97 protein-coding genes and 1 tRNA gene are annotated in these 96,514 nt (G+C 27.4%); 57 read left to right on the forward strand and 41 right to left on the reverse strand.

Annotation, left to right across the window (positions count from 1 at the left end; genetic code table 11):
• Window positions 1-811: transposase (locus tag EPJ72_RS08885; protein WP_242004978.1), on the reverse strand; the 811-nt coding region annotated here is incomplete at its 3' end.
• Between the two features lie 300 nt (window positions 812-1,111).
• Between EPJ72_RS08885 and EPJ72_RS08890 the strand changes: the two genes are divergently transcribed.
• The 4 genes from EPJ72_RS08890 to EPJ72_RS08905 all read left to right on the forward strand — a co-directional run bounded on the left by EPJ72_RS08890 (window position 1,112) and on the right by EPJ72_RS08905 (window position 5,205).
• A complete protein-coding gene (locus tag EPJ72_RS08890; protein ID WP_147731818.1) occupies window positions 1,112-1,540 on the forward strand; it encodes a PTS sugar transporter subunit IIA in 429 nt (142 codons plus the stop codon).
• A 35-nt stretch (window positions 1,541-1,575) separates the two neighbouring features.
• On the forward strand, window positions 1,576-3,354 hold the full coding sequence (locus tag EPJ72_RS08895) for a glycoside hydrolase family 35 protein (protein ID WP_147731819.1): 1,779 nt from the start codon (window positions 1,576-1,578) through the stop codon (window positions 3,352-3,354).
• A gap of 77 nt (window positions 3,355-3,431) precedes the next feature.
• Complete coding sequence (locus EPJ72_RS08900; RefSeq protein WP_147731820.1) at window positions 3,432-4,226, forward strand: tetratricopeptide repeat protein; 795 nt, start codon at window positions 3,432-3,434, stop codon at window positions 4,224-4,226.
• Between the two features lie 16 nt (window positions 4,227-4,242).
• Window positions 4,243-5,205: an acetylxylan esterase gene (locus tag EPJ72_RS08905; RefSeq protein ID WP_147731821.1), complete on the forward strand. Its 963-nt coding sequence runs from the start codon at window positions 4,243-4,245 to the stop codon at window positions 5,203-5,205.
• A 464-nt stretch (window positions 5,206-5,669) separates the two neighbouring features.
• On the opposite strand, the gene EPJ72_RS08910 is transcribed toward EPJ72_RS08905, so the two are convergent.
• The 10 genes from EPJ72_RS08910 to EPJ72_RS08955 all read right to left on the reverse strand — a co-directional run bounded on the left by EPJ72_RS08910 (window position 5,670) and on the right by EPJ72_RS08955 (window position 21,682).
• Complete coding sequence (locus EPJ72_RS08910; protein WP_147731822.1) at window positions 5,670-7,661, reverse strand: ATP-dependent helicase; 1,992 nt, start codon at window positions 7,659-7,661, stop codon at window positions 5,670-5,672.
• A 392-nt stretch (window positions 7,662-8,053) separates the two neighbouring features.
• Window positions 8,054-8,566, reverse strand: a complete 513-nt coding sequence (locus tag EPJ72_RS08915; RefSeq protein ID WP_147731823.1) for a PaaI family thioesterase — start codon at window positions 8,564-8,566, stop codon at window positions 8,054-8,056.
• Window positions 8,567-8,824: 258 nt separating this feature from the next.
• Window positions 8,825-11,317, reverse strand: a complete 2,493-nt coding sequence (gene feoB, locus EPJ72_RS08920; RefSeq protein WP_147731824.1) for a ferrous iron transport protein B — start codon at window positions 11,315-11,317, stop codon at window positions 8,825-8,827.
• A gap of 112 nt (window positions 11,318-11,429) precedes the next feature.
• Window positions 11,430-11,717 carry a DUF6506 family protein gene (locus EPJ72_RS08925; RefSeq protein WP_147731825.1) on the reverse strand — a complete coding sequence of 96 codons (288 nt, stop codon included), beginning with the start codon at window positions 11,715-11,717 and terminating at the stop codon, window positions 11,430-11,432.
• 476 nt (window positions 11,718-12,193) lie between these two features.
• Entirely contained in the window at window positions 12,194-12,514 is a 321-nt protein-coding gene (locus EPJ72_RS08930) for a hypothetical protein (RefSeq protein WP_147731826.1), read from the reverse strand.
• Window positions 12,515-12,762: 248 nt separating this feature from the next.
• On the reverse strand, window positions 12,763-13,953 hold the full coding sequence (locus EPJ72_RS08935; protein WP_115589654.1) for a M24 family metallopeptidase: 1,191 nt from the start codon (window positions 13,951-13,953) through the stop codon (window positions 12,763-12,765).
• A gap of 27 nt (window positions 13,954-13,980) precedes the next feature.
• Window positions 13,981-15,534 (reverse strand): AbgT family transporter, encoded by a 1,554-nt coding sequence (locus tag EPJ72_RS08940; RefSeq protein WP_147731827.1) that lies wholly within the window; start codon window positions 15,532-15,534, stop codon window positions 13,981-13,983.
• A gap of 295 nt (window positions 15,535-15,829) precedes the next feature.
• Window positions 15,830-18,970, reverse strand: a complete 3,141-nt coding sequence (locus tag EPJ72_RS08945) for an efflux RND transporter permease subunit (protein ID WP_147731828.1) — start codon at window positions 18,968-18,970, stop codon at window positions 15,830-15,832.
• Between the two features lie 38 nt (window positions 18,971-19,008).
• Window positions 19,009-20,331, reverse strand: a complete 1,323-nt coding sequence (locus EPJ72_RS08950; protein ID WP_242004979.1) for an efflux RND transporter periplasmic adaptor subunit — start codon at window positions 20,329-20,331, stop codon at window positions 19,009-19,011.
• Between the two features lie 13 nt (window positions 20,332-20,344).
• Entirely contained in the window at window positions 20,345-21,682 is a 1,338-nt protein-coding gene (locus EPJ72_RS08955; RefSeq protein ID WP_199749283.1) for a TolC family protein, read from the reverse strand.
• A gap of 482 nt (window positions 21,683-22,164) precedes the next feature.
• On the opposite strand from EPJ72_RS08955, the gene EPJ72_RS08960 reads away from it, so the two are divergent.
• From EPJ72_RS08960 to EPJ72_RS08980, 5 genes are all read left to right on the forward strand, one after another.
• On the forward strand, window positions 22,165-22,680 hold the full coding sequence (locus tag EPJ72_RS08960) for a PepSY-like domain-containing protein (RefSeq protein WP_147731830.1): 516 nt from the start codon (window positions 22,165-22,167) through the stop codon (window positions 22,678-22,680).
• A 36-nt stretch (window positions 22,681-22,716) separates the two neighbouring features.
• Window positions 22,717-22,968 carry a PepSY-like domain-containing protein gene (locus EPJ72_RS08965; protein WP_147731831.1) on the forward strand — a complete coding sequence of 84 codons (252 nt, stop codon included), beginning with the start codon at window positions 22,717-22,719 and terminating at the stop codon, window positions 22,966-22,968.
• A gap of 32 nt (window positions 22,969-23,000) precedes the next feature.
• Window positions 23,001-23,252 (forward strand): PepSY-like domain-containing protein, encoded by a 252-nt coding sequence (locus EPJ72_RS08970; protein ID WP_147731832.1) that lies wholly within the window; start codon window positions 23,001-23,003, stop codon window positions 23,250-23,252.
• A 32-nt stretch (window positions 23,253-23,284) separates the two neighbouring features.
• Window positions 23,285-23,536: a PepSY-like domain-containing protein gene (locus tag EPJ72_RS08975; RefSeq protein WP_147731833.1), complete on the forward strand. Its 252-nt coding sequence runs from the start codon at window positions 23,285-23,287 to the stop codon at window positions 23,534-23,536.
• A 191-nt stretch (window positions 23,537-23,727) separates the two neighbouring features.
• On the forward strand, window positions 23,728-25,038 hold the full coding sequence (locus EPJ72_RS08980; protein ID WP_147731834.1) for an NCS2 family permease: 1,311 nt from the start codon (window positions 23,728-23,730) through the stop codon (window positions 25,036-25,038).
• A gap of 395 nt (window positions 25,039-25,433) precedes the next feature.
• Here EPJ72_RS08980 and EPJ72_RS08985 read toward each other — a convergent pair whose 3' ends face one another.
• From EPJ72_RS08985 to EPJ72_RS08995, 3 genes are read right to left on the reverse strand one after another with little or no spacing between them, the layout of a single operon-like run.
• A complete protein-coding gene (locus EPJ72_RS08985; protein WP_147731835.1) occupies window positions 25,434-26,525 on the reverse strand; it encodes a DUF3810 domain-containing protein in 1,092 nt (363 codons plus the stop codon).
• 51 nt (window positions 26,526-26,576) lie between these two features.
• The gene (gene rsmD, locus EPJ72_RS08990) at window positions 26,577-27,113 is read right to left on the reverse strand and encodes a 16S rRNA (guanine(966)-N(2))-methyltransferase RsmD (RefSeq protein WP_147731836.1); all 537 of its coding nucleotides are present in this window, start codon (window positions 27,111-27,113) and stop codon (window positions 26,577-26,579) included.
• Between the two features lie 21 nt (window positions 27,114-27,134).
• Window positions 27,135-27,809 carry a hypothetical protein gene (locus EPJ72_RS08995; protein WP_147731837.1) on the reverse strand — a complete coding sequence of 225 codons (675 nt, stop codon included), beginning with the start codon at window positions 27,807-27,809 and terminating at the stop codon, window positions 27,135-27,137.
• Window positions 27,810-27,979: 170 nt separating this feature from the next.
• Between EPJ72_RS08995 and flgN the strand changes: the two genes are divergently transcribed.
• Window positions 27,980-28,489 carry a flagellar export chaperone FlgN gene (gene flgN, locus EPJ72_RS09000; protein WP_147731838.1) on the forward strand — a complete coding sequence of 170 codons (510 nt, stop codon included), beginning with the start codon at window positions 27,980-27,982 and terminating at the stop codon, window positions 28,487-28,489.
• Window positions 28,490-28,570: 81 nt separating this feature from the next.
• On the opposite strand, the gene EPJ72_RS09005 is transcribed toward flgN, so the two are convergent.
• From EPJ72_RS09005 to xth, 7 genes are all read right to left on the reverse strand, one after another.
• Window positions 28,571-28,777, reverse strand: a complete 207-nt coding sequence (locus EPJ72_RS09005) for a DUF1858 domain-containing protein (protein WP_147731839.1) — start codon at window positions 28,775-28,777, stop codon at window positions 28,571-28,573.
• Between the two features lie 78 nt (window positions 28,778-28,855).
• The gene (locus tag EPJ72_RS09010) at window positions 28,856-30,982 is read right to left on the reverse strand and encodes a hypothetical protein (protein WP_147731840.1); all 2,127 of its coding nucleotides are present in this window, start codon (window positions 30,980-30,982) and stop codon (window positions 28,856-28,858) included.
• A gap of 34 nt (window positions 30,983-31,016) precedes the next feature.
• Window positions 31,017-31,337, reverse strand: coding sequence for a YggT family protein (locus EPJ72_RS09015; protein WP_147731841.1), 321 nt, complete (start codon window positions 31,335-31,337; stop codon window positions 31,017-31,019).
• 16 nt (window positions 31,338-31,353) lie between these two features.
• Window positions 31,354-31,686, reverse strand: coding sequence for an STAS domain-containing protein (locus EPJ72_RS09020; RefSeq protein WP_147731842.1), 333 nt, complete (start codon window positions 31,684-31,686; stop codon window positions 31,354-31,356).
• Between the two features lie 21 nt (window positions 31,687-31,707).
• On the reverse strand, window positions 31,708-32,274 hold the full coding sequence (locus EPJ72_RS09025) for a hypothetical protein (RefSeq protein WP_199749280.1): 567 nt from the start codon (window positions 32,272-32,274) through the stop codon (window positions 31,708-31,710).
• Entirely contained in the window at window positions 32,264-33,322 is a 1,059-nt protein-coding gene (locus tag EPJ72_RS09030; protein WP_199749281.1) for a hypothetical protein, read from the reverse strand. Before EPJ72_RS09030 ends, EPJ72_RS09025 begins: the two co-directional genes overlap by 11 nt.
• A gap of 29 nt (window positions 33,323-33,351) precedes the next feature.
• Window positions 33,352-34,134, reverse strand: coding sequence for an exodeoxyribonuclease III (gene xth, locus EPJ72_RS09035; protein ID WP_147731843.1), 783 nt, complete (start codon window positions 34,132-34,134; stop codon window positions 33,352-33,354).
• 220 nt (window positions 34,135-34,354) lie between these two features.
• Between xth and EPJ72_RS09040 the strand changes: the two genes are divergently transcribed.
• Window positions 34,355-34,612 (forward strand): hypothetical protein, encoded by a 258-nt coding sequence (locus EPJ72_RS09040; RefSeq protein ID WP_147731844.1) that lies wholly within the window; start codon window positions 34,355-34,357, stop codon window positions 34,610-34,612.
• A 7-nt stretch (window positions 34,613-34,619) separates the two neighbouring features.
• Here EPJ72_RS09040 and EPJ72_RS09045 read toward each other — a convergent pair.
• Window positions 34,620-34,700: transfer RNA gene (locus EPJ72_RS09045), tRNA-Leu, on the reverse strand.
• Window positions 34,701-34,752: 52 nt separating this feature from the next.
• Between EPJ72_RS09045 and EPJ72_RS09050 the strand changes: the two genes are divergently transcribed.
• The 9 genes from EPJ72_RS09050 to EPJ72_RS09090 all read left to right on the forward strand — a co-directional run bounded on the left by EPJ72_RS09050 (window position 34,753) and on the right by EPJ72_RS09090 (window position 48,059).
• Window positions 34,753-36,378 (forward strand): YihY/virulence factor BrkB family protein, encoded by a 1,626-nt coding sequence (locus EPJ72_RS09050; RefSeq protein WP_147731845.1) that lies wholly within the window; start codon window positions 34,753-34,755, stop codon window positions 36,376-36,378.
• Between the two features lie 181 nt (window positions 36,379-36,559).
• Window positions 36,560-37,837, forward strand: a complete 1,278-nt coding sequence (gene murA / locus EPJ72_RS09055; protein WP_147731846.1) for a UDP-N-acetylglucosamine 1-carboxyvinyltransferase — start codon at window positions 36,560-36,562, stop codon at window positions 37,835-37,837.
• Between the two features lie 17 nt (window positions 37,838-37,854).
• A complete protein-coding gene (gene flgF / locus EPJ72_RS09060) occupies window positions 37,855-38,703 on the forward strand; it encodes a flagellar basal-body rod protein FlgF (RefSeq protein ID WP_147731847.1) in 849 nt (282 codons plus the stop codon).
• A 74-nt stretch (window positions 38,704-38,777) separates the two neighbouring features.
• Entirely contained in the window at window positions 38,778-41,711 is a 2,934-nt protein-coding gene (locus tag EPJ72_RS09065; protein ID WP_147731848.1) for a methyl-accepting chemotaxis protein, read from the forward strand.
• Between the two features lie 159 nt (window positions 41,712-41,870).
• On the forward strand, window positions 41,871-42,971 hold the full coding sequence (gene alr, locus EPJ72_RS09070; protein WP_147731849.1) for an alanine racemase: 1,101 nt from the start codon (window positions 41,871-41,873) through the stop codon (window positions 42,969-42,971).
• Between the two features lie 81 nt (window positions 42,972-43,052).
• On the forward strand, window positions 43,053-44,426 hold the full coding sequence (locus tag EPJ72_RS09075; protein ID WP_147731850.1) for an alanine/glycine:cation symporter family protein: 1,374 nt from the start codon (window positions 43,053-43,055) through the stop codon (window positions 44,424-44,426).
• 759 nt (window positions 44,427-45,185) lie between these two features.
• Window positions 45,186-46,451, forward strand: a complete 1,266-nt coding sequence (locus EPJ72_RS09080; protein ID WP_147731851.1) for an alcohol acetyltransferase — start codon at window positions 45,186-45,188, stop codon at window positions 46,449-46,451.
• 4 nt (window positions 46,452-46,455) lie between these two features.
• Entirely contained in the window at window positions 46,456-47,115 is a 660-nt protein-coding gene (locus EPJ72_RS09085; RefSeq protein ID WP_147731852.1) for a DUF6320 domain-containing protein, read from the forward strand.
• A gap of 53 nt (window positions 47,116-47,168) precedes the next feature.
• Entirely contained in the window at window positions 47,169-48,059 is an 891-nt protein-coding gene (locus EPJ72_RS09090; RefSeq protein ID WP_147731853.1) for an alpha/beta hydrolase, read from the forward strand.
• Window positions 48,060-48,375: 316 nt separating this feature from the next.
• On the opposite strand, the gene EPJ72_RS09095 is transcribed toward EPJ72_RS09090, so the two are convergent.
• On the reverse strand, window positions 48,376-49,086 hold the full coding sequence (locus EPJ72_RS09095; protein ID WP_147731854.1) for a DDE-type integrase/transposase/recombinase: 711 nt from the start codon (window positions 49,084-49,086) through the stop codon (window positions 48,376-48,378).
• 149 nt (window positions 49,087-49,235) lie between these two features.
• Complete coding sequence (locus tag EPJ72_RS09100) at window positions 49,236-50,054, reverse strand: DDE-type integrase/transposase/recombinase (protein ID WP_147731855.1); 819 nt, start codon at window positions 50,052-50,054, stop codon at window positions 49,236-49,238.
• A gap of 189 nt (window positions 50,055-50,243) precedes the next feature.
• Here EPJ72_RS09100 and EPJ72_RS09105 point away from each other — a divergent pair, with 189 nt between their 5' ends.
• Both EPJ72_RS09105 and EPJ72_RS09110 read left to right on the forward strand, forming a co-directional pair.
• Window positions 50,244-50,609: a CidA/LrgA family protein gene (locus tag EPJ72_RS09105; RefSeq protein ID WP_147731856.1), complete on the forward strand. Its 366-nt coding sequence runs from the start codon at window positions 50,244-50,246 to the stop codon at window positions 50,607-50,609.
• Window positions 50,606-51,313, forward strand: coding sequence for an LrgB family protein (locus EPJ72_RS09110; protein WP_147731857.1), 708 nt, complete (start codon window positions 50,606-50,608; stop codon window positions 51,311-51,313). The genes EPJ72_RS09105 and EPJ72_RS09110 overlap by 4 nt, the downstream gene beginning before the upstream one ends.
• Before the next feature lie 334 nt (window positions 51,314-51,647).
• Here the strand turns inward: EPJ72_RS09110 and EPJ72_RS09115 are convergent, their stop codons facing one another.
• The 7 genes from EPJ72_RS09115 to alaS all read right to left on the reverse strand — a co-directional run bounded on the left by EPJ72_RS09115 (window position 51,648) and on the right by alaS (window position 58,544).
• Window positions 51,648-52,493 carry a bifunctional 5,10-methylenetetrahydrofolate dehydrogenase/5,10-methenyltetrahydrofolate cyclohydrolase gene (locus EPJ72_RS09115; protein WP_147731858.1) on the reverse strand — a complete coding sequence of 282 codons (846 nt, stop codon included), beginning with the start codon at window positions 52,491-52,493 and terminating at the stop codon, window positions 51,648-51,650.
• Between the two features lie 225 nt (window positions 52,494-52,718).
• Window positions 52,719-53,105, reverse strand: a complete 387-nt coding sequence (locus EPJ72_RS09120; RefSeq protein WP_147731859.1) for a Fur family transcriptional regulator — start codon at window positions 53,103-53,105, stop codon at window positions 52,719-52,721.
• Between the two features lie 98 nt (window positions 53,106-53,203).
• The gene (locus EPJ72_RS09125) at window positions 53,204-54,175 is read right to left on the reverse strand and encodes a D-alanine--D-alanine ligase family protein (RefSeq protein WP_147731860.1); all 972 of its coding nucleotides are present in this window, start codon (window positions 54,173-54,175) and stop codon (window positions 53,204-53,206) included.
• Between the two features lie 59 nt (window positions 54,176-54,234).
• On the reverse strand, window positions 54,235-54,525 hold the full coding sequence (locus EPJ72_RS09130; RefSeq protein ID WP_147731861.1) for a hypothetical protein: 291 nt from the start codon (window positions 54,523-54,525) through the stop codon (window positions 54,235-54,237).
• Complete coding sequence (locus tag EPJ72_RS09135) at window positions 54,525-55,322, reverse strand: hypothetical protein (RefSeq protein WP_147731862.1); 798 nt, start codon at window positions 55,320-55,322, stop codon at window positions 54,525-54,527. The genes EPJ72_RS09130 and EPJ72_RS09135 overlap by 1 nt, the downstream gene beginning before the upstream one ends.
• A gap of 9 nt (window positions 55,323-55,331) precedes the next feature.
• The gene (locus EPJ72_RS09140; RefSeq protein WP_147731863.1) at window positions 55,332-55,949 is read right to left on the reverse strand and encodes a HEAT repeat domain-containing protein; all 618 of its coding nucleotides are present in this window, start codon (window positions 55,947-55,949) and stop codon (window positions 55,332-55,334) included.
• Complete coding sequence (gene alaS, locus EPJ72_RS09145) at window positions 55,950-58,544, reverse strand: alanine--tRNA ligase (protein WP_147731864.1); 2,595 nt, start codon at window positions 58,542-58,544, stop codon at window positions 55,950-55,952.
• Window positions 58,545-58,775: 231 nt separating this feature from the next.
• Between alaS and EPJ72_RS09150 the strand changes: the two genes are divergently transcribed.
• The 4 genes from EPJ72_RS09150 (at window position 58,776) to EPJ72_RS09165 (ending at window position 62,232) form a co-directional block, all read left to right on the forward strand.
• Window positions 58,776-59,381, forward strand: coding sequence for a metal-sensing transcriptional repressor (locus EPJ72_RS09150; protein ID WP_147731865.1), 606 nt, complete (start codon window positions 58,776-58,778; stop codon window positions 59,379-59,381).
• Between the two features lie 441 nt (window positions 59,382-59,822).
• Window positions 59,823-60,419 (forward strand): regulatory protein RecX, encoded by a 597-nt coding sequence (locus EPJ72_RS09155; RefSeq protein WP_147731866.1) that lies wholly within the window; start codon window positions 59,823-59,825, stop codon window positions 60,417-60,419.
• 180 nt (window positions 60,420-60,599) lie between these two features.
• Entirely contained in the window at window positions 60,600-61,424 is an 825-nt protein-coding gene (locus tag EPJ72_RS09160; protein WP_147731867.1) for an ankyrin repeat domain-containing protein, read from the forward strand.
• Window positions 61,425-61,428: 4 nt separating this feature from the next.
• Window positions 61,429-62,232, forward strand: a complete 804-nt coding sequence (locus tag EPJ72_RS09165) for a RecB family exonuclease (protein WP_147731868.1) — start codon at window positions 61,429-61,431, stop codon at window positions 62,230-62,232.
• Here the strand turns inward: EPJ72_RS09165 and EPJ72_RS09170 are convergent.
• The gene (locus tag EPJ72_RS09170; protein WP_147731869.1) at window positions 62,229-62,555 is read right to left on the reverse strand and encodes a cupin domain-containing protein; all 327 of its coding nucleotides are present in this window, start codon (window positions 62,553-62,555) and stop codon (window positions 62,229-62,231) included. The two genes, EPJ72_RS09165 and EPJ72_RS09170, sit on opposite strands and share 4 nt — an antisense overlap.
• Before the next feature lie 232 nt (window positions 62,556-62,787).
• Between EPJ72_RS09170 and rsmI the strand changes: the two genes are divergently transcribed.
• Entirely contained in the window at window positions 62,788-63,567 is a 780-nt protein-coding gene (gene rsmI, locus EPJ72_RS09175) for a 16S rRNA (cytidine(1402)-2'-O)-methyltransferase (RefSeq protein ID WP_147731870.1), read from the forward strand.
• On the forward strand, window positions 63,557-63,853 hold the full coding sequence (locus EPJ72_RS09180; protein ID WP_147731871.1) for a flagellar biosynthesis anti-sigma factor FlgM: 297 nt from the start codon (window positions 63,557-63,559) through the stop codon (window positions 63,851-63,853). The genes rsmI and EPJ72_RS09180 overlap by 11 nt, the downstream gene beginning before the upstream one ends.
• A gap of 71 nt (window positions 63,854-63,924) precedes the next feature.
• Here the strand turns inward: EPJ72_RS09180 and EPJ72_RS13635 are convergent, their stop codons facing one another.
• Window positions 63,925-64,887 (reverse strand): helix-turn-helix domain-containing protein, encoded by a 963-nt coding sequence (locus EPJ72_RS13635; RefSeq protein ID WP_147731872.1) that lies wholly within the window; start codon window positions 64,885-64,887, stop codon window positions 63,925-63,927.
• Between the two features lie 4 nt (window positions 64,888-64,891).
• Window positions 64,892-65,632, reverse strand: coding sequence for a histidine kinase (locus EPJ72_RS09190; RefSeq protein WP_147731873.1), 741 nt, complete (start codon window positions 65,630-65,632; stop codon window positions 64,892-64,894).
• A 533-nt stretch (window positions 65,633-66,165) separates the two neighbouring features.
• Between EPJ72_RS09190 and EPJ72_RS09195 the strand changes: the two genes are divergently transcribed.
• The 20 genes from EPJ72_RS09195 to EPJ72_RS09300 all read left to right on the forward strand — a co-directional run bounded on the left by EPJ72_RS09195 (window position 66,166) and on the right by EPJ72_RS09300 (window position 83,737).
• Entirely contained in the window at window positions 66,166-66,966 is an 801-nt protein-coding gene (locus EPJ72_RS09195; protein WP_147731874.1) for a hypothetical protein, read from the forward strand.
• Window positions 66,963-68,564: a hypothetical protein gene (locus EPJ72_RS09200; RefSeq protein ID WP_147731875.1), complete on the forward strand. Its 1,602-nt coding sequence runs from the start codon at window positions 66,963-66,965 to the stop codon at window positions 68,562-68,564. The genes EPJ72_RS09195 and EPJ72_RS09200 overlap by 4 nt, the downstream gene beginning before the upstream one ends.
• 76 nt (window positions 68,565-68,640) lie before the next feature.
• Window positions 68,641-69,423, forward strand: coding sequence for a site-specific DNA-methyltransferase (locus EPJ72_RS09205; RefSeq protein ID WP_199749282.1), 783 nt, complete (start codon window positions 68,641-68,643; stop codon window positions 69,421-69,423).
• Between the two features lie 283 nt (window positions 69,424-69,706).
• Entirely contained in the window at window positions 69,707-70,585 is an 879-nt protein-coding gene (locus tag EPJ72_RS09210; RefSeq protein WP_147731877.1) for a phage tail protein, read from the forward strand.
• A 220-nt stretch (window positions 70,586-70,805) separates the two neighbouring features.
• Window positions 70,806-72,836: a phage tail protein gene (locus EPJ72_RS09215; protein WP_242004981.1), complete on the forward strand. Its 2,031-nt coding sequence runs from the start codon at window positions 70,806-70,808 to the stop codon at window positions 72,834-72,836.
• 11 nt (window positions 72,837-72,847) lie between these two features.
• Window positions 72,848-73,426: a glycoside hydrolase family 19 protein gene (locus EPJ72_RS09220; protein ID WP_147731878.1), complete on the forward strand. Its 579-nt coding sequence runs from the start codon at window positions 72,848-72,850 to the stop codon at window positions 73,424-73,426.
• 11 nt (window positions 73,427-73,437) lie between these two features.
• A complete protein-coding gene (locus EPJ72_RS09225; protein WP_147731879.1) occupies window positions 73,438-73,902 on the forward strand; it encodes a hypothetical protein in 465 nt (154 codons plus the stop codon).
• Window positions 73,903-73,907: 5 nt separating this feature from the next.
• Window positions 73,908-74,186: a hypothetical protein gene (locus EPJ72_RS09230; protein WP_147731880.1), complete on the forward strand. Its 279-nt coding sequence runs from the start codon at window positions 73,908-73,910 to the stop codon at window positions 74,184-74,186.
• Window positions 74,155-74,484 carry a hypothetical protein gene (locus tag EPJ72_RS09235; RefSeq protein ID WP_147731881.1) on the forward strand — a complete coding sequence of 110 codons (330 nt, stop codon included), beginning with the start codon at window positions 74,155-74,157 and terminating at the stop codon, window positions 74,482-74,484. Before EPJ72_RS09230 ends, EPJ72_RS09235 begins: the two co-directional genes overlap by 32 nt.
• Before the next feature lie 832 nt (window positions 74,485-75,316).
• A complete protein-coding gene (locus EPJ72_RS09245; RefSeq protein ID WP_147731882.1) occupies window positions 75,317-76,528 on the forward strand; it encodes a phage capsid protein in 1,212 nt (403 codons plus the stop codon).
• Window positions 76,529-76,653: 125 nt separating this feature from the next.
• The gene (locus EPJ72_RS09250; protein ID WP_147731883.1) at window positions 76,654-76,896 is read left to right on the forward strand and encodes a hypothetical protein; all 243 of its coding nucleotides are present in this window, start codon (window positions 76,654-76,656) and stop codon (window positions 76,894-76,896) included.
• Between the two features lie 5 nt (window positions 76,897-76,901).
• Window positions 76,902-77,528: an ImmA/IrrE family metallo-endopeptidase gene (locus EPJ72_RS09255; protein WP_147731884.1), complete on the forward strand. Its 627-nt coding sequence runs from the start codon at window positions 76,902-76,904 to the stop codon at window positions 77,526-77,528.
• A gap of 239 nt (window positions 77,529-77,767) precedes the next feature.
• A complete protein-coding gene (locus EPJ72_RS09260) occupies window positions 77,768-78,658 on the forward strand; it encodes a phage capsid protein (RefSeq protein ID WP_147731885.1) in 891 nt (296 codons plus the stop codon).
• Window positions 78,659-78,957: 299 nt separating this feature from the next.
• Window positions 78,958-79,320 carry a phage capsid protein gene (locus tag EPJ72_RS09270; RefSeq protein ID WP_147731886.1) on the forward strand — a complete coding sequence of 121 codons (363 nt, stop codon included), beginning with the start codon at window positions 78,958-78,960 and terminating at the stop codon, window positions 79,318-79,320.
• A gap of 22 nt (window positions 79,321-79,342) precedes the next feature.
• Window positions 79,343-80,392, forward strand: a complete 1,050-nt coding sequence (locus tag EPJ72_RS09275; protein ID WP_014936939.1) for a hypothetical protein — start codon at window positions 79,343-79,345, stop codon at window positions 80,390-80,392.
• Between the two features lie 101 nt (window positions 80,393-80,493).
• Entirely contained in the window at window positions 80,494-80,793 is a 300-nt protein-coding gene (locus EPJ72_RS09280) for a hypothetical protein (RefSeq protein WP_014936938.1), read from the forward strand.
• 300 nt (window positions 80,794-81,093) lie between these two features.
• Window positions 81,094-81,471 (forward strand): hypothetical protein, encoded by a 378-nt coding sequence (locus EPJ72_RS09285; protein WP_014934139.1) that lies wholly within the window; start codon window positions 81,094-81,096, stop codon window positions 81,469-81,471.
• Window positions 81,472-81,516: 45 nt separating this feature from the next.
• Window positions 81,517-82,080: a phage capsid protein gene (locus EPJ72_RS09290; protein WP_115589704.1), complete on the forward strand. Its 564-nt coding sequence runs from the start codon at window positions 81,517-81,519 to the stop codon at window positions 82,078-82,080.
• Entirely contained in the window at window positions 82,058-82,327 is a 270-nt protein-coding gene (locus EPJ72_RS09295; protein WP_147731887.1) for a hypothetical protein, read from the forward strand. Before EPJ72_RS09290 ends, EPJ72_RS09295 begins: the two co-directional genes overlap by 23 nt.
• A gap of 36 nt (window positions 82,328-82,363) precedes the next feature.
• A complete protein-coding gene (locus EPJ72_RS09300; RefSeq protein ID WP_147731888.1) occupies window positions 82,364-83,737 on the forward strand; it encodes a phage tail protein in 1,374 nt (457 codons plus the stop codon).
• Window positions 83,738-84,018: 281 nt separating this feature from the next.
• Here EPJ72_RS09300 and EPJ72_RS09310 read toward each other — a convergent pair whose 3' ends face one another.
• Complete coding sequence (locus EPJ72_RS09310) at window positions 84,019-84,357, reverse strand: hypothetical protein (protein ID WP_147731889.1); 339 nt, start codon at window positions 84,355-84,357, stop codon at window positions 84,019-84,021.
• 70 nt (window positions 84,358-84,427) lie between these two features.
• Here EPJ72_RS09310 and EPJ72_RS09315 point away from each other — a divergent pair, with 70 nt between their 5' ends.
• The 3 genes from EPJ72_RS09315 (at window position 84,428) to EPJ72_RS09325 (ending at window position 86,133) form a co-directional block, all read left to right on the forward strand.
• Window positions 84,428-84,787, forward strand: coding sequence for a hypothetical protein (locus EPJ72_RS09315; protein WP_147731890.1), 360 nt, complete (start codon window positions 84,428-84,430; stop codon window positions 84,785-84,787).
• 35 nt (window positions 84,788-84,822) lie between these two features.
• Window positions 84,823-85,056, forward strand: a complete 234-nt coding sequence (locus tag EPJ72_RS09320) for a hypothetical protein (RefSeq protein ID WP_147731891.1) — start codon at window positions 84,823-84,825, stop codon at window positions 85,054-85,056.
• Window positions 85,057-85,134: 78 nt separating this feature from the next.
• A complete protein-coding gene (locus EPJ72_RS09325) occupies window positions 85,135-86,133 on the forward strand; it encodes an Ldh family oxidoreductase (RefSeq protein ID WP_147731892.1) in 999 nt (332 codons plus the stop codon).
• A 367-nt stretch (window positions 86,134-86,500) separates the two neighbouring features.
• Here the strand turns inward: EPJ72_RS09325 and purN are convergent, their stop codons facing one another.
• On the reverse strand, window positions 86,501-87,067 hold the full coding sequence (purN, locus tag EPJ72_RS09330; RefSeq protein ID WP_147731893.1) for a phosphoribosylglycinamide formyltransferase: 567 nt from the start codon (window positions 87,065-87,067) through the stop codon (window positions 86,501-86,503).
• Entirely contained in the window at window positions 87,055-88,065 is a 1,011-nt protein-coding gene (gene purM / locus EPJ72_RS09335) for a phosphoribosylformylglycinamidine cyclo-ligase (protein WP_147731894.1), read from the reverse strand. The genes purN and purM overlap by 13 nt, the downstream gene beginning before the upstream one ends.
• 376 nt (window positions 88,066-88,441) lie before the next feature.
• Here purM and EPJ72_RS09340 point away from each other — a divergent pair, with 376 nt between their 5' ends.
• The 5 genes from EPJ72_RS09340 (at window position 88,442) to ruvC (ending at window position 91,679) form a co-directional block, all read left to right on the forward strand.
• The gene (locus tag EPJ72_RS09340) at window positions 88,442-89,278 is read left to right on the forward strand and encodes a flagellin N-terminal helical domain-containing protein (protein WP_147731895.1); all 837 of its coding nucleotides are present in this window, start codon (window positions 88,442-88,444) and stop codon (window positions 89,276-89,278) included.
• 180 nt (window positions 89,279-89,458) lie between these two features.
• Entirely contained in the window at window positions 89,459-90,010 is a 552-nt protein-coding gene (locus tag EPJ72_RS09345; protein WP_147731896.1) for a hypothetical protein, read from the forward strand.
• The gene (locus EPJ72_RS09350) at window positions 89,974-90,291 is read left to right on the forward strand and encodes a hypothetical protein (RefSeq protein WP_147731897.1); all 318 of its coding nucleotides are present in this window, start codon (window positions 89,974-89,976) and stop codon (window positions 90,289-90,291) included. Before EPJ72_RS09345 ends, EPJ72_RS09350 begins: the two co-directional genes overlap by 37 nt.
• Window positions 90,292-90,449: 158 nt before the next feature.
• Entirely contained in the window at window positions 90,450-91,196 is a 747-nt protein-coding gene (locus EPJ72_RS09355; protein ID WP_147731898.1) for a YebC/PmpR family DNA-binding transcriptional regulator, read from the forward strand.
• 9 nt (window positions 91,197-91,205) lie between these two features.
• Window positions 91,206-91,679, forward strand: a complete 474-nt coding sequence (gene ruvC / locus EPJ72_RS09360; RefSeq protein WP_147731899.1) for a crossover junction endodeoxyribonuclease RuvC — start codon at window positions 91,206-91,208, stop codon at window positions 91,677-91,679.
• Between the two features lie 27 nt (window positions 91,680-91,706).
• Here ruvC and EPJ72_RS09365 read toward each other — a convergent pair whose 3' ends face one another.
• From EPJ72_RS09365 to EPJ72_RS09375, 3 genes are read right to left on the reverse strand one after another with little or no spacing between them, the layout of a single operon-like run.
• The gene (locus tag EPJ72_RS09365; protein WP_147731900.1) at window positions 91,707-92,543 is read right to left on the reverse strand and encodes an Rpn family recombination-promoting nuclease/putative transposase; all 837 of its coding nucleotides are present in this window, start codon (window positions 92,541-92,543) and stop codon (window positions 91,707-91,709) included.
• Between the two features lie 50 nt (window positions 92,544-92,593).
• Window positions 92,594-93,004, reverse strand: coding sequence for a Holliday junction resolvase RuvX (ruvX, locus tag EPJ72_RS09370; RefSeq protein ID WP_147731908.1), 411 nt, complete (start codon window positions 93,002-93,004; stop codon window positions 92,594-92,596).
• A 19-nt stretch (window positions 93,005-93,023) separates the two neighbouring features.
• A complete protein-coding gene (locus tag EPJ72_RS09375) occupies window positions 93,024-94,259 on the reverse strand; it encodes a peptidase U32 family protein (RefSeq protein ID WP_147731901.1) in 1,236 nt (411 codons plus the stop codon).
• Window positions 94,260-94,495: 236 nt separating this feature from the next.
• On the opposite strand from EPJ72_RS09375, the gene EPJ72_RS09380 reads away from it, so the two are divergent.
• Window positions 94,496-95,764: a DNA methyltransferase gene (locus EPJ72_RS09380; protein WP_147731902.1), complete on the forward strand. Its 1,269-nt coding sequence runs from the start codon at window positions 94,496-94,498 to the stop codon at window positions 95,762-95,764.
• On the opposite strand, the gene EPJ72_RS09385 is transcribed toward EPJ72_RS09380, so the two are convergent.
• Window positions 95,761-96,267: an MjaI family restriction endonuclease gene (locus EPJ72_RS09385; protein WP_158636894.1), complete on the reverse strand. Its 507-nt coding sequence runs from the start codon at window positions 96,265-96,267 to the stop codon at window positions 95,761-95,763. The two genes, EPJ72_RS09380 and EPJ72_RS09385, sit on opposite strands and share 4 nt — an antisense overlap.
• Window positions 96,268-96,514: the final 247 nt, after the last annotated feature.

Raw genomic sequence — 96,514 nt, forward strand, 5'->3', positions numbered from 1 at the left:
TATATTTATTTAATCGTGAATAAAATTCTCTCTCGTCTATGCCGTGTACTCTTTCTACTACGCCGTTATATCTTGGTGTTGCTACAGGAATATATCTTCTCTCTAATTTATTTTTTAAGCAGTATTCGTCAAAAATATTTATTTTAGGAGTATTAATACAGCGATAAGTATATTCCATACCATTGTTACCACAGGCACTTCCTTCGGTCGCTGTTTGTATAGCCTGTATCTTAAAAGGTGAAGTTTTTAAGACATATTTTAAGAAAGATAAAGCACTAGAAGGTGTTTTATCTTCATAGATTTCTCTCCAACTATAACGAGCAGCTAAATCTACAGCAGTGAATTGATAAACTGTTTTTCTGCCTAATTTGATATATTTAGTGTCTATTTGAACTATTTTGCCTTCTTTTTGTATTTTAGAGACAAATTTTCGTTTATCATATCGCTTCTTTTTCTTTTTTGTTTTATATCTCCAAAGATTATTTCTTTTTAGTACATTCTCTATAGCTGTAACACCTATCTTAATGCCTTCACGATTTAAATATGCTTTAATATAATGCTTACCTCGATATTCTTTAGTATAGAGTTTAATAATTAAATTAATAGCTTCTTGATTATTAAAGATATTTGGGGAAGTTTTTGGTCTAGTGCTAAAATTGGCGACAGTTCCAGTGTCTTTATATTTTTTAAGCCAAGCATAAAAAGTAGATTTGGGTATTTCTTCTATCTTTAAAAATCTTTTAATATTTTTAGTTTCTAATGCTTCATCCACTATAAATAATTTAAATTCTGTGCTATAATCTTTTTTCATAGTAGCATCCTTTTTATTTGTTTTCTGTTCAAAATATTATAACAAGGATACTGCTTTTTTTATACTAAAAAATGTCCAATATCTCATACTCCTAAACAACATTTTTTATAGATATATTGATTTTTTTGTACTTTATGCTATCATTAAATCGATAGAAAAAATGATTAATTTGTTAAAATTAAAATATTATTTTTTATTAGTCCACATTGTAAGTTTTCAAGTACTTTCAAATAAAATTACTTTTAATCATTTAAAATCAGTTTTTGCTTTAAAATTTATAATAAAGGAGTAATAATTATTATGGAAATATTGTTAGTTTCTCACAAAGGTATTGCTTCAGGCATGAAATCTGCAATGAAGATGATAATTGGGGAAGACTCTCAAGAGCTTAAAATATTAGAACTTACAGAAGAAGAGGGAATAGATATATTTTCTAAAAACTTAGAAGAATCTATAACAAATTGGCTTTCAGATGAAAATAAAAAAGGCATTATATTTGCTGATCTTAATGGCGGTGCTCCGTATAATCAAATTGATGGTATTTTGCAAAAGCATAATTTAAAAGACAGAGTTAAAGTTATTACCGGTATGAATCTTGCTATTATTATAGATGCCTTATATAAAGACATTGATGTAAATAATTCAGATGAAATATATGAGATTATGAAGGCAGGAAAAGAAGCAATATTATGTATGGATTTAGATTCTAATACAAGTGATAATAGATAAATTAGCTATACAAAAATTAAAATAGGGATATTGAAATGAGTATTTTTGAAGTTAAAGAAGAATTCATATTAAACGGCAAGCCCATAAAAATTTTATCTGGAGCTATTCATTATTTTAGATTTGTAAAAGAATATTGGCAAGATTGTCTTTATAATTTAAAAGCAGCAGGATTTAATACTGTTGAAACATATATACCTTGGAATATTCATGAGGTAGATGAAGGAGTTTTCGATTTTTCCGGCAATAAAGATATAGCATCTTTTATTAAGCTTGCACAGAAAATGGATTTATTAGTTATATTAAGACCTACTCCTTATATATGTGCTGAGTGGGAATTCGGCGGGCTTCCTGCATGGCTTTTAAGATATGATAATATTAAAGTTCGCACTAATACAGAATTATTTTTAAGCAAAGTTGATGCTTACTATAAAGAATTATTTAAACATATTGCAGATTTACAAATTACTAAAAATGGTACTGTAATTATGATGCAGATTGAAAATGAGTATGGTTCATTTGGCAATGACAAAGAGTATCTTAAAGCTTTAAAAAACATTATGATTAAATATGGTGCGGAAGTTCCTTTATTTACTTCTGATGGAGCTTGGGACGCTGTTTTGGAAGCTGGAACATTGGTAGATTATGGAATATTAGCTACTGTTAATTTTGGTTCTAAGGCTAAAGAAAGTTTTGATGATACAGAAAAATTCTTTGAAAGAAAAGGCATAAAAAAGCCATTAATGTGTATGGAATTTTGGGACGGTTGGTTTAATTTATGGAAAGAGCCTATAATCAAAAGAGGTGCTGATGATTTTATTATGGAAGTGAAAGAAATTTTAAAAAGAGGCAGCATCAATTTATATATGTTTATAGGAGGAACTAATTTCGGCTTTTATAATGGTACGTCTGTAACGGGTTATACTGATTTTCCTCAAATTACATCTTATGATTATGATGCCGTTCTCACGGAATGGGGAGAGCCTACAGAGAAATTTTATAAACTTCAGAAACTTATAAATGAATTATACCCGGAAATAAAAACTTTTGAGCCTAAAGACCATAAAAGAGCAGATTTCGGCGAGGCAAAACTTAAAGATAAAACTTCATTATTTTCAGTTGTAGATAAAATATCAAAATGTCAGAAAAGTGATGCCCCTATCACTATGGAAAAAGCAGGAAGCGGATATGGTTATATGCTCTATAGAACTAAAGTAAAAGGCTTTGATAATAACATGAATGTGAGAGCTGTTGGGGCTTCAGACAGAGTTCATTTTTATTTGAATGGAGAATATAAAGGCGTTAAATATCAAGATGAGCTTATAGAGCCTATTGAAATGCATTTTAATAATGGAGATAATATATTAGAATTATTGGTTGAGAATGTAGGACGTGTTAATTATGGTTATAAGCTTCAGGAATGCAGTCAAGTTAAGGGTATTCGTATAGGAGTTATGGCTGATATACATTTTGAAACAGGCTTTGAGCAATATGCTTTATCTCTTGATAATATAAAAGATGTGGATTTCAGCTCTAAATGGATAGAAAATACTCCTTCATTTTACAGATATGAATTTGAAGTTAAGGAAGCTGCAGATACTTTCCTTGATTGTTCTAAACTTGGAAAGGGTGCGGCATTTATAAATGGGTTTAATTTAGGAAGATATTGGAGTGAAGGACCTGTATGTTACTTATATATACCTGCTCCTCTTTTAAAAACGGGATTAAATGAAATTATAGTATTTGAAACAGAGAATGTATTATCTGAGAGTTTGGCACTTAAAGATAAACCTACTTATAAAGAAATAAAAAAATAATATAAGGTAAAAATTTATTATACCGATAGTTAATAGTAAGAACTTTAATTAAAACTATAATTTGCAGTGTAATATCTATGAAACATTTTTTATTTATATTTTTATTTTTTTGTTTATCTTTATATTCTCAAACAAATACAGCTACTACAAGTTTAAGAATAGATACTAATTTTTTTATGTCATCTTTTAACGGTAAATTACAGCCTGCTTGGGTTTATATAGGAGAGGCTAAAAGGGCTATAAACAATGGTGATACTTCTTATGCTCTATTTGTTATGAATAAAACTTTATTATATTATCCTGAAAACGCTGATGCTCATTATTTTTTGGGTGTGATATATGAAAGCGAAGCAGGAAGCCCTGCAGAGCAAGGCGGAATTGCTACATACCGTTTGGCTGTAGAAGAATATAAAAAATCAATACAATTTGCAAATAATTTAACTATACCTTCATATAAATATGATGCTTACTTTAATTTGCTTGACATATATGAAAAACTCATAGACCAAACTAATTATGCCAATACAGAACAAGAAATTATTAATATGGCTGAAAGAAGCTATAATAAAATGGAAAAAGGAAGAATATATTTTAAATTGGCAGAACATTATGATGCAAGAAACAGAAGAACTTCAGCAATTGATTATTATAGACAAGCATATTTAAATGGCTACAGACAAAAATTATCTTTATTTAGAATATCTATAATATATAGAAAGATGCGTAATTATGTACAAGAGAAAGAGACTCTTATGCTTGCAAGCGGATATAGTTTTCAAAATGAAGAGCCTTCTAATTTTGAAGTTGAAAAGATTATTATAAGCAGATTAGAAGAGCTTAAAAATGTAAAAATACCTAAAAAAATATATTAATAAATAGGAAATAATAATGGCTTTTTTTGATTTATCTATAGATGAACTTTATCAATATAAAGGAAGCTCCGAAGAACCAAGCGATTTTGACAGTTTTTGGCTTAACACTATAAAAGAAAATAATCATAAACCAGAGGCAAAATATAATTTAATACAAACACATTTAAAGTTTTTTGATGTGTTTGAAGTAAGTTTTTTAGGCTATAACAAGCATACTATAAACGGCTGGTACATAGCACCAAAAAATAGTGATAAATTAACTTGTGTAGTTCAATATTTAGGATATGGAAATGGAAGAGATTTTCCTATTAGTCATATAGTTTTTCCATCTGCAGGCTATAGTGTATTTGTAATGGAAACTAGGGGGCAGGGTGCTGAAGATGGTAATGGTGCTTCAACAATTGACCCTGAAGGCTACGGAGTGCATGCAGACGGATTTCTTACAAAAGGAATATTAGACAAAAACGATTATTATTATAAAAGAGTTTTTATAGATGCTCTAAAGGCAATAGAAGCTGCTAAAGAACATCCATCAACAGATAAAATTGTTATAAACGGTTCTAGTCAAGGAGGAGGAATTGTCTTAGCTGCATGTGCTTTAAGTGAGCTTTCAAACATAAAAATAGATGCTATGATAGCTGATGTGCCTTTTTTGTGTGATTATAAAAGGGCTTCCACTATTACAGATACTTTGCCTTATAATGAAATAGTGAGATACTGCAAAACAAATAGAGATAAAGAAAATATAGTTTTTAATACGCTTTCATATTTTGACGGAGCATTTTTTGCTAAGAGGGCTAAAGCAAAAGCATTATTTTCTGTTGGGCTTATGGATATATTAGTGCCTCCTTCAACAGTGTTTGCTGCCTATAATAATTATGCAGGAGAGAAGTCTATTGAAGTTTATACTTTTAACGGACACGAGGGCGGAGATAATTATCATATAGAAAAGAAGTTGGATTTTTTAAGCAGATTATAATATTTTTAAAGTATACTAAAATAAATATTTTTGGTAAATTATTTTATTGTTCTTTTCCCAGCCTTCGCTATGCGGACTTTGTCAAAGTTTTACCCTTCGCCTACGCTTCGCGAAAGTGCAAATATTTAAGTTTTATATAGTATATAAAATAATATAATATATTCTTTGTTATACTTCATAAAAATGCAGTTCTTTTGGTTCTTTTATACCAATAAAAGAACTGGGGGTGCGGGGGCTAGTCCCCGCAAATAATTTAAAAAAACTAATTTTTAATAAACTTTAAAATTTTCAATGTATATTGAAACAATAATTTTTTATCAACTTTTTCCCGTAGCAAAAAGTTGCAAAAAGTACAAGTAAAAAATGATAGTAAACCATAATAATTTATATATAATATAAATTATTAATTAGTATAATGGTATTTAACAAAATACTTAAAAATCTTTAATACATAATAAAATTGCTCAAGAATCTGGCTTCAATGTTGCTTTGAGGTTTGAGAAAAACTCTTCTTCGTCCATTGCCATATCTTCTGGAAGACCTTTTCTCATCTCTTCCAAAAATATTGACGGAGTGCATTCCACATCTCTTCCCTGCTTTTTTCTTTTCATACAGTATGTTAATGTGAGGTGCTTTTTTGCCCTTGTCATAGCTACATAGCAAAGTCTTCTCTCTTCTTCTATCTCTCTGTCCGATGAACTTTTATGATGCGGAAGTATGCCGTCTTCCATGCCGCATATATAAACATAAGGAAACTCCAACCCCTTTGCAGCATGTATACTCATAAGCATTACACCTTTCTTTTTCTCTTCTTCATTATTTTCTTCTATGCTCATTAAAAGTATTCTGTCTAAATAATTTTTTAGAGTTGCATTTTTATTTCCTTTCTCATATTCTGCTATACCATTCATTAGAGATTCAATGTTTTCTATTTTTTTGCTTCCCTGCTCTTTTGTATCGCTTGAGTTTAATACTTCATTATGATATGCGATTGTATCTAAAAACTTATTAATATTTTCGTAAAGTTTAGGTTTTTCTAATGTGTTTTTATCAACTGTAAAGACTTCATTATAATGATGAATAATATCCAAAAAATCTTTTATGCCTGTTTTTGCCTTTGGAGGTATATCATCTATATTCTCATAGTCGAGTAATGTTTGATATAATGACACTCCATTTTTTATGCTTATTTCATTTAGATTATTAATTGCAACTGCCCCTATTCCTCTTTTTGGTATATTAATAACTCTCAAAAGAGAAACTTCATCTTCTGGATTAACGAATAAGTTTAAATATGCAAGTATATCTTTAATTTCTTTTCTTTCATAAAATTGAAAAGCACCAACAACAGTATATGGAATACCTCTAAATCTCAAAGCCTCTTCAAAAATACGCGACTGAGAGTTCATTCTAAACAGTATAGCAAAGTTTTCGTAGTTTAAATTTTTGCTTATTGCAGTTTGTGTAATATTTTCTGCTATAAACTGTGCCTCATCTCTCTCATCTTCGCAAGGCATAATAACAGGAGGTATACCCTCATCATTAACAGCAACAACCTCTTTTGCCTTTCTTTGTGTATTGTTGCTTATTACAGCATGAGCCGCTTCAAGTATAGCTTTAGTGCTTCTGTAATTTTTGTTTAATGTAATTATTTTAGCTTCTGGATATTCGTTTTCAAAAGAAAGTATATTTGATACATCAGCTCCTCTAAAAGCATATATACTCTGGTCATCATCGCCTACAACGACTATGTTTTTATATTTTGAAGCTAAAAGACTTGTGAGCTTATATTGTGCTAAATTAGTATCCTGATATTCATCAACCATAATATATTTAAATCTCTCTTGATATTTGTCTAAAACATCAGGAAAATGAATATATAAATCAATAGTTAAATCAATAAGGTCATTAAAATCAACAGCATTATACCCTTTCAAATAATTCTGATAAACCTCATAAACTCTTTTAGCAATCTTCTCCAAATCATCATGAGGCACTACTTCATTTGGCTTTATTAAATTGTTTTTGTATCTGTCTATATACCAAGCAAAAAGATTTTCATCATAATTAAGAGTATTTACTTTAACTTCTCTCAAAATATTTCTTATAAGAGTTCTGCTGTCTGAAGAAGAATATATACTAAAGTTTTTTTTGTATCCAAGCTTATCTATATCTAATTTAAGCACCCTCACACAAAAAGAATGAAAAGTGCTGATTACCAATTGTTTAGGTTTTTCTTTAAGCAAACTAGCTATTCTCTCACGCATTTCATTTGCTGCTTTATTTGTAAAAGTAACAGCAAGTATATTACTAGGATCTACTCCGTTTTTTATTAAATAGGCAATTCTCTCTGTAATTACTCTAGTCTTACCGCTTCCTGCACCAGCTAATGCAAGCATAGGACCGTTAATATGCTCTACAGCTTTTTTTTGCTCTTCATTTAACATTAATGCCATAAAAAATAAAAAACCCTTTATTTATATAAGTTGGAAATTTATTATATATTATAACGAAATATATACAAGCATAGGGGTTGGGGCAAAGCCCAGCAAATAATAAAAATAAAAAAAGTTAAAAATTTCAGTATATTCTGAAATAAGTATATTTTGTTATATGATTTTTTATTCAACTTTTTCCCGCCTTCGCGGTGCGGACTTCGTCAAAGTTGCAAAAAGTGCAAACATCTTAACTCTATATGTTGGAATATGTATTAGTATAAAATAATAAATTTATTTTAATCTGAAAAAATGCAGTTCTTTTGCTTCTTTTATATCAATAAAATAACTGGGGTGCGGGGCAAAGCCACCACAAATAATAAAATTTAATAAATTTAAATCAATAAATTCAATTATGGTATTGCTATAGTTTGAGGGTCTGTTTCTTTTTTCTCCACATACCAATCTTCTTCATTGTTTGGGTCCATTTCCGCTATTTGCTCTAAACTCATGCATATATAATTGCCTTTTGCTGTTACTGCTATTGTGTCATCATTAAGAAGTATATACCCTTCTCCTTCATACATTCTGCCATTGCCGTAAGTAATTTTTCCAATTATTCTAATTTCTTCATTGATAGGTACAGGCTTTTTATATTTTGTTGTAAGCGTTGTTGTAACTCCCCATTTATCTTCACCTGTATAAGGCATCATTGCTCTTCCTATAGTTTCATCTAAAATAGCAGCAAGTATACCGCCATGCACTCTTCCGGGGTATCCTTGATGATAATCTTTAAAAGTTACCAAAGCACAAAGTGATTTATCTTCAAGTTCAAAAAACTCCGCTTTCAAACTTAAATCATTTTTAAATCCGCATACTAAACACATTCTTGAATTGTTCTGTTTATTTAATACTTTTAATTCCATAAAAATGTCCTTATCTATTAAATATAATTATAATATTATATACTAAAAACTTGATTAACAATATACCAAACTAATTAGGTTTTATCAATTTTTAATTATAAAAAAATGCTATTAATATTTAATTTTATGAACTCAATAGATTTATGAATAAATTTACAATTTCTATATAAAAAATATAATTTTGTTTAAAATATAGATACCCAAGCATTAAGCTCAGGTATCTATGATTTTAATAAAAAATAGGTTATATTATGAAGTCTAGATAATTCCAGCTATTCGTCCTGCGATTTGGTAGAATGCGAAACTAACTATCCAAGCCACAGCTAAAGTATAAACAATTAAGAAAGGTATCCAAGCCTTACCAATTTCAGAGCCTATTACAGCTATTGATGCAAAGCAAGGGAAATATAATAATACAAATAACAGCAAAGCATAAGCTACTATCGGATTAAACACTGGGTCATTTCTTAATGCTTCTATTAAAGTAGTTTCATCTTCTTCTATAGATTTTATCTGTGCTATAGTGGAAACAAATACTTCTTTAGCAGCTCCTCCTGCTATAAGAGCAATACTTATTCTCCAGTCAAAACCTAAAGGCTTCATTACAGGTTCAATGAATGTTCCCAATTTACCAGCAAAACTATGTCTTAAACCTTCAGAAGCTACAATCCTATCATATTCATCATTTAATGCTTCTTCATCATTTATATCTATATTTTCTGATATTAATACAGTTTTTGCTCTATCCATTAACTCAAGAGATTCTTTTTCTGTAGGATTGTACTGAGGGAAAGTCATTAATGCCCATATTAAAACTGAAGCAGCAAATACATAAGTACCAGCTTTTTTTATGTACATCCAACCTCTGTCAAACATATGCCTTAAAACAGTTTTTACACGGGGTACTCTGTATGGAGGTAATTCCATAACAAAAGGAGTTTCATCACCTTTGAAAAATAATTTTCTTAATATAAATGCCACAAGAAAAGCCATTATTACACCAATTATGTATATGCTAAACATTACAGTAGGAGCCATTTTTGGAGAAAAGAAAGCTGCTGTAAATAATACATAAACAGGAATTCTCGCACCGCAGCTCATAAATGTAGTTATAAGTACAGTTACAATTCTGTCTTTTTTGTTTCTCAAAGTTCTTGCAGCCATAGTAGCAGGTATAGTACAGCCGAAACCTAAAAACATAGGTATAAATGATTGCCCGTGAAGCCCAAACTTATGCATAACCTTATCCATTAAAAATGCAGCCCTAGCCATATAACCGCAGTCTTCAAGGAAAGATATACCAACAAATAGTATCAATACTAATGGGAAGAATGAAAGCACTGCACCGACACCGCCTATTACACCATCAACAACTACTGATTGTAATAAACTTCCTTCAGGTAAAAGGTTAGATACAAAAGATGATAATGCACCAATACCCATTTCAATCCAGCCTTGAGGATAAGCCCCTAGTGTAAAAGTAACTTTAAATATTAGCCACAATACCCCTAAAAATATTGGTATGCCAAGCCATTTGTTTAAAAATACTACGTCTGCTGCATCTGTGAAATTGAATGCCTGTATATCATCTCTTTTTATAACTTCTTTTAAAGCACCTCTAATATATGAGTATCTTTTATCTGCCATAATGGAGTCTGTTTTAGAGTTTTCTTTTGTCTCTAGTTTTATAATTTCTTTGTTTATTGTCTCTATTACTTCTCCGCCGTTGCTGCATTCGCGTCTTACAGAGTGTATTGCTCTTTCATCTTTCTCTAATGCCTTTATAGCAAGCCATCTCTTATGAATATCAGATATATCTCCCTGCATAGAGCTAACTATATTTTTTATAGACTCTTCAACATCTGCACCATATTCTAAAGCAGCTTCTCTATTAAGTTTATTTCCAGATTCATAAATTTTTTCTATTTTATCTAATATTAAAAGTACGCTTTCATGTTTGTTTCCATGAACTTTCATTACAGGAAGTCTAAACAACTCTTCTAATTTAGCTTCATCTATGATTATACCCTCATTTTCTGCATACTCATACATATTAAGCACACATAAAATAGGAATACCTAATTCCACTAATTGCAAAGTAAGATAAAGATTTCTCTCTAAATTTGTAGAGTCAATAACATCTATAATAAAATCGGGTTTTTCATTTAGAAGCACATCGCAAGCTACAACCTCATCTTGAGAATAAGCACTTAAACTATAAACCCCGGGTAAGTCTATCAAATCATAGGTGTATCCGTTGTATAGCATAGAGTGTTCTCTTTTTTCAACCGTTACACCGGGGTAGTTGGCAACTTTATAATTAGCACCAGTTAAAGCGTTAAATATTGTTGTTTTACCGCAGTTTGGGTTACCAGCAATTGCTACTTTTAATTTTGTGTTGTTTGAAGGAACTTTTAATTTTTTACTGATTTCTTCTTTGTCTTCTAAAAATAAATCACAGGTATTGTTTTTTTTCTCTTTTTTTACTTTGCCTGTTTTTATATCCGCCATTTTCTTAATTTCAACATCTGCCTTAGAAACTTCAATTCCATTTGCCTCAGACTTTCTTAAAGATATTTCATAGTCCATAATATGAACTTGAATAGGGTCGCCAAGAGGGGCTTTTCTCACAATCCAGCCTTTAGCACCAGCAGTGAAACCCATCTCTATGATTCTCTGCCTTATCTCCCCCTGTGTTTCCACATTATCTACAACAAAACCTTCTTCTATGTCAAATTCTGTTAGTTTCATAAATAACTCCTTTAGTTAATTTTAATAATCTAATAAAGTGTTAGTATATTCTAACACACGCAAAAAAATTGTCAATATAAGTTTGTATAAAAAGTATTAATTAAGTAAAAATTTAACGAGAAAAAAGTTTATTATATATATTGTCTTGCTCTTTTATATGAATCACAAAACCAACAGCTATTTTGTTTTCAGTAGCCTCTATTATTTTTTTAGCTCCTTCCTCTCTAAAGCCTCCGCAAAGCTCTATGCAGTCAATGCCTTCTTTTTGTAAGTTTTTGGATACCTCAATAGCTTCTTCTATATTTGATACACCAATTATTTGTGAAACTCCATTATGTATTGAAGCTTTATCTTTTTTAGAATCAAAGATTTTATCCATTATTAAATAAGCGAATTTCATTTATTATCCTAATAGAAGTTTATATAATATATTATAACATAATTAATATTTTTGCGTTATTTTTTCTTTGTAAAAGTATTAGTATTTGTATATGTAGTTTGCTTTATATAAGTAACAGTGCCATCATTTTCAAAAATGAAATAACTTGCAGGATATTTTTGAGGATCATTATAATATAGCAATTTATTTTTATCTAGTACACATAGTCTAGTTATTATAGATTCTAATGTAGGAAATTTTAAAGGGGTTAAAATTATATTGCCGTATTCATCTATTTCTAATCTTTCACCATTGCCTTGACTTTCTCTTTCATATATTCCTTTATATTTATCTTCAGGGAAATCGTATTTAGTTAGAGAATCTCCAGATCCATCTTCATATTTATAAGTTAAATATTTATTTTGATTTATTGTTGTTAATGTAATAGTAATATATTTTTTTGGGTTATTATTATATAGATATTTTATAACATTAGTTCATTCTAAAATTAAGTTTGTAATTTCATTTTTTTCCCATCTTTTTAAAGAATAGGCCATTTCATATAATTTAGTATTTTTTATTTTGTATCGGCTTATATATGTTGATACTGTTTGAATATTGATATTTGTTTGGCCATATACTCCTTCATATTCTTGCAATAATTTTTCTAAAGTATAAGTTGGAGGATTGGGCTCTTCTGGATCAGTTGGGTTTTCGTTTGTATTTGAAGGATTAGTGATATTATCTGGAGCTGTTACAGGTTTTTTACAGTTTAGAATATATAAAAGTATTAATAATATAATAATAATTTTTTTCATAAAACACCTCCTATTTGTTAGATAGTTATATTTAGATGAAATTATTTATATTATGAATTTTAGTATATAAAAAAATAATTATAAATCAATAATAAAATGATTATTTCAATAAAAATTATTGTAGATATAAATTAAATATTTCTAAATTACTCTATATAATAAATAATATAAAATATTCTAGAATAAATTTAAAAAATAAAAAAGGCTCAAGTATAAAAACTCAAGCCTCTTTTATTAAAAACAACTTTTTAGTCAATATAATGCGGAGCGGCATCAGTAATAATTTCGCATCCATCTTTAGTAACAACAATCATATCTTCTATATTGTATCCTCCTATACCTTCTATATAGCAAGGAGATTCTATACATAAAACCATATTCTCTTCTATTACTCTAGTTTCATTTTTAGATACAAAAGGAGCTTCAGCAGTTTGAGGCCCCATACTAATGCTATGTCCCATATGCCCCCTTTCATAACCAGGATATTTTTTCTTAACATATTCAAAACCTATATTAAATATCTCAGAAAAAGGAACATTTGGTTTTATATTTTCTATCATCAATGTTCTTGATTCATATAATGTGTCTTTTAATTTAAAAAGCTCTTTATCGGCATTAGGCATCACCCAAGCTCTAGACATATCAGTAGTATAAAAATCCCATTCAGCATTAACTCCGCCGTCAAATTTTATTATATCAGTATCTTTTACTATAGTGTTTCCTGATATTGCTAAGGCAGATGCATTTTCGCCTGTTAAAAAAGCAGACCATGTGCTTGGCACACATATTTTACTTTCCATAACATTGAGCCTGTAAATATCCATAAGCTCTTTTTCTGTAATACCAGGCTTAGCAAATTTACTTGTATGAAGCATAGCTAAAGCACCAACATTTGCTATTTTTTTTATAATATCAATTTCTTCTTTTGTTTTTACAGACCTTGCTTTTATAAATAAAGGACTTGAATTTTTTATTATTATATTTGGAAGCTTTTCTTTTAATAAGTTAAAATAATTAATACTTATAAAATCCAATTCCAAACCTATAGTTTTATTTTCAAGTCCATACTCTTTTATTAGATTAATTAAAATATCAAGCGAACCAGAAAAGCTTTTGAAGTTTTTTGCTCCAAGTGAACCCTCACTGCTTGTAAGTTTATCAAAAGTTTTAACTCCAACCCAAGTATCATATTGAACTACTTTGCAATTGTCCACTCTATCTTCTAAAGCCTTTTTTTCAAAGTCCATACATATAGCTACAGTTTGAATATTATCATCACTATTTACAAGAGCCATAGATACAGCAGGCATTCTTGAAACTGCATGCTGATGTGATGCTGTTCCTGTAACATAATGAAAGTTTTCTGGAGAAGATACTATTAAAGCATCAATGTTCTCCTCTCTCATAATTTTTTTTATATTTTTTTCTCTTGATTTCATTTATTTTAATCCTATTTTAATATTTAATTACATTCCATAATGTATAGGAGCATTTATACCAACAGGAAGACCTATTAACATCCATATTACTAAAAGAATAATCCAAGCTATTAAAAATGCTATAGAATAAGGAAGCATCATAGTAATAACAGTTCCTACACCGCTGTCTTTATTATATTTTTTTACGAATGCTACTATTAAAGGGAAAAAAGGCATTAAAGGAGCAATTATGTTTGTAGTGGAATCTCCTATTCTATATGCTGCCTGAGTAAGCTCTGGAGATAGACCAAGCTGCATAAACATAGGAACAAATATAGGAGCCATTATAGCCCATTTAGCAGAGTCCACAGCTATAAATATGTTGATAAATGCTGTTACTATAATAAATGAAACTATTAAAGGAATACCAACAAAACCTATTGATTTTAAGAAATTAGCACCAGTTACAGAAAGTATTATTCCAACATTTGAATAATTAAAATAATCAACAAACTGAGCAGCAAAAAATAACAACACTAAAAATCCAGATATAGTAGATATAGTTTTAACCATTAAAGCTACAACCTCTTTATCAGATTTTACAGTACCAGCACCTATACCATAAAATAATCCAGGTATTAAAAAAGCAAACATCATCATTATTATTATACCGCTCATAAAAGGAGATTGAAGTATTCCGCCAGTTTCAGGGTTTCTTAATATACCATTTTTTGGAAGTACTAATGCAAGAATAATAGCTACGTAAATTATGAATGATATTATAGCAAATAGCATTCCTCTTTTTTCATTAGCTTCAATATCAGCAACAACAGAATCTTCATCAGGCTGATATTTACCAAGTCTTGGCTCTATTATTTTATCAGTAACTATTGTGCCTATTATAGTGATGAGGAAAGTAGATACAAACATGAAATACCAGTTGCCTGTAGGCTGTACAGTATAAGAAGGGTCTAATAATCTAGCAGCTTCTGTAGAAAGTCCGGCAAATAAAGGGTCATTAGAACCTATTATTAAATTAGCATTCCAACCTCCAGAAACACCAGCAAAAGCAGCAGCAAGACCCGCAACAGGGTGTCTTCCAAAACTCATAAATATTATAGCTCCAAGCGGAACTAAAACTACATATCCTGTAGAAGAAGCTATATTTGACATTATTCCTAAAAATACTACCGAAGCTGTAACTAATTGTTTAGGAGTTACTTTTACAAGTTTTCTTAATACAGCTGACATAAATCCTGTACCGTCTGCCACTCCAACACCAAGCATTATGGCAAATACTACTCCTAATGGGAAAAAGCTTGTAAAATTGCTTATAGCAGAAGTGTAAATATGTCTTATTCCTTCTGGAGTTAAAAGACTTACAGCTTTAACTGTTTTTGTAATATATGAACTAGTTGCAGAATCAAATACTTCATATTCAACAAAAATTCCTAATTTAAAACATATATGAGATATAAATAGCATTAGTACTGCAAATACTATAAACAATGTAGTAGGGTCAGGAAGAGAGTTACCAACCTTCTCTATTTTGTCCAAGATTTTTAAAATTTTTCCTTCTTTTTTAATTTTTTCTGTTTCCATAAGAAAATCCTTTTTTATTAATATTTTTTAATTTTATTGTATTTGATTATTTTTTAGTTAAAAATTATTGAAGATTTATGTTTTTCTGGGGAAAATGATATTTGTATAAAAATATCATTAAGTGAAAAGAAGATACATTTTTTAAGCTATACATAATTATTATAACCTTATTGATATATAAAAATACTAACATTAAAGATTAATAAAGTCAATTAATAAATAATAAATTATTTAAAAAATAAAAAGGCTTAAGCATTAAAACTCAAGCCTTTTATTATTTTTAATTAATTATTTATTATTTACCAGGTGTGCTTAAAGCATCATCAACATTTGGATTAGTTTCAATACTAGCCAAATCTTTAGCATCATAATCTTTAAGAGGTATTCTATTTCTAATAGCTGCATAAACAGTAGGTACTATAACAAGCGTAAACAAAGTAGAAACACTTAATCCTCCAAGAACCGCTAAAGATAAAGGTTTATACATCTCATTACCTTCGCCGTTTGATAAAGCCATAGGAAGAAGTCCAAGTATTGTAGTAAGTGAAGTCATAAGTACAGGTCTTAATCTTCTAGGTCCGGCAATTAAAGCAGCAGCATCTCCATTAATTTTTTTCTCATGCATAAGCTGATTCATATAGTCAATAAGTACAATACCATTATTAACTACAATACCAATAAGTACTATGATCCCAATTCCGCTATATACACTTAAAGTCTGTCCTGTAATTAGAAGTAATAAAAGTGAACCAGCAAAACCAAAAGGTATAGCAAGAGCAATAACAAAAGGAGCTATATAAGATTCAAACTGACTAGCCATAATAGCATAAACTAATACTAAAGCCAATATTAAAGCTTGTATAAGTTGACCGAATGCTTCTTGCATGTCCTCATAATCACCAGAATAAACAATACTAAAACCAGCAGGTACAAATACTTTTTCATTGATAGTTTTTTGTATATCATTCATTATTTGGTTCATAGGTCTTCCATACCCTGCTGCTGTAATTGAAGTTATTCTGCTGTCATTTTTTCTTTCTATTTCTGTAGGTGCTAGTTCTTTTTTTACATCGGCAATTGCAGATACAGGCACCATTCCAGAAGCTGTAGGTATAAGCATTCTATTAACATCATCTATGTTTATTCTGTCTCTTTCATTAAGCTGTACTATAACATCAATATCAGTAACTTCAGAGTTTTTAGGAGTCATTCTTGTAGCAGTAGTACCGCCGAAACTTGTTTTTATAGAGTTAGCAACTGTATTAATGTTAAGTCCCATTTTTGAAGCTAAATCTCTATTTATAGTTACATTAAGCTCAGGACTTGAATCGCTTTTTTTCAAACGTACGTCTCTAAGACCAGGAACATCTTGTAAAGCTGCTATTATATTATTAGCCAATTCTCTAGCTCTTGTTAAATCTTCACCAACAATATCAATATCTATGCCGCTTGAAGTACTGCTTCCGCCTCCGCCCATGCTGCTTACGCTATCAACGTTAATTGTAGCAGGATATCCAGCTAATTTCTTTCTAACCATTTCAACATATTCTTCTGTCTCTACAGTTCTTCCATCAGATTTATCTATCAATTTAGCTCTTATTTGTCCTTTATTTGCATCAGAACCAGATTTAGCTTTTGATTGTATTCTGCTTAAGTCTTTTCCAATAACCTCTTCAACATCTTTTCTCATTCTATCTATAAATGAACCTGTTTGCTCTTTTCTTGTACCTATAGGCATTTGTATTCTTGCCATTAATTGACCTTCATCAGATTGAGGGAAACCTTCTTTACCTATAAATATTAATCCCACTATTATAACAGCAAATACTATACTTATTACTGGTATTAATACTCTATTTTTATGATGAACTGAGTAAGTTAATATTTTTTCGTATATATAATTAACTTTAGAGTGGAAATGCTTATCGAAAAATACTTCAAAACGATAGAAGAATTTAGATTTTTTTGTAGTTACAAGTCTTGCACCAAGCATAGGTACTATAGTTAAAGCAACAGCCAAAGAAGCTATCATAGAAACTGTAACTGTAATACATAAATCTCTAAACATCTGACCAGTTTGACCTTCTACAAATAGGAAAGGCAAGAATACTGCTATTGTTGTGAGAGTAGAAGCAGATATTGCAAGTGCTACTGTAGAAGTACCGTCTATTGCAGAAGAGTATTTACCATAACCATTATTTCGGTAATAGAATATATTTTCAAGTACAACAATAGAGTTATCTACCATCATACCAATACCAAGTACAAGTCCTGAAAGAGATATAATATTTAAAGTGGTGCCGAAGAAATACATCAAAGTAAATGTTACTATTATAGACATAGGTATTGATATTGCTATTATAAGTACAGTTCTAACATTCCATAAATATATCATAAGAATAATAACAGCAAATAAACCTCCCTGCCAAGCAGTATCAAGTACGCCTTTTATGGCATTATTAACGTTATCAGCACTGTTGAATAGTATTTCGTATTTTATATCTCCCGGTAAGTTTAAGCTGTCTAATCTTTTTTTAATAGCATCAGAAACAGCAACTGTATTAGCACCAGATTCTTTGTTTATAGAAACATTAACAGCAGGAGTACCATTAACTTTTATAACGTCTCCGTCTTCATCATAACCTTCATAAATAGTAGCTAATTCCCTAAGTCTTATAGGAGTGTTATTATCTTTTAATGCCACTACAACATTACCAATATCATCAACAGTTTTAAACTCTCCAGTAGTTCTTAAAGTATATTTATAAACACCCTCATAAGTTTCACCGCCTGATATGTTTTGGTTTTCCATAGCTAAAGTACTTACTATAGAGTTAATATCAAGACCATAAGCCTGAAGCCTATTCATATCAACATCAACTTTAATTTGGCTTTTTAGTCCTCCTCTAATCTGAGCCATAGCAACACCGCCGACCTGCTCTATAGAAGTAAGTATTTGGTTATCAACTAAATTGTATAATGCAGATAGGTTGTCAGTACCATAGAAAGATATTTCCATAACAGGGATATTATCAGTAGAAAATTTATAAACAGCAGGACTTTCAGCATCATTAGGCAAAGATTTTCTTATTCTATCTATTGCCTCTCTTATATCCGCAGTAGCAGATGCTAAATCGCTTCCCCAGTTAAACTCTATAAATACTTTTGAATCTTCTTCCTCTGAAGATGAACTTACTTCTTTAATGTTGTTTACAGAAGAAACAGCAGATTCTATAAGTCTTGAAACAGATTTTTCTACCTCCTCTGGACCAGCATTATCATATGTAGTTCTAATACTAATAAAAGGCAATTCCAAGTCAGGCAAGAAGTCTACAGGAAGCCTAGATAAACTTACAATACCAAGTATAACGACTGCCACTATTCCCATAAAAACGGAAACAGGTCTTTTTACTATTAATTCAATAAAACTTCTCATAATTTAATAAACCTCTCTAAAAATACAAATAATAGTTTTTATTTACCCACTGAATAAATATCACTATCATTTGTTTGCTCAGTGTTTTTAATTACATCTTCATTATCGGCTCTATCTTTTTCTGCTGTATTTCTTATAACATTATTAGTATTTTGAATAGCTGTATTAGTTTGAACTTTTGTAACTGTGTTAGTTTGCGGTTTTACAGCAGTATTTTGAGTAGTTTTAGCGGCATTAGTATTATTTGCTAATAATGATGATGTTTTTGGTTTTGTTTGATTTGTAGTAGTTTGTTTTATAGTATCATTTTGTTTTGCTTGATTTACTTGAGTTGTTTGTTGTTTTATAGCATTAGTATTATTATCATTTGTATTAACATTTTGCGGTGTAATATATTCTAATATTGTAGGGTCATTCTCTATTCTGTTTACTAAAGAGCCGTCTTTTAAGAACTCTCTACCAAACATTACTACTTCTTCACCATCTTCAAGCCCACCGCTTAAAGCAACTTTGTCTTTGGATCTAAATAATATATCAATTTCTCTAATGTATGCTCTATATTGTTTATTAGTATTATCAGTAGCTACATTTCCTTCTAAAGGAGGATTTTGAGAATTATCTTCTTTTACAACATAAATATAGTTTTTTCCTAAATCATCAGAGAATGTAGCACTATTTGGTATTACAAAAATATTATTAGCAGAGTTTAAGAGTATTGATACATCAGAAAACATGCCCGGTAAAAATAATCTATCTTTGTTATCTATTAAAGCTTTTACCATTAAAGTACGAGTTGCAGGATTAACAGCATAATCTTTTTTTGTAATAGTAGCTTCCACTTCTTTATTTGGAGAAGAAGGAATTCTAATTAATACTTTTTGCCCTAATTCTATTCCTGCAATAGAGCGTTCTGGTACTTGTATCTCTACTTCCAATTTACTAATATCAGCAACATTCGCTATTGGTGTAGCAGCTGCTATAGAAGCACCCACTGCCATATATGTTGTAGTTACGTAACCAGAAATAGGTGTTCTTGCCGGAGCATATGCATAATTTGCACCTATTACAAATCTATCTATTAATGCTATAGTGTCGCCTTTTTTCACAAAACTGCCTTCATATTTTAAAATATTTGCAATTTTACCGGGTACATCTGATGAAATCTCTACTTCCTTTATTGCTTTAATTTCGGCAGAAAGTTCAAGATATTCCTCTAAAGACTGTCTTACTGGTGCCGCAACAAGTACACTTATAGGATTTTCTTTCTTCTTCAAATCAACTTGTTTCTTACAAGAAATGGAAAATGCAGCTATTATCAAAATTGTAGAAAGTATTAAAATAATTTTTCTATATAGTATCATAGTTGTTTTCTCCTCAAGCTCCTAAAAGCTTTAATACTTGTAATGTACTTGAAAAATATTCATATATAGCTTGTAAATATGCAAGCTGTGCATTTAAATATGTGAGTTCTGCATCGCTTAGCTCTAATGTAGATATTGTACCGCCTCTGTATTGTCTTTGTGCCATTTGTAGAGCATATGCAGCCGTTCTAGCATTTTCTGCTTGAGATTGTAATGTTAATTCATGAGATTTTGCTGTAGATATTAAATTTCTACTATTGATTTCTATATTATCTCTTAATTGTTCATAGCTTATTTCCATTTGTTCTATACTTAATTTAATCTCTTCTGCTGCTTTTGCTGTGGATGAGAATGGAAGTAAAGAATCAAGAGAATAATTTAGTGAAAATCCAACACCCCAGCTAAACTCTCCGCTTCTATCTTTATAAAACTCTTTATTATTATTCAATTTTAATTTATCTATTGTAGTAATTCCAACATTAGCATTTGCTGAAAATGTTGGCCATAAATAACTTCTTGCTACTTTTCTATTATATTCAAGCATTTCTATATTATTAGCCATATTGTTAAGCTCTATATTATTATCCATTATCAAATCTAATATCACATTTATATCTAAATTAGGCAATGTTATTTTTGTAGCATCCAATATGTTTCCTATCAATTCTACATCATCAGATACATTTGTTAAACCTATTTGTCTTATGAATGTTAATTTTAAACTTTCATAATTATTACTGAGTGCAACAAGCTGAGGTTTTGTGCTTTCATATTGTACTTTTGCATTCAAATATTCATATTCTGAAACTTGTCCGTTTCTATATTTTATATAAGACTCCCTCATTCTATTACTATAATTAAGCTGCTGCTGATAATATACTTTATAATTTTCTTGAGCTACAAATGTATTGTAAAAATTTAATTGCGTATTTATTGCAACATTTTTTCTTTCATCAAAATATGTATCTTTCATCATTTGTAAGTTTATTTCTCTAGCTTTATCAGTATTCCAGTTTCTAAACCCAGTGAAGAGTGTTTTTGATAATGTTGCTTGAGCACTCCAAGTATCAGCACTTGAATATACGCCAGTGTCTAAATTGCTATATTGATATTCTTTTGGTTCTGATATATTAAGTCCGCCGCTTACTGTTAATGAAGGTAAAAATAAATCAGAAAATGATGCATCTTTTTGAGTTTGAGCTATTCGTACATCATATTCTGCCTGTTTTAATGTTTTATCATTTTCTACTGCTAAATCTAATGCTTGTTCCAAATTTATGCTTATCTTAGAGTTTGTGTAGTTTTCATTACTTTGGGAATATAAAAAAATATTGAATATAATAGTCAACATAATAATAAAACTAATTCTCACAATACTACTCCTAATAAAGTCTACATCGTAAATTTAATAAAAATTTATTTTTTTACTTATAAATTATAAACTTCAAATAAAAAATATCAAGCTAATTTTACAATATATTTAATTAGACGAATAAATCATTAAAAAGTTCCCATTATTAAATGCTTATTATATGTAATTAAATTAATATTTATAATAGGTAAATAAAAAAATAATTATTTATATATTTCAACAAATAGAGTAAATATTTTTTACTTTATTGGTATAAAAAATATAGTTTTATCTAATTAATTTACTTTAAATTTACAAATAACATGTATTTTTTGATAAAATCATACTAAAATATCAAAAAAACTACAAAATATATATATTTTTGTAAAAAAGTAGTAAAAAAAATTTGACAAAACTCGCACCGTATACTATAATTATAATTGTAAAGATAATTTACTTAGATTCATTAAGGAGAAATTAAAATGAAAAAAATATTAAATGTTATTTTTATTATATCAATATTTTCAAGCTTGTTATTAGCACAAAATAATAATAATTCAGCAGATACTAATACAGCAAATGATATGACAATGTATAATCCTTATATGCAAACACCAGATAGTAATGTTCAATATGGATATGGTGTGCCATTATCATCTTTGCCTCAAAACACTCAAGATTTTATAGCAAAGCATTTTCAAAATGTGGAAGTAACTTACATAGAGAGAGATTGGGAGGAAATAGAGGTATATTTAGCTAATGGAACACAAATTGAATTTTTCCCTAATGGAGAATGGAAAGAGGTAAAAACTTATGGAAATATGCCTACTACAATATTGCCTGCTAATGTTTTAGCCACTGTTAATAAAACTTATCCTCAGGCTGCAATTATAAAAATAGAAAAACAATTCACTATATATGAAGTTAAACTCAATAATATGATGGAGCTTTATATTGATAATAATGGTAATTTATTAGGACAGCAATTTGATGATTGATAATTAAATAAAAAAATAAAATTAAAGGAGTAAATAATGAAAAAAATAATATGTTTATTAATAGCTTTGAGTATAATAGGTTCTTCAGCTTTATTTGCTGATTGGTATATACCTCTTAATCAAGTTCCTCAAGCAGTATTAGCTACAGCAAGAGCAACTTATCCTCAAGCACAGATTTGGGCTGTAGAAATGGAGTATTATAATGTTTATAAAGTAAAAATGAACAACATGATGGAACTTTATATAGATAAAGATGGTAATTTATTAGGTCAAGAGTTTGACGACTAATATTAAAATATAAAAAATAAAGGAGTGAAATAATGAAAAAAATAATATGTTTATTAATAGCTTTAAGTATAATAGGTTCTTCAGCTTTATTTGCCGATTGGTATGTACCTCTTAATCAAGTTCCTCAGGCCGTATTAGCAACAGCAAGAGCAACTTATCCTCAAGCAGAAATTTGGGCAGTAGAAATGGAAAATTATTATGTTTATAAAGTAAAAATGAATAATATGATGGAACTTTATATTGACAAAGCAGGTAATTTGTTGTATCAGGAGTTTGACGACTAATATTAAAATATAAAAAATAAAGGAGTGAAATAATGAAAAAAATAATATGTTTATTAATAGCTTTAAGTGTAATAGGTTCTTCAGCTTTATTTGCCGATTGGTATGTACCTCTTAATCAAGTTCCTCAGGCAGTATTAGCAACAGCAAGAGCAACTTATCCTCAAGCAGAAATTTGGGCAGTAGAAATGGAAAATTATTATGTTTATAAAGTAAAAATGAATAATATGATGGAACTTTATATTGACAAAGCAGGTAATTTGTTGTATCAGGAATTTGATGACTAATAAAAAAGACAATTGATAAAAAAATAGTTATTCCTTATTATTGTAGAAGAGGCTTAAAAATATTTTTAGGTCTCTTCTTTTATTTGTATAATAAAATCTATTTGCATAATAATATCAAAATATTCTATTGCAATAATAACAAAAAATATATATATTGTTTCTTTATTAAAAAATTATTATAAGGATTATTTATGGAAAAGTTTTTCAAATTAAAGGAAAATGGCACTAATGTAAAAAACGAAATAATAGCTGGTATTACTACATTTATGACTATGGCTTATATATTGGCTGTAAATCCTAGCATACTTAGTGCTACTGGTATGGATAAAGGGGCTGTATTTACTGCTACAGTGGTATCTTCTATAGTTGCTACTTTAATTATGGGACTATTAGCTAATTTGCCTTTTGCTTTAGCTCCGGGTATGGGGCTTAATGCTTTCTTTGCTTATACTGTTGTACTTGGTATGGGATATAGCTGGCAAACTGCTTTAACTGCTGTTTTTATTGAAGGTATTATATTTTTAGTTTTAACTATTTTCAATGTAAGAGAGGCTATCGTAAACAGTATACCTCTTAATATGAAAAGAGCTATATCTGTCGGTATAGGTTTATTTATTGCATTCATTGGTCTTCAGAACTCTAAAATTATAGTTAATAATGATGCAACATTAATTTCATTAGGAGATATTACTTCAGGCTCTCCACTTCTTGCTATAATAGGTTTATTAATAACATCTTTACTTCTTGCCTACAATGTAAAAGGAGCTATATTAATTGGTATATTATTGACAACATTAATAGGAATACCTATGGGAATCACTCAGCTTTCTCCTTATGCAAGTTTTGCTCCTCCTTCTTTAGAGACTGTTGCTTTCAAATTAGATTTTGCTAATATACTTCATCCTAATATGTTTATAGTATTATTTACTTTCCTTTTTGTGGATATGTTTGATACAGTTGGTACATTGGTTGGTGTTTGTACAAAGGCTAATATGCTTACAAAAAATGGAGAAGTTCCTCGCTGTAAACAGGCTTTATTTGCAGATGCTGTAGGTACTATATTTGGTGCTTGTATGGGTACTTCTACTGTTACTACTTATGTTGAGAGTGCTTCTGGTGTTGCTGAGGGCGGAAAAACAGGACTTACTGCTGTTGTAGTAGCTATATTATTTACTATATCATTATTCTTATCACATATTTTCTTATCAATTCCTAGTGCTGCTACTGCTCCTGCTCTTATAATAGTTGGTTTATTTATGATGACTCCTATATTAGAAATTGACCTTACAGACTATACAGAAGCTATACCTTCTTTTGTTTGTATTATATTTATGCCTTTCGCTTATAGTATTGCTGAGGGAATAACTTTTGGTATATTGGCTTTTACTTTATTGAAATTATTAACAGGAAGAACAAAAGAGATTACATTATTTACTTGGATATTGTCAGCTCTCTTATTAATAAAGATTTTAATGCCTGTTATTTCTAAATTTTTAGCATAAAAATTATAATATAAAATATTACATTAAAAAAACAAAGGTCTTGAATTAATTTCAAGGCTTTTGTTTTTTAAAAAACTTAAAAATTTTTAAGTTTCTCAATTTTGTTTTTAAATTTTATTGTTTGCGGGGACTAGCCCCCGCACCCCCACTTCTTTTGCGACCGAAGGAAGTGCCGGCGACTGAAAGAAGTACCTTTAGGTAAGGCGTGACCCAAAGAAGCAAAAAGACTGCATTTTTTAACCTGAAATACAAGTATTATTTTATACTAATACATATTCTTAAGACATTATCGATAGTACTTGCGTTTTTTGCAACTTTTTGACGAAGTCCGCACCGCGAGAGCGACAAAAAAGTTGATAAAAAATTATTATTTCAAGCCACTACGGGCGAGTAGATTATTGTAAAAAACCTTTGCTCATATTGTAATAGATTAAAAGTTTTACCACTCTCGAATAACTCTTCACGCCATATATTTGATTGTTCGCTTTTAAATAGGTGTCATTTACTTTATGGCTTATATTAGATAACTGTCCTTTGTATTGATTCCAAAAATCATAATTGTATTTTATCTCTTCTTTTGTTTTTTCATTGAGATTTGAAATAAGCATAGCATAATTTTCATCTCTGTTAAGTTCTGATAAAACATACAAAAGTGCTTCAAATGCTCCTGAATATTGTATAAACAAATCGCTATGTTTTGAGCAAGCAAGATAAGCAATAAAATTAGCTTCATCTTCGTAGGCGATTCCTATTTTGTGTGCCATTTCATGAGCTATAGTATAGGCAATAGATGTATAAGGTATAAGAATGTTAACATTTGCCTCTGAAGTAAATGGAGAATATATTCCTGTTATTTGCAGTCTTAAAAAAAGTTTTGATATTTTTATTGGTTTTGTTTTTGAATAGTGCATTTCTAAATATGGAAACTCTTCAAAGACTTTATTATATTCGCTTTCCGCCATTCTATTTAGAGCTTGATAATTTGTATTGATTGCATAGTCATATTTCATTTTTGTTTGCAAATCATTTAAATCTTTTATTAAGAGCTCTGCTAATGAATATAGTTTGTTATATGATTCTTCATCTGTGATATTGTTGTTTTCAAAGAAGTATTTTTGATAATTATTGATAAGAGGAAATCTATAATAATTTAATCCCCATACAGACATAAAAACTATATATATAATAATTGCAATGCATACTACCCCATATAAAAAGTTAAATATTAATTTTAGCTTTTCTTGTCCAAATATTATTTTTTTTATAGAGAAAACAAAGAATAAAACAATTAATATTATAAAAATAAATAAAAGTATTTCAGCAATAGAAAAACTAAAGTTTGATGTTAATCTTCCAATACTTCCAGATATAACTTTATAAGCTTTTCTTGAATAAAAATTTTCTATAAATTTTGGCGATAAAGTGAGGAGTTTTAATACTACAGCTATAAATATTATACATATTAGAAAGGTTATTTTGTTTCTCATTTTTTTATTATAACCAAAATAATTTTATTTGTAAAGCTTAAAAAAATTGAATTATATATTTCTAAAAATTATTAAAACACTCTCGCCGTAAGTTTTTATTTCATAGTTATGTTCTTTTACTTTCTCTAAAAAGCTTTTATAATATTCAAGACCCATCTCCACAAATAAATATCCATCATCATTTAATAATTTTCTTTCAAATATATTTAAAAATACTTCATAATAAATTTTTGAATGATAAGGCGGGTCAAAGAATATTATATCAAAAGTATCATTTGTCCTTTTGACATAGTCGTCAGCTGATACTCTTTTTATTTTATATTGATTCTCTTCAAATATATTTTTTGCATTTGTAAATATGGTTTTAACAGCCTCTCTGTCTATTTCTATAAAAGCAGTAAACTTAGCCCCCCTGCTTAAAGCCTCAAACCCCACAGCACCGCTTCCAGCACAAAGGTCTAAAAAAGTTTTATTATTAGCATCTATTATATTAAATAAAGCCTCTCTCACTTTTCCCTGAGTAGGTCTAAAATCTCTCTTTGGTGTAATGATTTTTTTATTTTTTTTGTATCCAGATATTATATGCAATTTTTTATCCTCATTAAAAAATCAAATATATAATACTCTAATCTGAGCAAAAGCAGCATTAACATTCAAATAAAGTATTTTATCAGAAGTACCCATAACAAAGTTCATCTCCCCAAAACTCACACTATCTCCAGTAGGTATGGAAATACTGCCAAATGCACTTGAAGCTTTTATATGTATTTGTATATTTTGATTAATTAAAACAACAGTATCAGCAAATGCACAATTAACATTAACATTTTTATTTCTGTCGATTTGTATGTCTGATAAATCTATTGTAGAGCTTTTAAAATTAATATTATAATCTTCTGTTTTTTGTTTAGGCAATTTATCTCCAACATAATAAACACCTACTATGATATATATTCCAATGAATATAATAATCATTCCTATAATCATTCTAAATATAGGAGTGTATAGTATGAAAGGCATATTTATATTAAGAGCATATCTTATTAAAATATAAAGTCCTGTGACAATTATGGTAAGAGCTATTATAATTTTTGATGCATAAAAACCCTTCCCAAGTATTATTGCTACACCCCATGCGATAATCAATATAGACACAATTATAGTAAATACAGGTACATATGCTAATGCAGGTATATATATATGAAACACATACTGAAGAAGAATATATGAGCCGATAATTAAAACTAAAATTCCTATTATAGTTCTTGAAAAAATAAATTTCATAATAAGCCTTTTAATTAATTAGTTTGTATTCAATAATATTAAACAATATTTATTAAAAATCAAGTTATTGTATTGTAATAAAATTTAATTATTAAAATTATTTAAAAAATTATGTAAAGTAAATTTTTTAAATATCGATAATTATTATATAAATTAAGGGATGGTATTTTATGTTTAACTTATATGAAGAACTTACAAAAATCGAAATAATTCTTAACAAAGAAATAGAAGTCTACAAGGTGATATTAGAAGATGAAGAGAGAAAAGTAAACTCTATCATAGATACAAGACTTCAAGATGTTCACATGTACTGCGATCATCAAAATGAAAAAATGAAAGAAGCTAATGAATTAAGAAAATTAAGAGAGAATATTACAGATTTGATAATATTAAATAAATTCCCTCATCTTTCTCAAACAGCTACTTTGTCTGATATAATAAGAAAAATACCTCTAAATAAAACAGCTAAAATATCCTCACTTCGTTTGGAGCTTGTAACTTTAATGGCTAGATTAAAACATCTAAATAAATTAGCTCCGAAATTGTTTGATGAGGCATTGGATTTTTTTACAGATATGAAAGAAGTATTAAATGAAAGTAAAAAGGTAGGATATAACAATAAAGGAAAAGAACACTTAATTAATAAAAGATTATCTATATTAATAAATAAGCAAGTGTGAAAAATATAAAATAATATAAAAAGCTTCGTTTTTAAATACGAAGCTTTTTTAAATTTATTTAAATATTTTAATTAAAAAAAATTAGTTTTTAGAACATCTATCATTTATTTCTTTAACTAAATTATCTATTTTAGCATCGTCCATACCATGTCCTCTGCATCCTTCTTCAAGGCTCTCCCAACTTGCAACATGACATCCTACGCAATGAAGACCATAGCTCATCATAATCTCTACTGAATCTGGAAATATCTGTATAATTTCCCCTATACTCATAGTTTTATTTATCATAATTTTTCCTCTCTTATAATTTTTTAGTTTCTATATAATATATATAATATGATTTTTTGTCAAAAAGTAAAATGATAATTATCTATTATCATAACAGACTATTGGGTAGTATTCATTATAGTTTTTTATATATTTTCTTAAATAATTTAAATTAAACTCGCCTGTATTTTTTAGAGTTTCTTTTTCAATACCAGCAAGTTTTTTTACCATATAATTATTTCCAAGCTTATTATAAACACGTTTAAAAGTCATAATGAAAGATAAACTATTATGATATGTAATATCCTCATCAAAAATAGAAGCCGCCTTCTCTAAACTAAAACCTTTTTTGCAAGTAAGAGCAAAATAAGCATACAATAATAAAACATAATCATGACAATTTTCGTTATGGTTGTCTACAGCATCTTTTATTAATTCTAATGCCAAAGCCTCATTTTTGTTTACACCTATTCCATTATAATAACAATGAGCCAATGCCGCTTTAGAGCAAGATGAATGATAATTATTCATTTTTGCCATTTCATTAGATTTATAATATATTTCAAAAGCTCTATCTTCATTTTTCTCTATACCTCTTCCTAATTCATATGCCCTCCCCAAAATAATATGAGAAGGCTCAAATGTGCTGTATAAATCAATAGAAGATTTAGCCATTCCTATTGCTAGTTCAGGCGATGGGGTTATAATATTTCCATAAAATAACTCTTTTGAATATATATAATAAGCAAAAAAGTCATTCATATTTATTGCCATTTCTAAATATTTAATGCCTTCATAATAATATTTTTGAGGTATGTTGTATATCATCACTTTTGCTATTTTTCTATATATTATTGCTTTGTTTAGTTCGTTGCTATTTAATGATATTTTTAAGTTCTGTATTATAGTTTCATAGTCATGAGATTTTGTTTCTATTAGAGAGAAAGCATATACATATCTTAAATGATACATATCTTCATTAGAATAATCTTTATCATTATCTAAACTATTCAATACTTCCTTTGCCGCTAATGCTGATTCTTTATAATTTTTTAATTTATAATAAGAAAATGTTTTATATATTAAGGCTCTAGTATCTTTTATTTTGTTTAAATGTTTAATAAGCTTTTTGTAGTCTTCATCTGTTTTGGCATTATAATAACAAAACTCCAATATATCATTATAAAACCATTCATTAAAATCATCATTTTTTTTTAATATATCATCAAATTCTAATTTAGCATTATCAATCTCACCAATATAAGCATATAAATTACCCCTATAATATTTATATCTCATATATTTTTTATCAAGAGAAAAATTTTTTATTATTTTATCTAATAAAAAAAATGCTTCATCGAGATGTTTTTTTTCTGTATAAGATTCACCGCTTACAATATAATCATGCAAAGCTTCAGCTTTCCCTAATAAAGCAGCCAATTTATATTTATTTTCAGTTTCAAGCAATATTTCATAATTTTTTATAGCATTCAAATAATCTTCTTTACTAAAATACCATTCAGCCCTTTCATAAATAGCATTATAATTTTTATCATTAAGCTCTATAGCTCTATTTAAAAAAAGCAAAGCATCATAATAAAACTCACTATCAACCCCCTGTTTAGCTAATGCAATAGCCTTTAAAAAATAAGCTTCATCATAAAAAGGAAAATCTTTTATAAGTTCATTAGCCTCATAATCTGACTTAATTAATATATTTAAATTATAATAGCAAAGCCCCCTTTCAAACCTCGCAACCTTAGACTCTTCAATATCAACTCTCTCAATAAAATCATCATAATACCCAATAGCCTGATGAAAATCTGAAGCATTCTCTCCATTGTTTAAATAGCTATTAGCAAGTATAATCAAAGCATCATAAGCATTTTTATCTTTTTCAAATAAAATCTGAGCATATTCTCTTTCTTTATATATATTGCCTATATCTCTATTTAAATACATTAATCCCCTATAAGCATCAATTATATTAGGGTCAATTTCTATAGAATGAAGAAGGTCGTACTCTATATTTGAATATATTAAAGAGAGATTTGCATTTGAATAATCGTATTTGTTTTTTTGTAAATCTATAAATCTAAACTTACCCCTCATATAAAAAGCTTTTGCATTATCAGGGTTTTTATATATTAATAAATTCAATTCTTCTATGGCTCTTTCATAATCACCATCATTAATATATTTATTAATATCTTCTAAAAAGTCCATAAGAATATAATTCCAGTTTTTTATAATATTAAAATTATAATATTAAACGAATTACAAATCTGTATAGCATAGTAATTAGAGGAGGTACAACCATTTGAAGTATAAGCAAAAATACTAAAGGAGATAAATCTATTACTCCTATTATAAGTTTATCTCTAAAATTTCCGAAAACTTTATCTATAACTCCGTCTGTAATTCTATAAAAGAAATTAACTATAGGATTATAATAATCTAAATGTATAGCCCCAAAAGCAGTAAGCCAGCTAATGATAATCCATATAAACCATATGAAAGAATAAAGCCTCAAAGCCTGCATTATAAGAACATATATAAAATTAATAATTTGTATTAACATAAACCCTCATTATTATTTATTTGATATTGCTTAAAGCCTCATCAATATCTTTGGCTGTATTTACTATAGTGAGAAATCTTGTAGCTTCAAATACACTTGTTAATTTACTGCTTAAAGAACAAAAATAAACCTTTCCGCCTTTTTCACCGGATACTCTTAAAGCAGAAGCTATTAACCCTAAAGCAGAAGAACATATATAATCTATATTATGAAAATCAAATACGAAATTTAATATACCAGCATCTTTTATGTAATTAAGTTTTTCTTCTAATATATCGACATTTTCAGATATAATATTTTTTTCTATATTAATAATAGCAGTTTTCCCATCTATAACAGTACTAACCATTCTTTTAACTCCTTATAAGATTTATAATTTTTTAATATTTTTATTTTTTTTAAATATATCTGAAAAATGATTTTCAAATTCATTTTTTACATCATCTAAACTAGAAATTTTGATCATATCATTTAATTTAAAATCCCATTTGTATCCTTTTCCTGTTTTCTTTTCAGCCCTATTATGCAATTTATCAAATGGTATATCATCCTTTTTTACAAATTTTATATATAAATCATTTGGAGTAACACCCAAAAACATAATACCATAATAATCTCCATATTTTTCAATACCCTCATTTTGAAATTTTTTATTTACATCAATAGAAGATGTTTTTATTTCAAATTGGAATCCATTAAATTTTAAATCCCACTCTCCTTGATCTCCATCTTTATATTCTATAACTATTCTCCTATTATAAATAGTATATAATACATTAGCAAAAAAACGTTCTCCAAAACTTCCTCTCTTATCTATTTGTAAATATCTGTACCTCATATATTTACTATTTGGATTACTCCATTCACCAAGAGCTTCATTTGATAGAATATCTAAAATTTCAATTGCTATATCATCTAATTTATTATTATTTATCATAATAACCTCTGCTTATTATTTCATCTTCAATTATATCTAGTCTTAAATTTTTTGCTGAATTAGTAGATAAAAAAGCTACATCATCCCAGTTTATTTTATTAAAAAATAAATTCATTAATTTTTTTTTATATTTATAAAAAATTATACCATATCCTCTTTTATTTGGAAGATCATCAAATTTAGTATATGCTCTCATTCCAGAAAAACAAGTAGATGGTAAATATACATCACATTTTCCTATCATATTTTTATTCCTTGTACTACTTGGAGTTCCGCCATCTGATAATGAAAAAATTTTCATTATACTTTTACATTCTTTTAATTGCTTATTAATAATTTTATCTGTATTTACTTTTACCCATATCTGAAATATAGTAGCAACATTTACTTCTTTACCATTTGGATACTCAAATGAATTAAGGGGTAATTTTTCTGTATATGCTAATTTATATCCTTTTACTCTTTTCATAGGAACACCTTTTCCACTGCTATTAAATAATGGTGGTAAAATAAAAGCAACAACATCAGCGAAGCTATAAGAATGATTTATAAATCTAAGTGCTAAATTTCCTCTTAAACCAAATGGAGGATTACCTATAACAATGTATTTATTTTTTATTTTAGGAAAAAAATCTAAATAATTAATTTTTATTATTTCATTTTTTAGTTTTCCTTTTGGCTCTAAATCTATACCAATTCTTCTATTTTTAGGTAATATTTCATAAAAACTGCAACAACCTGCACTTGGTTCTATAAAATAATAATTTTCATAATTTATATCAATTTCTTTTAAAACTTCTAAAGTTTTATTATAACAATATAAAGAAGTTTTTTTTGTAGTATAAAATTGACATTTATTTCTATAATCAGAATCAAAATTATATTTATAATTTAAAATTCTATTTAAATCTTCTAAGTAATTATTTGGGACTTTTTTATTTAAAATCCATCTTTTTATAGTACCTGTATGAACGTATAATTCTTCTGATAAATCTTTGATAGATTTTATTTCTAAAACTTCTTCAAATATAACATAAGAATTAATCAAAACTATCTCTCCTTAAATAAAACATAAAACTATTTATACCATTCAATTAATATAGGACAATGGTCGCTTCCAAGAACATCAGTTAAAATATCAGCCCTTTTAATATTATTTGATATTTCATTATTAACAAAGAAATAATCTATTCTCCAGCCTACATTCTTCTCTCTAGAACGAGTCTTCATATCCCACCAACTATAATGTCCGCCTTCTTTTACAAACATTCTAAAAGTATCAGTAAAACCGCTATTTAAAAATTTTGTTATGCATTCGCGTTCTATAGGCAAAAAACCAATGCTCTTCTCATTTTCTTTAGGTCTAGCCAAATCTATAGCCTCGTGAGCAATATTCATATCTCCGCATAATATTACATTAGTTTTTTCTTTTAATTTTATCATATGTTTAGTCATTTCATCATAAAAAGAGAGTTTATAATTAAAATGTTCTTCAGATTTACCGCCGTTAGGAAAATAAACATTAAATATAGTAAAGTCATCAAACTCTAAAGCAAGTATTCTTCCTTCTCTGTCTGTAAATTTAGAACCAAACTTATTTTTTATTTCTTTGTTTGGTTTTAATTTAGTATATATAGCAACACCGCTGTAACCTTTTTTTATTTCAGGGTCAGCAGGATTAATAAATAATTGATAGCCTTCTATGTTCCTTAAATCTTCAGGAAGCTGTTCTTCAAAAGCCTTAGTCTCTTGCAAACATATTATATCGGCATCTTCTTTTTTTATAAAATCCACTAAACCTTTTTTGTATGCTGCTCTTATACCGTTAACATTCCAAGAAATTATTTTTAATTTGCTCATATATTACCTTTAATAAATTAGTTAACATTATACTAGTAATTTTATTATTTGTCAAAATCAATAGTTTAGTTTAACTATTTGTCGATAATATAAAGTGTTTTAAGTTTAATTTTTTATTGAAAATAAGATTATTTTTTATAATTTTTAAGTGTAGTATAAAATAAAAATTATCCTTTCAAAAAAAAGTATTTTAGGTTATAATTGATAAAAAGGGATTATTGTGAATATTATATTTATTATATTTGTTATCATTATATTTTTAATATTTATTTCTATGTTTGGAATACTATTTTTTGTATCGGGTATAGGAAAAATAGTTGATATTATATCTTCTATAGTATTTAGAAACCATGAGGATTGCCCTTTTTGTAATACTAAAAATTCTATGAGGATAATAAAGACATATAACGGATATAAAAAGATATGTAATAAGTGTAAGTTTTCTATAGAAGTAGAAGATAAAGAAGAAAGGAAATAGAGACATTTGCGAGGGGAGGGAATCGAACCCTCATGCCTAGGGCGCTAGATCCTAAGTCTAGTGCGTCTGCCAGTTCCGCCACCCTCGCTTTTGTATCGTTAATTATACATTAAAAAAATATTTTTTGCAAGAAGTGTTTTATGGCTAAAATCAAAAATTTTACAAACAAAATCAAGAGTTTTTTTCAAAAAGAAATTTATTCTATTGATACATCAAATGTAAAACCTGTTTATAGATTTTTTATAAATTTATATAGAGTAATAACCTTTGCAATAACAGACTTCTTCAAAGATGACTGTACTATAAGAGCAGCTTCTCTCACCTATCTTGTTACTCTTTCTTTTATACCTGCATTAATAGTTGGTTTGTTTGTGCTTAGAATATTTAATATTTATCAGAATATATTTATTTTAATATTTGATTGGATGGAGAAAAATGCTCCTTTCTATGAACCTATGGTAAGGCAAATTTTAAATATTGCTGATAATACAGATTTAGCGAGTTTTGGTATTATAGGAGTAATATCTACTTTAGTAAGTGCTAGTTTAATACTTCATAATATTCAAAAATCGCTTATTAAAATTTGGCGTGTAAAAATTAGAACTTCTATACCGAGAGTTGCTGTAAACTATATTGCTCTTTTAATATTGATTCCTGTTTCTATTGGTATATCTTTTACTTTAATTACTTATTCTTCTATAGCTTTATATTATTTGCCTGCTATTTTAAGAATATTAATATCTTGGGTGACTCCTGTTATTGCTATGAGTTTGCTTGTATTATTTTCTTATGTATTAGTGCCGCAAACTAAGGTTAATTGGTCTAATGCTTTAATATCTTCTGTGTTTGTGGCTATTGCTATTATTACTTTATTTAGTGTATATTTTAAATTAAACATTAACGTGAAAAATTATAAACAGATATTTGACAGCGATAAATATAAAACAGAATATATTGTAAGAGAAGTAAACCTATTAAATAATAAAAATGAATTATCAGATATAAAATTAGATAGAATAAGTTATAGAATAATAGAAGATGAAGGCACGGGAATATCTGCTGCTACATATGAAAGGGAAGTAATATCTAGTAATGCTTTATTTTTTACAAACTTTGCTCCTAATATATATGAACAGGTGAGAAAATATAATTTTCAATTAGATGATATAGTAACTATTACAAGTGAGAACTCTCTTCTAACAAGTATAGAACCTGCAGAGTTATCTTCAGCAAGTGCTTTTGCTCAAATACCGGTACTTTTACTTTTACTTTATATTGTATGGATAATTATTTTATTTGGTGCAGAGTTAACTCATTCGCTTCAATATTTTAGGTCATATGGAGTGGATGTAACAAACATAAAATTATCTTTTGCAGAAAAAGAGATGATAGCTTTAGAGTTTATGCATATTATAGCTTATAGATTTATGAATAATAAAAAATGCATGTCCATGTATGATTTAGCAAGGGATTTGAGAGTGGCTCCTTCTGTATTAAACGATATAACAGATTCTTTGGAACAGGCTAAATATATAGTAAAAATAGTAGAAGGCACTACAACTTCATACACATTAGCATGCCCTCCTGAACATATAACAATTGGAAATATATTATATAAACTTAGAATGACAGGCGGTTTTAGAGCTAAACATTTTAACCGTAATGATAAATACAAAAACATTATATATCAAAATAAAGCAATATCTGCTAAAGATTATAATACAACACTTTTAGCTTTAGTTGAAAATAAAAAGAAATTTATATAAAAATGTTTTGTTAATATTTCAATTTTTATTAAAAAAATTAGTTATTTATACTATTATTATTTCATAATATAAAAATATTTTAATAAATAATAATATTCTATTTAACATAATAAAAAATAATTAAGTATTTTAGTATTATACCGAAAAAATAAGATAGTATAATATAAAAATAGGGGGAAGAATGTTTAAATACACTATAGAAAGTTCTAAAAATATTAATGGAACCGTAAAGATTTCTGGTTCTAAAAATGCATCACTTCCTCTTTTGGTAGCTTCAATACTTACAGATGAACCTGTAACACTTCATAATGTACCAGATTTGGTTGATGTGCAGGTATTAATAAATATATTAGATCCATTGGGAAAGAAAGTTGATTTTAAAAACAACACTACTGTAATAATATCACAAAACGGTAAAAGCGATGAAGCTCCATATAAACTAGTAAAAAAAATGAGAGGTTCTATTATAGTACTTGGTCCTCTTCTAGCAAAACGCAAACACTGTAAAGTTTCCTACCCCGGCGGCTGTGCTTTTGGTCCAAGACCTATAGATTTGCACCTGAAAGGAATGGAAGCATTAGGGGCTAAGATTGATATCACCGCCGGTTATATAGATGCCACTGTAAAAGACAATTTAATAGGTGCAGATATAAATTTATCTGGTAAAAATGGTCCCACTGTTTTAGGTACAGATAATGTTATGATGGCTGCTACTTTGGCTAAAGGTAAAACAATTATAAGAAATGCTGCAAGAGAGCCGGAATGTACAAACCTAGCAGAGTTTTTAAAAGCTATGGGGGCAAAAATTGAAGGAATAGGAACTTCTACCCTCACAATAGAAGGCGTTGATTATTTAAAAGGTGTAGAGTTTGAAGTAATACCAGATAGAATAGAGACAGGTACTTTTTTGGCAATGGCTGCTGCAGGCAGAGGCAAACTAAAATTAGAAAACACTAATCCAGAGCATTTAACTTATGTATTAGATTTACTCTCTTCTATAGGCTGCGATATAAAAACAACTAAATCGACAATAGAAATAGATGTATCAAATAAAGAATTAAAGCCTTTTGAAATAGAAACACTTCCATATCCTGGCTTTCCAACAGATTTGCAGGCAATATTTACAACCTTAGCATGTACAATAAAAGGTTCAAGCAAGATAAAAGAAACTATTTACCCAGACAGATTTAGTAATGTACCAGAATTAATTCGTATGGGTGCTAATATAGAATTATATGAACCTAGCATTGTTGTAAATGGAGGCGGCAAACTTTCTGGTGCTGATGTACAGGCTAGTGATTTGCGTGCCGGTGCTGCATTGGTTATTGCAGGTGCTGTGGCAGAGGGTGTTACAGACCTCCACAGAATATACCATATAGAAAGAGGCTATGAAGACTTTGTAAACAAATTAAACAAAATTAATATAAAAACAACAAAAGAAAATGATGATATATTATAAAAAAGGGGGATATATAAATGGTTAGAGGAGTTTATACAGGTGCAAGCGGAATGATAGCCGAACAATACAGACTTGATGTTGTGGCTAATAATTTGGCTAATGTTGATAAACCTGGTTTTAAAAGAGATACTGCTGCTTTCAAGGCTTTTCCAGAGATGATGGCTGCTAGAACCGAAGATGACGGAGTTGTAATATTTCCTCTTGGTTCTACAGATATAAGACCTTATGTTGGAAGACTTGGTACTGGTGTAGAAGTAAATGAAGTTTTTACAGAGTGGGAACAAGGCTCTTTAAGAGAGACTGGCAATCAGCTTGATATAGCTTTGGGTGATAAAGGATTTTTCGCCGTAGAAACACCTCATGGAGAAAGATATACAAGAAACGGAAGTTTTTTAATTGATAAAGATAATTATCTCGTTACAAAACATGGCTATAAAGTAATGGGTGAAAATGGTTATATACAAATAAAAACTAATAACTTTAATATAGACGAAGAAGGAAGAATTAGCATTAACAGAAGATATCAAGACAACGAAGACTTTGTTCAGTTTAATGATAATGAATGGGAAGATGAAGAAATACTTGACACTCTCAAAATAGTTCGCTTTGAAAATGAAAGATATCTCAAAAAAGAAGGAGATTCATTCTGGGTAGATACAGATATCAGCGGACCTGCTTATATAGCTCAAAAAGGTGTAGACAGACCTAAAGTATTATCAAGATTTTTAGAAATGAGTAATGTAAACCCTATAAATGAAATGGTTAGAATGATAGAAGTTCAACGTGCTTATGAATTAAACTCAAAAACTATATCAACACATGATACTCTAATAGGAAGAGTAGTTAATGAGGTTGGAAGAGTGTAAATTAATATTTTGATAAAAATTGTACGATAATGTATAATAATATCTAAAATTATATAAAAGGAATGGATTATTATATGGCTGTAGAAAAACCCCAACAAAAAACTATATTCTCTCTAAAAATGCAGCTTATTTTTACATATATAATAATAAATCTGCCTATATGGTATATTATACTATACTTCTTCGTATACAGTCATAAGATTCCTTTCTACGGTATTAAAATAATAGCAACAGTTTTTTCTGTAGTATCTATATTAAAATACTTCGAGATTTGGCAAAATGGTATAAATATACAAATAGCTAGAAAAACTATAAAACTATTTACAGCTACTTCTATAATTAGTTCATTTTTAGAAATAGTATTATACAATATATTAAATAAAGATGTTTTCATATACACATCTATTATAGCTATGATTGCATGTTTATTAGTAAATGGAGCTGCTGTTTCTTTAACTCTCCTCTCATTCAAAATAGCTACACTTAAATTAGACCTAGAAGTTAATATTAATACTTTCTATATACCAATTACAACTAAAATTATATATACTATCTATTTCTTTTTCTTTTCTGTTGTGTTGATATTTTTAATCTATTCAATCAATGTAAATGAAAACTTGTACATCAATAATTACGTTAATAGTACATTAAATGAAATATTAAAAATAGATAATAATATATATTCATTAAATAATTATATAAAAAATGATTTAGATATTTATAATAGAGTTATTAATAATATTTATTCAAATAGATACACTCAAAATAGAGATATTTTAAAAACAGAAATAGAAAGTAGATTATCTTATATAAATAGAATTTCAAAAAATAATTACAAAGCAATATATATAAATATGGATAGAGAGTTTTTAGATTCAAACCTTGCCTATTCAATAAGTATAACTAAAAATAGCTATTCTAATGATAATGCTTATACAATACGAACAGCAGATAGCTTAACAACTCACCCCGTATTAGAAAATAATGCTACAAGAAGAGATTTTTTTATATCAGTAATAGCTAATGACAAAAACGATATAAATGTATCTGCACATTATCCAATAGTTTTAAACGATATTCAAATAGGATATATAATATCAGATATTAATATAAAAGATTATTACAGCAATATGATTACAAATACTTCTCTTTCAGATTTATCATATATATATTATGATTTTAATACAAAAGAGGTATTATTAACTTCAGAATCAGAAAGTATATTAGAAAATGTTAATTTGGTATTAAGAGAAAAATCTGCTAATTTAATTAAATATGTTACTGAGTTTGGCTCTCAATTAGGCAATAAATATCTTTATGTTACGCCAATACTTAATATAAGCGGAAATAGAACTATGGTTGTAATGTATTATATAAAAAATTTGAATGTTATTGCTATATATTATAGAGATCTTACTAGTATAATAAAGAGTTCTGCTATAGAAAGAGATATATCAATAATATTGTCTATAGTTATAATAATATTTTTAGTAGTTTCAGGTACTTATTTATATATTATAAGACAACTATTTAAACCTATAGATTCAGCTACAGAATCTGCTAAAGGTCTTATAGGAGGTAAAGGAGATTTAAGAAAAAGAATATATTCTAAAAATAATGATGAAATTGGAGTATTAGTATATAACTTCAACTTATTCCTTAATGTTTTAGATGATATTATAGGAAATTTAAAAACAGAAAGTAATAATGTATTTCATGAAATAAAATTAATAGATAAAGCAATAGAATCAAACGCTCAAATGGTAAATGATCAGAGTGCTAGTATTACACAAAATATAGCAAGTGTAAATAATATTATTAATTCAATAAAAAATGTTACAAACTCTTCAGAGCAGCAGAAACATGCATTTTCATCGGCTTCCATTGCTGTAGAGGAATTATTACAGACAATTTATAAAATAAGTGATAACATGGAAAAGCAAGCATCTGCGGTAGAGCAAACATCTTCTTCTATAGAAGAGATGATATCTAATATTACGAGTGTTGCAAAAAGTATTACTAAAGCACATTCCTTCTCAAAAAAATTGCTTATAGATGCTCATGATGGTGGAGATATGGTAGATGAAGTGATAGAAGCTGTTAGAGGTATTGAGGAAAGCTCTGACCAAATTAAAGAGATAGTTAACGTTATTCAAGGTATCGCTGAGCAAACAAACCTATTAGCTATGAACGCAGCTATAGAAGCGGCACATGCTGGTGAACAAGGCAGAGGTTTTTCTGTAGTTGCTGATGAAATTAGGTTACTCGCAGAGCATACAGCAGAAAATACAAAAACTATTACAAACATTATTAAAACTATTACTAAGAGAATAGATGAAACAGTTGAACTTGCTAATAACAGCGGCAAATCTCTAGAAAATATACTTGATATGTCTGAAAACACTTCAAGGGTTGTTGCTGAAATTAATACAGCAAACAGCGAGCTTGAAATAGGCGGAAGAGATATGCTTGAAACTATTAAACACTTAAATAATATTACTATGGGTGTTAAAGAAAATGTACGAGAACAGATTAATAGTGGTGATGTGGTAGACAGTCAAATTACTTTATTAGACCAAATTAATAAAGAGGTTGCTGAGATTATTCAAGCTAATAGTGTTGGAGCTACTGAAGTTGTTAGTACTATGGCTTTCTTAAATGAATTATCTGTAAAAACTGCTAAAAGTAATCATGAATTCTTTATGGTTACTAGTAAATTGAGTGAGAGTTTTAATAAATTCCAATCTATTATGTCTGGATTTATTACAAATGTTGATAATGTGGAAACTGAAAAATCTGACGATATAATATTAAATTTAGATACAGAAGAATTTAATACTGATGAGATAGAAATTAATAAAATTGGTGAATCAGAATATAAAATAGATACTGAAATACAAGAATTAGAAAAAGAATTATCAAATATTGAAGATGATATTTTTTCTAAAGATAATAAAGTTCTTGAAACATTAAAAGAAGATTTTAAAAATCCTGATATGTTTTATTAATACACAAAATATTATATTATTATTATAGCATATTTTTCTTTTTATCTGAAAATTAGTTATATTATTAACAATATTGTGATTTATAGTAATACTTATTATAGTATTAACTATAATAAACTCAAAATGTATACTGCAGCTTAAGTATGCTTAGGAGATAAAATGTACAATATAGCAGAAATAGATCTAAAAGCATTACAAAACAATATAAAGATAATTCGTTCTATGATAGGAAATACTAAATTGCTAAGCATAGTAAAGGCTAATGCTTATGGTCATGGTATTGTAGGAATGTCAGAGCAGTTAGAAAAATTAAATGTAGATGCACTTGGGGTTGCTACTGTGGAAGAGGGTGTAAAGATAAGAGAAGTTGGAATAAAAACTTCTATAATTGTTTTGTTTCAGCATTTTAGAAATGAAGCAGAATATGTTTGCAGGTACAATTTAACACCTATTATAAGCAATGATGAATGTTTAGATGATTATGATAGATTTTTGAAAAAGTATAATAAAAAGTTGAAACTGCATATTAAAGTAGATACAGGTTTAAATAGAATGGGGGCAAAACCTAAAGATGTATTAAACTTAGCAAAAAAAGTTTTATCATATAATACTTTAGAGATAGAAGGTATTAATACTCATTATGCTGCTTCAGATACGTTTGATAATATTTCGAGAGAGTTTACAGAAAATCAAATAAGAGTATTTAATGAAGTTTTGAATAATTTAAAAACAAACGGCATAAAAATAAATAATGCTCATACTGCTAATTCTGCTGCATTGCTTTATTATAAAAATGCATACTTCGATATGGTTAGAGCGGGCATAGTGCTTTATGGTTATACAGAGAAGCTGCATGATTTTGGATTTAAGCCAATACTCAATTTAAAATCTAAAATTATTTTAACTAGAAAAATAAAGAGAAATGAAACTGTTTCTTATGGCATGACTTGGAAGGCTAGCAAAGATACTAATATTGCTGTAGTACCTATAGGATATGCTGATGGAATGTCAAGAAAACTTTCTAATAATTGGGAGGTTAAAATAAATGGTAAATATTATCCTATAGTAGGAAAGATATGTATGGATATTATGATGGTAGACATAGGAAATGAAAATAATATAAAAGAAGAAGATGAGGTTTTAATATTTGGTAATGATGAGAGGCTCAATGCTAATACTATGGCAAAAAAAATAGATAGTATAAGTCATGAGGTATTGGTTCGTATAGGTGAGAGGGTGAAAAGGGTTTATAGAGATTAAAAAAATATTTTAAAAATAAAAAAAATTTAATTTTAAGGAGTACATCAAATTTAAATAAACTAGATAAAAAAGGAGATGTTTATGTTTGATATGATAGCAAAAGTGAACGGCATTATTAATGGTTTTGTATGGGGTCCAATAATGCTAACTTTGTTGGTTGGAACTGGTATATTTTTAAGCATTAGAACTGGTTTTTTACAAATTACGCAAATACCTCTATGGGTAAAACATACTTTTGGTTCTTTAGCAAAGAAGCAGGATTCTGATGATAATATTACGCCCTTTCAAGCAGTAAGTACAGCATTAGCAAGTACTGTTGGTACAGGAAATATTGCTGGAGTTACTACTGCGATAGTGGCAGGAGGACCTGGGGCTTTATTTTGGATGTGGTTTGCTGCATTTTTTGGAATGGTTACAAAATATTCTGAGGTCATATTAGCTGTTTATTATAGAATTAAAGATGATCAAGGTCGTCACCATGGCGGACCTATGTATTATATATCTAAGGGTGCTAATTTGCCTTGGCTTGGAAGTATATTTGCTGCTTTTGCTGCTTTGGCTTGTTTTGGGGCGGGAAACATGACTCAAACTAATGCTATGGCGGCTGTTGTTTATCAAAACTTTGGTGTGCCTAAAATTATTACTGGAATTGTTGTTGTTGTTTTAACTGCTATTATAATAATTGGAGGTATTAGAAGAATAGCTACTGTTACAGAGAAGCTTGTTCCTATTATGTGTGTTATATATTTAGTTGCTGGAATAATTATTTTAGCTTTAAATTTAGATAAGATTCCTCATTCTTTTCAGAGAATATTTTCTGAAGCTTTTAACTTAAAACAAGTTGGTGCTGGTTTTATGGGTTATTCTATAATGATAGCTATGAAATTTGGTTTTGCAAGAGGTGTATTTTCAAATGAGGCTGGTTTAGGTACTGCTCCTATGGCTCATGGTGCTAGTAACTCTAAAAACCCTATAGAGCAAGGTTTATGGGGAATATTTGAAGTACTTATAGATACTTTCTTTGTTTGTACTTTAACAGGTCTTATAGCTATTATGTTTTTAGAGGCTAATCAGGGTACTACATTAAATGGTGCTGAATTAATATCTGCTTCTTTTGGTGCTCATTTGGGAAGTATTGGTTCTATAATACTTACTGTATCATTAATATTATTTGCTTTCTCAACTTTCGTTGGTTGGTCGCATTATGGTGTTGTTGCTTTAGGTTATCTTACTAAAAGAAATAGGGCTGCTTCTTATACTTATAGAATTATATTTTTAATTGTTGGTATAATTGGGGCAGTAGCTCAATTAGATTTAATATGGTCTATAGCAGACACTTTAAATGGTCTTATGGCTATACCAAACTTAGTAGGACTTTTAATTTTATCTCCAAAAGTAGCTAAATTAACAAGAGATTATTTACAAGACCCTACTTCAACTATTATTAAAGATTAAAAGTAATAAATAATAAAGCACTCGCTGTAAAAAGCGAGTGTTTTTTATTTGCAGAAGAAGAGTTAAAATGTTTGCACTTTCACGAAGCGTACCCAAAGGGTAAAAACTTTGACGAAGTCCTCACTGCGACTGAAAGGAGTCCTTCAGGGCGACCGAAGGAAGTGCCTGCGAAGGCAGGAAAAGTTGAATAAAAAAATCATATAACAAAATATACTTATTCCAGAATATACTAAAAATTTTTAACTTTTTTTATTTTTATTATTTGCAGGGCTTTGCCCTTAACGAAGTAAACACCGTGCAGCACCCCAGTTCTTTTATTGGTATAAAAGAACTAAAAGAACTGCATTTTATTATAAATTTTATAATTTAATTGTATATTAAAAGGTATTCCCCCGCACGTATAAGAAGTTATAATTAAAACATGGTATTACCGTGCGGCAAGGTGGTACAGCTCGTACGCGGGAAAAAGTTGAATAAAAAATTTATTATATATTTGAAAACTTTTAAGTTCATCAATTTTTGTTTTTAAATTTTATTATATTCGGGGGCTAGCCCCCGCACCCCTACTTCTTTTATTGGTATAGCAAAAGAACTGCAATTTCAATAAAATTATTTTAGTATATTTATAATAAAAAATAAAAAAGAACTATAATACTTAAAATAACTCTTTTTTATGAATTTAATTATCTTTAATTGTTGCAAAATAGAATAAATAATTTAATATTATATTGTAAAATTATCAAAAACAGAGCATAATAAATGAAAGAATTATACAAGCTAGATAATGCCGCAAAACTTTTTGTATCTATAAAAAATAAAAAAAACATTCCAATATTTAGAGTATCAGCTGTATTAAAAGATAAAGTAAATGAAGCAATACTGCAAAATGCCCTAGACATCACAATGAAAAGGTTTCCAACATTTGCTTTGGCTATAAAAAAAGGACTATTTTGGAATTACTTTGAAGAAAATAATAGAAGGCTTTTAATTGAAGAAGAGAAGTATTACCCTTGCTATAATATAAACTATAAACTTAATAATGGTTATTTAGTTAGGGTTGTTTATTATAAATATAGAATATCTGTAGAGATTTTTCACTCTCTTGCAGATGCTTCAGCTTTAATAAGTTTTTTAAAATCCTTGCTTTATCATTATATCACATTGTTAGGAAAACAAATTAATGACCCCAATGAAGATGTATTTAAAGACAGCATACATACAACTCGCGACTATGATGACAGTTTTAAAATGCATACAAAAAATAAAAAAATATCAATGAAAGAAAAGAAAATTAAAAATGTTTATTTAATAAAAGGAAAGCAATTAAATATATATGGAAACAATGTTGTTCATGGTATTATGAATATGGAAAATATTAAAAAAGAAAGTAAAAAATATAATATTACTATCACGGCATACATTGCTTCACTTTTGGCATATTCTATATATGAAGCAAAAATAAAAAATAGATTAGACGGCAAAAATATAGTGGTATGCATTCCTGTTAATTTGAGAACAATATTTCCTTCAATATCTTTAAAAAACTTTTTTGGTGTGGTTAATATAAAAATAAAAACTAATAATGAATTAAACTTTGATGATATTATAAAAATAGTTTCTAATGAAATGAGAGAAAAACTTCAAAAAGAAAAATTAGAAAACTTTATTTACCAAAACACAAAATTAGAAAATAATATACTAACAAAATTTATTCCATTATTTATAAAAAACTTTGTGGTTAATTTGAATTTTGAATTATTTGAAGATAAATTAAAAACTCTCACATTATCAAACTTTGGAAATATCATTCTTCCAGAAGATATGAAAGAATATATTAATCATTTTGAGGCTGTGGTTTATAATACAATAAATAGCCCTTTAAATGTAGGTTTATGCAGCTTTAATGATAAACTCTCTATTACATTCAATAGAACAATTATAGAAACAGATATTATAAAACACTTCTTTCAAAATATTTCAAAAGTTACAAAGACAGAAATTTATTCTAATGATTTTGGAGTGTAGAAAAATGCCTTATTGCAATAATTGTAAATTAGAAATAAAAGCTAACAAATGCCCATTATGTTTTAGTGAAGTAGAAAATAAAAATAATATATATTACGAAGAGTATCCTTCATATAATTGGTATTATAAAAAAATAAAAAAAGTTAATGCTAAAAAGATAGTTTCTTTAGTTGCTGTAAGTGCTGTCATTATTATAATGCTTATTAATATATCAACTTCTTCAAAATATAATTGGGCTATGATATCTATAGTGTCTGTTGCATCTGCATATTTTACCTATATATGTTTTACAGCTTCAATATTTTATTTGAGGCAAAAATTATTAATAGAGTTTTTTATACTTCTTCCTTTGATGATAATAATAGATATATTCAGCGGATTTTATAAATGGTCTTTTAATTATGTGATGCCTTTTTTATCTCTTGGATTAAATGTTTCAATTCTTATAATAGCTATTATAGACCATAAATATTTTAATGAATATGTTTCTTATATAATTTCTGCTGCTTTCATATCTATGCTTATGATTGTTTTACCATTATTTAATTTTCTTTATTGGAGTAGTTTGGCTGCTTTTGGTTCGGGTATAATTGTTATTTTTAGTATGATTATACTATTTAGAAATGAGTTTATTTTATCTTTGAAAAAAATTTTTAATGTATAAAAAATATTATATGCATAAAAAAATATTATACTAAAAAATATTAGGAGTTTTTTATGAATAATAAAGTAAAGAAAATAAAAAAAACAAAAAAAAATAAAAACTTAATAAAAGAATATTTAAGCTATCCTGTAATGGCTATTAACTTTATTAAGGCAGATAAAAAAATTAAGCCAACTAAATTTAAATACGACAAAAACAAAAGACAATATATTTTATATTTTCCAGCACAATTAAAAGAAAATGAAAAGCCAAAAAAACAATTAATAGTATATATACATGGCGGAGGCTGGAGAGAGGGAAGTGCTGATTTATATAGATTTGTTGGAAGAAGATTTGCAAAAGAAGGCTTTAATGCAATACTATTAGGTTATAGATTAAGCAAAAAAGCTAAATACCCTGCTCAAACAGAAGATGTATTCAATGGTTTTAATAAAGCACTTTCTGTATTAAAAGAAAAAAATATAGACTATTCTGATATAGTTGTTGTAGGCTCATCTGCAGGTGCACATTTAGGAGCTTTACTTGTTTATAATAAAGATATGCAAAAAAAATATAATGTTGATATAAATAATTTTAAAGGGTATATATCATTAGGAGGCCCAACAGATTTAAACGTATGCACCAATGAAATTATAACTCCTATGCTCAATCAGCTTTTTGAATGGAATTATAATAGAGATTTAGCAAACCCTTATAACTATATAGATGGAAGCGAAAAAAATAAAGTGTTATGCATACACTCAGGATTAGACCCTATTTGCGATGTTCAAAACTCAATTAATTTTTCAAACAAAGTTAATAGTTTTAATGATGGCTTGGCTAAATGTATTGTATTTGAAAACAAAGAAATTTATCATAACAATTTAGTTAACGGGATATTTTTTGAGACTATGGACAGCAACAATATAATGGACGAAGTTTTTAAGTGGATTGAAACATTATAAATAATATAAAACAAGCAACAAAAATTAATTTTATCTAAGACATAGGTATTACTTTATATATATTCCAAAATATGGAGTTAAAATATTTGCACTTTTTGGTTCTTTTGACGAAGTCCGCAAAGCGAAGGCGTTAAAAAGAACAACAAAAAATTTGATATAAAACTATTATTTTAATGTCATGGAGCCATAGATATTGTACTTTTACTTGCTATAATATTTTTGATTCTTTCTTTGATTGTAATATACAATAACGAAGAAATCAATCTTTGATTGTTATAAAAATGTGTATATTCTTTTAATTTTTCTCTTAATAATTCTACTTGATATTTTTATTTAATCGTGAATAAAATTCTCTTTCGTCTATGCCGTGTACTCTTTCTACTACACCATTGTATCTTGGTGTTGCTACTGGAATATATCTTCTCTCTAATTTATTTTTTAAGCAGTATTCATCAAAAATATTTATTTTAGGAGTATTAATACAGCGATAAGTATATTCTATACCATTGTCTGTTTGTATAGCTTGTATCCTAAAAGGTGAAGTTTTCAATACATATTTTAAGAAAGATAAAGCACTATAAGGTGTTTTATCCTCATAGATCTGCCTCCAACTATAACGAGCAGATAAATCTACAGCTGTGAATTGATAAACTGTTTTTCTGCCTAATTTGATATATTTAGTGTCTATTTGAACTATTTTGCCCTCTTTTTGTATTTTAGAGACAAATTTTCGTTTATCATATCGCTTCTTTTTCTTTTTTATTTTGTATCTCCAAAGATTATTTCTTTTTAGTACATTCTCTATCGCTGTAACACCTATCTTAATGCCTTTACGATTTAAATATGCTTTAATATAATGCTTACCTCGATATTCTTTAGTATAGAGTTCAATAATTAAATTAATAGCTTTTTGATTATTAAAGATATTTGGAGAAGTTTTTGGTTTAGTGCTAAAATTAGCGACAGTTCCAGTGTCTTTATATTTCTTAAGCCAAGTATAAAAAGTGGATTTATTTATTCTTTCCATCTTTAGAAATCTTTTAATATTTTTAGTTTTTAATGCTTTATACACTATAATGTCATGGAGCCATAGATATTGTACTTTTACTTGCTATAATATTTTTGATTCTTTCTTTGATTGTAATATACAATAACGAAGAAATCAATCTTTGATTGTTATAAAAATGTGTATTTTAATCGTGAATAAAATTCTCTTTCGTCTATGCCTTGTACTCTTTCTACTACGCCATTGTATCTTGGTGTTGCTACAGGAATATATCTCCTCTCTAATTTATTTTTTAAGCAGTATTCATCAAAAATATTGATTTTAGAGGTATTGATACAGCGGTATGTATATTCCATACCATTGTTGCCACAGGCACTTCCTTCGGTCGCAGTTTGTATAGATTGTATCTTAAAAGGTGAAGTTTTTAAGACATATTTTAAGAAAGATAAAGCACTATAAGGTGTTTTATCCTCATAGATTTCTCTCCAACTATAGCGAGTAGCTAAATCTACAGCTGTGAATTGATAAACTGTTTTTCTGCCTAATTTGATATATTTAGTGTCTATTTGAACTATTTTGCCTTCTTTTTGTATTTTAGAGACAAATTTTCGTTTATCATATCGCTTCTTTTTCTTTTTTGTTTTATATCTCCAAAGATTATTTCTTTTTAGTACATTCTCTATAGCTGTAACACCTATCTTAATGCCTTTACGATTTAAATATGCTTTAATATAATGTTTTCCCCTATACTCTTCAGTATAGAGTTTAATAATTAAATTAATAGCTTCTTGATTATTAAAGATATTTGGAGAAGTTTTTGGCTTAGTACTAAAATTAGCGACAGTTCCAGTGTCTTTATATTTCTTAAGCCAAGTATAAAAAGTGGATTTATTTATTCTTTCCATCTTTAAAAATCTTTTAATATTTTTAGTTTTTAATGCTTCATCCACTATAAATAATTTAAATTCTGTGCTATAATCTTTTTTCATAGTAGTATCCTTTTATTTGTTTTTTATATCAAAATATTATAACAAGGATACTGCTTTTTTTATACTAAAAAATGTCCAATATCTCATACTCCTAAACAATACTATAAAAATACTCTATTGAAAAATATTTTTTTAGGTATATAATTTATCACAATAATTTTTTTAAATAATTTATTGGATTCTACTAAAATGAAGTTGATAAAACAATTCTCTATAATATTTTTTATTTATTCAGTATCATACATATTAAGTAAATCTCTAAAACTTCCAATACCGGGAAATGTAATAGGAATGTTTTTACTATTCTTTCTTTTAGTTTTTGGAATTATAAAAGAGAGTGATATTGATGAGGCTAGCGATATATTAATAAAAAATATGTCTTTATTATTTGTACCTGCCACTTTAGCTATAGTTGATGAATATAAATATATTAAAGATGAGATAATACCCTTTCTTATAATATGCATATTTTTTGTTGTAGTGATAATGGTAGCAACTGGTTTATCTGCACAGTTCTTTGAAAACATAGTTAATAAAAAAAGGAAAATAAAATGACAGCACTATTTCAAGACAACCCGCTAATTTCAATAGTAATAACTTTAATAGCATATATCATAGCATACTATATTTATAATAAAACAAAACTTCCAATATTAACGCCTCTTGTAACAACTGTAATACTTGTAGGTTTATCTATTTATTTTATGGGGGTACCTTATAGTGTTTATAATGAAAGCGGGGGAAAATTTATTAATGCATTAGTTGGGCCTGCTACTGTTGTGTTAGCTCTTCCAATATATAGAAACCTTCCAATATTAAAAGCGAATTTACTAGTAATACTTTTAAGCATTGCAATAGGAAGTGCCATTGGAATAGTTGGAATATATTTCACTGCAAAAATTATGGGCGTATCAAAAAATATACTTTTATCACTTCTTCCAAAATCAATAACTACGGCAATAGCTGTTGATGTGGCAGATAGTATTGGTGCTGTAAAATCTATCACTGTGCTTGCTGTTATAGTGTCTGGGGTTGTGGGTGCTATAATTGCCCCTATAGTTTGTAAAATATTTAGAATAAAATCGCCTTTAGCTATAGGTATTGCAATAGGTACTGCATCGCATGCTGTTGGCACTAGTAAGGCTATAGAAATGGGAGAGACTGAAGGAGCTATGTCTGGTCTTGCTATAGGTATAGCTGGAGCTTTAACGGTTGTATTGCTTCTTATACTATATAAATTGCTTGTTACTATATGGTAAAAATTTTTAAGTTTGTTAAAAATATTTTTTAAGTTTTTTATTTGTGGTGGCTTTGCCCTATGCGAAGCGTACCCGTAGTGGTACACGTCCCCACTTCTTTTGCGACCGAAGGAAGTGCCGGCGACTGAAAGGAGTACCTTTAGGTAAGGCGTGACACAAAGAAGAAAAAGGACTGAATTTTTATGATAAATTTTATAATTTAATCGTATATTAAAAGGCAATCCCCCGCACGACTAAAAAGTTATAATTAAAGCATAGCATTACCGTGCGGAAAGGTGGTACAGCTCGTACGCGGGAAAAAGTTGAATAAAACAAGAACATAAATTAGTTATAATTAATTATTATTATACTTCGTATGCAAATAAAGCAAGTTTGAAAGAAGCATTGTTGTCGTTAAACTTCCAACGCCATTAGGTACAGGTGTTATCATAGATGCAATATTAACTGCCTCATCAAACTTTACATCTCCCTTAATAGAACCATCTTCAAGCACATTGATTCCTATATCTATAACAACAGCATTTTCTTTTATATATTCAGCGTCAATAAACTCTGCCTTTCCAATAGACACGCATAATATATCAGCATTTTTGCAAACACTTTTTAAATCTTTAGTTTTTGAATGAGCTATTGTAACAGTAGCAGATTTATTTAATAATGATAAAGCAAGAGGCTTTCCAACTATCTCGCTCCTTCCAACAACCACAGCATTAGCACCTTCTATTTTAACATTATAATGTTCAAGTATTGTCATCACACTCTTTACAGTGCAAGGAATTAATTCATCATTAGAAGTTAAAATTCTTCCAAGATTTAAATTGCTTATTGCATCAATATCTTTTTTTGCGGATATTGTCTCATAAACTAATTCTCTTCTTATGTGCTTAGGCAAAGGCATTTGAAGCATTATACCGCTAATATCTTTCTCTTCGTTTAAATATTCTATTAGAGTAATGAAATCTTTTTCTGTTGTGTTTATACCTAACTTATGAAGCTCGCCTATCATTCCGACATTCTCTGCCATTTTTTTGGCATGCGTAAAATATAACTCTGTAGATTTATCATCATCAAAATAAACAAAATCTATTCTAGGCTTCTTGTTTAATAAAGCAACCTTCTCTTTAATTTCTGCTCTTATGCTTTTTGATAATTCTCTTACATCAAGTATATTAGCTGACATGTTATGGTTTCCTTTAGAATGAAAATAATTAATTTATTCTATATTTTTTAGAGATAAAAAACAAGTATATAAAAAGAACAACAACAATTTTAATATATTATTTTATATATATAAAAAATTTAATTATTAAAAATTATTATTCTCATAAATATAAATAAAAAAATTATTTTATAAATTTACAATGTTTTAAGTATAAAAGAAAATACTTACTCTTTTAATAAAAAATTATTCTGATTTGCAAGACTTACAAATGCCTATAAATACAATGTCATGCTTATTTATTTCTACATTATACTTTTTTGAAACAGCTTCATCTAATTCTTTATTATAAGGCAAATTAATATCTATTAACTTTTTACATTTATCGCACTGAAAGTGATAATGTTCATCTGTGATATGGTCAAACCTCACAGCATCGTCTATTATAGAAATTTTTTGTATCTCATTGTTTTCAGAAAGTAAATTAAGATTTCTATAAACTGTTCCTAAACTAATAGAAGGAAAGTTTGGTTTAATATAATTATAAACCTCTTCTGATGTAGGGTGATTTTTTAATTCCCGTACAGCACTTAATATTACTTGTTTTTGTATTGTGTTTCTGGTGTTGTTCATATTTTACAAACCTCTATCTTATGAAGAAATTATTTAATTAATAATTAATATCATTTAGTATAATATACTAATTTTTCAATATTTGTCAATAGATAATTTTATACATTTTTATAAGCAAGAGAAAGTATATATAAAACAACATCTTCAAAAGGCATATTGATATTTCTTGCCATAGCTGGTATATCGGAAGTATTTGTCATACCGCCTTGAGTATTAACTTCCATCAAGTTGATAAAACCATCTTCAGCAATTATAGCATCTATTCTGCAAAGACCTTCACAGCCTAAAACATCATAAGCCTTCTTACAATTTTCTATTAATTTATTTTCTACTTGTTTATCTAATTTAGCAGGTATCTCCATCTCTGTTTTTCCCGGAGTATATTTAGCATCATAATCATATATTTCATTTTTTGGATTAATACCAAGTATAGGAAACACATATATATCATCATTATCAACTACAAGACCAACAGTTACTTCTTTACCTTTAATGTATGGCTCTAAAAAATAATTATGAGTATCTTTTATATCTTTAACAATATTTTCAAATTCATCTTTAGTTTTAATTAGAGAAACACCCACACTAGAACCGCTTGAAATAGGTTTCAATATTATAGGGAAATCAAAAGAAAGACTATTATTTTTTACAGCATCTTCAAGAAGCTGAAAATCAACAGTAGAAATATTTGAAGAAAGCCATATTCTTTTTGTATAAACCTTATTCATACAAAGAGAACTAACTAAAGTATTTTCACCCGTGTATTTAATATTAAGACAATCCAAAAGCCCTTGAATAGTGCCATCTTCACCAAAAGTGCCATGCAATATATTATAACAATATTCAACATTTTCTTTTTTTAGAGTTTCAACCAATTCATAATAATCTTTTACATCTATTAGTATAGTATTGTCTTTCAATTCTTTGTAGGAAGTTAAAGCTTCAAAAACATTCTTGCCGCTTCTAAGAGAAACTTCTCTCTCATCGCTGATGCCTCCATGAAGCACAGCTATTTTTTTTCCTTCAAATTTTTTCAATGTTTCATTTTTTAATTCAGTAGTTAATAGCATATTTAATTTCCTAAAATGTTAATAGAAGTTCTTGATAATAAAAAATCTATATATAATATTTAAATAATATCACATATAGATTGTATAATGCTTACCTTTTTTCTTTCTCTCTCGCTTAAAGGTGCATATTTAGATTTATACATCACATCATTTGCCAAATTGATAAATTGATCTTTAATCATCTCGGCAGCCTCTTTAGGAGTTTTACCAGTACCCCTAATAGCTAAATCATCATTACTAATAACATATCTATCATTATCAAGTTTTGTAATATAACCTTTTAAAGGTCTTTTAAACTTAAACTCATCAATATCACTAAAACTTAATTCTATTTTTTGTCTGTCTGCCATTATTTTATACCTGCCTTTTTTGCATATTCTTCATTAGTTAAACTAAATGTCTTTTGAGTAAACAAAATATCATTAGTACTAAAAGCATATGGTACTTTATTTTTTAAAGTATATACTCCATTAGATACTGCTTCATCTATTATAATGTATAATTCATCAGCATGCTTCTGTTGAAATTTTACAACATCAGCTATTACTATCTGATAATTCATCTGCTTAGTAGGAGAACCAGTATCTCCTATAATATAATAAGAATATCCTTCTAAAGTATCTAGCCATAAATTATTGCCATTTAAATCATATATATCAAAGTTTATATCAATGCTCTGTGCCCAAAAAGACATCTCAGAATCAGCATACATAACCCCTGATATATTTTTATCTCTAAGCAAAGATATAGTATCATCATCTAATTTATTTGTAGCTATAGTTCCCGTAGCAGCCACATAATCAGAACCTAATATATAGTGATTTGGAAGTTTAGAAAAAGCTAAATCACCTAAAGCCTCTTCTAAAGTTACAAGTTTTATTAACTTACTTTGAGAATTAAAATTACTTATAAAACTATTTAATACAACATCAGCATATATTTCTGTATTTAAATATTTTAATCTATCTATATTTACATTAGTCATACTCTTTGGGAAAGTAAAAGAAGCAACGGCAACTATTCTATTTGTAGATATTATATCATCTATAACCACAACAGAATTTCCCATACTTCTGCATGAAAAAATAAAAATATTTATAAAAGAGAAAATTATTAATAAATAAATTATTTTTTTATTAACAAACATATATTATTTTTACATTCCTTTTTCATTTCTATATTTTAAAACCTGCTCTATAGTAGATTTTACAGCATAATCATTATCCGTAGAAGAAAGCAAATTAAGAGAACGGTCCACCCTATTATCTTCATAATCTTTCAAAGCTTCAATAGCTGCCATTCTTACCCATTTGTTTTCACTAGATAAACTGCCAAGTATGGAGTTTAAAAGTTCAGGAGCTTTTAAATTACCTGCAACTTTCAAAGCCTCTATTTGTACCTGCAAATCAGTATCAGATATAGCTCTTTTTATGCTGTCTATTGCTTCAGGAGTTTTAGCTTCTAACTTTCCAAGCCCATGTATAGATAAACAGCGAACATTAAAATCAGGATCTTCAACACTAGACTTTAAAAAATCACTATAAGCTATTTCTGCCTCTATATTACTAAGCACCCATATAGCCTCTGCTCTAACCTCTCTTCCTCCATTTTGTGCCGCATTAAGTACTTCTAATAAAACCTTTTCATCATCTTTATTATTTTGTAATTTTTTTGATGCCTTATTAACATCATCGAGTCTTCTTAAAGTTAAATCTTTCTGTGAACAAGATACAGAAAATAATATGATAATGATAATACTTAAAACTTTTTTCATTTATAAACTACTCTTTATTTTATTAATAGCTTCTTTTGCTTTTTCGATATTTTCTATAGAGCCTTGAGCAAAACTATCTTTTCCTCCGCCTCTGCCCCCTGCAGTTGATATTATATCTTTAATTAAAGAATTAGCCAATATGTTTTTTTCTTTTAAAACATTACCTGTAACCTGAACTATTATAGAATTATTTGTTTTACTTATCATAAAAGCCAAAGAATCTTTAATTCTCTCTTTTATAGTATCAGCATAAAGCCTTATATCTTTTATATCTTCATCAAACTCCAAATTGTAAAACTTAATTCCATTTAAATCTTCATAATTATCAATAAACGCTTTAGAAGATGAGCCGGAAGTCTTTAATTGTTTATTTTCTTTTTGTAATTTTTTTATTTCTGCTTGCAAGTTTTCTGCTCTAATTGTAAGCTCGTCTGCTTTGTTTGCATTAAGTATATGGCTTAAACTTTTTACTTTATTAAATAAATTTGTAGCCTCTTTAGCAGCATTAAGCCCAGTAATAGCTTCAATTCTTCTCACACCGCTTGCAACAGAACCTTCACTTACTATATGAAAATAACCAACTTCAGATGTATTTGTCAAATGGCTTCCCCCGCAAAGCTCAACAGAAAAACCTTCGCCAATATCAAGTATTCTTACAGTGTCCGGATATTTCTCTCCAAATAATGCCTTAGCTCCAGAAGCTATAGCCTCTTCTTTCGGCATATATTTTATTACTGCAGGCATTGATTTAAATACTATTTCATTAACTTGATTTTCTATGTTTATTAAAGTTTCTTCATTAATAGAATCTGGGTGGGTAAAGTCAAATCTCAAATAATCTTCACAAACAAAACTTCCTGCTTGATTAATATGATTTCCAAGTGTTAGCTCTAAAACTTTTTGAAGTATATGTGTTGCTGTGTGGTTTTTTCTTATAGCACTTCTTCTGTCAAAATTAACTAAAAGTTTTATCTCTTCTCCAACTTTCAAAGTTTTATTATCACAATCAACTATATGTATAATAGTGTTTTCTTTTTTTTGCGTGTCTACTACTTTTAATTTTTCTCCGTTAGAAATCTCTATAAAGCCATTATCTCCAACTTGTCCTCCCATCTCTCCATAAAAAGGTGATGATTCTGTAATTACAGCTGCATTAGAAGATGATGCACTTTCTTTTTTCTCTTCATTCTCATATAAAGCTACTATCTTTGATTTTACTCCGTTAATCAAACTCTCTCTCTCTTCGCCGACATATTTTGTTTCATAATTTTCAACAAAACCAAATTTAGACTTTTTATCTTCTCCTGTTCCCCTGCTTCTTTTTTTCTGTTCTTCCATTGCATCTTCAAAGCCTTTCTTATCAACTGTAAAACCATGATCATTAGCTTCTTCTTCTGTAATGTCAAAAGGAAGCCCATAAGTATCAAAAAGCATAAAAGCATCTTTACCTGATATTACTTTACTTTCCTTGTTTTCTTTCATTACACTGTAAAGTTTATTCATACCAGCAGATATTGTGCTTAAAAATTTATTCTCTTCTTCTAATAATATCTTTTTAATATTCTCTTCTTCTTTTGGAAGATAATCATATATATCTTTATAAACATTAATTACAGCAGAAGTAAGCTCATTTAAGAAAGCTCCTTTATGACCTAAATCATTAGCAGTTTTTAAAGCTCTTCTTAAAAGCCTTCTTAAAACATATCCTCTTCCCTCATTGGACGGTTTACAGCCTTCAGCTAAAACAAACACCAAAGCTCTTAAATGGTCTGCTAATAAATTTATTTTTGTTTTATTGTTTCCTTCATACTTAACATTAAGCTTATTTAAAATAGCATCAACAATAGGCTTCATTACATCAGTCTGATAATTGCTCTCAACTCCCTGCATAATATAACAAAGTCTCTCAAGCCCCATTCCTGTATCTATACCAACATTCTGAAGCGGAGTTAAATTGCCATCAACATCTTGAAAAAACTCATTAAATACTAAATTCCAAAACTCTAAATACCTCTCGCAATCACATCCCACAAAACAATCAGGTTTACCACATCCTTTTTCTTCACCCATGTCAATATAAAGCTCACTGCAAGGTCCGCAAGCTCCAGAATCTCCCGCAGGTCCCCAAAAATTATCCTTCTTTCCAAGCCTAACAATTTTTTCTTTTGGTATTCCTATATGTTCATTCCAAATCTTAAATGCATCATCATCTTTCTCATAAATAGATACATATATTCTCTCAACAGGAAGCTTTATCACCTGTGTGGAAAACTCCCAAGCAAACTCAATAGCTTCTTTCTTAAAATAATCTCCCATAAAACAAAAATTACCAAACATCTCAAAAAATGTATGGTGTCTTGCTGTTTTCCCTATATTCTCTAAATCTGATAATCTAAAACATTTCTGTATAGTGGCAACTCTTGAATATGGTGCTTTTTTTATTCCAGCATAGTATGGCTTAAACTGAAGCATACCTGCTGTTGTAAATAATAAACTAGGGTCATCTATTGGTATTAACGATGATGATTTCTCTATAGCATGTTTTTTACTTTTAAAAAACTCTTTGAACTTTTCTCTCAACTCTAAATGCGTCATAATATCTCCTAATATATCATAACCTAATATTTAAAAATATTTTCGTTTAATAATATAATTAAATGCCTCGTTTTGCAAGTAAAAGTATGATAGTTTTTTAATAAGAATTAATAATTAATAATAATTTTTAAAATAATAATTTTAGAAAAATAATTCAAAATATTTTGTAAAAAGTTATTTTTGTTATATAATATTTATACGTAATAGTAATAAAAGAATCAAGGATTTTATATGATATTAGACAATGGAATTAACACATTAACACCTTCAGAATTTGAAAAAAAAATGGAAGAATTAGATGATTTTATAATTTTGGATGTAAGAACAGAATTAGAGCATAATTATGAGGGAATGATAGAAAATTCTTTGTTAATAGATTTTTTAAGACCTAGAGTATTTAAAAGAGAAATAGAAAAACTTGATAAAAATATTACTTATTTGATTTATTGCTCTGTTGGCAAAATAAGTGTTGATGCTGCTTCATATATGAAAAGTGTAGGGTTTGATAATCTATATATTCTTGAAGGCGGACTTAAGGCTTGGAATAAATATTTAGGTGATGATAGTAAAGTTTCTAAATTTGGAAGAGAAGAAATTGTAGAAAAAAGAAAAAAACTTATAATCAGATTAAACAGAATAGAAGGACAAATAAACGGAATGAAAAAAATGCTCATTAAAGGAGAATATTGCGGAGATATACTTAATCAGGCTTTGGCTGTTAAAGCTGCTATGGCTAGTGTTAATCAAGAGATTATGGAAGTGTTTTTAAATACTTGTATGATTTCACCGAAAGAAAAAGAAGACTTTTTTAGATACATGAAAAAATTAATAAAGTAAATTTTTAAATAAACTTTTTATTATAAAAAACCCTTCTGATATTTTTAATCAGTAGGGCTTTTTATTTTTTATACTTTTATAACTTTTAAGAATTTTCAGAATTAGCTGTAATATTTGAATTAAACTTACTCATATCTACTATAATTTAAATTTTAAAATTTACTTACATTCCCCGCCCTTTTAAATTTGATGTTTGTATTTAACAGATTAATCTTTATTTGTTTTTTTGCTTAATTAAAAATGTTAAAACCCGCCCAAGCTTTTATTAAATTTTTTGCATTTGTTTCTCGCACGTTAAACATAATTTAAAAAGTTAATTAAAACTGCAATCTAAAATTAATTCATATTTTTTGTTTTGCTTACCGTGCGGTTATTATAATAAACAATAATGTTGAAAAACTTATACTTTTGATATATATTATATTTATGACTATCCTTAAAATGAAATTAAAAAATAATAAAATCTATATAAAAGTATCCGGCGGAGAATATTTTACTATACCAAAAAATGGCACTTATGAACTTGATATTTATGAAGGTATGGAATTGGAATATGATGAAATACCACATATAAGAATGAGAGCTTATGAGGCTGCCGCTAAAAAATCTGCTGTTAATGCATTAAGAAGAAGTTTTTTAAGTGAGGGTATGCTTAGAGATAAGTTACTTAAAAAAGGTCATAAAAAAAGATTTATTAATTATGCTATAGCTTACTGCAAAGAATATGAACTTATTGATGACAGAAGGTTTGCAAAAATTACTGTTAATAGCTTAAAATTAAAAGGCAAAAGTAAAAGATATATTCTTGATGCTCTTAAAAAAGCTAAATTAAAAAACAAAACAATAGATAGAGTTTCTCATTTAATAACAGAAAAAAATGAAATAAGATTATTAAAAAATGCTATTAGAAAATATTATAAAATCTATGAAAATAAAGATAAAAGAAATGACTATATTATAAGAACCTTAATGAGAAAAGGTTTTAAATACGATTCTATAAAAAGACTATTAGATAAATATAAGCCTCACAAAAATTAATACGATATATATTTATAGTGTATTTATTTTTTATTATATAAATGTAATCTCATTATTTTTATATTTTAAATATTTAAAAAATAATATAATTATTTAAATAGATGTTTATATGATATATTGATAATTGTGTTAAAATGTATTATAATATAATTAAATTAACATAACTTCGGAGCTGGCTTGATGAGAAAAATAGCATTGTTATTCATAATTTTATTTAATATTTTATCAATTTCAAATATCTATGCTCAAAACAATAATCAAAAATATAATACTGATAATCAAGGATTATTTAATGCATTAAAAGACGGCAAAACAGATATTGCTATAAATATAATAAAACTTGTAACTAATGTTAATATAAAAGATGAGTATGGTTGGAGTTTATTGCATAGAGCTGTTCAATATAATAATAAAGAAGTAGTTAAAGAATTATTAGAAAATAAAAAAATAGATATGGAAGTTAAACTCCCCAAAGATACTATAATAACTAATGATAATGAAAAATGGTATGCAGATGGAGATACTCCTCTTCTTCTTGCCTGCTATTATGGATATAATGAAATAGTTAAAATACTTTTAGACTATGGTGCAAATCTTGAGGCAAAAGATGATATAGATTCTGCTATGGCAATACATATAGCGGCATCAAGAGGGTATTCTGATATAATAGAAACTATAATGCAATCATATGCTGCAAAGAAAATAAATAATCTTGTAGATATAGAAGATGATACAGGAACAACTCCTTTAATGTGGGCATCTATGAATAATGAAATAGCAGCAATAAATACTTTGTTAAAATATGGTGCTAACATCAATGCTCAAGACTATGATGGTTGGAGTGCTTTGCATTTTGCTTCTGCTTCACAGAGTTATAAGGCTGTTGAGATATTATTAAAAAACAATGCCAATGCTAATTTAGAAAATGTAAATGATGGCAAGGCTGTTGATTTAACTACTGATACTGATATAGTGGAACTATTAAGTAAATATACAAATAGATAAAAATATGGAATCAAAAAAACTTCAAAGATTTAGCGAATATAGTATGTCCACATATTTACTTTGTCCGAGAAAGTATAGATACACTTATATAGAAAAGCCTTTTAAAAAATATAAAAGAGGGGTAAATGTATATTTTATATTTGGTAATGCTATACATTTAGCATGCAAAGAGTTTTATCAATTACGTGCTGAAGAGAGGAATTTAGAGAGTTTACATAACATATTTAGAGAAGTTTGGAAGAGAAGCGGCATAAGGTCTTTTTTTAATAGCAGGGAAGAAGAAAAAGAGCTTGGAGAGAAAGGTTTATATATGCTTTCAAATTTCTTTAATTCTTTTGGTCAAAAAGTTCCTTATCAAATAGAAAGCTATAAAGAAACAAAAATAAAAGATTATATATTATTTGGACGTATAGACAGAATAGATTTATCTGCAGATGGTTCTTTGCAGATAGTGGATTATAAAACAAACAGGTATTATGATTTGGGTGAAGATAATACAGAGAGAGAGAGAAAAACTCTTCAGCTTAAACTTTATGCTTTTATACTAGACTCTTTAAATTTTAAGGTAACCAATGGTTCATATTATCATTTTGATGATGACAAATTTGATACAATAGATTTTACAAAGGAATCAATACAATATATAGGCGAATGGTTTGATGAGATAATAAATGACATAAGATATGATAGGGCTTTCGATAAAAATGTAGGCACGCACTGCGAGTACTGCGATTTTAATAAGATTTGCAATGGCAACTATATAGAAGGTATAACAGATAATACAGAAGAATTATTAATAAACAATTAAAGGAATACTAATAACAAATTAGAATAAGCTTCTTCTGCAACACTAATCATAGAGTGTATAGAATGCGGTTTTACTTTAATAACATCACCTTCTTCTAGGTCTACAACTTCTTCTTCTACTACATACCTAATTTTACCGCTTAAAACAATTACCATTTCTTCGGAAGGGTGTTCATGATATGGTATAAGCTGATTAGTTTTTTGCTTAATAGAGTAGATATTATATCCTTTATTATTTAATATATGTATTAATTTCTCGTCATTATTATCGCAACTAAATTCTTTTAGAGTATTAGATTTATAGTAAAACTTTTGTTCAGTCATTTTATCATCCTCACGTTTATAAATTTCGGATAAAAGGTTTTAAAAATTAGCAATGGAGTTAAAAATGTTTCACATGAAACATATTTATAAAGACAAATTAATAAATATTTATACTGTTTATTTAAATATAAATTTTATACAACAGAGTTTTTAATAGTAAAAATAAAGCAAAATGTTTCATGTGAAACATTTATACTATTGCAAATTATATTTTATAAATTAAAATAAATATATGGAAAATATTAACTTAAACAATAACATAAACATAGAACAATCCGCTATATATGTGGTGGCTACTCCTATAGGTAATATGGAAGATATAACTATAAGAGCCTTGAAAATATTAAGTAATGTTGACTTCATTCTCGCGGAAGATACCAGAGTAACCCTTAAACTCCTAAATACTTATAATATTAAAAAAACTGTTTATTCTTACCATAGCCACTCAACAGAAAAAAAAATTAATGAATACATAAATAATATTATAAATGGAAGCTCTGTTGCTATTGTAAGTGATGCTGGTACTCCTTGTATAAGTGACCCCGGTTTAAGTATAATTAGTAAGGCTATAGAAAACAATATTAAAATTATTCCTGTTGGTGGTATATCTGCTTTTACTACATTGCTATCTGCTTCTGGTATTTCTGGCAATACTTTATTTGTAGGTTTCTTATCAAATAAATCTGGTAAAAGAAAAAATCAATTAAAAGAATTATACTCAAACGAAAAAAATATTATAGTATTATATGAATCTGTGCATAGAATAAAAGCATGTACAGAAGATATTGTTAACATATTTGGAGAAAATACTTACATTGTTATCGGAAGAGAGCTTACTAAAAAATTTGAACAAATCATAAGAGATAAAGCTTCTAATATACTTGCTTTTTTTAACAATAATAGTATACTTGATAAAGGAGAATTTTGCATCATTATTGATAATAGAAAATCTAAAGTATGCAAATCTAATGCCGAAAATATACTATGTAAGGAGTCAGATTATGACAATTGATAAAATAGGCGGCACACAAAACATACAATTTAATTCTAAAGTAAAATATTCAGATAAACCATCTCAATTAGGTTCTGATAGAATTGATATATCAAATGAATCTAAAATAGCTTTGCAAAATAAAAAATTAGTTGATTTAGTTAAACAATCTCCTGATATTAGAGAAGAAAAAGTTGCTGAAGCTAAAAAAAGACTAGAAATGTATATGAAAGATGGTGCTTTAAGAAAAGAAGTACTAAACTCTTTGGCTAATTCTATTTTAGATGTTATGCCTATAGATGAATAATAAAAATTTTTTTTTAATTAAAAAATTATTAAATAGTAAGCTTTACTAGCTTACTATTTTTTTATTTATAATTAATACTTAGAAAATTTATTAACAAGTTCTACTCTATTTTTTACCCCAGATTTATAATATATATTAGCTACATGATTATTAACTGTATTTAATGATATATCAAAAATTAATGATATTTCTTTATTTGTCTTTCCAGAAAGTAAATATGATAATATCTGTTTTTCTCTCTTAGTTAAATTAAAATCATTTTCTTCCAATTTATCTTCTAATTTTATATTATTATCTGATTCTTCATTCTTATTATATAATCTACTAGAAATCCTATCATTATTAGATTTTATCATACTTATGAAATACCATAGTAAATAACCTAACATCACTAAATTCCACCATGTATAAAATAACATCAAAGTTACATCTATAGAATTTATATTCATAATATCTTTTCTATAAATAATTAACTGATAAATAAGTACAGGATAAATTAATATAGTTATTATACCTAAAACTTTTACTATAAATTTAATAGTCTTATCTTCTATATTTTTATAATTCAAAAATCCTATCACTAATAAACAAAATATAGATATATAAAATATCATACTAGACAAAATATATATATTAAATGATATAAGTATTCCTATAATACTTAATACAAAATAAAATACAGATAAAATCAAATAAGATAAATTTGTCTTCAAGCTCCACTTTATTTTTAAAAACCTATATAAAAATGCAGGTATAAAATAAAGCATTAATGCCATAGCTAAAGTTAATATAAAGAAATAAAGTATACTAAAAATATTATTAGAAACAAAAGATGGAAGAGTTAAAAGCGTTATTAATCTTATAGTCCTTATAAAAATTAATATTCCAAATGTAAATAAAAATATTATATAATATTTAAGCCATAAAACTCTCTCTATTACATAATAAACAATAGAATAAAATATTGTAGAAAAACCTATTACAAATGATAGTAAATAAAATATTAAAAGCAAATAATTAAATATATAATTCATAAACCTATTTTCTAATAGGAAATATAATATTTATTCTTGTCTTACTTCCTATATTATCAAACCAAATATTTCCTGAATGCCTATTAATAATATAATAAGCTGTATATAAAAATATATTATTAAAATGTCTTCCATTATAACTTATTAATGGAGTTTTGAAAAGCTTTCTTTTTATATCTTCAGGTATATTATTAGAATCAAAGCTAATACTTATAAGAATATTATCTTTACTAAAATTTAATAAAGAACTCTTTTCACTAAAAAATAAAAATCTCTCATCTTCATAATTAACAAAACTATATACTAAATCTATAAAACTATTAGACTTAATCAAATTATAAATAAACATAAAAACATAAAATATACAATTAACTATTTTATTTTTATCTATTAAAATATTGTAATTACAGCTTATCTCTTCACCCAATTTAATTTTAACTCTTTTTGATATAAATAAACTATAACAATTATCTATTATATTATTCATTAAAATATTTATATTCTCTATATTTTTATTTAATGATAAATTACCCAATGTTATATCATTAAAATCATTAAGAGCTTTCATAGTAGTGTCTATAAGAAAAGATTGTCTTATAATCGACTCTTTATCTTCATTAATTTCATCAGTTTTATCAATATTTTCTACATACTTAGATATTGTGAAATTATAGTTTTGTATATCATAAATAATGTTTGATATAAGTAATTTTATTTTCTTATTAGTATAAAGAGTTATTCTCATATTTTTATTATAACATACAAATTTAAAAAAATCTAATTTTGAATTCAAAAAATGAATTTATAATATGAATTTATATTATAAATTTTATTAAAAAATTTATAATATAAATTTAAACTTATCAACATTATAAACAACTTATCAACATATTTAATTATTGAATTCATTAAATAATTTATTTAAATTTGAATTCAATTTTTGAACTATTAGATTCCGTATATGTATTAATATAATATATTTTTAAATTTTAAAAATTTATTGTTATTATTATAACGTTAATATGTTGATAAGTTTTATATATAAGAAGAAACTAAAAAAATTATTTTATAAGATGTTGATAAGTTATTTATTATAAACAAATATTTAATTTTCTAAATTTCATAAATTCAAAAATAAAATTTATAAAAAAATTATTTTAAACTTTCGTTAGTAAGTTGATAATTATTATGCACTTATTAACAGTTTATCAACATTTCTTATAATCACTTATATTTTATACATAGATTATATAAGAAAATAACATATCTGGAGAGAATATGTCATATAATTTTAAGTTAATTGTAAGAAATGGGCATAATGAAGATATTTTGGATTTAATAGATTTAACTTCTCAGATAAAATTATCAGATATAAAATTAGACTTAAAAACAATAGAAGGTAATAAATATACATCAATAAAATCTGGTATAGGAATCATATCATCAGGAAGAAAACTTGATTTTGCAATACCTATTTTTGAATATAAAGATAATTTAGGAAAATGGGTAAAAATAGAATCTCAATATACAAAATACACCACTATGATTCTTTCAAATAACTCAAATAAATATTTTATAAGAATAGAGTTTGAAAATGAGATTTATGAGGCAGAATATATAATGACTTCTGTTGGAGGATATACTGTAAAATATATAAACAATTTAGGCGTTATAAACATTTCTCTTGAATCATTGGACAAAACTTTTTTAAGGCAAAAAGAAGACACTTACAAATTAAACATCACAAATGATAATAAACAGGATATATATTACAAATCTTTAAGTTTAGTGCCTACTGCTGTGTCATTTAGCCTAGAGTTTAATAATATAATTGGAGATGAGCTTTATTTCTTATTTGCAAACAAGCAAAATTTCGGCATAGAGGCGAACATAAACAATATAAATGTTACTAGATGCACTGTTGATTTTGACGGAGAAGTTTTAAAAGTAAATGGAATTATATATGATTATAAAGGCATAAGACCAGAGCTTAATGTCGGAGATAATATATTTTATTTAGACACCAATCAAACTTGCACAAATGCTTATATAAGATATAGAAGAGGTGTTTTAATATGATTATGCCTTATCATTTTTTAAGCGGTATATACAAACTTCCTCCAAGTGATTATAAAAAATTTGAAGAAACTGGAAGCTATATAAAAATAATTCCCCACTATAATAATAAATATTACACAGAAAGAGAAATAATATATACAGAAAACTTTTATAAAGCCTATGAGTTTAATTTAAATAAAAGAGGCGGAAGCTCTGGAAAAATAAGTTTTAATATTCCATTAGACAATATAAATATAAACGATAAAGTGGAATATTTTTTAAATGGCTCTAAAAAATTTGTTGGCTATATTGAAAGCATAGATAATTCTGGCTTAAATGTTACAGTTATACCTATATGGGGAAGGCTTCTTCATCAATATATACAAGGGGATTTAATTTTAGAATCTACAAAAGGAGTTCTTGATATAGTTTTATCTCTCAGAGAAAAAATAGAAGAGATGGGCATAATTTTTGATGAGAAAAACATCGATTTAAATAATGACAAACAAATAACAATGTCTTTTAGCGGTAAGAATGTTTCTGATATACTTGATGAGGTAGAAGAGAATATATCAAAAAGCTACTCTTGGGGTATTGATATTAACAATACATTTTATTTTAAAGAGTTTTCTAATATTCCAACTAAAAAACTTAACTGGCATAATAATCATTTTTCAGAGAGTGAATATACAGAAGATTCTTCAGATTTGGTAAGCAGATACATAATAAAAATGAAAGACAGCATCATAGATGAAAATGGAGAGGCTAAAGAAGTTTATAGAGCTCTTCCAAAGATAGTTGGTGCAGATAAACTATATCCATCCATACCATTAGAAAAAGAGATAGGTATAAAAACAGATATTTTTGAGCTTAATTATAAACTTGAAAATTATGACCTTGCCTATGAATATGCTTATCAGTTTTTAACTAATCAAGAGAAAAAAGAGAGCGTTCAGCTAAAAAACATAAATTATAATTTAACAGATATTAATATAAATGAATGTGTAGAGTGTATATTAAAACCTACAAACAATTTTTATAAAATAATAGATTTCAATGATTTTACAATTATAGAAAGCCATTTAAATGAAGTTTATTCAAGCGATATAATAGATATTGATAGTGCAATAGAGACAAGAAAATACCCCAATTACAAACAGCAAAACAGTGTGAAACTTTCTGATATAGATAAATATTATAAAGATATATGTAATCATGTTTGTAATATTACAAAGATAGCTATATTTTTTTCTGATGGTTTTGAAGACAAAGAAAGTAATGTTAGTGCATTGTTTCAAGTTGAAGACGGAGAGCATAGTCAAAGAAAGTACTGTAAAAATGGTTTTGCTTTATTTGATGTTTCAGGATATGACAAGAGAAATATTATAATAACATCAGAGAGAAGCAATATACTTTATGAGAAGTTTATATGTTTTTTTGACTGTGGTTCTAAGACTGTAGAGATGAATGTGAGGAGCATTAATTATAAGTTTGAAAACAATCATTTAATAGTTGATGCTGAGTTATCAAAGATGAATGTAAAACGCACTAATTATTTATATGACCAAGAAGAGCGAAGGAAGAAGTTGGAGAGTCTTTTAACCTATTCTGAGAGCTAATTATTTTAAACTTTTATTGATAGAAAAATAATTTAGTTTATAATAATTACAATATTTTAGTTAATAGGTAATAATTTTGGATACTTTAATAAATGGTAATTGTTTGGAAATATTGGATACTTTAGAAGAAAATAGTATAGATATGATATTTGCAGATCCTCCTTATAATTTGTCTAATAATGGAACAACTTGTCATAGCGGAAAAAGAGTAAGTGTAAATAAAGGTGAATGGGATATAAGTTTAGGATTCGATCAAGATGTTGCCTTTCATGAAACTTGGATATCAAAATGCAGAAAAGTTTTAAAAGATAATGGTACTATATGGATAAGCGGTACGAATCATAGTATATATAAATGCGGTTTTATATTAGAAAAATTGAACTTTTATATATTAAATGATATAGCTTGGTACAAACCTAATGCAGCTCCTAATTTAAGTTGTAATGTTTTCGCTCATAGTCATGAAACACTTATATGGGCAAAAAAAAATAAAAAAGCAAAACATTTTTATAATTATGATTTAATGAAAAATTTGGATTTTGAAAAAGATAAATTAAAGTCAAAAGGTAAGCAAATGAGGAGTGTTTGGTCTATATCAACACCTGCTAAAAATGAAAAAATTTATGGAAAGCACCCCACTCAAAAGCCAATAGATTTATTAATAAGAATAATACTTGCATCTACAAAGGATAATGATACGATATTAGATCCTTTTAATGGTTCTGGTACAACAGCAGTAGCTTGTGCTATGATAGGCAATAGAAATTATATAGGTATAGATATAGATGAGAATTACACAGAACTTACTAAAAAAAGAATTAAAGATATAGAAAATAATATATTTGAGGATATTTTATAATGGTTATTAGAAAAGAATTAAAAAACATTACTAATATCAGTGATAGAAAAATAAATTAATTAAATATATTCGTTTATTTTATGACAAAAGACAGACATTTAGAACGAAAAGAACCTTATATCCTTCAGATACTCTTCGCAAAGAACTGTATTTTCAATCTGAATTTATAGTATCACATTATATTTAATCTATGTTTTTAGAATATCAATCTATGATATTTGCACTTTTTGCAACTTTTTGCGGCGGGAAAAAGTTGAATAAAACAAAATTTTAAGGAAATTTTATGTCATCAGGAACTATATTAAATTATTTTGGGCTTGCAAACACCTATAATCCATTTACAGATGAGAATGCATTACAGGATGTTCATGATTTAGATTTTGATATACCTCTTTTAAGCCCATTCAAAAATGCTGATTATACTGCAGTAAGCACAGGCCTTTTAACTACTTCACTTTCTTTTTTAAATGATTCCATTCTTCAAGTAATTGAGCCAAACACAAACAAAAAAATAGCAGATTTAAATCCAATTATTGGAGATATTGGAAATGACAAATATATGCCCAAAGAAAATGAAGTTTTTTGGTTTAACAAAGAAGGTTTAAGAGGTACTTATTTTTTAAGCTCAATCTATGCAGGTAAAAAGTTTAGAATAGTAAGCGGAAGATATATAACAACTTCAATAACAAGTGCCGTTCTTAATGATATGTTTGAAAGAACTATTGGAGTGCCTTCATATATTGAGTATATAAACAACAAAATAGAAACTATTAAAAATAATTCTACTTTTGTATTAAAAGAAGTTATAACAAAAACAGGAGAAGGCAATCAAAATTGGGCATTGAATTGGAGGGAAGATTTAGAGTATTTACAAGTATGCGGAATAATTGAAGGAGATACTAATGTCCTTATAAGCCTATCTTCATTTGGTCTTTTTAGTGATATTTCTGATAGTGTACCTTTGATAGGTTATTTTGGAAGCTATGCAAGCTATAAATATTTTGGAGGCGAGTATCAAAAAAATATAATAGGTAATTTTAGCGGGCTTCCAAATTTAATGAGCTTTCCTATTTTGGAAGATAAAAAACCAGTGTTGGCTTTAAAAAATAATGGAAGTAATAGTATAAGAGCTACATTATATTTTTTGGTACGCAGCAAATAAAAGTTTATAAATTTATTTATGGTTTAATACTAATAATATATTTGCACTTTTTGGTTCTTTTTGCGGCGGGAAAAAGAACAACAAAAGCATAAAAAAGTTTTTGCATTTTGTGTATGATGCATTTAATAAATGCATTTTTATATTTAATTCTTTTCAATATGTTTTGAAGCAAGTCTTTAAATAATAAACAATCATAATAAAAAAATTGGAGTAAATATATATGTTTCTTAATGAAAATAATTTACAAGCTCCTTTTCAATACAAGATAAGCGAGAATAGTTTTAAATTAGAAAAAATAAATAATTCATTGCAACTAAGTAAGGATAACAGTCAGATAAAAGTTTTTGAAGGTGAGAGATTATTTTGTGTTGATATAGGATACGGTATAAACGGTGCTTTAGAAGAAATGGAGTTTATTTTAGATGGTGTTAGGGTGTATCCTGTTTTATTAGATGATATTAATTGTATTAGAGAATTGGAAGAGGTAGAAGAAAATAAAATATACCTAATAAAAAATGATATTAACTTTAAGAGCATAATTTTTTTGTCAGTAACTCATTTAAATAAAAAATTTGAATATTCTATTACAGCCTATAATACAACATTAAGCTCTTGGATGTTTGATTATATAGCAAAAAAAATTAACGGTCTTGATACAGATTATCCTATAAAAAACTATTATAATAAAACTAATTATAAAGTAAATGATATTATAAAACATAATGGCTATTTGTATAAAGTAAATAAAGATTTTTTAAGTGATAATTCTGATTATTATTTAAAATCCAATTGCTCTATTCTTACACCTTTTAAGAGTTTAGAAATTGGAAATAGTTATAATTTGGGTGACATTTTAGAGTATGAGAATAATTTTTTTGCGGTAAGTAAAAATTTTATTTATAGCGAAGAAAATAATCTTTATGATTTTATTAAACCTCTAATTGAAATAATAAATTGGTTTGATGGTATTAAACGCATTTACAAAAATCAAATAATAATAAAGAATGGATTATTTTATTCGGTTTTAGACTATGTAGAAAATCCTATATGGAATAATTTAATAAGAGATAACAAAATAGAAATATTATCAAAAGCCTCTAATATATTTTATGATGACAGTAAAACTTCTTTTGGAAATAATACTAATAACATTCAACTTGCCATAGAAAAATTAAAAAAAGATATTGATAATAAAATTCCAACAGGAGGTTCAAATCTAGCAAGTAATATTTTGTATGATAATTCTAAGAGTAATTTATTATATAAAACAGATGAATATGATTTTCCCAAATTTAAAAATACTATACCAGAAACTATTAATTTATTACTTAGTGACGGAACAAATGATTATCCAGCATATATTATAAAGCAAGAAGACGGAAGTTATTCATTAAATGCTAGTTTAATTAATATAGAAGCTCTTCACGGAACAAAAGTAATATTATTGATGATAAAAAGTATAGGAACTTTTACAGAAAGTATTGAAGTATTAAATATAATAAATGTATTTTGGAAAGTTGTTTCTAGTGATGAATGGAGTATTAGTGATGGAGATATATTTATAGAAGGTATAAGTGATTCTCTTCAATTTGAATTTTTACAAAGCAGTTTAATTATATCAAAAACAGATTTAAGTGATTTTGAGGATAAACCTTATAACATTACATTAAATATAAAAAATAGACAATTAAAAAATACTGATACTTATTTTTTAGGAATAGGGGGTTATAGTAACACAAATTTTTTATCTTATTTAAATCTTCAAAATAATAATGGGAATGTAAAATTGGTTGGTTCTATAAATGGTAATGGTTCAAATGAAAGAGTGCTTACTACATCGTCATATAGTTTTTTAAATACATTATCAAATTATTTTAATTTATCATCATCTTATACAAATACAAATGAAATTACATCAAATACAGGAAAAGCGGTAAAATATTATTTTACTCAAAATGCTTCAAATGGAAATGCTGTAGATTTAATTATAGCTTATCAAGATGGAAGTCAAATAAATCATGATGATATATTTACTTTAAATCTTACACCTGATAAGAACTCTTCAGTTAATCCTATCTATAAAAATGTTGCTAATGTTCAGGAACTTGGAGAGAGTTTAGCCGAGCTTTTAGAAGATGTGCTTAATAGTTTAGCTTCTCAAGGGTTATTGAATGAAAATCAAATTAGCACATTAAATAGTTTACAAGATACTAGAGCTAACATAAAAGCTCAGTATAAAAAAGTATTATGAGGTATTAATATATGATTAATATAAAAAAATATTTAGTTGCTCTCAATATAGATTCTTCTTGGGAGAACATATTAAAAAAATATTTACTTGGCTACAACATCATAAAAGAAAAAGACATAAAAATGTTTTTAGCTCAAACTAGTCATGAAAGCTATAATTATAAAAGGCTTGAAGAGAGTTTTAAATATAGACCAGAAGTTTTAATAAAAATTTTTCCAAAATATTTTAAAACTATTGAAGAGGCAAAAGATATTTTATCTAGAGGAGATGAGGCTCTTGCTAATAGAGTATATGGGGGAAGGCTTGGTAATAATTTTGATGAGGGCTATAAATATAGAGGAAGAGGAATAATACAGCTTACAGGAAAAAGCAATTATATACATTATGGAAGGCTTCTTAATATTGATTTGGTTAATAATCCTGATTGGCTTTTAGAAAAAAATGTTGCTGTTAATATTACTTGCTGTTATTGGATAAATAGAGGGCTTTTGGGTATTGATGATATAAGAAAGGCAACTAAAAAGATTAATGGCGGGTATAATGGTTTGGAAGATAGAATTAAAAGATACAAAAAAATAGAAAATCTATAAAAAGGCTTTTTATGAATAACAGCTTAGATAAAAAAATATTTAATTATAATAAAAACTATAATAAAAAAAATAATTTTGAAAACAGATTAACTCAAATAGAGACAATAGTAGGTATAAATAATAATGGCACTCCAAATGGAAATGGGATTATTAATATGCTTGAACATTTTAATAGAGATGTTAGTGAAAATAAAGAAAACTTAAAAGACATACATAAGGATATTAATAATATAAAGTTTAAATTAGGTGAATTAGAATATATATTAAAAGAGCATCAAAATACAAGAAGCTTTATAGAAAAAGAAATCTCTTCAACGAAAATAGATATTAAAGAAATAAAATCTGCATTACAAGACAGCATTACAACAAAGAGCATAGTAAAAATAAAAAATATAATAATAGGACTTGGTGCTGTAATAGTTGCACTTAGCACAATTATAGGAAGCATAGTTTTTTTTGCAAATAAGTTAGGGTGATAGTAATGAATAGTAAAAATTTTAATAAAAAAGTAGATGAAATATTTTCTTCAAAAGGCATAGGAAAGAAATTAAGCCTTATTACAAAATTTATTACTTTTACAATCGGTATAATAATATATTGCTATGTTGTTTATTTTAATAAGACAATACCAAGTAAGGAAGCAAGTATATCAATAATAGTATTTATGCTTGGGTGTTCTTCTGTTATGTATGGGGTGGATTTGAGTTTGATAATAAGGAATATTAAAGGTGATAGAAATAATAAAGATTCTCACAAATAAAAATACTTATATAATTTTGTTTGTATTAATTGTTTGCTCTTATATTTTATTTTTAAATTTAAGTTTGCAAAGTAAAAATAAAAAGATAGATGACTTAAAAATAGAAATAGAATCTCTTAATAACAGCAATTCTTTTTTATATAAAGATTTAATATTTAAAGAAAAACAAATTAGTATAATAAAAAGTTTTTCAAATAGTACAATGCTTATTAATAAAATGACTAATGAGGTTTTGGATAATGAAACTAAATATATTGTTGATACAATTAAGAAAGATTTTTATAATTCTTTTAATTAGTTTATTAATTAATTTATTTTTTTTATCTTGCAGCAGTATAAATAGTAATGTTTGTGATTTAACACCTCCTCCCTCAATATACATTATGATAGACATTAAAACAAAAAAGGATTTATTAAAAAGCTATAAAGATGCTACTATAAAAATTTCTCATTGGCAGAATTGGTATAATATACAAGTGGGAAGCAATTATTTTTATTATAGCAATTCAAACTAATCGGAAATCATATTAAGATTAAATTTATTATATTTAGTGTATATTTCTAATATATAAATCTAAAAACACTTGCACTTTTTGCAACTTTTTGCTGCGGAAAAAAGTTGAATAAAATAAAAACTTATATGGCAAAATATAGTTATTTTGTATATACTTAAACAACTATATTTTGTCAAAAATAAATTTATATTTTTGTTTTTATATCTGGGGCTTTACCCCAGACCCCACTTCTTTTGCGACCGCAGGAAGTGCCTTCGGTATTGCCACAAAGAAGCAAAAAGGCTGTATTTAAACTTAAAGTTAATAGTTTATCTCACATATAAAACAAAATTAGTATTATTTGGTACTAATTTTATACTTTCATTTTTTGGTTCTTTTTGCTGCGGGAAGAAGAACAAGAAAAAATTTACAAACTTAAAAAATCACTTCAGCCAAAACTTTTATTTGTTTTGCATACACTTTCCGCACGGTTAAAAATATTTTATTTATGATAAAAATTATAACTTTTATTTTATTAATATTTTTTATTTTGTTTACCGTGCGGTGAATATTTACTTATAATCACTTATATTTTTTATATATATTATAAAGTATTAAAAAACGGAGAATAAAAAAATGCTTGAGAATAATGAAACTCAAAACAATCAAACCGTAATAGAAAAAATAATAGAGAGCTATGATACAAAATTAAAAGATAAGACTTTAGAGATAGAAAAGTTAAATGAAGAGCTTAATAAAATATCTACAAACAATTATTATAATGGTGTGCCAGATTTGCACTCCAATAGAGGAGATTTTGGCGATGATTTTTCTTTTCCAAGCAAGTGGGCTTTAACTTGTAAAAGAATGGAGAACTCTATTTATTTAGAGCCTATACTTCAATTTTATAGGGGTATTTTTAATTCTTTTAATTATGAATTAGAAAAGACAGATGAATATTTTGAGAGTGCAAAGGTAAGAAATGCTTATAACTTTATAGATAAACAATTTAAAAGAATAGGTGGACTTAAGAGTTTAATAGTTAATGCTGCTTATAATTCTTTAGTTTATGGTTTTTGCTTTTTTACTCCAAAGTTAGAAGTTTTGTCTGCAAAGAATTATGGATTTAAGGGGAAGCTTGACGGTTTAAGAGGTTTTAAGTTTTATGATGTTTCTTCTATAAACAGTTTTAATTTTTCAAAAGAAGATGTTGATGAGATTGAATCTATTAGCATAATAAATAAAAATAATTCTACTATTACAAATGTAAATTTTGATATGGCAATAGCAGGTTATTCTACTTATGGTGATATTACAGGCGATGTGATAGGGAAGCCTTTTTTATATAGTGCCTATTCGCTTTGGCAGGTGCTTGAATCTATGGACAATAGTTTTAATAGGAATTTAAAAAATATAGGTGAGCATAGTTTTAATTTTGTTTCAAATTGCGAGCTTAATGACAGTAAGAGAAAAGAGGTTGAGAGAGAGATAAGAAATTTTGTTAATAACGGCGGTGGAATATTTATTTCAAAATACGGAAAAATAGAGAAGATTGAGAGTATAGATGCTAATGAATGGTATAGTTTTAGAGATAGTATGCTTTCAACACTTTTTAAAAACAAGGGAGTAGATATTAAAGCATTAGGTTTGAACAAAGGTGCAACAAAAAATTTAGCTGACCTCACTCAAGCAAACGCCTTACTTATGGCAAGCGATATTATGGAAGGCATTATCAATAATATAAATGACAGTTTTATGAAGAGATATTTTGATTTGAATTTTAAAAGTTTAAGGCTATTAGGAGAATGTGATTATTTAAGGATTAAACATTCAGTAAATAAAGATTAACAATATATATGTTTATATTTATATACAGTTGTTAATAATTTGAATTTTTATATACTATAATAATATGTAATATATTTTTTTGTAAAAATTTACGATAAATAAAAAAACTATTTTAGGAGGCATTTATGGCAGTTAAACTTTTCAGTGAAAAAGAATTGCAAAAATGCACTACAAAAGAAGAGGTAGAAGCATATTTTGATTCTTTAGGTATAGAAAAAGATGATTATGAAACAAAAATAGATGCCCTTACAAAAGCATGCAATTCTAAATCTATAAAATACTTTGGAGATATTTCATTAGAAAAAAAATATAATGATATCTTAGTAATGTTTTTAGATGAAGAAGTTAGAATGTATAGAGGTTTTTAATAATAATGTCAAAATTGGGGTTAGAAGAGATAGCTGATAGATGCGGATACACTGAAATTGCCAAACATAAAAAATTATTAGATGATTTAGAAAATAATATTATAGATAATTTAATTTTAAAGTATATAGAAAAATCATTGTTATCACATTGGAAAAGTGCTATTGAAAGTATTATATTGCAAAATAGACAATCTGGTTTTAACGAATATTTAAAAGAAAAAGAAAATCAAGGTGATATAATAAATAATAGAGATTCTAGAATATTATATATAGCTTTATATAAAATTTTTATAAAAGAAAAGGAGATTAGCAGTTATGGTTTTTTATCTCCAGATGAAGAACCTTATGTAGATATAATAATTATAAATGAAAATATGACAATTCCTGAAAAAAGATGCGTTGTAGCACATGAGTTAGCTCATATTATAGTTGAAAGAATATTAAAAGAAAAAAATGTTGGTATACATTGGGATACTATAAATGAAGAAGAATTAATAAATACTATTATGTGTTATATATTATATGACAAGTCAAATTTTTACAAAGATAATAAATTAAAAAATTTTATGGTTGATGGAGTTTCAGAATTTAAAGAATTAAGAGAATCTATAATTAAAAAGTATGGAAATTAATTAATTAGTTAGTAAAAATAATTGGTAAAAAGCTTGGTATTAATTTACTGAGCTTTTTTATTTTTAAATTATAACCACCTGTATTTTTATAAACACTATTAAAGAGATTAGGTTTTTTGCTTAATCTCTTTTTTATTTTCTTTATTAAAAAATCTGAATCAGAATTATGAAAATTATAAGAACTATAACAATTATCAAAACTACAAAAATTATAAAACTATAAAAAAGGAGAATTCCATATGGAAGAAAACAAATTAAAAAAATATAAAATTCTTGGAGATAGTTTTAAACAATATATAGCAGTCTCCAAAAACACTTTCTCAGAAACTAAAACTAATAAGATTACTGAAAAGAATGTAGAAGAGATTATATCTTCGTTTGAAAAGAAAAATGTTGAAGTGTTTGTTTATATGGGTCATAAAGAGGAAGAAGAGAGAGCTGCTATTGGTAAGGTATTGAAGTTAGAAAAAGATAATGAAGCAGTTGGAATATATGCCACTATAGAATGGTTTGATGAAAGCATTACTGAGAAAAAATCATTTTATCCTTCTATAGAGATGGTTGGAAAAAAAGTTAAAGAGGATGATGAGTTTATTTATTGGGAGAATTGTGAGATTAAGGCCATTGCTGCTGTTGAATATCCTGCTAGTAAGAGTGTTGATTTATTATGTGCAAGCGGGGTTATTGAAGTTAATGAAGAGTATATAAATAACATCAAAAACATTTTAAATAAACTTAATGATGAGGCAACAAAAGAAAAAGCAAAAGAAGAGTTTTTGAATATATTTAGAAATGATGAAGTATTTCAAAACATGATAATAGATTTACTTTTAGAGAAGTTCAAGATTTCAGAAAAGAGTTTGTCAAAATCAAATTTATCTGCTATTACTTACGGAGATTGGTGTAATGAATATGCAGAAAGTCAGAATGCAGTAAGATGCTCTTCAAAGTCTGAGAGTGATACTTATGTGAAGGCTAAAAAACTTTTTAAAGCTGGTTTGAGTAAAGAAGAAATAATGTCTATAGTGAGAGATGATTTAGTTCCTATAGGAGTAGGAGGTTATGAGAGAGTTAGTTTATCAGCTATGGGCAAAAACAAGTATGAAGAGATTTCAAGGATGTTTAAATAAAATGGTGTATACTAAAAATTTTGCATTTTATCATTATTTGTTCTTTAAATTTATTGTTTTCGGGGGCTAGCCCCCGCACCCCCACTTCTTTTATTGGTATAAAAGAAGCAAAAGAACTGTATTTTTAATGCTTAATTTAGGGTTTATGCTACATTTGACATATATTCCTAAAACATTAGCTATAGTATATGCACTTTTTGCAACTTTTTGCGGCGGGAAAAAGTTGAATAAAAGAACTTACATTACACAATATAGTTATTTATGTCTATATAAACAAATAAATAATATTAGGAGTCGCTATGATAATAAAATCTGGCATAGGTAATGATGAAGATAAATTACCAAAGAAAGGCTTTCCTGTATCCATTAAAAATAAAGATGGAAAAGGAGTTTATGCCTTATATGAGGAAGGGTTTACCTTTGTTGGGGTTGCCTTAGAAGATGCATATAATTATGTGGATTTTGGACTTAAATCTAATTGCATATCTGTGTGCTACAGCGGAAATGTTAATTGTGTTGCAGCAGAGAGTTTAGCTGCAGGCGATATAGTTGTGCCTTCAGCTGATGGATTTAAAAAGTCACTAGACGGCAATGGGGTTGGCATAGTTATTCGAGGAGGCAATGCTAATTCTCATATAGAAGTGCTTTTAAAAACTATTTAATAATTTATTATAAGGAGTAATAATGAGCGTACCAAATTTTCAAAGTATACAAAATAAACTTTTTCCTATAATCAATCAAGAGCTTCCAAAATATATGGGGCAGACAAACTTTGTAAGTAAATATATACCAGAGATTTTTGTAGGAGTTTCTCAGGGTGCTATAGGAGGGGATTTAGACAACACTGCTTTTAATCTAAAGAACATGTACGGCGGCACTTCTTTGGGCGGACTTAATATATTTAATGATTATCCAAGACATGAGTCAAGAGTTTTTAAGATGGAGCCTGAAGAATATTATATCGGCATAGACATAAATAGAATAGAAGAGATTAATGAACTTTATTCTAAAGATGAGAAAAAAGCGGGAGAAGAGATATTAAATTACATAGCACAGAAGTTAGTATCTAGGCTTGGACTTTTGAGAGAGAGAAATTTAGCTGCAAAAGTTACAGATGCTTCTTTGTATGGAAGTTCTAATACAGTGGATTTAACTGCTAAGGCTATAAGTTCTTGGACAGAAACTGATATTGATAATTTCTTTAGTTCTTTTATAGATTTGGCAAAATATTTAAATTATGCTGTAGGCGGCAATTTATTTAATGACCAGATGGAAGTGCAAAACAATGGGCAGAAACTTTATATAGTGATACCTATAGATGTTTATGTGAAGCTTCAGGGATTATTTAGATTATTTTCTAATTATGTATCTATGATAGGTAATTCTAATGACGGCAAATATAAAGCATTTAAGCCAGATATATTTAATGCTGTAACAAGCGGTATAACAGTTGTTGGTACTGCTTTTAGAGTTGCTGATGACCATGAAGTTGAACAAAAGTATCAATTAGAAAACCTTACTGATATATGGACAGGCTCTTCTATTTATATGTTTACAACTTCTTCTAATATTTTGGATATGGCTTCTATAAAAGAGGTTGTATATTTAAATCATGATATAAGAGAAGTTGATATATTGGGCAACAATTTATGGAGAAGCAGAACAAAGAGATGCACAGTAGCTTCTAACCCTTATGGCTTCTGTAAGATAGATTTGAAATTAGCAGATGCTTAATTATATTTTAGCTTTTTTTTTTATTATTATTTTTTTATTCAAGAGAGGAAAATTGTTTTTCTTCTCTTGTTTTTTTATATATATGTTTTTTGGGAGAGATGATGAATAATAAAAAGTCTTTACTTCATTTTGTAGATGCTAGTATAGTTCATAAAGATATTAAGGCTAATGATTATGTTGTTGCTAAGGTGGGGTATTTTTTTAGAGATGTTCATGAGAGAAGGTGCAAGGTTTTGATAGAGAGTGATTTAAATATTTCTCTTACAGATTCTTTTGTAATAATAAGCAAAGAAGAGGCAGAGGAGCTTGTACGCGAGAAGATGAAGCCTAATGATGTGATAAATTATTTGAAAGAAGAAAATAGAAGCTTAAAGGAAAAGATAAAATCGCTTGAGGCTTAGTATAACTAAAAATTATATTTTTTATTTTGAATATCTGTTGGGCTTTGCCCCACACCCCAGTTCTTTTGCGACCGTAGGAAGTGCCTTCGGTATTGGCACAAAGAAACAAAAAGACTGCATTTTTAGCTTAAATCTAAGCTTTATTTTATATTTAAAGTTAAAACATTTGCACTTTTTGCAACTTTTTGCGGCGGGAAAAAGTTGAATAAAAGAACTTATATTACAAAATATAGTTGTTTAGATATATATAAAAGTCAAATTTTCTGATATATAAAATAATAACAAAAGGAAGAAATATAAATGTATATATATGAACCAGATTTAAATTATTTTAAAAGCATATTTACAATGTTTGATTATGATAATATGGATTTAGATTTTATCGAAAGCCAATTAAAAAATTATACTCTACAATTTAGAAAAACAATTCTTAATATGAACTATACAGAGCCTACTGAAGAAAATAAGCTTCCATATATAGCTATAAAAAATTATATATGCTATGAGGTGGCAAGGCTTCTAACTGTTAATTTTGTATCAAACAGCGATTTAATAAACTTTATAAGAAATGAGAGCTTGAGGCTAAAAGAGCTTGCTATAAAAGATTTATCAGCATTTATTTCTGGAGATTTATCTTATGAGAGTGTGAGGCTTGATGGGGACATAAAAAAGCCTTAATTATTTTTTTATTTTTAAAGATTTTTTAAATAGGGTTTTATATATATGATACATTTCAAAAATAGCATTTTATATGTTTTAGATAATTTTATGAACTTTATGGCAGATGATTATATAGATTTTGCTGGAAATAAAGTTAAAGGTGATGGGGAGCTTAATAAACTTTTAGATGACAAATTAAAGATTGACTGTTTTAGTTTGGGCAATATTAAGTCTATGAGTAAATCTTTTTTATGGGCTACTATATCTGAAGGCGAGAGCAAAGGTGGAAGTTCATATATAGGAGATAGTGCAGGTTTTACTGATGATATATGTTTAAAGGCAGAAGTTTATAAGGAGCTTAAGGCTGGAGAATCTTTTTTGGCATACACAATGATACCTATTGCGTTAAATCAGGCTTCACGTTATTGGGTATCAAAATTAAATGATGAGGGTGAGAGGATTGCATTATCTCCTGTTATTAAATGGGATTCTCCTACTTTTGATGTGGAAAATAGTAAAAGACAGTTTAATGATTTCTCATCTATTAGAGGGGTGAGTTTTTCTCTTTATATAAATTTTAAAATAATGACTGGGAGTTATGAAGATGAAGTTTTTCAGAAATATTGAAAGAGTTAATCAAAAGGTAAAAGATTATTTAAATTTAAGAGGCAATGTTTATAAAGTGAGTATTGTTTCTACTCCTTCAAATGCTGTTATAAGAATTGACGGAGAAGATAAATATTTTGATGCATATAAGAGAGGGGATACTATTCAATATGAGGTGAGTTTAGAAGGATATAACACAAAGCAAGGCACTATAACGGTTGAAGATAGAGATATATTAGAAAGCGTTGTGCTTGAAGCAACTGCATAAAATTTTTTTTAACTAAAATTATAAAAGGTTCATTATATGAGTATATTTGATATAAAAGGAAATTTAATGAAAGATGAAGAGGGCTTAAATATTATAAACGGCTCTTCATATAAAGTGAGAATTGCTAAGACAAAGAGCAGAGATGAGAGAGTAGATTTTACCAGCGATGATGTTAAAGGAAAATATTTAATTTATCCATCTTCTGTTGGTCTTACTCCTGCTACAGAGAGCTTAACAAAAGATTATGTAGGCTCTCCATCATCAGAATCATATTTAGGAGCTACAATTTATGCGGGGGATATTTCTTTTGGTGCCTTTGTAAACTCTAATGCTTATTATATGAGTTTGATATGGTCTAATGTGTATACAAAAGAAAATACAGGAAATATTATCTGCATTAATTGTTTTAGTGATTTTTCTATTAAGATGCATAAAAATGAAAACACTATAACTATGCTTGAGATTATTAGAGAAGACGAGAATGGTTTTTATAGTGATTTTATTGATATATATGGCTCTATGATTCAGCAAGAATTAATTGATGCTATAAACAACATAAAAAATATAAAAGCATTTTTAATTACAGGCGATAAAAATGACAAAATAGATTTTAGTAACTTTTTAGGAGAGTTTGAAGAGGAAGATAATTATTTAATTAGCTTTAAGAGAGTTGGATTTATAGAGAGCGGAGTATTTAATGAAGAGACAAAAAAACTATATCCAAGATTTGTAAATATAATTTCTCCAAGATTTGGAGAGACACAATATTATAACTTAGCATTATTTGATTCATCAAAAAATATTGAAGGCATTCAGTATATAGGCTGTGAAAGTAAGTCAATGAGTTTTAATTTTGCCAATAAAGCATTAACACAAATAACCTCTTCGCTATGGGCATCAGGTGAATACACTTTAGATAAAGACACTATTCTCAAAGAAGAGAGAGCTGAAGAGAGAGATGTTGTAATGGCTCAAACTTCAAAATATCCAACAAAGCTTTTTATTAATGGAACAGAGGCTACTTCAGTTTCTGATATTGCTATTGCTTTTGAATGGACTAAAGAAGAGAAATTTAATGTATCAGCAAAGAGATATAATTTCCCAAACAATAAATTTACTTTAACATTTTCTGGTAATGCAGTTTTTAATACTCAGTCAAAAGAGCTTTTTTATAATCGTGTTTTAAATGGTGATAGGCAGTCATTTGTAATATACAGCAAAACAAAATTTAGAGGCAAAGATTATCCGTTTATATTTGTGAGTGCAGATGTTTCTGGAAGTCCTTCTTTTCCTACTATAGAGGCTAAAGATGTTTCAGTTTCATTAAACAATTTTAAAGCTTCAGAAGATTCTATTGAGATGAAGAACAATTATTTGATAGCATTTACAGATAGAGAGGAGTTATTTTAGTTTGTAAGTATAATTTATTTTTATCAGAGGATTACTAAAAGAATTATTTTTTTATTTTTTATTTGCGGGGACTAGCCCCCGTACCCCCACTTCTTTTATTGGTATAAAAGAAGCAAAAGAACTGAATTTTTAGCTCAAATTTATTATATTACTTCGTATTAATATATATTTATAAATATAAGACTGAAATATTTGCACTTTTTGCAACTTTTTGCTGCGGGAAAAAGTTGAATAAAACAAAAGTTTATATGTCAAAATATAATTGTTATAGTTAATAATAATTAATTCCTGCTTCTAAAAAATGAGTTGTATTTGTCTTTTTCTTTCATTATCATATTTGATAAAAATGTGCTGTTTGAATATTCATAAATTTGTTTACTTTGTTTGTAATCAAAGTTAAAATAATTTTTTGATATTAAAGAAGAGCTATAATAAATGCTTGATGTAATATTATTTTGATAAAGAAATAAATCATTGTATATGTTTTTAAAATAGTTGTTAAAGTATAAATTATTATTATTAAAATTGTTTGTATAATAATTATTTACTGGAAAGAAGAAAGAGTTGTATGAGTATGATGTAATGCTGTAAAATATAAGCACTAATAAAATTTTTTTCATAATAAAAAACCTATTTAAATTATATCTTTATAATCAAATATATCAACTATAAAAAAAAGGAGTATATTAAATGCAAAAAAATACTTTTAAATGCAAAGAGTTTTTTAATAGATACATTGTAGAAGAGACTGTTTATAAAGAGGCTGATAATAATGAGCTTATGCCGATTAAAATATATAGCCGCTCTACTTTGGGAGATAAGTTTAATGATGAAGACATTATAAGTATTAACAGACCGACTTTTAGAGAGAATCTTGATTATGTTAAGGCTAAAGAAAATAACAATACAGATGATGATATATTTGTTTGGCTTGATGTGAGAATTAATGATGAATTAGCTACAAACTTACTTGATAAATGGAGCACAAAAGATATTAATGAGTTTGCACAGGTGATAAAAAGTTTTTTGTTAGAGAGGCGAGCTTTATAAAGATAACTTCTATAGAGCAAGCCGAAATTAATAATTTGGTTACTTATGCTTTTAATAATAGAGATATAAAAACAAATGATTTTTGTTATTTGGAAGATGGCATTTTGAGTTTATATACTGCTTTTAATTTTTGGGGCAAGATAATAGTTGAGGCTTGGTATCAGATAATAAGCGATAGATATGTTTTAACTAAATATGATGAAGATGATTATTTGAGGCTTGGACTTAATTATGCTATTTACAAGTTTAAAAGTTTAATAAAACAGTAAAAAAATTGTATTGACATTAATAAAATATTATGTAAACTTTAATACTATGTATATAAAAATTATGCAGGAATTAAAGTTATGATAAATGTTAGTTTTGAAGAATTAAAAGAAGCTGTGATAAAAAAATTAGTATTAGCAGATGTTAGTGAATATGATGCAGAGATTGTTGCTGATGTTTTATGTTATGCGGATGTGAGGGGTATTCATTCTCATGGTGTTATAAGACTTGAGCATTATATAAATAGAATAAAAGCTGGAGGCATAAATTTAAAATCGAATTTTAATATAGAAGCAAAAAAGCCTTCATTTGCATTAATGGATGCATACGGAGGTTTTGGGCATATTGCTATGAAGAAAGCTGCAGAATGGGCAATAGATACTGCAGACAAACAAGGGATTGCTGTAATAGGTATAAAAAATAATAGTCATTGCGGTTCTTTGGGTTATTATAATAAAATGGCTATAGATAGTAAAAAAGTATCATTAATAATGGTTAATACAGACCCTTGTGTAATACCTTATGGTGGAAAAAGTTGTTTTTTTGGCACTAATCCTATAAGTTATGGTTTCCCTGCTGCAAAAGATTTTTTACTTGGAGATATGGCTACTAGTGAAGTTTCGCTCGGAAGAATATTTACAGCTCGTGATAATAATGAAACTATACCAAATAATTGGGGCGTTGATGAGAATGGTAATCCTACAGATGACCCTAAAAAAATAAAATATGTTGTACCTTTTGGCGGGGCTAAAGGGTATGTTATTATGACTATGATAGAGGCTTTTACTGGGCTTTTGATTGGAAATGTTTATTGTAATAATTTAGTTAAAATGTATGGGGATATGGATAAAAAAAGAGATTTATCAACATTTATGCTTGTAGTTGATCCTTTTGTTTATAATGAAGATTATTTGGATACTGTTCAATCATTTATAGATGATATAAGAAAAGAGCCTCCATTAGATGAAAATAATCCTATAACAATACCGGGTGAGAGAAAAGAAGCTTGTTATAGAGATTACTTAAAAAACGGCATACCTTTATCTGATAAAGTTTATAAATATGTTTTTGGAGATTGACTCTAGAAATTTAATTGTATATTAAAATACATTCCCCCGCACGTCTAAGAAGTTATAATTAAAGCATAGCATTATCGTGCGGCAAGGTGGTACAGCTCGTACGCGGGAAAAAGTTGAATAAAAAAATTATAAAATTAATGTATTCTAAATATTTTTTAAGTTCATAATTTTTTAAAATTCTATTATATTCGGGGGCTAGCCCCCGTACCCCCACTTCTTTTGGTGACCCAAAGAAGCAAAAAGACTGCATTTTTTTAACTCAGATTTAGGTATTACATTATATTTAATACATATTCCTTATATATAAAGATATGAGATTTATAAAGCTAAAACACTTGCACTTTTTGCAACTTTGACGAAGTCCGCATTATTTCTCAGAAGCTAATTTTATAACGGTTGCTGGTAGTATTTTATGCTCCTCTACCAATACCCTTTTTTGAAGTATATCTGCAGTATCATCTTCTAATACATCTACTTTGTTTTGCATTATAATGTCGCCTCCGTCTATAGTGTCTGTTACATAATGCACAGTGCAGCCTGATTCTTTTTCTTTGTTTTTGATAACTGCTTCATGAACCTTAATTCCATACATTCCTTTACCGCCATATTTTGGTAAAAGCGATGGGTGAATATTTATTATTTTGTTTTTCCATTTAGATATAAAATTGCTGTCTACTATAGATAAATAACCAGCAAGAACTATTAAATCAATATTATATTTTTTAAGCTCTTCATCAATTTTTTGTGATAACTTTTCTTTATATTCTTTTCTGTCTATTAAAACGGCATCTATATTTGCATCTTTAGCAATATTTAATCCTCCGCAATCCCTATCAGCAATTACTATATTTATTTTGTAATATTCTTTTTGATTGTCTATTAACGATTTTAAATTGCTTCCGCCTCCGGAAATTAATACTGCTATATTAAACATATTCCGCTGCTTTCTCCATTATTTTTCTCTATATGTCCAATTTCATAAACAGTTTCTTTCATTTCTTTTAATTCATTTATAATATTATCTTTTTCATCCTTATCAACAATAATTACAAAACCGATACCCATATTAAAAGTATTATACATCTCTTCTTCTTTTATGTTTCCAAGATATTGAATATACTTAAATATTTCAGGTGTATTAAAACTATTTTTGTTTATTACAGCTTTATAATCTTTTTTGAAAGCTCTAGGAACATTCTCTATTAAACCTCCCCCTGTAATATGAGCCATACCTTTAATATTATATTTTTCTAATAATTTAAGTATAGGTTTAACATATATTCTAGTAGGAGTAAGAAGCACTTCTCCAATTTTTTTATCTTCAAATGCAGCATTATAATCTCTTACTAATTTTCTTATAAGAGAAAAACCATTACTATGAAAACCAGAAGAAGCTATGCCTAATATAACATCATCTTCTTTAACTTTACTTCCGTCTATAATTTTATCTTTTTCAACAACACCCACACAAAAACCAGCGATATCATAATCACCTTCTTTGTAAAAACCTGGCATCTCAGCAGTTTCACCGCCAATCAAAGCAGCTCCCGCTTCATAACATCCGTCAGCGATACCTTTTACTATAAGAGCAGCAGTTTCGCTGTTAAGTTTTCCGCAAGCAAGATAATCCAAAAAGAAAATAGGCTTAGCACCATGACAAAGCACATCATTAACGCACATAGCCACAGCATCAATTCCAACAGTATCATATTTTTTTATGGAGAATGCAATCTCTAATTTAGTACCCACTCCGTCAGTACCAGATACTAAAACAGGGTTATTGTATTTACCAAGTTCATACATAGCCCCAAAACTTCCAATATTGTTTAATACATTATTATTCATAGTTTTAGCAACTACTTCTTTCATAAGAGATACAGCTTTATAGCCTTCTTCTCTGCTTACACCGCTTTCTTCATAAGAAACAGACATAAAATTTATTCCTTTTTTATATGTGAGTTAATATGTTCTTAAGTATAACAAAAAATATTTTATAGTACAAGCATAATTTTTTATTTTGTTTATGATATTATTAATTTATGATTATATTAAGAATTATATGTTGTATTATTTTATTATTATTAAATCAGTTTATTAAATATATTAAAGAAGAAACTTTTTAAAAATAAATGCGAATTATCATTATCGGTATATTTTTTAAAAAATTAGTATTTACTTTTTTAAAAAATATATTATAATATATTTAATATTATGTTATTATTTTGTATGGGATGACTAGATAATATACAAAACATAATAAATTTGTAAATTATAATTTTTTAATGACTATTCATGGAGGGTAGTAACTATGATTATCAACAATAATGTTTCTGCATTAAATGCAAACAGACAGTTAAACTTAACTGGCAATCAAATGACAAAAACAATTCAACATCTTTCTAGCGGTATGAGAATTAATACTGCAGGTGATGATGCTTCTGGTTTAGCAGTATCTGAAAAAATGCGTTCTCAATACCGCGGTCTTCAGCAAGCTACTAGAAACGCTCAAAACGGTATATCTTTCATTCAAACAGCTGAAGGTTACTTAAATGAAACTACTAACATTATGCAAAGAATGAGAGAATTAGCTATTCAGTCTGCTAACGGAATATATTCTGACAGCGACAGAGCTTTAATTCAAGTAGAAGTTAATCAATTAGTAGCTGAAGTTGACAGAATCGCTTCTCAAGCTGAATTCAACAAAATGAATATGTTAACAGGCCGTTTTGCTGCTGACGGTCAAACTCCTATTACTTTTCATATAGGTGCTAATATGGATCAGAGAGTATCTGTTAATATAGGCGCTATGACTGCTGCTAACTTACAAGTTGGCGGTGATACTCCTCTTTCTATCTCTTCTGTTGAAACTGCTAACCAATCTTTAGGAAGAATAGATGAAGGTATACAAATGGTTGTTGCTCAAAGAGCTGAATTAGGTGCTGTTCAAAACAGAATGGAATCTATGGTAAAAAGCTTAATGATAGCTACTGAAAACACTATCGCTTCTGAAAGTGTTATAAGAGATGCTGATATGGCTCAATCTATGGTTGCTTATACTCGTGAACAAATCTTACAGCAAACTGGTGCTGCTATGTTGGCTAATGCTAATATGAAAAACCAATCTATAATGAGAGTTATTGGATAATTTAGTCGTCTTATTACAAATATAGTAAAAAGCTCATTGGTATTTTATACTGATGAGCTTTTTTTTAAAAAAATTACATAAAAATTTGATTTACTAACTCCTATTGATTATATTATAAATATATAAGATTATTTATGATAATACTAATATATTTTTATATAATAAAGTTAGGAGGTTTTTATGTATAAAAAAATTATAGCTATTATTATTTTATCTTTCTTTTTTGTATTATCTTGTTCTAAAGAAAATCCTAATAATCCAAATAATCAAGGTGATGTATCAGGCGGCGGCGGTGATACAGGAGGAAACGCAGGCAGCGGAAATGGAGGCAATACAGGTGACGGCGGTCAAACTCAGCCTTCTTTATCTAAATATGCAGGTGCTTGGAAACAGGATTACAGAGTTCATGTATTTGGCGAGAATTATTATATAAGAAAAATGGGAAGCTCTTCTGGTGATAAAGTAGTATTTATTACAAATATACAATATAGCAGTGCTGATAACGGATTTAAAGTTTATTACGAAGCTCCGCAAAAAAAATTAGATGCTGTTATTTCTTTTTCTTCAGGAACTTTGGGAAATATTAAAGGTAAAGAGTATAAATATTATCAAAGCTCTCTTCAGGATATAAATTATAGTATAAATAAATTACCTAACGGAACAGGTATAGATCCTCAATATGCAGGCACTTATAAATGCACCAATGGGGGGGGGGTACTCATCGTAGTATAAAGATATATAAAGACGGCTCAATAGAACATTTTTATGATAATGAGAGTAGGTTTAAAATACCTGCCGAGCAGATAACAAAAAATAGTCAAAATATTTATGAGAATTATTTATATAAAACTACATATGATGCAAAAGATGCTGTTTTAGAAATTGAACTTAAATTTATAGATAATTCATATTGTACATTTGATTTTGAATATTCGTATACTAGTAATTCTGGAGGCGGACTTAGTGGAAATTTGGATGATTATATTAAACAAAATGAAATAAAATATAATTAAAATTTTTTAAGGCACTATAATTATTATTATGGTGCATTAATTTGTTTTTTAAAATAAATAAATAAAAATTTGACAATAGTTTGTTTTTGTTATATAATCTAGGCAAGTAATATTTTAAATTCTATAAATAAAAAATCTAATAAAAACAGAGGTGTAATATGTCAGGACACTCCAAGTGGGCTAGTATTAAACATAAAAAAGCCGCAAATGATTCAAAAAAAGGTAAGATTTGGTCAAAAATAGCAAAAGAAATTACAATCGCAGTAAAAGAAGGCGGAAGCCCAGACCCAGATCAAAATGCAAGATTAAGAATGGTAATATTAAAAGCTAAAGTCACTAATATGCCTAATGATAATATAGACAGAGCCATTAAAAGAGGTTCAGGTGCAGGTGAAGGTGCTAATATAGAAGAGATGTCTTATGAGGGTTATGCTCCGGGTGGTGTTGCAATCATAGTAGATGTTGCTACAGACAATAAAAACAGAACTGCTGCTGAGATAAGGTCAATATTTAGCAAAAACGGCGGAAACTTAGCAGAGAACGGTGCTGTTTCTTGGCAGTTTAAGAAGAAGGCTGTAGTTATTATTCCTGCTGCTGGCAATACTGAAGAGAGCTTAATGGATATAGTTTTAGATGCTGGTGCTGAAGATATTGAACAAGATGAAGAAGTATTTACTGTCACTGGACCTATGGAAGCTTTATCTTCTATAGTTGATGCTTTAAAGGCTAAAAATATTGAGCCTGAAAGTGCTGAAATAGTACGCGTTGCTGATAATACTATGACTATAGCTGAAAATGATGCTAAAAAAGTTATGAAGATAATTTCACTTTTTGAAGATCATGATGATGTTTCTGCTGTAGCTACTAACTTAGAAATTACAGATAACTTAATAGAAGAAGAATAATATTAATTAATGATAACTTTAGGTATAGACCCGGGATTTGCTAGATGCGGTTACGCTTTTGTAGAGGCAAAAAACTCCGAATACAAAATAGTAAATTCTGGGCTTATCGAAACCTTTTCAGATAAAGAATATAATCAAAGACTTTCATTTATATATACTCAACTAGACTCACTCATTAAACAATACAAACCAGACAATGCTTCAATAGAAGAGCTTTTCTTTTCAAAGAATACAAAAACTGCAATAAAAGTTGCTGAGGCAAGAGGTGTTATAATATTAGCACTTACTTTAAATAATATAGAGTTTAGAGAGTATAAGCCAAGAGAAATAAAATCACAAATAACAGGAAATGGAAACGCTAATAAAGATGCAGTTATAAAAATGGTTAATCTTTTTACAGGTTCAAACATTAAGCAAGATGACACTGCTGATGCTGTAGCTATTGCTTTGGCACATGCTTCAAGAAACAGAATTTTGAAATAATTTTTTATATTTTGTAAATTAATGTTTTTAAAGTTTTTCTATCTCTTCTATGCTTAATCCTGTATATTTTGATATTAATTTAAAATCTGTTCCATCTTCTTTCATTGCTTTTGCTATTATCAATGTGCTGTATTTTTTACCTTTTTCTAATTCTTTATGAAGTGTTTCTTTTTGGAAATATTCTTCTGCTTCTTTTATCTTATATACATCAAGTAATGGATTTTCTGATATAAATGATTTACATTTTTTATCTACTTCATCGAATATTGTGTTTTCTTTTATTAGGTTTGACATTCTCTCACCTCCAATAAAAAATTTGTACCAACTATTTAAATCTTTATTTAGTTGTTTATCATAATTAAATTTCGGCAATTCCAAAAAATGAAATTGACAATGATCTGTAAGTATTTTATTGTGTTTTAATTCTTTTAATATATAGCAGCTGCAGCACTCTTCTATGCCGTCAAACAAAACAAAGTCTAAAATATTTATGCTTATCACAGGAAGAAGCTTATTATAATCATCACCTTTATTTAAATTTAAACTATAATTGCTTGCCCAATAAAATAATGTTCTTTTAATAAAAGTTTCATTGCCTTGCAGCTGTATCTCTATTATAACAACTTCGCCTGTGTCAGCTGTGCATTTTATATCCACTACACTTTCTTTTGAATTAAGATATTTTTGCAAATTAAATGGATTTAGTATCTCTAAAGTTTCAAAAGTTTTGAAATTTAAATTGTCCATAACAGCATTAACAAAATTTAATACTATCTTTTCGTTTCCAAGATTTGAAAAAAGATACCTTACAAAACAATCATTCTTTTTATTTAATGTATCTACAGTGATATTAAACTCGTTCATGAATATATTATAGCAAAATAGAAATCAAAAGTCAAAACTTAATATTTTAATTAATTATTTTTATTTAAAATATTAAGATAATTTTCTAATATTAAAACAGCAGCAATTAAATCATTAGCCTTTTTTTTAACTCTTTTCTTTTTGCCCCTCAAAATAAAATCAGCATCTTTTGAAGTGCCGTATTCATCTACAAAAACAACATTTACTTTTACGCTTTTTAAAAGAAACTCTGAAAACCTTCTTATCTCAGCACACCATTCGCTCTCTTTTCCTTCATCTGACAAAGGAAGCCCAAAAACAACAGTGTCAATTTTTTTCTCTTCTATTATGTCCATCAAGGCTCGTTTTACTTTTCTTGCATTGCTTTCTTCTATGAGTTTGCATGGAAAAGGAATTTTTATGTTCATATCCATAAAAGCAGTGCCTGTTTTTTTGCGTCCGAAATCTACAGCTAATATCATCATAATATTATTTATTATTTTATTCTTCCTCTATAGTGATAATGTCGTATTTCTTAAAATTATGAACACTTGATTTTATATAGGCATTATCTACATTTCTAATATTATCAACTTCCACAAACTCATTTTCTTCTGTCTTTATAAGTAGTTTAAATCTATTATCATTATGCTTTAAAAAATCTTTGCCTATATATATTAATTCATCTCCATTTTTAATTGTGTTATAAACAGTTATTTTTGCATATTCTTCGCTGTCATCGGCAATCATACCCATAAGCCTTCTGCCTTTTAAATATCCTTTTAATGTTGGCTTTATGTTATCACGTCCAAAATAAAAACCTGTATCGCTTTCTCTTCTGCTTATTGTATCTAACTCTTTTAAATAGCTTGCAATAGGTTCTTTTTTTATAGCTTCAGGATAGGATTCATAGCCGATTCTTTCAAGTAAATCCAATAACACCCTATAAACTCTAACAGTATTAGCAACATAATAAACACTCTTCATTCTGCCTTCAATTTTAACAGAATCAATTCCAGATTTCTGAAGTAAATGCAAATATTCTGCCATTTGTAAATCTCTGCTGCTCAATATTGTAGAATGCTCATCTCCCTCTTCTATCTCCATAAACTCGCCTGGTCTTGTTTTCTCTTCTATATATGTTTTAAAATTCCATCTGCAAACTTGTGAGCATTCTCCGCCGTTTGCATCTCTGTTATTTAAAAAATTTGAAAGTAAGCACCTTCCAGAATAAGACATGCATACTGCTCCATGCACAAAACTCTCTAATTCCAAATCAGTATTATCTCTAATCTCTTTTATCTCGTATAATGAAAGCTCTCTTGCTAATATTATTCTGCTTGCTCCAAGGCTTTCATATATCTTACAAGAATAGCTATTTGTAACTGATGCCTGCGTGCTTATATGAATAGTGGCATCTGGCATCACTTCTTTAACTGCAGCCAACACTCCCAAATCTGAAACTATAAATGCATCTATATTTAAACTTGATATCTCTTTTAAATAGTCTTTTAAATTATTTTTATCATATTCATGCAAAAAAGCATTTAATGTAAGATATATTTTTTTGTTTAGGTTTTTAGCAATATCCGAACATTGAGCAAGTTCTTCTATGGTTGTGTTTTTGCTTTGATGTCTTAAATTAAATAAAGCACCTCCTATATAAGCTGCATCAGCTCCATAATGATATGCTACTTCCAATTTTTCTTTATTGCCTGCTGGTGCTAGTAATTCCATTTTTTATTTATCTCCATTTATTGTTATGTTCTTTTAATTGTTTTATTATTTTAAATTATTACAAATCTAATAATTTTTTAATGTTCTAATGCTATTAAGTAAAAAAGTTAAACATCAGTATATTTTAATAAGTTAAATATTTCAATAAAATATTATAAATTAATATGTTGACATTATCGTTAAACTATAACATAATAAAAATATTATATTTAATTTTTCAAAATGGGAATAATTTCATGATTAGTCATAAAATAATACTAGGCGACAGCAGATATTTAAGCAAAATAGAAGATAAATCTGTGCAATTAATCATTACTTCTCCTCCATATTGGCAATTAAAAGATTATGGTTCTGAAAATCAAATAGGGTTTAATGATAGTTATGAGGAATATATTAATAATTTAAATTTAGTTTGGAAAGAGTGCTATAGAATTTTATCTGATGGATGCAGATTGTGTATAAATATAGGCGATCAATTTGCTAGATCCGTATATTATGGCAGATATAAAGTTATACCTATAAGGACAGAAATTATAAGATTTTGCGAAACTTTAGGTATGGATTATATGGGGGCAATAATATGGCAAAAAAATACTACTATGAATACTTCTGGTGGAGGCTCTGTAATGGGGAGTTTTCCTTATCCTAGAAATGGAATATTAAAAATAGATTATGAGTTTATTTTAATATTTAAAAAGTTAGGAAATGCTCCAAAACCTACAAGAGAACAAAAAGAAGAGTCGGTATTAAGCAAAGAAGAATGGAATACATATTTTGCTTCACATTGGACTTTTGGCGGAACTAAACAAAATGAACATATAGCTATGTTTCCAGAAGAACTTCCTAGGAGATTAATAAAGATGTTTTCTTTTATTAATGAAACAGTATTTGACCCTTTTGCTGGAAGCGGTACTACTTTATTAGCTGCAAAAAATCTTGGAAGGAATTCTATAGGATATGAAATTAATAAAAATTTTATTCCTATTATAAAAAATAAATTGAATGTAGAACAAAATGATTTAAATAATAAATTTATATTTGATATTGATAATGATTCAGAAAATTTTGAAAAAGATTTACCCTATATATTTCAAGACCCGCATAAAATGGACAAAAAAATAGATATAAAGAAGATACAATTTGGTTCAAAGATAGATAATAAAAAGATAGAAGAAGAAAAATTTTTTCAAGTAAAAAATATAATAAGCCCTAACAAGATTGAAATTGACAACAATATTGTAATTAAACTTATAGGTATTAAGCCCATTAAAAAATTTGAGAAAGAAGCTATAGAATTTTTAGAGGATAAATTAAAAAAAAGAAAAATATTTTTAAAATATGATTCTCTTAAATATGATAATGATAATAATATGCTTTGCTACATATATTTAAAAAATAAGACTTTTATCAACAGACATTTAATAAAGACTGGATATGTTGATGTTGAAAGAGAATCTGATTATATATATAAAAAAAGTTTTTTGAGCTTATTAAATATAAATTAATCTTCTATTTCTATATCAAAGCTATCTTCAGAGATTTTATTATAATAAATCATTTTTACATTTATTTTTTCATTTAATCTATTTGTTTTATAGCTAATTGATTTAATAGAATATGCTGTATCTCCAACATATCCATCTATACCATGAGATTCTTCTTCTTTTGTAGATAGTATGTAATTTTCTTTTTTAATTTGTACCAATTTTTGAAGTATTGCTTTTTGTATATATAATCCGTTAAAAGTTTTATTTATAACTAAGTCTTCTGCCCATTCATATATCATTTTTTTAGTTATCAACTTAATGGCTTTTTTAAGATCATTTATACTTCCTTCTATTTTTTCTGCTGCATTATCTATTGCATCTGGATATTTTTTTAAATACCATTCTTTCCAATCTTCAATGCTTATATTTTTATTATTATTCATAAACTCTTGAAATATTTCAGATAAAGTACCAACTACTTTTGGGCGAGTACCTTGAGCATTTTGATTTGCTAAATTCATTAATTGTGTTGTGTACTTTGGAAATTCTATTTTTATAGATGTATTAATTTTTTCAATTCTTCTTTTGTTAATTCAAATTTCATATATTATAACTCCTATTAATTTATATGTTAAGGAGTATGAGATATTGGACATTTTTTAGTATAAAAAAAGCAGTATCCTTGTTATAATATTTTGAACATAAAACAAATAAAAAGGATGCTACTATGAAAAGAGATTATAGCACAGAATTTAAATTATTTATAGT

It is taken from the genome of Brachyspira pilosicoli (assembly GCF_008016535.1).
Taxonomy (GTDB): Bacteria; Spirochaetota; Brachyspiria; order Brachyspirales; family Brachyspiraceae; genus Brachyspira; species Brachyspira pilosicoli_A.

Excerpts from the sequence above, each read along its gene's own strand:
- EPJ72_RS08890 (WP_147731818.1), top strand. The coding sequence starts at position 1,112 with ATGGAAATATTGTTAGTTTCTCACAAAGGTATTGCTTCAGGCATGAAA.
- EPJ72_RS08895 (WP_147731819.1), top strand. The coding sequence starts at position 1,576 with ATGAGTATTTTTGAAGTTAAAGAAGAATTCATATTAAACGGCAAGCCC.
- EPJ72_RS08900 (WP_147731820.1), top strand. The coding sequence starts at position 3,432 with ATGAAACATTTTTTATTTATATTTTTATTTTTTTGTTTATCTTTATAT.
- EPJ72_RS08905 (WP_147731821.1), top strand. The coding sequence starts at position 4,243 with ATGGCTTTTTTTGATTTATCTATAGATGAACTTTATCAATATAAAGGA.
- EPJ72_RS08910 (WP_147731822.1), bottom strand. The coding sequence starts at position 7,661 with ATGGCATTAATGTTAAATGAAGAGCAAAAAAAAGCTGTAGAGCATATT.
- EPJ72_RS08915 (WP_147731823.1), bottom strand. The coding sequence starts at position 8,566 with ATGGAATTAAAAGTATTAAATAAACAGAACAATTCAAGAATGTGTTTA.
- feoB (WP_147731824.1), bottom strand. The coding sequence starts at position 11,317 with ATGAAACTAACAGAATTTGACATAGAAGAAGGTTTTGTTGTAGATAAT.
- EPJ72_RS08925 (WP_147731825.1), bottom strand. The coding sequence starts at position 11,717 with ATGAAATTCGCTTATTTAATAATGGATAAAATCTTTGATTCTAAAAAA.
- EPJ72_RS08930 (WP_147731826.1), bottom strand. The coding sequence starts at position 12,514 with ATGAAAAAAATTATTATTATATTATTAATACTTTTATATATTCTAAAC.
- EPJ72_RS08935 (WP_115589654.1), bottom strand. The coding sequence starts at position 13,953 with ATGAAATCAAGAGAAAAAAATATAAAAAAAATTATGAGAGAGGAGAAC.
- EPJ72_RS08940 (WP_147731827.1), bottom strand. The coding sequence starts at position 15,534 with ATGGAAACAGAAAAAATTAAAAAAGAAGGAAAAATTTTAAAAATCTTG.
- EPJ72_RS08945 (WP_147731828.1), bottom strand. The coding sequence starts at position 18,970 with ATGAGAAGTTTTATTGAATTAATAGTAAAAAGACCTGTTTCCGTTTTT.
- EPJ72_RS08950 (WP_242004979.1), bottom strand. The coding sequence starts at position 20,331 with ATGATACTATATAGAAAAATTATTTTAATACTTTCTACAATTTTGATA.
- EPJ72_RS08955 (WP_199749283.1), bottom strand. The coding sequence starts at position 21,682 with ATGTTGACTATTATATTCAATATTTTTTTATATTCCCAAAGTAATGAA.
- EPJ72_RS08960 (WP_147731830.1), top strand. The coding sequence starts at position 22,165 with ATGAAAAAAATATTAAATGTTATTTTTATTATATCAATATTTTCAAGC.
- EPJ72_RS08965 (WP_147731831.1), top strand. The coding sequence starts at position 22,717 with ATGAAAAAAATAATATGTTTATTAATAGCTTTGAGTATAATAGGTTCT.
- EPJ72_RS08970 (WP_147731832.1), top strand. The coding sequence starts at position 23,001 with ATGAAAAAAATAATATGTTTATTAATAGCTTTAAGTATAATAGGTTCT.
- EPJ72_RS08975 (WP_147731833.1), top strand. The coding sequence starts at position 23,285 with ATGAAAAAAATAATATGTTTATTAATAGCTTTAAGTGTAATAGGTTCT.
- EPJ72_RS08980 (WP_147731834.1), top strand. The coding sequence starts at position 23,728 with ATGGAAAAGTTTTTCAAATTAAAGGAAAATGGCACTAATGTAAAAAAC.
- EPJ72_RS08985 (WP_147731835.1), bottom strand. The coding sequence starts at position 26,525 with ATGAGAAACAAAATAACCTTTCTAATATGTATAATATTTATAGCTGTA.
- EPJ72_RS08995 (WP_147731837.1), bottom strand. The coding sequence starts at position 27,809 with ATGAAATTTATTTTTTCAAGAACTATAATAGGAATTTTAGTTTTAATT.
- flgN (WP_147731838.1), top strand. The coding sequence starts at position 27,980 with ATGTTTAACTTATATGAAGAACTTACAAAAATCGAAATAATTCTTAAC.
- EPJ72_RS09005 (WP_147731839.1), bottom strand. The coding sequence starts at position 28,777 with ATGATAAATAAAACTATGAGTATAGGGGAAATTATACAGATATTTCCA.
- EPJ72_RS09010 (WP_147731840.1), bottom strand. The coding sequence starts at position 30,982 with ATGGACTTTTTAGAAGATATTAATAAATATATTAATGATGGTGATTAT.
- EPJ72_RS09015 (WP_147731841.1), bottom strand. The coding sequence starts at position 31,337 with ATGTTAATACAAATTATTAATTTTATATATGTTCTTATAATGCAGGCT.
- EPJ72_RS09020 (WP_147731842.1), bottom strand. The coding sequence starts at position 31,686 with ATGGTTAGTACTGTTATAGATGGGAAAACTGCTATTATTAATATAGAA.
- EPJ72_RS09025 (WP_199749280.1), bottom strand. The coding sequence starts at position 32,274 with ATGATAAATAATAATAAATTAGATGATATAGCAATTGAAATTTTAGAT.
- xth (WP_147731843.1), bottom strand. The coding sequence starts at position 34,134 with ATGAGCAAATTAAAAATAATTTCTTGGAATGTTAACGGTATAAGAGCA.
- EPJ72_RS09050 (WP_147731845.1), top strand. The coding sequence starts at position 34,753 with ATGGCTAAAATCAAAAATTTTACAAACAAAATCAAGAGTTTTTTTCAA.
- murA (WP_147731846.1), top strand. The coding sequence starts at position 36,560 with ATGTTTAAATACACTATAGAAAGTTCTAAAAATATTAATGGAACCGTA.
- flgF (WP_147731847.1), top strand. The coding sequence starts at position 37,855 with ATGGTTAGAGGAGTTTATACAGGTGCAAGCGGAATGATAGCCGAACAA.
- EPJ72_RS09065 (WP_147731848.1), top strand. The coding sequence starts at position 38,778 with ATGGCTGTAGAAAAACCCCAACAAAAAACTATATTCTCTCTAAAAATG.
- alr (WP_147731849.1), top strand. The coding sequence starts at position 41,871 with ATGTACAATATAGCAGAAATAGATCTAAAAGCATTACAAAACAATATA.
- EPJ72_RS09075 (WP_147731850.1), top strand. The coding sequence starts at position 43,053 with ATGTTTGATATGATAGCAAAAGTGAACGGCATTATTAATGGTTTTGTA.
- EPJ72_RS09080 (WP_147731851.1), top strand. The coding sequence starts at position 45,186 with ATGAAAGAATTATACAAGCTAGATAATGCCGCAAAACTTTTTGTATCT.
- EPJ72_RS09085 (WP_147731852.1), top strand. The coding sequence starts at position 46,456 with ATGCCTTATTGCAATAATTGTAAATTAGAAATAAAAGCTAACAAATGC.
- EPJ72_RS09090 (WP_147731853.1), top strand. The coding sequence starts at position 47,169 with ATGAATAATAAAGTAAAGAAAATAAAAAAAACAAAAAAAAATAAAAAC.
- EPJ72_RS09095 (WP_147731854.1), bottom strand. The coding sequence starts at position 49,086 with ATGGAAAGAATAAATAAATCCACTTTTTATACTTGGCTTAAGAAATAT.
- EPJ72_RS09100 (WP_147731855.1), bottom strand. The coding sequence starts at position 50,054 with ATGAAAAAAGATTATAGCACAGAATTTAAATTATTTATAGTGGATGAA.
- EPJ72_RS09105 (WP_147731856.1), top strand. The coding sequence starts at position 50,244 with ATGAAGTTGATAAAACAATTCTCTATAATATTTTTTATTTATTCAGTA.
- EPJ72_RS09110 (WP_147731857.1), top strand. The coding sequence starts at position 50,606 with ATGACAGCACTATTTCAAGACAACCCGCTAATTTCAATAGTAATAACT.
- EPJ72_RS09115 (WP_147731858.1), bottom strand. The coding sequence starts at position 52,493 with ATGTCAGCTAATATACTTGATGTAAGAGAATTATCAAAAAGCATAAGA.
- EPJ72_RS09120 (WP_147731859.1), bottom strand. The coding sequence starts at position 53,105 with ATGAACAACACCAGAAACACAATACAAAAACAAGTAATATTAAGTGCT.
- EPJ72_RS09125 (WP_147731860.1), bottom strand. The coding sequence starts at position 54,175 with ATGCTATTAACTACTGAATTAAAAAATGAAACATTGAAAAAATTTGAA.
- EPJ72_RS09130 (WP_147731861.1), bottom strand. The coding sequence starts at position 54,525 with ATGGCAGACAGACAAAAAATAGAATTAAGTTTTAGTGATATTGATGAG.
- EPJ72_RS09135 (WP_147731862.1), bottom strand. The coding sequence starts at position 55,322 with ATGTTTGTTAATAAAAAAATAATTTATTTATTAATAATTTTCTCTTTT.
- EPJ72_RS09140 (WP_147731863.1), bottom strand. The coding sequence starts at position 55,949 with ATGAAAAAAGTTTTAAGTATTATCATTATCATATTATTTTCTGTATCT.
- alaS (WP_147731864.1), bottom strand. The coding sequence starts at position 58,544 with ATGACGCATTTAGAGTTGAGAGAAAAGTTCAAAGAGTTTTTTAAAAGT.
- EPJ72_RS09150 (WP_147731865.1), top strand. The coding sequence starts at position 58,776 with ATGATATTAGACAATGGAATTAACACATTAACACCTTCAGAATTTGAA.
- EPJ72_RS09155 (WP_147731866.1), top strand. The coding sequence starts at position 59,823 with ATGAAATTAAAAAATAATAAAATCTATATAAAAGTATCCGGCGGAGAA.
- EPJ72_RS09160 (WP_147731867.1), top strand. The coding sequence starts at position 60,600 with ATGAGAAAAATAGCATTGTTATTCATAATTTTATTTAATATTTTATCA.
- EPJ72_RS09165 (WP_147731868.1), top strand. The coding sequence starts at position 61,429 with ATGGAATCAAAAAAACTTCAAAGATTTAGCGAATATAGTATGTCCACA.
- EPJ72_RS09170 (WP_147731869.1), bottom strand. The coding sequence starts at position 62,555 with ATGACTGAACAAAAGTTTTACTATAAATCTAATACTCTAAAAGAATTT.
- rsmI (WP_147731870.1), top strand. The coding sequence starts at position 62,788 with ATGGAAAATATTAACTTAAACAATAACATAAACATAGAACAATCCGCT.
- EPJ72_RS09180 (WP_147731871.1), top strand. The coding sequence starts at position 63,557 with ATGACAATTGATAAAATAGGCGGCACACAAAACATACAATTTAATTCT.
- EPJ72_RS13635 (WP_147731872.1), bottom strand. The coding sequence starts at position 64,887 with ATGAATTATATATTTAATTATTTGCTTTTAATATTTTATTTACTATCA.
- EPJ72_RS09190 (WP_147731873.1), bottom strand. The coding sequence starts at position 65,632 with ATGAGAATAACTCTTTATACTAATAAGAAAATAAAATTACTTATATCA.
- EPJ72_RS09195 (WP_147731874.1), top strand. The coding sequence starts at position 66,166 with ATGTCATATAATTTTAAGTTAATTGTAAGAAATGGGCATAATGAAGAT.
- EPJ72_RS09200 (WP_147731875.1), top strand. The coding sequence starts at position 66,963 with ATGATTATGCCTTATCATTTTTTAAGCGGTATATACAAACTTCCTCCA.
- EPJ72_RS09210 (WP_147731877.1), top strand. The coding sequence starts at position 69,707 with ATGTCATCAGGAACTATATTAAATTATTTTGGGCTTGCAAACACCTAT.
- EPJ72_RS09215 (WP_242004981.1), top strand. The coding sequence starts at position 70,806 with ATGTTTCTTAATGAAAATAATTTACAAGCTCCTTTTCAATACAAGATA.
- EPJ72_RS09220 (WP_147731878.1), top strand. The coding sequence starts at position 72,848 with ATGATTAATATAAAAAAATATTTAGTTGCTCTCAATATAGATTCTTCT.
- EPJ72_RS09225 (WP_147731879.1), top strand. The coding sequence starts at position 73,438 with ATGAATAACAGCTTAGATAAAAAAATATTTAATTATAATAAAAACTAT.
- EPJ72_RS09230 (WP_147731880.1), top strand. The coding sequence starts at position 73,908 with ATGAATAGTAAAAATTTTAATAAAAAAGTAGATGAAATATTTTCTTCA.
- EPJ72_RS09245 (WP_147731882.1), top strand. The coding sequence starts at position 75,317 with ATGCTTGAGAATAATGAAACTCAAAACAATCAAACCGTAATAGAAAAA.
- EPJ72_RS09250 (WP_147731883.1), top strand. The coding sequence starts at position 76,654 with ATGGCAGTTAAACTTTTCAGTGAAAAAGAATTGCAAAAATGCACTACA.
- EPJ72_RS09255 (WP_147731884.1), top strand. The coding sequence starts at position 76,902 with ATGTCAAAATTGGGGTTAGAAGAGATAGCTGATAGATGCGGATACACT.
- EPJ72_RS09260 (WP_147731885.1), top strand. The coding sequence starts at position 77,768 with ATGGAAGAAAACAAATTAAAAAAATATAAAATTCTTGGAGATAGTTTT.
- EPJ72_RS09270 (WP_147731886.1), top strand. The coding sequence starts at position 78,958 with ATGATAATAAAATCTGGCATAGGTAATGATGAAGATAAATTACCAAAG.
- EPJ72_RS09275 (WP_014936939.1), top strand. The coding sequence starts at position 79,343 with ATGAGCGTACCAAATTTTCAAAGTATACAAAATAAACTTTTTCCTATA.
- EPJ72_RS09280 (WP_014936938.1), top strand. The coding sequence starts at position 80,494 with ATGAATAATAAAAAGTCTTTACTTCATTTTGTAGATGCTAGTATAGTT.
- EPJ72_RS09285 (WP_014934139.1), top strand. The coding sequence starts at position 81,094 with ATGTATATATATGAACCAGATTTAAATTATTTTAAAAGCATATTTACA.
- EPJ72_RS09290 (WP_115589704.1), top strand. The coding sequence starts at position 81,517 with ATGATACATTTCAAAAATAGCATTTTATATGTTTTAGATAATTTTATG.
- EPJ72_RS09295 (WP_147731887.1), top strand. The coding sequence starts at position 82,058 with ATGAAGTTTTTCAGAAATATTGAAAGAGTTAATCAAAAGGTAAAAGAT.
- EPJ72_RS09300 (WP_147731888.1), top strand. The coding sequence starts at position 82,364 with ATGAGTATATTTGATATAAAAGGAAATTTAATGAAAGATGAAGAGGGC.
- EPJ72_RS09310 (WP_147731889.1), bottom strand. The coding sequence starts at position 84,357 with ATGAAAAAAATTTTATTAGTGCTTATATTTTACAGCATTACATCATAC.
- EPJ72_RS09315 (WP_147731890.1), top strand. The coding sequence starts at position 84,428 with ATGCAAAAAAATACTTTTAAATGCAAAGAGTTTTTTAATAGATACATT.
- EPJ72_RS09325 (WP_147731892.1), top strand. The coding sequence starts at position 85,135 with ATGATAAATGTTAGTTTTGAAGAATTAAAAGAAGCTGTGATAAAAAAA.
- purN (WP_147731893.1), bottom strand. The coding sequence starts at position 87,067 with ATGTTTAATATAGCAGTATTAATTTCCGGAGGCGGAAGCAATTTAAAA.
- purM (WP_147731894.1), bottom strand. The coding sequence starts at position 88,065 with ATGTCTGTTTCTTATGAAGAAAGCGGTGTAAGCAGAGAAGAAGGCTAT.
- EPJ72_RS09340 (WP_147731895.1), top strand. The coding sequence starts at position 88,442 with ATGATTATCAACAATAATGTTTCTGCATTAAATGCAAACAGACAGTTA.
- EPJ72_RS09345 (WP_147731896.1), top strand. The coding sequence starts at position 89,459 with ATGTATAAAAAAATTATAGCTATTATTATTTTATCTTTCTTTTTTGTA.
- EPJ72_RS09350 (WP_147731897.1), top strand. The coding sequence starts at position 89,974 with ATGCACCAATGGGGGGGGGGTACTCATCGTAGTATAAAGATATATAAA.
- EPJ72_RS09355 (WP_147731898.1), top strand. The coding sequence starts at position 90,450 with ATGTCAGGACACTCCAAGTGGGCTAGTATTAAACATAAAAAAGCCGCA.
- ruvC (WP_147731899.1), top strand. The coding sequence starts at position 91,206 with ATGATAACTTTAGGTATAGACCCGGGATTTGCTAGATGCGGTTACGCT.
- EPJ72_RS09365 (WP_147731900.1), bottom strand. The coding sequence starts at position 92,543 with ATGAACGAGTTTAATATCACTGTAGATACATTAAATAAAAAGAATGAT.
- ruvX (WP_147731908.1), bottom strand. The coding sequence starts at position 93,004 with ATGATATTAGCTGTAGATTTCGGACGCAAAAAAACAGGCACTGCTTTT.
- EPJ72_RS09375 (WP_147731901.1), bottom strand. The coding sequence starts at position 94,259 with ATGGAATTACTAGCACCAGCAGGCAATAAAGAAAAATTGGAAGTAGCA.
- EPJ72_RS09380 (WP_147731902.1), top strand. The coding sequence starts at position 94,496 with ATGATTAGTCATAAAATAATACTAGGCGACAGCAGATATTTAAGCAAA.
- EPJ72_RS09385 (WP_158636894.1), bottom strand. The coding sequence starts at position 96,267 with ATGAATTTAGCAAATCAAAATGCTCAAGGTACTCGCCCAAAAGTAGTT.